Raw genomic sequence first — 115,343 nt, forward strand, 5'->3', positions numbered from 1 at the left:
CATAACAAGTCTCCCCAAGAATCGTTTGCCCTGCCGCCGCAGGGTTAACTGGAATAATCCGGTATCTCCGCTTCTGCATGGCATAAGAAACCATGTATGAGGTACGGTCCGATTTATCAGACAAACCAACAACCGCAATATTGCCTACTTGTTCCAAAATGCTTTTAATCTCTTCTCTCGACGGATTTTCAAAAGCCATTCTGTTCCCTCCTATTCGCATCTTCGTTTGTTTTTATTTTACCCATTCTACAGAAGCACCAAGCGTCGTTAAATGGTCAAAGTACTGCGGATACGATTTGGCGACATGATGTGCATCCTTAATCACTAACGGCTTCTGTGCGCGCAAACCAACAATCGTCAAGGCCATAATAACACGGTGATCAAAGTGCGCGTTAATTTCCACGCCACCTTCGACACCCTCCGGTCTGCCATGTACGATAATTTCCGTTTGACGTTCTTCTACCCGAGCTCCAGCCTTGGTCAGCTCATTCAAATAATCGGTAATGCGGTCACATTCCTTATACCGTAAATTCTCCACGTTATAAAAACGGGACGTGCCTTCAGCAAATACAGCCGCAGCCACCATTGCAAGCACAGCGTCTGTTGCAGCATCACCGTCAAACTCAACAGCTTTCAATCGGCCATTGCCCTTAACAACGACGGTATCGTTCTCATGTGTCAGTGGCACTTCCATCATACGCAGCACATCTACAATAGCGCGTTCTCCCTGTTTGCTCTGCTCTTTAAGACGATGGATGGTAACATCGGAATTCGTTACTGCAGCAGCCGCCAGCACCGCTGCACTCCCTGGATAGTCTCCCTGTACAGTATACGTACGTGGCTGGTAGGATTGCCGCCCCGGGACACGGAAAGACATGTAATCATCGCTTGCATGAATGATAATACCAGCCTCTTGCAATACCTCCAGAGTCTGCCCAATGACCACCTTAGATTTCAAATCATGCAGCACTTCGATTTCACTGTCTTCCTCCAGTAAAGGCGTAAGGAATAGCAGGGCGCTCAAATATTGTGAGCTAACCGAGCCGGACACCTGAATTTTACCGCCCTTCGCCTGACCACCCTGAATACGAATTGGCAACTTACCTTCACGATGATCTACTTTCACGCCCAGTTGCCCCAGTGCATCGATTAAATCATCATGTGGTCTCTTGCCCAATGAGTCGGGATATGTATTAACAAATGTAACATCCGGACATAGAGATGCAATACCCATCAAAAAACGGAGCACCGCTCCTGCGTTTCCCACATTCAATTCCTTCACAGCTTGAGGATGGCTACCAAAACCTGTAATCACTATTTTTTCATCATCCTCTTCCAGTACTGCACCCAGATCGGCGATACAACGACGCATAGCATCACTGTCTTCACTATGGGCTGGATAATAAATGGTACTTTGTCCTTCAGCAAGTGCCGCAGTGAGCAGATAACGAGTAGTGTAGTTTTTGGAGGACAGGGCCCCAATCTCTCCTTGCAAGGAAGGGGTAGGTCTAACGATAACATCCATAATGTACATGCTCCTTTTCGGTTCAAACCATCCTATTTTACGTTAATTATACAAGTTGTAGCATTCATTTCTCCACCCAAAAAATAAGAAATATTAATCTAAGTCCCCCAAGTTGAATTCCGTCGGTTAATTAATCTTTATCTGCCTTTAGGATTAAGCCGATTGACAGCCTAGAGATAGCTTAGCTATCATACATAGAGTGTGTGTGACATTTTGCACACGTCAAAAACATACGTAGCACCCAATATATATCAGAAAAGAGGTCCGGCCATGACGCAAATCGCCCTGATTGAACCTTCTGAGTTGCGCGCACGTCTGCAAGCAGGAGAGCAATTGCAATTAATCGACGTCCGCGAAGCGGAAGAAGTAGCGGAAGGCATGATTGAAGGTGCCAAGCACATTCCGCTCGGACAGCTTCCGGGTCGTCTTGAAGAAATTGAACGCACCGGTGAAATTATCTTTATTTGCCGGAGCGGTTATCGCAGTGAACGAGCCTGCGAATATCTACAGCAGCTAGGTTATGAAGGCTGTACTAACATGACCGGCGGCATGCTGCAATGGTCACAGGAGCAATAGAAAACCTACTTAACAAAAGAGACGGGAACTTCCCGTCTCTTTTGTTTTAACTCAAAGCTTAGACGCGGTAATGCATTAAAATATTCTGTCCCTATCATACCATAGCCTCAAAAGATTACACAATCCTCTACTACCCTAGAATGATATCCATAATTAAAAATTAAAAAACGGAAGCTTCTTCTACCCATAGGGCAAAAAAGCTTCCGTTGTATTACATAATGCTATTCATGCATATCCGTCCGTTCATTAGAACCATTGATGATGGAATACGCCTTCTTTGTCCACACGTTTGAACGTATGGGCACCGAAGTAGTCACGTTGTGCTTGCAGCAGATTTGCTGGCAAACGCTCAGTGCGGTAGCTGTCATAGTATGCAAGCGCGCTGGAGAAGCCAGGCACTGGAATACCTTGGGATACAGCCACGGAAATCACTTGACGCCATGCATCTTGATACGTTTCAACTACATTTTTGAAGTAAGAATCCAGCAACAGGTTTTTCAAGGCAGGATCGCGGTCATATGCATCCTTGATGTTTTGCAGGAATTGCGAGCGGATAATGCAACCGCCGCGGAAGATCATAGCGATTTTTCCGTATTTCAAATCCCAATCATATTCATCGGAAGCTGCACGCATTTGAGCGAAACCTTGAGCATAGGACACGATTTTACTTGCAAACAGTGCTTTACGTACACTTTCGATAAATTCTTTTTTGTCGCCGCTGAAGGACTCAGCATTAGGACCGCTCAGCACTTTACTTGCCGCAATGCGCTCGTCTTTCATAGCAGACAAGAAGCGGGAGAATACGGATTCGGTAATCATGGACAATGGCACACCCAGATCCAGCGCGCTTTGGCTTGTCCATTTACCTGTACCTTTTTGACCAGCAGCATCCAAGATAACGTCTACCATTGGCTTGCCTGTTTCAGCATCGTACTGGGAAAAAATGTCAGCTGTAATTTCAATCAGGTAGCTGTCCAGTTCCCCTTTATTCCATTCCGTGAAGATTTCATGAAGCTCTTCCGCATTCACATTCAGGACTGATTTCAACAAGTGATACGCTTCACCGATCAATTGCATGTCGCCGTACTCGATACCGTTATGCACCATTTTTACATAGTGACCAGCACCGTCAGGACCGATATATGTACAGCAAGGGTCGCCTTCCACTTTAGCAGAGATTGCCGTTAGAATCGGCTCTACCAGTTTATAGGCACTTTCCTGTCCACCCGGCATGATAGCAGGACCATTCAAGGCACCTTCTTCACCACCGGATACGCCTGTACCAATAAAGCGAAGTCCTTTTTCCTCCAGCTCCTTGCTACGGCGCTGTGTATCAGGGAAGTAGGCATTGCCTCCGTCTATAATAATGTCGCCCTTGTCCAGATGAGGCACAAGCTGTTCAATCGTGGCATCTGTTGCTTTACCAGCTTGAACCATGATCAGGATTTTACGGGGGGATTCCAATGAGTTCACAAATTCTTCAATAGAGAAAGTACCCGTCAGTTTTTTACCTTCTGCTTCTTTGATAAGATCGTGCGTTTTTTCTGGAGAGCGGTTAAAAACCGAGACGGTGAAGCCTCTGCTCTCAATGTTAAGGGCTAAATTCTTACCCATTACCGCCAGGCCGATCACACCAATTTGCTGTTTTGCCATCTGGTTCCTCATCCTTTGCAACATATTTTGTCTTCTATATCGCCGCTTTACCGCATTACACTTTATGTGAATCGGAACACGTGCACTTCTATTTTAACGTTTTTGATGTAAGAAGTGAACCCCTGTCTATTCACAGATCAAAACACCCCATTTACATGAGGTGTTCAGATGTACTACGCTTCCATCATCAGCAGTTGGTGGGATAGCGTTTGCAGGCGTTCATGGCAATTCCCGATTTTAGCCTTATCTCCGTCTGTCATCGCTATGAACAGCTTCTCCAATTCATCGTCCACTTCCATTTTAAGCAGCAGCAGTCGGGTTTCTCCTTCATTGGAAGCGTACATATCCTCCATTTCCTGTGCGGACAGCACCGGTCCCTTCTGATAAATGACACGCTGCTTAAAGCCTGTAACCTCGACCAGACGAATGACCTCACCAAACAAAATATTTTCTACCAAAATATGATGATCCTTGACTCTTTTGACAATGGCATGACCTCGGGTGCTTCCAATCAGCTTCTCCAACCACTCAGCCAGCTTGGCATCGCGGATTACATAATCTCCAGCCAACTTGTAGTGTCCTGTGCGCAGCTGTTGAAAACGGAGCTTCACCAGCTTACGCCCGGTTCTCACCGACAAAACCAGGTACGACTCATCCTCGCTCCAGTACAGCGAATACCCTTCCGATATCAAATCCTTGATCAGATTATGGATATGCCGACGGCTAAACCGGAGCTCTAGATTGCAATATTCTACCTCACAGCCCTTGTTCACGGCATTCCCTCCTTTTTCAAGTCCGATTCAAGAAGTCCGGCTACAGCAAGCCTGCGGCTTTCCCGCTTGATCTTCCCTTGCTCTATTTTATACTTCATTTTATGTAAGGGTACTTGGTTATTTGACCTATTTTTATGAGTAACAGCGAACAATCCTACTTTTGCCTTATATGCTTGTTTCAAACCTAGTCTAAAGTCGGCCAAGCCCGGCGGCATTATGCTATAATTGGACATATTACGCCACACGTTATGGCTTAACCCAGTTACAGGAGGAAAAGGAATGACATTTAGTGGATTTACTGCAAAGGACTTCGATGTTTTTGAAATACCGGGATTGGAGCCTCGTATGGAAGTGCTGATTCAGCAGGTTCGGCCCAAGCTGGAGGCAATTGGCGAGGAATTAGCCCCATTTCTGACGGACTTATGTGGAGAGCCTATGCACGTTCACGTCGCCAAGCATGCACGACGCAAAGTCAATCCACCCAAAGATACTTGGGTAGCCTGGGCGGCAAATAAGCGCGGGTACAAGGCGCTGCCGCATTTTGAGGTAGGTATGTTCGCTTCCCACCTATTCGTTATTTTTGCAATTATTTATGAAAGTCCTAACAAAGCTACATTTGCCCAGGCACTCGAAGCCAATCTGAGCGATGTGCGCTCTAACCTGCCTGATCATTTTTACTGGTCCATGGATCATATGGCTCCGGAAGGCACAGAACAACAACATATGGATAATGAAGATTTTCAAACGATCATCCATAAGCTGCAACAGGTAAAAAAAGCGGAGGTCATGTGTGGAATCCGTATTGACCGAGAAGATCCACTTGCCAGCGACGGGGCTGCATTATTACAGGCAGTGCGTTCTACCTTTGAGCATTTGCTGCCGCTGTACCGAATGTCTTTCTCGAAAGAGTAGCCCTCGCCGCTTTTCAAGGCGCTGTTCAGGCCTCCACATTCTTCCTGCGTGGATTGCGCGCCAGAGCCAGGTGGCAGCCAAACATGAGCAGCATCACGACCCCACTGATGATAAATGGAGCGGTGTGTCCGACACGGTCCCATAGCACTCCTGAAACGAGCGGGCCTATAACCATGCCGGAGCCTTGAAGTGTTAAAAAAAAGCCCCACACCGTTGCTCGCTCGCTTTCCGGAATCAATCGGGCAAGAAAGGTGTTCCATGCAGGCAAAATGAGCGCATATCCCAAACCAATAAGCGCCACGGATACAAACACCAGCGGAATAGATCGAACGATTGAGAAGAAAAACAGCGTAATTCCGGCTAGCAAAAAGCCAACATGTAGAAAATACTCCGTTCCAAGTCTGTCGACCAACTTGCCACAAGGGATCAGTGCCAGCACAGTCACCCCACCGCCTGCAATCAGAAGCACGCTGTACAGGTTTGGTGAAATCCCGAGGTCCGTCCGAGCGTACAGCGTCAGTACGGGGCTGATCAAACCGATAACAAAAGACTGCAAAAATAGCGCCGGGTAAATTAACGGATTGACGTTAAGCTTTGTTTTGAGCACACCGATCGTCTCCTGGATTCCTTTCAGAATTTGCTGTTTCTGCTTTGTGTACCCATCAGACGACACTAGAGCGCTCTGTTCGAGGTCACCTTTATCAGGAGACCTTTTCGGTCCTGGCAGCATAAGAGCAACCAACAACAATACAATACTGCATCCTATCAAAATCATGAACACCATGCCGTAAGAATGCCCATAGTGGGATATGGCAAAGTTCATAATGAGCGGACCCAATCCCGTTCCACCCATAGACGCAATTTCCAGTGTGCCCATCGCCGCGCCATTGCTGTTATTAGGCCCGGACATTTCGGTCGTTCCGGTCATAACACAAGGCCAGAGCGGAGAAGTGCCCAGACCGAGCAGCAGACACGCAACGACGAGCCACACGGGCTCTGTCAATACTCTCAGCATAATAATCGCTACAAGCGTAAACAACAGTGCGGTCGACATCGTTCCACGGTAGCCGAGCCGTTCAGCCATCCAACCCGCCGGTGCCCGAAACGCATTGTCTCCAAAATACTGAAGCGAAAAGGCCAAACCAATAATCCCGGCCGACAAACCAAGCGTTTCTCCCATATATACCGGCAGGATGGATACCAGAAGAGATCCTTTCATAAATTCGACCAGAAATACCAAAACCCACAATTTGCTAAAAAAAGGAGTCCACAGCCGCTTCGGAGCTTTTTTTCGTCCATTTTGCCTCATCTAATCCACATCCTCCACCTTCGTTTTTTGGCTGTATAGACCGGGTTCTCAGCCTACTCCACTCTTTCGCAAATAAATGCGCCTTCAATCGCTTGCATTCCTACTTCAAACTGCTATACTCAATTTTGTTCTATTATCACTTGCACAGGATTGTCGAAATCCTGCACGAAAGGTTGTGACAACACTAATGAATCAAAGCAACACCCCGCTTTTTACTGCTTTGAAAAAGCATGCTCAGAGCAACCCGGTTCAATTTCACATCCCAGGTCATAAAAAGGGAGTGGGAGCAGATTCGGAATTTCGCGAATTTATGGGGGATAATGCCTTTTCCATAGATATGATCAACATCGCTCCATTGGACGATCTGCATCAGCCATCAGGCGTCATCGAAGAAGCTCAAAAGCTTGCAGCAGAGGCCTTCGGAGCTGATTATACGTATTACAGTGTACAGGGGACAAGCGGAGCCATCATCACCATGATTATGTCCATTTGCTTGCCAGGTGATAAAATTATTGTACCCAGAAACGTACACAAATCTATAATGTCTGCCATTATCTTTGCTGGTGCAAAACCAGTATTTATTTCTCCAGTCAGTGATGAGAATCTCGGTATTCACCACGGGGTTACAACCAAGTCCGTACGCCGGGCATTGGAACGTCACCCTGACGCCAAGGGCGTCCTTGTTATCAACCCGACATATTACGGTGTGTGCGCCGATTTGAAGGAAATTGTAGATCTCGCTCACAGCTATAATGTGCCGGTCCTGGTCGATGAGGCTCATGGAGTACTGATTCATTTTCACTCTGATCTACCGATGTCCGCCATGGAGGCGGGAGCAGACATGTCAGCTACAAGCGTTCACAAGCTGGGTGGTTCCTTGACTCAAAGCTCAATTCTGAATGTAAATACGAAAAACGGATACGTTAACCCACAGCGTGTACAAACGATTTTCAGTATGCTGACAACAACGTCGACTTCGTATATTCTGCTGGCTTCGTTGGACACATCCCGACGTAATCTAGCCCTTAACGGTCATGAAATAGCACAACATGCTCTGGAATTGGCTGAATATTGTCGTTCAGAGGTCAACAAGATTGAAGGGCTATATTGCTTTGGCAGCGAAATTCTTGGCACGGAAGCTACCTATGATTATGATCCAACCAAAATTACGGTTCATATCCGCCATTTGGGCCTTACCGGATACGATGTGGAAAATTGGCTGAGAGATCACTACAATATCGAGGTTGAGCTTAGCGATATGTACAATATTCTCTGTTTGGTGACCCCCGGTGATACCAAAGAGGAAATTGAAATTTTGTTGAAAGCTCTGCGTGAGCTGGCTTCTCTGCACTATTCCACAGGTCAGGAGCATGAGCTAGTTGTAAAGATACCGGATATCCCTCAGCTCTCCCTCATTCCAAGAGACGCTTTTTATGGAGATACGGAAATCGTGCCTTTCAAGGAATCTGCAGGTCGCATTATTGCAGAATTCATCTATGTGTATCCACCTGGTATTCCAATCTTACTGCCAGGAGAAGTTATTTCGCAGGACAATATTGATTATATTGTTGATCATGTAGAAGTAGGCCTGCCTGTTAAAGGACCTGAGGACCGAACAGTACATCAGGTGAAGGTTATCGTCGAAACTGACGCTATTTCATAATATTGAACTGTCAATACATGCTTAAAAAACATGTTGATAGTCAAGAAAAAAAGCCCCCATTCGGGGGCTTTTTTTCTTAAAGAGCTATACAGCTGCTACATCCAATTCTATTCGTATTGCGCAACAAGCTCGCTATATGCAGCTTCTACACGTTTCCACTCATCTTCGTCCTCAATATTGTAAAGCACCATTTCTTCGTTTTCTTCTTCCATACGAAGAATAATGCCATCCGCTTCGGGATTGCCTCGCTCAAGCAGAAGAGCATAAATGTGATCCTCTACGTCAAAGGTCTCTACCAGCACCATTTCTACATCTTTACCATTTTCATCAGTTAGCGTAAGAACCATTTCTTCATGTTCGTGGTCATGATCGTGGTTGCAGGCTTCACCGTGTTCATGTTTGTGATCACTCATGGAAATACCTACCTTCAAATTGTTTTATTTTCCCCCGTATCGTAACATGATCAAGGGTGCAGGTCAATTTGTGGTATGCCTAATTTATCGCTGTAATGACTTTTTCGGACACCAAGGTATAGCTGCCGTCTTTGCTCTCTTTAATATAGAAACCAACCCGGTAATTCCCTGCTGTTTTGAAATCATACGTAAAGTCGTTCGTACGGAACCAGAAGTTATCCTTTTGCGCTCCTTTGATATCTTGAGACTGAATATCCTTCACGTTGCCCGAAGGGTCGGTGATCGCTACCTTCACTCCGGAGATATCTGTTTTCAAGGTATCAATTTGACTAAATACATTAAATTTCACTTTATTGCCTTTATTCACGTTACCAAACACAGTATCTCCCTTGAACAGGAACATATGCACGTTCGGCTGGTCGAAAACAACTTTTCCACCGGATGGATCAAAATTGACAAGTCCATTAAAATCACGGATGGGCACATAGGTTTTCCCATCAATGACAACTGCACCATCTTTTGACACTTCTCCATTAATAATCAACTGCACTTGGTCCTTGGCGGATTCCGCCGAAATGGCGGTCCCTCCCATTATTGAAAAGGCCATCATCAGGGCCATCACTCTTCTCCATTTCATAACTACTAATCCCTCCATCGTCATCTGTTTAAAACCTTCTGTCGTACATTTATACCTAGCTCAGCCGCACAAGTTGCGCTGTGTTTCACAAATTGTCCAAAGTTTTTACATAAGGAGCCAAATCTTTAGTTCCGGTAGCATAGGTGATAAAATACGACTGTAGAAGTCCTAGTACACAAAGTCTGGAGGATAAATCCATAATGAGCCTAACGATACAAATGCTTGGCACAGGCAGTGCCTTTGCCAAGCATTATTACAACAACAACGCGCTGCTGGACAGCGGAGAAGGCAAATTGCTGATCGATTGCGGTACAACCGCTTCTTTAGCATTACACCAAATGGACGTCCCTTTGCCTGATATTGACGCAATTTTAATCACACATATTCACGCAGATCATGTCGGAGGTTTGGAGGAATTCGGTTTTCAAATGAACATTCTCCATCGTCGCAAGCCTCTACTTTATATTGCCGAACCACTAATCTACCCTTTATGGGAGCATACACTCAAGGGCGGAATGTCACAGCAGGGTATGATTGACAAGCTTGAAGATGTATTCGAGGTAAACGTAATAACGCCTGGTGTACCCACTACATTAGTATCCGGTATTCAGGTGGAGCTAATCCCTACAAGGCATATTCCTGGTAAAAACAGTTATTCCATATTCATTAATGACCGCCTTTTTTATAGTGCAGATATGGTTTTTGACCCTGATTTGCTTCATCATCTGGTGCATGAACGAGGATGTCGGAGTATTCTCCATGAGGTTCAATTACAAGGCGCTGGAGAAGTCCATACGACATTGGACGAGCTGCTAAGCTTGGCGCCATCTCTTCAAGAACGGATTCATCTAATGCACTATAGTGATGATATGGAACAGTTCAGGGAGAAGGCAGGGGTCATGTCCTTTCTGGAGCAGCAACGAGTATATCAACTTACAGAGTTGGAACGTACAGAGTAGCATACTAAATACAGCTTGAACAATTAACAAAAGCCGCCTGGCTTTCCTACAAAGGATAGCCAGGCGGCTTGCTGTTCTTGAATATAATGATGAACTTGCATTCTAATGTTGCGAGTTAAGGTCAGAACAATGGCAGTTGATCCAGGTTATTAGAGGGATCTCCATCGGCATCTCCCCGAATTCGTTTGCTTCCATCCTTGGCCTTGAACACGTTAACGCCTGCAATTGAGCCTGCCTCAATCTCGTTCAATGCTTGGCTATAATCTAAAATCCGACCGGTAGATGTCTGAAAAGACGTAAGGTCGCCATCCCCGTTTTTACGTACTGCTGTAATTTGCTCCCGTTCTGTATTAGCCATGCTGTATCGCTCCTTATCCATAGTATAGTGGAGGAACTTTTACTAGCATGCGCATTGTACAGATTTGTATGCACCTTACGCTGTCGACTACAACTTTTTGCGCATACGTACATGCGGTATTCCCGCATCGTCAAAAGGTTCATCGGAGATCGTCTCATAACCGAGCTTTTCGTAAAACTTCTCGGCTTGACATTGGGCATCTAGCAGCGAGTATCTTAGCCCCAATTCACGTGCACGTTCCTCCAGTGCTAGTAGTAATACACGTCCATAGCCTGCGGCACGATGCTCCTTGAGAACGGCAATACGTTGCATTTTAGCTGTATCTTCCTCATAGTATGTCAACCGACCAGTGGCCACCATTTCACCATGTTCACAAATTAGCAAATGATGGGCCGTATCTCCCAGCTTGTCATAATGATCAACTTCTAAATCGAGAGGAACTTTTTGCTCTTCGACAAACACTTTGGTACGGATCGATATTGCCTTCTGTAGCTGCTCCTCTGTTGTTACACTTATAATTTCTGCGGCCATCATCTGTTCCCCCTATCATTAATTCCAAATTGCAAACTCGCTAAATTCGAATTATATATATAAATGGTCATGAAGTACAGGCTGACTTCTATTTTTCCACTTTACATATATGGTTAATACATGATATTATCTAGTAACCGCAGGACGGTAGCTCAGCGGGAGAGCATTATCTTGACAGGGTAAGGGTCATGGGTTCGATCCCCATCCGTCCTATTCGTCAAAAGCCTTGATACTCAAGGCTTTTTTGTTTGTCTCGAGATAAATTCAGTTATCCTGTGAAAAGAAAATAGGTTATTGACTAAGATTTAGTCAATAACCTATTTTTCAATCAAAATGATGCCTACTTCTTCAACAAAGCCTTTCACCTTGATCCTTCTATTATATAGAAGAAAAAAAAGCAGAACCTCCAGCACAATACGCATAGAACTCTTAGATTACGATATAAACCTCCCCGCTCTCACTGTCAATCTCCGTGGGGTAAGCAGTCACACATCCAGTATCCGGCTCTTGCACCCGGCCAGTGGAAAGGTCGACTTTCCAGTCATGGAGTGGACAATGGATCGTTGAGCCACATATCATTCCTTCGGATAACCGTCCCCCTTTGTGCGGACAACGATTCTCAAGCGCATGCACGCTGCCATCGCTCAGACGGAATACAGCTATCTCTGTATTATGAATGCGAACTGCCCTTGCTCCACGTCGGTCAATTTCGTTCAGATCAGCTATTCTGATTCTGTTGGTTGTCGTATTAGTCTCCATTTTGTCAGCCCCCTATTCCATTACTGGCTTAAGTTCCGGCAGTTGCACAAAATTTTTGCGCAGCTCTTCGTTGTGAATAATTTCGTGCCACGGGTCAGTCGTCGTGCTTAACGTCTCCTCAATTCTGGTCACCAGTTGCTTCCTCGTCTCTGCATTCGCGAGTGCGTGTTTGATGGATTCAACTCCGACCCGTTCTACCCAATGGGCTGTGCGTTCGTTCCAATTGGCCTGCTCGCGATAATACTGCAGATAGGCACCGGTCCATTCCATCACTTCATCCTCAGTTTTAACGGTACAAAGCAGTTCAGCTGCCCGAACCTTAATACCGCCGTTACCTCCAACGTAGATCCCCCAGCCACCGTCAATAGCAACGACGCCCAAATCCTTGATCGTCGCTTCAGCACAGTTACGCGGACAACCAGATACAGCCAGTTTGACTTTGGATGGCGCATTCAGACGTTCAAATGCCTTTTCCAACCGGATACCCATACCCATAGCATCCTGAGTGCCAAAGCGACAAAAGGTGTTACCTACGCACGTCTTAACCGTTCGCAGCGTCTTTCCATAGGCATATCCAGACGGCATATCCAACTCGGCCCAGATCCCCGGCAAATCCTCCTTCTTCACACCAAGCAGGTCAAGACGTTGGCCACCCGTAAATTTCACCAGAGGCACATTGTATTTCTCTGCGACAGCAGCAATTTTCTTCAGGTCGGCAGGTGAAGTAACTCCTCCATAAATGCGGGGCACGACAGAATAGGTGCCATCTTTCTGTATATTGGCATGGTACCGTTCATTCGTGAATCTGGATTCCTTCTCATCCTCATAATCCAGCGGCCATAGCATACCTAAATAATAATTGAGGGCCGGCCGGCATTTGGTACATCCTTCTGGCTCGTTCCAGCCCAGCACATTCATCACTTCTTTGACGCTCTTCAATCCCATCTCCCGAATGCTATCAATGATCGCTTCCCGGTCAAGCGTCGTACAACTACAAATTCCCTCTTTCATCGTTTCTCCGGCTTCTGCGCCTGCGTATAGCTGTAAGAGTCCCTCCACTAATGGCTTGCAGCCGCCACATGATGCCGATGCCTTCGTGCATGCCTTAATCTCCCCGACACTCCGGCAGCCAGCCGCAACCGCCTCTCCAATGTCACCCTTGGATACACCATTACATCCGCATACAATTTCGTCATCAGGCATCTGCTCTAGCATCATGGCGCCACTAGCTTCAGGTTGACCGGGATTGAAGCCTAGTAATAACTCTTTCTCTCGGCCAACCACCGACTCGCCACTTTTGATCAAAGAAAACAGCATGGCTCCGTCAGACGTATCCCCAAACAGAACAGCTCCGATCAGTTTTTCTTCCTTGATCACGATTTTTTTGTAGACGCCGCCAATATCATCCTGATACCGCAGGGAACGTGTTCCCGGTTCATCCTTGTAATCCCCTGCTGAAAACACGTCGACACCCGATACCTTCAACCTTGTCGAGGTAACAGAACCACTGTAGCCGGGAATCTCCATTCCCGCGAGCCGCTGAGCCAGTACACCACCTTGCTCATATAATGGAGCAACCAGCCCGTAAGTGATTCCCCGGTGTTCTGCGCATTCTCCAACGGCGTAGATTCCGGGGATATTCGTTTCCATGTAATCATTTACGATGATGCCGCGGTTTACAGGGATCCCCGCCGACAGCGCCAGTTCAATGTCTGGTTTGATGCCTACCGCCATAACGATCAGATCTGCTTCCAGCTCGCTGCCATCGGCAAATTTCAACCCTTCCACGCGGCGACGCCCCGTAATAGCCGCCGTCCGCTTATTGACCAGAAAAGTCATTCCCTGCTCCTCCAGCTCGCGCCGTAGCATAAGGGAAGCAGCCTCATCCAGCTGCCGATCCATAATATATCCGTTAATATGAATAACCGTGACGTCCATCCCCAAGTTAAGCAGCCCCCTAGCTGCCTCCAGCCCAAGCAATCCGCCGCCGATGACGGCTGCTTTTTTGTGTGTCTTTGCGGTCTCCATCATCGTTTCACAGTCACGAATATCCCGAAAACCGATAACACCTTCCTTGTCGGCTCCTGGAAGCGGCAGAATAAAGGCTTTAGAACCTGTTGCCAACAACAACAAATCATAAGAGATGCATACGCCGGAGCGCGACGTCACCTGCTGCTTTTCCGTATCGATAGCTGTGACAGGATCATCGGTATACAATCGAATATTGTTGTCTTCATACCAACTCCAGTCGTTGATGACAATATCCTGCAAACCAGCCCCTCCCGCCAGAACGGAGGACAGCATGATCCGGTTATAGTTTGGATGGGGCTCGGCCCCGAATACCGTAATTTCATAGCTACCTGGTGCAAGCTTCAGCAAATGTTCGAGAGTGCGTATTCCCGCCATTCCGTTGCCGATCAACACTAACTTTTGGATATCGTTCATCAGGTCACTCCCCTTCCATTTGTATCCTTAAAACATAAAAAGCCTGCTTCACATATGGGGATTCAAAATATCCCTCACATGAGAAAACAGGCTCCATTGCCGTTTCATCGAATACGCCGTTGTATCCATCAGAGTATGGAATTAAAAAGTACTGTAGCTAATATATAATGGTTCAAATGATATGTCAACATTCCTTACGCAATATCTTATAAAAAATTATATTTTATCACCATGTAACATATCTATGACGTATAAAATATCACTCTCCTACAAAATTAGGATTGATTTTCAGACCAAAACACGCCAAAATGGTTTAAAAGTCCGTTTTAATTTGATGATGGTGAAAAAAATAAGCAAACAGATAAAATTTCATGTCATATTTGTTATCAATGAATACCATCCCCATCCCTAACTACCCTTCATGTTACAGAGAGGAGGAGCCCGCTTGCGTTCCTTGTTGGTAATTCACTTACATTCTGACCATGTATCTGAGCAGACACACGCCGTTTCCTCATGGCAGGCAGGACCTGAGTACCTTTTAGAGTCCAACGGATACCTAACTCTGCCCTGCCGCAATGAATCCGAAATCAAACAGCTAATCCTTAATGCAGATGCGGCGGTACTAAACATACCTGTCGGCACTATCAGCATATGGAGTGACAGGCTGGAGCAAGCCAAAGCGGTCCCATTGCTCTGGTGGTGCAGCGCAGAATCAGCGCTATCATCGACAGAGGCTTGTGAAGCTGATGTCACTGTCGATGGCATTCTAACCCCTTCAATGGCAGCCCATGAGCTGAATTGGGCTCTTCATTTTAGTGCCAAACGCTTTTTTGAACGCCAGCATTGGCAAAGTGAACGCAAGCAACTGACCGCTCGACTGGAAGAACGCAAATGGATTGATATGGCCAAAGGAATACTGGGGGAAGTAAACGGCATCCCGGAAGCGGAAGCATACGATGTGCTACGCAAAAAAGCAATGAACGAACGCAAACGTATCGTTGATGTGGCCATCTCCATCGTCAAAGCACAGCAAATGCTAAAAGCATAAATCTGAAAGGGGCCTGAACATGAATATCATTGAAATATTAAAAGAAGTGGGTCGCGGCAAAAGAGGCGCCCGAGATCTGAATTATGCCGAAGCCGAAGCTGCTGCCGAGCTTATTATGACCCAGTCGGCAACCCCTGCTCAAATTGGAGCTTTCTTTGCCGCGGAGCGCATTAAAATGGAGAGCGTTGCCGAGCTGGAAGCATTCGTAAACGTTTGCCGTAAATATACCCATCGCTTCCCGATGCAGGAAGGTATTGATTTTGCCGGTCCGTACGATGGCAGGAAGTCATCGTTTATCGCCACCTTCGCAACAGCCTTCGTACTCGCCTCATGCGGAATACCTGTAACGATGCATGGCAGCGCACCTCTCCCTCCCAAATGGGGGGTTACGCTACCGCTTTTACTGCAGGAAATGGGGGTTACGTCCGGGAACATGACACGCGAAACCGCCATTCATGCCGCGAAGCTGGCTGGTGTACTATTCATAGCCTCCGAACAGTGGTGCGCGCCCCTGCGAGATCTGCGGTCCATTCGCGAAGAGCTGGGGCTTCGCACGGTGCTGAATACTGCCGAGAAACTGGTTGATTACGGTTCTTCCCCCTATATTGTATTCGGCGTTTTCCACAATACTGTGTTCGAGAAGACGGCGAAACTCATGCAAAATCTCAATTACCGCAGGGCTCTGATCGTCCAGGGGAGCGAAGGATCGGAGGACCTGTTCATCGATCGGCCGACCCGGACTTACCTGCTTGCTAACGGCGAGGTGTCACTACAGGTTATTGATCCAGAAATGTACGGGCTGGATTCGGTGGTACCAGAGCATAACTGGACCCCCGCTGAACAACTGCGCATTACGGAGGAAGTGCTACAAGGTACAGCTTCTATAGCCTTTTCGAATCAAGTGTTACTCAACAGTGCGGTCCGACTGTTCGTTGCAGGACGAGTCGACTCCATAGAGGAAGGTTTGTATACCTGCAAACCGCTGCTAGAAAACGGGGACGCCTGGAATTTGTATAAACAATGGCGGGAAGCTATGCTCAGAACAGAAATAAAAACGGGAGCAAACATATCCGAAACCCGATTGCAATTATAATATCGGCCTCACGCAGTCTGTGATTGCAGGCCATTAACTGTCCAATCCAAAAAGGCCAGCCCTCATTCATACAATGAGGGCTGGTCTTTTATGCAAAGAAAAAGTCACTTACTCCATCCTGCTCTAGAACTCAGACCATTCCCCATTATCTGCACTTGTTGCAACTGCAGCCAGATGAAGGGGACGAATACGTACAGCTGCCGTTTTGAAGCCAGGCATCCGGCAGAACGGATCAAGATCGGGTCGGGTCGCCCGATTTACATTTTGTATCCCGCCCCAATGCATGGGTACGAAAAGCGTGTCTTCGCGGATATGTGGTTTGATTCGGCTGCGGACAGTGAAGTTGCCGCGCGGTGATGCTATTTCTACCCACTCCCCGTCCCTGATATGCCAGCGTCGCGCTGTCCGCGGATGAATTTCCACATAATTTTCAATCTCTCGCGCGGCCAGCGACGGACTTCTGCGCGTTTGTGCACCGGTCAAATAATGAGCCAGTACACGGCCGTTCGTCAAAATAAGTGGGTACTCCTCTGATATCTCCTCTCCTGCTCCACAGCTTGCAACCACCGTAAAAACAGCCTTTTGATCGGAATGGGCAAAGGTTTCCCGAAACATCATATCCATACCGGCTCTGTCCGTAGACGGGCATGGCCAATATACTCCTTCTTCACGACGCAGCCTGTCATATGTGATCCCATAATAATCGGCAGGACCGCCCCGGCTGGCGAGCCGCAGTTCTTCAAAGATATGCTCAGCATCCCTGTAAGAGAAATAGGTGCCCTTGTTTAGCTTTGCAGCCAACTGACACAAAATGTTCCAGTCATCTCTAGCCTCGCCCGGTGCGGGCCTCGCCGCTTCCCGTAACAGAACGCGGCCCTCCAGATTGGTCATCGTCCCCGTATTCTCCAAATAAGACGTCACAGGTAAAACAACGTCGGCCATCCGCGCGGTTTCAGTGAGAAACATATCCGCCACAACCAGCAGATTCAGCTTTTTGAGGGCTTCCTCCACCAGCCGGACATTCGGGTTAGATACAACAGGATTAGAGCCCATCACGAACAGAGCTTGGATTTCTCGCTGATGAACAAGCTCCATCATTTCATATGCGGACACCCCTTTTCCCGGCAAACTGCTTGGTTCAACTCCCCACACGGACGCCACATAGAATCGATCTTCTTCATTCTCAATCGATCTGTAGCCAGGAAGCTGGTCAGCCTTTTGGCCGTGCTCTCTCCCCCCTTGCCCGTTTCCTTGTCCTGTGATAGCCCCATAACCACATCCTTCCCTTCCTATCTTGCCAGTGGCCAGCACCAGATTAAGAAATGCACGCACCGCCATATGTCCATCTGTCTGCTGTTCGACACCTCTGGCCGTAAAAACGATGCCAGTCTCCACACTACCAAAGGCACGTGCTGCCTGCCGGATCATTTCTACCTCAATTCCGCACAACGCAGCTGATTCGCTCAGATCCACACCCTTCAAATGAATCAACAGCTGGTCATAGCCGTTGGTCCGCTTGCGGATAAACTCTTCATTCGCAAATCCTTCATCCACGATGACCTTTAGCATGGCATTGGCCAGCACAGCATCCGTACCCGGCTTGATTTGCAGGTGCAAATCGGCGGCCGCCGCCGTTGGTGTCGCGCGCGGGTCAATCACGATGATAAACGCGCCGTTTTCCTTCGCCTCGTGAAAATAAGGCATTAACGTCGGCTGGCATTCAGCGATATTTGTACCTGCGAGTACAATACAACGAGCTAATGGAATATCAGCCAATCTGCAGGTCAGTCCGCGATCAACGCCAAACACTTTACTGCCAGCGGATGCCGCTGCCGACATGCAGAAGCGCCCGTTATAATCGATATATCGCGTACCTACAGCCACTCTTGCAAATTTACCGAGTAAATAGGCCGTTTCATTGGAGAGTGAACCTCCACCGTAAATTCCGATTGCATCGGCACCCTGTGTGGACAGTAGCGTAGAGAAACTGCTACCTATAGTATCCAATGCCTCCTCCCACTTGACGGGAACAAGTTTGCCCTCTTTGCGTATGAGAGGCTGTACCAGCCTTTCCGCATGAGTCGCATGCTGATGCGCATTCATTCCCTTGATGCACAGCCTACCTTGCGAGGCTGCATTAGGCTTCCCTTCCGCCTTATACACTGTACGGATGATACCCGCGAGTGTCTCTGTACCCGTGCTAACGGTCATCTTACATTGCACGCTGCAAAACGGGCACTGCGTATCCATTACTGACGATACTTGTAGCCCAGCTTCCGGTTTGTCTTCTCCTGACTGACACATCAAAGTCACCTCCCCTCCAACTCAACCCATCATCCTGTCAGCATTGTGATCCGTAGGCTGCCCGCCAGTTCACTTCGAAGAGCAGCATCAAGCACACTTTCCCGTAGCGCCATAACACCAGTCCTTTCAATCCACTCCCACATTTTCTCCCCGTACCGGGCACTATGTCGGTATATTCGCAAGCAAACTAAAGCCAGCAGGACCGCTTCTGTCGGGTCCTCCTCCAATCCAAGCAGCTGCCCCTGGCGAACCGGATGCTCAGCATGACCACCAGCATAAACCTCCCAGCCTGCTGGAGATCGGGATATTCCAATATCGTGGACAAGTACACCTCCGGGATACTCCGATCCTGGACAAACAGTAACTGTAACCAACGAGGGCAATGCGAGACTTCCCCATAAAGTTGCCAACCGCTCTCTTAGCCAGGCTACTTCTACAAATGCCTGATCCATCAGGTCCGACTTAACAAAAGCCTGATTCTCGGCATTTAGGTTCGTAAAGCGCAGACCCGCAGAGGGCGCTTCTCCTCCGCACTGCGCGGCGACCTGAACCGCAACGCCAGCGCCTAATTGATTTGTCGCAGATCTGTCTCGCAACCCGAGAGATTCCAAATAAAAAAGTACAGCCGGACGACATAATTCACACCCCTGCTGTCTGGTCCAACCGAGACGGGACACTACTTCCTTTGGTGTCTGACAGGCTGCGTCCACCATAGCTGTCTTAAGCGAATCATGATCGTAGTGCGTACATCCACACACAGGGACAACTTCTTGGGCGGTCGGAGTAACTACAGGCCCGGAAACTGTCGATCGGGACAAACTATTTTTGACCAGTGCAGCCACCAGCGGCCGACAGCCCCCACAGGAACCGGATGCTTTGGTCCGGCTTTTCACTTCTTCCACCGTCTTCAGCTTATCCGTAGCAATCGCTCGCAAAATAGCCCCCTTACTTACGCCGTTGCATGCACATACCGTCTCCTCTTCCGGCAGTGCGGCTACCGCATCCTCTGCTCTGCTCTCGCTGTTATCCTGGGATGCAAGCTCTGTAGCCGACGCGCCGCGCCGTACCATACCGAGCAGGGAGTTACTTTCCGCCGTATCTCCGAATAAAATGGCACCAGTGACAGCACCGGCATGCATCATCACTTTTTTGTAAACCTCCTGCATCCCTTTATACTCCATGACCGCTATCTCGCTTCCCTCTTCGCGAATGTCTCCTACGGAAAACAGATGAATCCCCGCTACCTTGAGTTGCGCATACGGAACCGTCCCTTCATAGGGAGCCGTTTCACGACCACAAATAACTTTTGCCAGCACTTTGCCCTGCTCATATAGCGGCGCCACTAGCCCGTATGAAATCCCGCGATGCTCAGCACATTCGCCGACGGCATAAATACCGGGAATACTCGTGCGCATATAATCATCCACGACAATGGCACGGTTTACGGTCAGACCGCTGTCCTGAGCTAATTCGATATTCGGTCGGATACCAACCGCCAGCACAACCAAATCCGTTTCCAACCTGTTCCCGTCCGCAAATATCAATCCTTGCGCCCTGTTTCGGCCTATGATGTTGACCGTTTCCTTCGCCAAATGAAACCTCATGCCCTGTTGTTCCAGCTTTCGCTGCAGAAGCACAGCCGCCGTCCGATCAAGCTGACGGTTCATAAGATACTGCGCATTATGAACAACCTCAGTTTCCATCCCTAGATTCAACAGGCCTTGAGCGGCTTCAAGTCCTAACAGCCCCCCTCCGATAACTGTGGCCTTACGGTATGTTTTGGCATATCTTGCCATGGTTTCACAATCATTCACATCACGAAAAGCGATTACCCCCTGTTTTCGAGCTCCGGGAATGGGCGGCATGAAAGGCAATGAGCCCGTTGCCAATATGAGTATGTCATAAGGTTCTTTGATGCCGGATTCCGTTTCCACCATCCCGGCTGCAACATCAATACGACAGACGCGTTCACCCGCGTACAACTTTACCCCGTTCTCTTCATACCAGTCCCAGTCATGGGTAACGATGTGCTTAAATGAGCTCTCCTCCTGAAGCATTTTGGACAGGAGCACTCGGTTGTACCCGGGACGGGGCTCTGCACCAAATATCGTGATTTGGAACCGCTCTGGCTCCAGATCAAGTATTTCCTCCACACATTTAATGCCTGCCATACCGTTGCCGACGACGACCAGTTTTTTCATCATATTAAACCAGCCCCATTCTCCGAATAAAATAAGACAGAAAAAGCCCTTCTCCATTCAATGGAAAAGGGCACCGTTGCCGTAAATGTCAGCACATCGTTGTGCCGATATGTATCTAAGATTACTGAATTGTGAATGTCATGTCAATATTTAATACATGAAAGCTATATTTTCACCTTATATTTAATTTTTTTACGATTTTGTGTTATGTATATTGACATAAAACAGATCCTTTTTTATAATTTGATTAAAATCACTCCAACGTGATCATACCAAGTCGACTCACAATGAGGTGTGTCAACCACGGCAATGAGGCCGCAAACCGTTTCCTAGATACCATGTAGGGGCGATTTGCGGCTTTTTCATGTTCAAATTACATTTTTCAGACAAAGAACAACAATGAGAACAGGAGAGATGGAGAATGAACAAAAAAAGTTTCTGGAAAAGCGGACACAAGCCCACCCTATTTGGCTCCTTTCTGTATTTTGATATCAGTTTTATGATCTGGGGAATGATCGGCCCATTGGCCGTTGTAATTGCTAATGATTATCCAATGGACCCTGTACAAAAAGCCAATCTTGTCGCCCTACCTATACTTGGTGGTTCCCTGCTGCGGCTCGTGCTCGGATTCATGTCGGATTATATCGGTCCGAAGCTCACGGGACAGATTGGTATGCTTGTCACGATAATCCCTCTCTTGCTCGGCTGGCTGTGGGTTGATTCGCTAGAGCACATGTACGTTGTTGCCCTGCTCCTGGGCGTAGCCGGAGCATCATTTGCAGCTGCGCTGCCGTTGGCCAGTCAATGGTACCCCAAAGAGCATCAAGGCTTGGCTATGGGAATTGCCGGTGCCGGGAATAGCGGTACCGTCCTTGCGACATTGTTCGCCAACCGCATTGCTCAACATTTTGGTAGTTGGGAAGCCGTTTTCGGATTGGCCATCCTCCCCATCTTAACCGTCTTCGTTCTGTTCAGTATTTTTGCCCGCAACAGCCCTCACCGCCCAGCACCAAAAAGTCTGTCGCATTATGCTTCGGTGCTCAAACAGAGGGATGCCTGGGTATTCTGTGCCTTTTACTGCGTGACGTTTGGCGGATTCGTTGGCCTTTCTAATTATTTGACTATTTTCTTCAATACCCAATATGGCCTCTCCGCGGTACATGCCGCCGATTTTGCGACCATTTGTGTGATTGCCGGAAGCTTCTTTCGTCCTGTAGGTGGCTTTTTGTCTGATCGGATTGGTGGTTCACGCATGTTAATGTACTTGTATGCGGGAGCCGGGATTATGCTCGCCGGCATTGCGTTTTTACCGCCACTTGCCGTGGTAGTTGTGCTGCTGTTCGTAGGCATGATGTGCCTTGGCGCTGGCAACGGCTCCGTATTCCAGCTCGTTCCGCAGCGGTTCGGCAACGAAATCGGGCTCATGACCGGTATCGTCGGCGCTGCTGGTGGCATAGGCGGGTACTTTCTTCCCCTTATACTGGGTCATCTGTACAAATTAACGGGTTCCTATATGCCAGGCTTCATCTCTCTGAGCCTAATCACCTTCTGTGCCTTTACCCTCGTCATCATCATGCAATTGAAATGGCGTAACAGCTGGATGCGACGCTCTGCTACAGTTACTGATGAAGCCGTCCAGCGCATCGGAGAATTAAATGCCTGATGTTCATTAAACATAGAGCTGCGAAGCATTGAATCGTCCCTCAACCATCCCTATAGCCAAAAAAATAGCTTAACTTCGTTTATATAAAATGAAGTTAAGCTATTTTTCATGCGCACTCAATCGAATCACACCTATAAAAACTATGATAATTATCACATTAAATAAATATTTTCCGAAAATATTATGAAAATTAAATGAAATTTTCATTCGAAAAACATTGAAAATCGCTTTCATTTTCATAATTTTTCTTATGTAAACACTTATATAACCATTTTTCACACAACATACTTGTTCACTTGGTTTAAAATAAGGCGTATACTTGTTCACGAATTGTTCAAGGATTAACAAAATGTAATTTTTTAGAAAGAAGGAATTGAAAATGCGTGCTTTTCATTTTACGGAAGACGGATCTATCGAAACTAAATTAACCGGAAAAGATCTACTTGCCAACCCCCTGCTGAATAAAGGAGTGGCTTTTACCCTGGAAGAACGGAAACAGCTTGGACTTGATGGTCTCCTTCCTCCTACGATATTAACTATTGAGGAGCAGGTTCAGCGGGTTTACGAGCAATTTCAGAGCCAACCGGATAATTTGCGTAAAAATGTTGCGTTAAATGATCTTTTTAATCGGAATACCGTTCTTTATTATCGTTTGCTCTCTGAGCACCTAAGCGAAATGCTCCCGATTGTTTATACACCAACAGTAGGCCAGGCTATACAGGAATACAGTCATGAATATCACAAGCCTGGTGGTATGTATTTATCTATCGATAATCTTGCGGGTATTGGAGAGGCTTTTAAGAATTTGAACCTAGACCCTGATGATATCGACCTGATCGTAGCCACAGATTCCGAGAGTATTTTGGGAATCGGGGACTGGGGAGTCGGAGGTATTAATATCTCTATTGGTAAGCTTGCTGTGTATACAGCTGCTGCTGGTATAGATCCTAGCCGGGTGCTGGCAGTTGTTCTTGATGCAGGTACAAACAACGAGAAGCTATTGGAAGATCCTTTATATATGGGGAATCGTCATAAACGTGTACGTGGAGAACAATATGACCAATTTATTGACACTTATGTTCAAGCGGCACTGTCCTTTTTCCCCAATGCCCTGCTGCACTGGGAAGATCTGGGCAATGTCAACGCACGGAACATTATCAATAAATACGGAAATAGTATTTTGACTTTTAATGATGATATTCAAGGTACTGGAGCGGTTACGCTCGCAGGTGTGATGTCTGGTGTTCAATTGTCCGGAGTCCCACTGAGCAAGCATCGGGTGCTAGTCTTTGGTCCAGGAGCTGCTGGAATCGGCAATGCAGACCAAATTAGCGCCGCCATGATGCTGGAAGGACTGTCAGAAGCAGAAGCAAGACGTAACTTCTGGGCTTATGATTATCGCGGCCTGCTCACCAACGAAACAGAAGGACTTTTTCCATTCCAGGTCCCTTATGTGCGTGATGTTGCAGAATGCCGTGACTGGGAACATGCTGAGGATGGCAAAATCCCTTTGCTTGAAGTCATTCGCCGCGTGAAACCGACGATTATGATCGGTACTTCCGGTGTTACTGGGGCATTCAGTGAGGAAATCGTTAAAGAAATGGCCAAACATACAGAACGTCCTATTATTATGCCTATGTCCAACCCGACTCCACTGGCAGAGGCAACTCCGCAAGATTTGATCCACTGGACCGAAGGAAAAGCCCTCATTGCAACAGGAAGTCCTTTCGAGCCGGTGATCTATAACAATATTAAGTTTGAAATTGGGCAATCCAACAATGCTTTCGTATTCCCGGGTCTGGGTCTCGGCGCAATCGTGGTAAAATCCAAAATTATAACAGATAGCATGTTTGCAGCAGCTGCCCATGCAGTAGCTCAAATGGTTGATTTGTCGCAGCCTGGTGCTTCCCTGCTGCCAAAAATCAACGAGCTACGAGAAGTATCTGAAGCGGTAGCCGTGGCTGTAGCTAAGGCAGCAGTTCAGGATGGAGTAGCGCGTCATCAACCGGATGATATCGCACAAGCGGTTCGAGATGCGATGTGGGACTGCAAATATAAACCCATCAAACAATATGGTCAGGAAACGGTTCTGGTTTAAAAATAGCGAACAACATCAAATGTGTACTTGCATATGCAAAGTGATTATTTAACTGATGTCCGCCATTTTTGGCGGACATCTTCATTGGAGGCGACATCATGGCTACAGGTCATATTTTTATTATCTTAATTCCTATTTTCTTTGTCATTTTAATTGGTTATTTCGCAGGATTGTTTAAGGCTTTTAACCCTGCTTCTTCTAAGGGATTAAATACACTTGTGACGAAGTTTGCTCTACCTGCACACTTGTTTATTGGTATTACGACGACACCAAGAGAGACGTTGATTCAAAAGTGGCCCTTTCTTGTGGCTTTGCTACTTGGTGTAATCGGCTTTTATATTGTATTGCTCATTGTTTATCGCTTAATTGCCAAAAAAGGCCTGACTGAATCCTCCATGTTCGCATTGAATTCGACACAGCCTTCTTTTGCATTCATGGGAATTCCGGTTCTGGGCAGCTTGTTCGGAAGTGCGGCAGTCGCCATCCCGATTGCGATTACTGGGATCGTCGTTAATGCCATTCTTGATCCGCTTGCAAGTATTTTGGGAACGGTCGGTCAGCGCAAAACAACAGAATCCGACGGCACTAAAGGCAACTTATTTAAAGTCACTATGAAATCAGTCCTTCATGGACTCAGCGAGCCGCTTGCCTGCGTACCCTTGTTTGGTGTCGTATTGACTCTATGTGGATTCCACGCTCCGAAACTTTTGCAATCCATGTTTGATCAAATCGGCAATATTACTGCTGGTACAGCCCTATTTGCCATCGGGGTAACCATTGGTATCAAAAAGATTACGTTCAGTCCAAAAGCACTTAGCATCGCTGTGCTGAAAGCCATCGTGATGCCTATGGTTATGCTCGGTATTGCTGTTCTGATAGGACTATCCCATGAAGATGTAACCAAGGCCGTATTGCTTGTCGCTTTTCCCGGCTCGGCTGTGGCCGCTATGATTGCTACCCGTTATGAAACACTGGAAACGGAAGCTGCATCTGCATTTGTTATTAGCTCAGTCTTATCGCTCATTTCACTACCCTTACTCATTTCACTTCTTTTATAGGGACAGAAACTTAAGAACCCTCAATGCAATCCAGGTATTTATAGGTATAAAGTATACCCGTTTGCTCTCATTTATCTTATTTTTTAAATATTGTTTGAACAATAAAGTGATTTAGTAAGAATTGAGTTGGAAAAACAACATAAAATCCAGTTTTGCCGACAAGCGGCGGTCCCATCGTTTCATTTACTAGGGGCCGCCGTTCTTTTTGAATAACCTTCTACTCTCCCTTTTAATAAATACCTAACATTTAGAAAGCAAATTGTCGAAATATATATGGGGTAGGTTGTATATGAAACTAAAATGCTAATTCAAAGGAGAAGAAAACGTGAAAAACTTGAAGTGGAGAACTATGTCCTTTTTTGGTAAAAATCTATTAATCTCTTTTCTTAACATCGTATTAATAGGTGCTATTCTCATCACATCCAGCTATATACTTCAAAAGAACATTCTCACCACGCAGCTGCAAGACCAAGTTAAAGTATTGACTAAAAAATGGGCAGAAGATGTTGACAAAACAAAAGTACAACAAGCATTAGCCGAAAAAGATTATAACGGTTCTGCTCAACAGGATTTACGCAAATTCCTAGATTCTATCCACACATTTTATCCTAATGTTGCCCAAGCTTACATATTTGGCACAGAACTAACAGAAGGAAATCAAACCTCCATTATTGGCGTTCCTACAAATTTAGTCCAAGCTTTCCAAGACTCGAAGATGAATATTGGGGATATGTACACTCTTCCAGACGAAAATGTACAAGGTGTAAATAAAATGCTTCAATCTAAAGACTCAGCGTTTAGCAGCTTTTATACTGACGATTTTGGTACATGGACGACCATTGTTTACCCAATTACAGATGAAAGCGGTAAAATCACAAGTGCGATATACTTTGACGTAGACGCGAGCTCTGTACCTAACGGACTTCATAAATTGCTTGTATATGGTGTTTCATTGCTCATTCTGTTCCTTGCGATCTTCTTAACGGTCCAATATTTGCTGGTAAAACGGACCCTATCCCCGATTCGTAGCTTGATGAAGGGCATTGAAGAAGTCAGCGAGGGGAATCTGAATGTAAAAATCAAGACAGGCGAGGACGACCTTGGCATTATCAATCAAAAATTTAATTCTATGATCAAACGCCTTAACGATACAATGGTGAAAGTACAGGATACGACGCAAGAAGTTACGGGATCTGCCCAGGAATTGTTAAGCATTAGCGAGAAAAACAGTACGAATACGAACGTCATTAACAGCAATATTCAGGAAATAACCCAGGGGCTTGAAGCTCAGGATCACGCAGCACTTGAAAGCTCCAGAGCTATGAATGAAATGTCGACAGTTATCCAAACGATTGCCGAAAGCTCCTCTTCCGTAGCCGATCAAGCTTATTCTATGGAAAAACGCTCCGTTGAAGGCAATCAGGTAGCCCAAAAGCTTTCCGCTCAAATGGACTCCATCTCCACTACAATGGAAAGTACAGCTGATTCCGTTAATGCGCTGCAGAACCGTTCTAACGAAATCAGCAATATCGTCAGCATCATTACAGGCATTGCCAGTCAAACGAATCTGCTTGCACTGAACGCTTCTATTGAAGCTGCCAGAGTCGGTGAAGAGGGCAAAGGTTTTGCAGTCGTAGCGGGAGAGGTGCGTAATTTGGCTGAACAGTCTCAAGAGTCTGCCAAACAAATTGCAGAGCTTATTGAAGAAATCCAAAAAGAAATTGAGCAGACTGTAAAAGGCATCAGCCTTGGTACAAAAGAAGTTCACATTGGGCTAGAAGTTACGAAGCAAACAGGCGAAATGTTCTCTGAAATTTTAGATGCGTCTAATAAAGTGTCGTCACAAATTCAAGAGGTATCCAGCGCAACGGAGCAGATTTCAGCCAGCACGCAGGAAATGTCAGCTACCTCTGACGAGCTCTCTTCGACAGTTAGCAAAACAGTCGACAGCAGCAAACAAATCGAGCATACCATTGGAGAACAGGCTGAGTCTATGGCTTCTATTGTCCAAGCTTCTGACAAGCTTACATTGATGTCCGGGGAGCTGGAAGAGCTCATTTCGTTCTTCAAGGTGAACCGGGAAGCCTAATTTTATAACCTCCAAGTAACTCAAGATAACAATAAAGAACCTATAGTCTGCATAGAATGCGAACTAGAGGTTCTTTGATATACTCTTACGTACTTCTTAATTTATAAATCCTTCCAAAGCTGAGGTTGGCTTACCGTCAGCCTGCCAAGCACCTTTGTTATAACCTTGATTATAACCTGGGGTTGCAGCCGGCTCCCAATAAAATACCCCTGTTCCCTTGCCGCCTCCAATGTTCCGAACCTTTGTTTTGATTGCAGAAATAAATGCCTTGGAAGCTGCAGGTTCGTTATATTCCATCCCGATTTCACTGATGACAATGCCTTTACCGTATTTGGCAATTAGGTTATTGGCATTGGTAATCGTCTGATCCACCTTGCCCTGCCAGTCAGTAGGAGACGGATACAAAGACAGCCCGATGAGGTCAAACTGAGCTCCATTATCAATCAGTCCGCCGATATTCCAGTTCAACATGGAACCGTTATCCCCGTTGGCTAAATGTACGATCGTTTTGGTACTGCTGCTTACCGATTTTACAGCATTATTACCTGTATTGACGAGCCAGGCATAGTTTTTCATGTTCACCGAAGCTTTGCCGTCTTCCCAGAGCATTCCATTGTTCGTCTCATTACCGATCTGCACCCAGTCCGGTGTTACCCCCTTGCTTTTCATCGTGTTCATAACATAGACCGTATGAGACCAGACTGCATCCATGAGTTGTGTAAATGTGAAATTGCGCCACGCATAAGGTTTGTTCTGTTGCCCTGGATCTGCCCAGGAATCACTATAATGTAGAGTCAGCATAACGCTCATACCCAATTTTTTAGCTCGCTGCGCCAGTTCTGCTGCCTTTTCGGCATTCATGTATCCGCTTGCATAATCTTTCATGTCAGGGTTTACCCACACACGGATACGTACCGAGTTGATCTGATAGTCATCTCGCAAAATTTGCAGTATATCTCGACGAACACCCTTTTTATCCTTCCAAGTCATACCTTGCGCTTCCATTCCTGCTACCCAGCTTATATCTGCTCCTTTGGCGAAAGCAGGGGCGGCCGAAGCCGCACCCAACCCTACAGAGCCGAACGGATACAATAAGCTGGATAGCAAGATCAACATCGCAAATATCATCGTGCGGTTACCTGTTTTCATAAGTCATCTCCCATCCGAATTGTATACTTCTCATTGCCTCTGACCAATCTACCAGTTCCCTCACTCGGGAAAACGACAGAGATCACACTTTAATATCATGTTCTATTTATTGCGCTCTGTCTTTAAAACCTTAACAGTGTAGGCATCCAATTGAACGCTACCATCTTCTATCGCATGATTTTCAAGCATATCCGTATAAGTTCGTCCATCCAACGTAATCTTTTGCGACTCATGCGTGAAATTTAGTATAAAAATATAATCATGAACCCCATCGGTACGAATCGCCGTATTCACTCCATGAGGCAACTTCACATTGAGTGCTTTACTGATTCCTGCATCATCAATTAAACTTCTGTAAAAATGACTGTGGAACAGTCCGGTGTTGCGTGACGCGATGTAATAAGCCTTTCCTTCTCCCAAACGGTTCACCGTCAAAGCCGGGCGTCCTGCATAAAAGTCTGACCCGTACACAGCCAGTACCTCTGCACCCTCCGTATGAATGAGATCACACAATTCCACAGCTTCATACTCCCCTTGCAGATCCAGCTCATTGCCTTCAACCGGCAAAATGTGATTACGATCATGATCATGCAATCCGTCAATCTCTTCCGACCAGATCCCCAGCGTCTTACGAAGCGGGCCCGGAAAGCCTCCAAGGAAGCACAAATCATGTTCATCTACGATACCAGACCAATAGGTTGCTACGAAAACGCCGCCATTTTCAACAAATTTCTGTATACGCTCCCCCACACCACTGCGGACCATATACAACATCGGAGCTACCAAAAGTTTGTATTTGGAGAAATCTGCATCCATATGAATGACATCTACAGGCACACCCTGCTCCCAAAGTGCCAAATAATGCGCTTCAGCTGTCTCCTCATATTTCACACCTTTGTTCCGCGGTCCCTGTGAATCGTTGATTCCCCAACGGTTCTCCCAGTCAAAAATGACTGCGGCCTCCGCCGGTACAGTTGTACCGATAACCTCCTCCAGTTTTTCCAGCGCATTACCGACATGGGTCACATCCCCGAATACCCGAGTGTGCTCATGTCCGACATGATCGACGACCGCACCGTGCAGCTTTTCACTCGAACCCCGACTTTTCCGCCACTGAAAATATTGAACGGTGTCTGACCCGTGTGCTACAGCCTGTAAAGACGATAGCAGATGCATTCCCGGCCGCTTCAGCTTGCTGACGTCTTGCCAGTTTGTCAAACTCGGCGTACTCTCCATGAGCATCCAAGGCTTGCCTCCCTTGATTGAACGAATAATATCGTGCATCATAGCCACTTTCGCAGCTTGACGGCTATCATCTCCCTCACGGTCATGCCACGTCGGGTAACTATCCCAGGATATAACATCGAGCAGATCAGCAAACTTCCAGTAATTCAATCCTTCAAAAAACTCCATTAAATTGGTTGTGACCGGAATGGCTGGATTGGCAGCCTTGAGCGGCACAATCTCATGTTTGATAAAATCTGCGGTCTGATCGGTCACAAACCGTCTCCAGTCCAAATTCATAGCATGAACCTGTGTCTCACCATGAGGTGCCGGAGACTCAATTTGGCTCCAATCTGTAACTGTATGACTCCAAAAGGTCGTCCACCATGCGTGATTAAGCTTGTCCAGCGTACCATATTTATCCTGGACCCAAGCGCGAAATGCCTCCTGACAATAATCACAGTGGCAATCTCCACCAAATTCATTGGAAATATGCCAGCCAATAACAGCCGGATGGTTAGCATAACGCTCGGCTAGCTTCGTATTCATGATACGTACTTTTTCCCGGTAAACAGGCGACGTAGCACAGTGATTATGGCGAAACCCGTGCAGATTACGGACACGGTTAGCCTCCACACGCAGCACCTCAGGATATTTTTGTGACATCCAGGCTGGTCTTGCTCCACTAGGAGTGGCCAAAAATGCATAGATTCCGTTCTCAGCAAACGAATCCAGAATACGATCCAGCCACTCAAACGTAAATACGCCTTCCTCAGGCTCCAATGAAACCCATGAGAAAATACCGACAGACATCACGTTACATTTGGCTAGTTTCATTAGACGGATATCCTCCGCTAACACCTCAGGGTAATGCTGCCATTGCTCCGGGTTATAGTCCGCTCCATGCAGCATACGTGGAACTCGCTCACTAATGGGAGGGTACTTGATTATGTTTTGCTTCGTCACTACAAATCATCTCCTTCAATTAATTCTGTTACTCTTTGACGGAACCTAGCGTCATACCTTTAACAAAATACTTTTGTAAAAATGGATATACAATGAGAATAGGCGCTGCACCAATGAAAATTTGCGCAGCATTAACCGTCGTTTGAGAAAGTAATTCCATCTCTTTCGGACTCATGCTCATGGAACTCATGTCCTTCTGAATAATTACAGTTTGTAGGAACGTCGCCAGCGGATAATCCTTTGCATTGCTCAAATAGAGCAGACCATCAAACCAGGAGTTCCAATGAAATACCATACTAAACAGCGCAATCGTCGCAATGGAAGGCATGGATATCGGTAAAAAGATACTAAACAATGTCCGAAAATGTCCTGCTCCGTCGATCAATGCGGCCTCTTCCATCTCTTTGGGAATTCCTCTAAAAAAGTTCAACATAAGGATGATCAGAAATGTGTTGACCGCTCCTGGCAAAACAAGTACCCAGAAGCTGTCCATAAGATGGATCTTTTGAATAACCATATAGAATGGAACCAGACCACCGTTAAAAATCATGCTGAATACGAACAACCATGAATATACGTTTCTGCTACGGAACACAGATGTTTCCTTTGAAAGTGGATAAGCAGCTAAAAAGGTAATAAGCAGTGTCAAGCCGGTTCCCAATACAGTCCGACAGACAGAAATCCAGATGGAGTGCAGAAAAATCGGGTTATTCATCGTCTTCTTATAGGCTTCTAATGAAAATTGCACCGGCCACAGTCCAACCAGATTGGCATCTGCTGCTGATTTAGCACTAAATGATACCGCCAACACATGAATCAGCGGAACGATACACATGATGGACAAAATCACAAGCAAGCAAATGTTAAACACATTGAAGATGCGATATGGCGTTGTTTTATGATACATGACTCTCCCTCTTTCAGCCTCGTGGAATCAAAATATGCGGTAACCTGCCCATTTGTAAGCAAGTCGATAAGATATCAGAATGAGAATCATGCTGATAACGGATTTGAACAAGCCGATAGCAGTAGCAAAGCCCATTTCTCCATTGATTAACGCTGTCCGGTAGACGAATGTATCAATAATATCGCCTTTTTGGTAAACCAGTGGATTATAAAGGTTGAAAATCTGGTCAAAACCGGCATTCAGTACATTGCCAAGTGCAAGCGTTCCAACAACGACTACCATCGGAATTAACGAAGGTACAGTGATGTGTAGCGTCTGTCTCCAGCGGCTCGCTCCATCCATTTCAGAAGCCTCATACAACGAAGGATTAATTCCCGCCAGTGCGGCAAGAAATACGATGGTGTTGTAGCCGAACTCCTTCCATATATCCGATACAATGACAGTAAACCGAAACCAGTTATTATCTCCCAGAAAAAAGATAGGCTGAATCCCGAAACTACCGAGAATACGGTTCATAAATCCATCTGAAGCCAACAGGTCAATCAGAATTCCGCCCAAGATGACCCACGACAGAAAGTGTGGCAGATAAACCAGTGTCTGAATGGATCGCTGTAGTCCGACCTTACGAATTTCATTCAGCAGTATAGCAAAAACAAACGGAACCACCAGATTGAAAAACATCTTTAACACAGCAATAATCAGCGTATTCCAGACGACTTGTAGACTGTCCTCCCGTTGAAACAAAAAGCGGAAGTTATCCAGTCCAACCCACTCGGAACCAGTTATGCCTAGCCAAGGCTTGTAATTTTGAAAGGCCATCACGATGCCGCCCATCGGAATGTAGCTGAATACAATTAAGAAAATGATGGCTGGCAGCAGCATGATATGAAATGGCCACGTACGTTGCAGACTTCTCATTGCAGTTCCTCCTGTAACTCTCATGGTATACTTCAATTATAAAAGCGTTTTCGCTGTCCCAACAGTTCAAAAAACCAACATACATGGCACAAAAGCAATCATTTTTCAAGCTCGCCAAACGAATAAAACTTTTTTTCAAACACACAATGATAGCGCATTCATTTCCACTCGATACGGGTGAAGCTGTAGTAAAAAGGCTGCCCACCTCGGGACAGCCCTCCTAACTATTACAACATCATGATTTTACTTTTCGACACTTTTATACCATTCGTTTACTTCATTTGTAATTTGTTCGCCACCAGCTGTTTTCCACGTCTGTACAAAGGTATCAAAAGCAGAGATCGGCTGCTTGCCATAAATAATTTCATTGAAGGTCTGACTTTCAATCTTATCCAGATAGTCCTTTTTAGCCTTCATGGTTGGCGTAGTAGGGCCTGTGAACTGATCTTTCATGGAGATATCCTTCTGTTCCATAAGCACTTTGGCAGCTGCGGGAGTATCTTTCCCGTAGTTCACCATTACATCTTTCTCCAGACGGGTCTTCGGTTCTGCGCCGTTAGCTAAACTTAACAAAGCCTTCATTTGGGCATCAGGTATACGCGCACCATCACGAACCAGCAAATAACGAAAAGAGTTTACATAACCGCCTGGTATTTTATCGATAGACATTAGCTTTCCGCCCGCATCCAAATCATAATCGTAGCCCTTAAACAGCCCATTCGACAAATCGCCGTCTTGTTTGGCATTAGCATAATGGTCAAACAAATAATTTTGATAAGTGAAAAAAGCTTCAGGATGCTGCATTTGTTTGTTGATTAATACAACACCATTGGTATATTGCGTTCCGTGACGCATGGCTTTATTGTCAGGACCTGCTGGAATCTTGATCGGCTTCCACACGGCACCCGGCGCATTTTTGACTGTATCCTGAAGCGGCCAGCCGCTCATCCAATATGGTCCAGGAATCATACCGGCTGTTCCTGCGACTGTAGGTTCTGACGTTTTATTTTCATCCCACAATGCTGCTTCCTGAGGAATATATCCCTTTTTGAGCCACTCGCTCAGCTTTTGCAAACCCGGCTTCATGCCAGGCTGCACGGAGCCATATTCCAAACTGCCATTTGTGCCTTTGTTCCACTGCTGAGGTAGAGTGCCATATGCCCCGAAAATCCAGGATGGGTCACCCATCCAAGTGTTCATGGATGTTTTAAAACCGATGCTGAGCGGAATCACTTTGTTCGGAGCCAGTCCGTCCGGATTTTTATTTTTAAAGGCATCCATCACTTTTTCCAGATCATCCATCGTCTCTGGAGCCTTCATACCCAGCTTATCCAACCAATCTTGTCGTACCCACAATACATAATCATGGTTATAGGCGAAATCAAGCACAGGAATACCCATTTTTTTGTCATCTCGGCTATACTGATTCCATACGTTTGTATCCTGATTCATCGCCTGCTTCCAGGAATCCGAAGCGTACTTGTCAAACAACGGACCCACCTCTGCAAACATACCAGAATCGATCATGTCTTGTGCCAGTTGCTCATTCTCCGTCCCCAGTACAACGACGTCCGGCATCTCCTGACCGGAGGACATAGCCAAACGCAGCTTTGTAGCAAATGCGCCATTCGTATCCGTGACGGACCAGAGTGATTTGATATTAATACCGAATTTCTCTTTAGCCCATTTGGTCGCAATGTTATTTTCGATAGATTCACCATTTTTAAATTTTAAGGCGGGATCTACACCCCATACCGTGGAAATTGTGACTTCTGGATTGTATTTTTCTTTGTATACGTTTTCAGTTTTAGCTGTGCTGTCCCCATTTCCATCATTCCCCGTACCTGAGCAGCCCACAAGGCCCACTCCTAATACCATAGTTGCGGCGAGCAACGACAACAGCTTTTTCTTCGAATGAACTCGCATATTGTTCCCCCTCTAAAAATCATTTTCTACTCTTTTATTATAAGAGGGCTTTTCTTCACAGCCTATGTCACAAAATAAATATTTCTGCACCTTTCCCAACTGATCTTTGCTGGTTTCGTCCTTACTGGTCCCGAAATTCATGCGGAGTCATTCCGTAATGCTTTTTGAACATCTTACTGAAATATTGGGGATTCTGGTAGCCTAGTTCCGTCGTAATTTCGTATATTTTTTTGTTGGAATATTTGAGCAAATAAAGAGCCCGCTCCATTCTCATTCGGATAATATAGTCACCCAGACCTTCTCCGGTTTCAGCTTTATAAATTTTAGACAGATAGACTGGATGAAGATAGACCTGATCAGCAATCGTCTTAACAGACAGCTCCTGGCCTCTATCCTGGGAGATGAGCTCCTGAACCTGCTTGACCACATAGCTTTTAGCGCTTTGCTCGCTTGCGGACCATTCAGATTTAAGTTTGTTCATCATGGAAAATATCCACTCTTTGAGGTGGGGGAACGAATGAACCATTTTCTGCGCATGTAACGGATCGAAGCCTACTTGATCCATCTGTGTAATGAAACGTCCTTGTTTGTGCGCTGTATACATAAAGGCGCTCGTCACCGAAATAAACAGCTCATATAAATGCTCGCGTGTATATCCCACCTCTTCCATTTTTCCAAATACACGGCTCACTTTCGCTTCGGCCTCGTCCCATTGCCTGGATTCAAGCAGATGAGTAAGCGTTGGGTGCATATAAAGCCCCTCCAGTGACTTAACTGAGCTGTGTGGCTGTTCTGTCTGCTCTTCTATGAATAGCAGTGTATCCGTCTCCTCCTGATGGTTCCAGTATAAGGATCTAATCGCTTTCTGATATAGCTTAGATAGCTCCTCTGGAAACTTAAACCATCCGGTCAATGCAACGTAAATTTCCCCTTTCAAGTAATTGCTCACATTTTTTCGAAAGGTCTCAATCGCCGCACTCAAAAAACGATTCTGCTCATCCGCGCTCCGTTCAGGGAATGAATTCCAATTCCCTTCTATTAATACAATTAAGCAGTCATGCGGCGCTTTGCAATGCCAAACGTGAAAATCAGGTGCGAACACTTCTTCGGCAATATTTCCAATCGCATACTCAATTAAGGAGACTGAATGATAGTCCATATCAGAAAAATGCTTTCCTAGCTGAATAAGCAGCATACTGGCAGGATGTCCCGTGCGTAGCTTGATTTCGTACTCGGACATTTTGCTCTCTATTTTGGGTACTGGTAAATCACGCCCGAGTAGTAAATCATGCATCAAATGGGTCCGCAGTACACCAAAATCGTTTCTGCGGCTATATTGTAATTGATGAACCTTGTCAAATGCTTCCCATTCTTCCTTTAGCGAATCCATGGCGGCTGACACACATTTGATAAACTCTTCATCATCCACCGGCTTTAAAATGTAATCAAAAGCCTTAAGCTGAAGCGCTTTTTTAGCATATTCAAAATCGGCATAGCCTGTCAGTAACAAACTTCGGATATGCGGCCATCGCTCGTTTACTTCAACAATCAACTCCAGTCCCGTCATACCAGGCATACGAATATCCGTAACCAGAATATCAATATCGTACGCTTCCAGCACATCCACTGCTGCTAATGCGGAAGCCGCTTGATGAACCCTCTCGATGCCTAGCGTCTCCCACGGAATGGTAGCTGCCAGACTTTCTGTTACATAACTCTCATCATCTACTAGTAATATCTGAACCATCTGTTCCCTCCGTTTTAACTATATTCGAATTTGGCGAAGGCTCAATTAAACCATTCGCATGCTCTCCTTCTGTTGAGATCGACCATTTTAAAACTGCACGCAATCCTCCCAATGGAGACAAAGAGAATTCCAGTCCTGCATCTTCCCCAAAATGTAATCGCATGCGTTGATGCACATTCCATAGACCATATCCATGTTCCTCTTCCACTGGCTTGTCAAGCGTTGATGTCAGGGCAGTTATAGCCTCTCTACTCAAACCGAGTCCGTTATCATCCACAATCAGGTACATATACGAGCCAACACGCTCGGTTAAAATATGAATTACACCATCCTCCGCTTGAGGCTCTATCCCATGCAGCACCGCATTTTCCACCAGTGGCTGCACTACAAGCGGCGGAATCAGCAGACTGCTAGCCTGTGAAGAAACATGAATTAAGAACGTTAGCCTTGGCATACGCATCTGCTGTATGTTCAAATAATATTGAACAAATTCGACTTCCTCTGACAATGGAACCAAATCCCGCTCCTGTCTGGTTGTATATCGATAATACCTGGATAAATTATGAGCCATGGCCACGACCGCCTCATGATTGCGCAGCTTCGCCATACTTGTAATAAACGAAAAACAATTATAAAAAAAATGCGGATTGATTTGTGACTGTAGCTGCTTTAGTCGCGCTTCCTTGACATGCAGCTGCTCAACATACACCTTCTCAAATAGCTCCTGAATCTGTTCGACCATCAGATTAAATTGACTAGACAGGAAAGCAAACTCGTGACTCCCTCTTAGACTTAATCGAACAGCATAGTCTCCATCCTTTAGTCTCCGAAATGCCCGCACAAGCTGAAGAATCGGCACTTGTACCTGTGAATGAAGCAAGTAAGCGCCAATCAAGCCTACCAGCAGCGAGCCAACAACAGTTATATAAAACAGTCGATTCGATGAGTAAATCGGAGACATCATATCGGACAAAGGCATATAATCAATCAAATACCACCCCGTCGTTTGCGAAAGAACGGCATGAACCAGGTAGCTTTCTTCTCCAATTTTCACAGTCAGATTATCAACTTCATGGAGCCCCATTTTTTCTAATTTTGAAATCAGCTGTCCAGACAGCTCTTCATTGGCAGTACGATTATAGATCGCTCCTACGCCTTTTTTATAATAAAAAGGCTCCTTTCGACCATCACCTTTGAAGCGGTCAAGCATATCCTGAATATTACTGCTGTCAAATTCAACTTTAATAATCGTGTTAGCGGTTTCTGGATTACCAAGCGAAGAAAACGGGGATAATGTATACAATGAAAATATAAATTGGTCTTTCCCGTATGATCTTTTTTTGGATACCTGCCAGCCGTCTTTTATCAGCTGATTTAGTTTTTTCTGGTCATATAAACCTGCTCCATTCTCCGATACAACCCGTCCAAGCGAAGGAGAATAGATACTCAGCCCGGTTCTCCAATTAGAAGAGCTTTCCTGAAGCCCAAGCTTGGTTTGAATCCGTTTGACAAGGTTAATTCCATCCAGATTGAGAACCTTGTCCTTCAAAAAAATCGCTTGAAAACTGGCTACATCGGGATCATGAATCAGCAGATGCGGCCAGGAGGAAATCATTTCAATATTCGTATTCACCTGGTCTTGAAAAAAAGTCAGCTGATTATAATTAGATTGATTCAGCTCCTCACGTAATACGCCTGTTGTTGTCTGATTAGAATAGACATACAGGATCAGCACAGGTATAAGCAATACGATAACGATGGAAACGATTTTAGTATAAAAATTAAATTTAAACATGAGTTCTACACATCCTCTGCACAAAAAACAGGCATACTTAAATGGTATGCCAGAGCCCTGACCTTCGTTGCCGTCAGTACATACTATACATTATCAATGGTTGGCGGTGATAATATGTTTGATGCTAAGCAAATGGAATGGTTTAACCAACTATCCGCTGAAGACTTGGCCATTTTAGGTGCCGGCTTCAATACACTAGGTGATTTTTTTGATTTTCTGGCGTTGATTAAGGCCAGACAGGAAACAGCCCAAGGTAATAAAAAGTAATAGCACTATTTCACAACAAATTTCACACGAGTTCCATCCTCATACTCATCCAATTGGTGACTGACCCATGATCCTGCCCCACGATTATCCTTAGGGGCTATGTATTTGATATTTGCACCTTTGCCACCTTCTGAGCACATAGCCATCGGCCATTCGTCACGATCGTATCCTTTACGAGTGGGAACACCTGCAAGTGAATGCTTGCGATTTTGCTCGGCTCCTTCACGGTCAATTGTGCATACCGGTGATTTTCCCGCCTGAATGGCTTCCTTAATATGCTGCGCCGTTTCAGGGTAACGACCTGACGGGAATTGCAGCGTAACCTGAGCCGATGAAGGCGGGTTCTCTCCTGTCGTTTTCGTAAGAAGATTGCCTCCTTCAAACCAGTACGCGCCCGCAGCTAGCAGTACTAAAGCTATAAAACTTAGCAATTTTTTCTTCAATTTCCCTCTTCCCTTCAAGCTATTCCAGTAGATGCCTTCAACTAAGGTAATCCCCGGATTTTATTTTTTGTAACCCCTTACTGACTATAAAAAAAGGTTGAATATTCGACGACAAATAGTATAGAGAGGAGGTTGTACGAATGAACGATGAGATCAAACTGGCCGTGAGCCAAATGCAAGCCGTTGTTATCCGGTTACTGAATGGAAGTACCGTAATTGGCTGGCCTAAGCTCCTATCTGACCAAGAAACTCAGCAATTCAAGCTCTATGATGACGAACACGTATATACGATTTCCGTTAATGATGTGGATACAGTCGCAAGAGTTATTGTATAAGATACAGGAAGCGACTTAATGAGACATCCAGTGGACAAGCCCGAACAAAGCACACCACAGGAGAAGACTGATCAGAATCCCCCAAAATAAACCTTTAAAAAGCTTCATACCATACTGACAACCTTTCGACTGGGCTTTTTCCCCATTATAACATGTCAGAAAGACAGCTGTCGCAGCTTGCTCTTATATCATCTTCGTATCATATATATTAAATTTTAAAATCATGACACAAAGGAAATAATGAAATAATTCCGAAAATTATGCCTGATCACCAGTGAAAATGCAATCATGACATAATAAAAGTCACATTTTAATCAAAATTTAATGAAAATTTTCCGAAAATGATGTATAATTATTGACATAACAAAACGCACGAGGTGATCATCATGGCATTATTAAACAGAGTTCATGAATTAAAATTGCAACTGCCTAACGAGCATCATAGCATTTCCCAATACGTGGAGCATGCATTGCATTCGATTGACAGTTTTGTGGAGCAACATCGTCAATTTATAGCCGCTCAGGCTCTATATGGTGAAAAAATTAATGGTACGGAAGAAAGACTGTTCCGAGACACAATTTCTGAGATTAAAGCCCAACTGGTAGCTACTTTGGAAAAGACAGTTGAAGACTTCGCACACAAAGGCGATAAGCACTGGAAAAATCATTATCAGGACGGCGTAGAATAAGCTGAAAATAACCCCCGGTCTTTGGACCGGGGGTTATTTTGTATAAGTGGATGAGGCAATATGCGTAGACTATTTTAACACTCTGGCCGATGTCGCTACAGTCTTACCACCATAGACTACTTTGATACTGGAACTTCCGGTATCAATCGCCTTCACCTGACCGCCAGTAACCTGTACGATCGACGGTTTGGAAGATGTCCATACCGCTGAGCTCGTCACATTGGTAGTTGCGCCTGAATCATAAACTGCATTCACACTAAGCACTTGAGAGGAGCCTTTAGGCAGCTTCAGGTTTTTATTGCTTAATACCAGTTTGAGCAGCTTAGGTGTGACCTTGATCTCAACGTTAAACGACTTATCCTGATATGTGCCCGTAATCGTTGCGTTTCCAATTCCAACGGCTTTAATGGAAGAGCCTTTTACGATTACTACGGAAGCATTCGATGATGTCCATTTCACTTTGCTGCTCAACGTAGCTTTTTTACCATCCGTATATATGCCGATGACTTTGATGGACTTACTTCCTTTCAAATTCATATCAGCACTCGAAAAGCTTGGTGTCAATGTAGAGATGGCTCCTTCCACAATGACAGGTACTTTCACATATTTGTTCATATACATAGCCTTGATTCCAGAGTTACCGCCATTCACCGCTTTTACTTTACCATTTGCTACTGTAACTGCGGCTGTTGTACCTACCCAGCTTACCTGATTGGTAACATCCAGGATTCCGCCACCAGCCATGTGTGCTTTTACTGTCGGAATACTTGCTTCTTGGCCTGCAACCAATACATATTTTTTCTCAGAAGCGGTCAGCTTGAGCACTTTGTATTGCACAGTCACTGGAATATCCAGTTTGAGCGCACCTACCGTTGCTGTCAATGTTGCACTGCCTGGGTTCACTGCAACTAGCTTACCATTTGCTATTTTAACTGCACTTTCACTGCTTAAACTCCATTTTACATCGGATTGAACTGCTTTTTTTGCTCCATTGACCAAATAAGCAGATATACTCGGGAGAGAAGTTTTGCCTCCTGTTTCGAGGGTCAGACTGGCTTTGCTCGAAACCAGTTTTTCAACCGTTGGAAGTACATTAATCTTCAGAGTCTTGCTCAAACCGTGATAGGACGCTGTAATCGTCGAATTGCCTGCATCCATTGGTGTGATTTTACCTTGCTCGACTGTGGCAACCAGCGGATTGGAGGAAGTCCATTCTGCCGTGTTGGTTACATCTGTTTTGCCGCCAGTCAGGTTAACATCGGTTGCACTAACCTGAATTGGGGAGCTACCCAGAAAGACCGATTTGGCCCCAATTGCACTCAATACTAACGCCTGAGAAGAAGAACGCACATACACAATCGTTTGTGCTTTAAGTTCATCTTTGCTTGCCTTAATGTAAGTCACGCCTTTGGCAAGTGGACGAACAAGACCATCTTCAACGGTAGCAACAGCCGCATTCGAAGAAGTCCATTCGACACCGGATACATTTTCCGTCCCACCTCCAGTAAGTACACCTTGAGCAGTCAATTGCTTTGATTCTCCGCCAATCGTCAAATTAATGGGACTAGACGGATTTAATTGCAGCTTGCTGTAAGGCGATTTTACTGTAATCGTTGTACTTACCGTTTGCTGCTCATATGTGGCAACAACCTTAATCTGCCCTTTTGACACAGGAGTAATGAGCCCCTTATCAACCTTTAAAATGCTTGAATCCCCAGAGATCCATTCTGCCTTTTGGGTAACATCTTCTTTGCCCTTTTCAGTCAATGACCACACTTTTAATTGAGCGGGGCTTCCACCCAGATTCAATGTAGTCGGATTTTGACTGTCCCACTGTACCGTGGAGGTCGTGCTCTCCTCAGCCCGGATCAAACCCGCTGGCCATGCTGCAAATACAAACATCAGCAAAGCAAGTAAGAAGGTACTCCGTTTGCTCATACGTTTCATACGCTCCATTCGTTTCTCTCCCTTAGTTTCATCTCTATAAAATAGGATATAATTAACAATCCCATTACTTTTATCGGTTAGCAGCTTACTAAATTGAACCCTTCATCAAAAAAAGGTGAATAATTACAGTTAAAGTTCTCCACGCAGTGACCTTACCACAAACAAATGCTCTTCTTTAGATAAGGTTTGTCCATCTTCAAGGATTACATTGTGTGCCGAGTGACTAACCAGCTTTACATTATAAGCAATCAGCTGATCTTCTCTCCAAATCGTCACCGCCGACTGAAAATGAATGGCATTATCAAACTGTAACGGAACACTCATTACATAACCGATAGCGTTGAGCTTCGCCGGATGGCGGCTTCTACGCTCACGCCCCGGAGGTAGCATGGTAATATACGTAATATTTTCAAAAGGAATAGCCAGCATTTTCGGGCCTAAAATAACGCACTTTCGTATATCATCCCATTTTTCAAGCGTGCCGCGCACCTTCTGGGTATGATCGTTGTTGCCGTGATATAAAGTGACCTGACGTCCCTTCCATTGACGCATGTCCTCACCTCCAGTGCTAGCGGTTAGGAATCTCCCACCGAATCGGCTCCATTCCATGCTCCTGCAAAAATGCATTGGTACACGAAAAAGGCTTGCTGCCAAAAAAGCCTCTGTGAGCCGCCAATGGACTCGGATGAACGGATTTCAGCACCAAATGCTTGCTGGTATTCACGAAGCTTGCTTTTTTCTGAGCATGGCTCCCCCACAAAATAAACACTGCTGGCTGCTCGCGCTCATTAATCGCTTCAATGACAGCATCCGTGAAACGTTCCCAACCTATTCCCTGGTGAGATTGCGGTTGTCCTTCACGTACGGTTAACACGTTGTTTAGCAGCAGCACACCTTGCTCAGCCCAAGGAACGAGGTATCCCTGATTCGGAATGGGAGTACCGATATCATCGCGAAGCTCCTTATATATATTTAGTAGAGATGGCGGTGTTCGCACACCAGGTCTAACAGAAAAGCTCAAACCGTGAGCTTGTCCCTCTCCATGATATGGATCCTGTCCCAATATAACCGCTTTGGTCAGATGAAATGGCGTTAATTTAAGTGCGGAAAACAAGTCTTCTTTTGGAGGATATACCTTATGTAACTTGTACTCTCGGGCTAACGTATACCTTAATTCATTAAAGTATGGCTTTTCGACCTCTTCTCGTAGTACATCATCCCAGTCATTCCCAAACATACCCCTGTCTCCTCTCAATATGTAGATCTGTGAAAACGGTAAGCTTTTTGATCCAAAAAAATAAGCTGAACTCCTCATCCGGAGCCAGCTTATTTATTCGTTACCTGTGTTATATGCCGAAGGACCAGGAAAATATCCTTACGGTAATCAGCTACCGCAGGTCTAAATTCGATTTCCTTATTATAACATTAACGATAATGATGTCAAGTAACTGAAAGCTTAATTCCCTCAGAAGAAAAGCTCTTTATTGCTGTATTTATTACGATTTTGTATGAGCATTCAGGTATTCCAATGCATTATATAACATAACAGCAGCTTCGGCACGTGTAATCTCTTTTTTTGGATGAAACTTTTCATTTGCATCCAAGGTATTGACCTTGTAGACTAGCGAGCGTTGAATGCTACCTTGGTAAGAAGGCTCCAGTTCGCTGTCATCCGCAATATTCGCAGGTGCGATTTTAATCATCGGAAGAGCGCCTGCTTTTTCCATGCCCTGAATCAGCATGTGGGTGAACTGTTCCTTAGTCAGAGCTTTGGCAGGATCAATATCCTTTGGAATAACCACACCATTATAATGAGCGTTGATAAAAGCTTCAGCGTACCATGCGGTATCCCTAACATGGGTGAACAGTCCACTGGCCTGTGGCGCTTTATTAAAATCAATCGCGGCCAAACTGAGCTGGAGTCCGCCGGAGATCAACTGAATGCCTTGGGCAGCGGTCACTTTAGATGACGGAAGAAACTGAGTGTCAGAGACACCTTTGAGTAGACCCTGATCTTTAAGGGATATGATTTTTTCTTTGCCGCTTACGTTGTTCAAATCCTTGAATTGACTGTCTGCCGCAGACATTTGACCTCCAAAGGAGAAGGACAAAATGGCTACGGTTGTAATGGCTGCGAATGCACTTTTTCTCATACTCATGTTAAGTTCCACCTTGTAGTTGAATTAGGCCGCTTGGCCATTAACAACTTCATTGACGTAGTATAAGCTGGAAAGGTTGCAGGCAGACGCTGTTGCTTCTTATGCTACATGCCTTCCTTTTTAATTTAATACCTTCTCCAGACTGCGTGCCAACTCATCATCGGGAAGGGGCTTGCGATGCGTATTCTCCAGGTAGATATATTTCTCTGTTTCTGGCATTAAATATTGTTTGGACCACAGGAACATATCCGGACTGTCTCCCTGAAGACGAAGAAATCTCCGCACAGTGTCCGCATGAGAAATAGTGTTATCTAGATTGGTTAACCAATCTGCCCGGTAGAAATGCTCCCATCTTCCAGTTCCTGCGAGCGATAACGCTTCTTTACCCATCCGGTAGCTCCAAACGGCATGAGAAGCTTGTATAAAAGCTCGTGGATAATCTTTTTCAAGGAACAGCCCATAAGCGCTACATAAGCTTGCCAGTCCACGTGAACCACTCAGATGCAGTTCAATCTGCACAAGCAGTTGATTATACAGCCTGCGACATTCATCTTCAGACAACTGCTTCATGATTCGTAGACACCGCTCTCGTAGTTCAACCCAATCCGGGATTGCCGACTCGGCTTTTTCCTTGAACCAGCGTACCTGTTCAGGAAAAGGCCTTTCTCCAGTAGCCCAGTACAGCCGTTCATCACGGCTTTCCTTGCCTTGTAGCCAATACCCCATAATTTGCCGAGCCGGATGGTGATAGAATTCCTCCCCTGCTCGATCATCCTTGTGCGGGCCATAAACGATCGTGCAGCGGGAATAATCCCGGTATAATTGGGAAATCTCTTGAAGCTGACTACTGTACAGCCGCCCGATAAAATCAGTAAGCTGCTCTTCAGCATCCACTTCACCCTTCGTCCATAAATTTGCTACTAAATCCAGCGTATATACATGTGGCAAAATATTACCTGAATTGACCAGCAGGTACTCGTCCGCCCCTGTAGTAAATGCTGAAGTTAATTCCTCTACAATCAAGCTGGCTGAGGAGGGAAATTGGGTAAGATGGTTCGACGCTTGCAAGTCGTGGAAGGTCACATGGTAATATACTCCATTCTTGCCCCCATCCTGCGCCTCAGGCAATGCTGGCACACGATAATTAAGATTCCCATGGCGCCGAGATACCATTTTACCGTAACCATTGTCCGCCCATATTTTGATCACCCCTTCGGGTACTTCAATATGTCCCTGCTTATATAACTCGGCAATCTCACCATACATCGCCATACAACACACAGGATGCTCCACAAATTCACAGATCATATGGTACTGCTTGCGAACCACATACGAGATTAATTGTCCACGTTTGTCCGGCGTATTAAAGGAAGGATCATCTTCCCAAAAAGGCTTGTCACCCTGCCCGCGAAAAGATAATACCCATACAATCTTCTCTTCCTTTTGCCGTTCAATCGCTTCCTGCCACAGCTGTTCAAACAACTCGGGATGCTCTCTGTAGCTAGCTTGTTTACCCGGAAAGGCGCGCAAAAACATCTCCGCCCCCAACGGTTCAGCATGATGATGTGTGATCCATAAACCCATGTCTGCTGCAAGCTTATGATGGATACCTGTGCGTGGTAAATCGGTTCCGGGAATCACCATATTTCCACCACAGCGCAGTAACGCTTCAAAAACGGGCTGCCACACCTGCTCCGTCGGTGGATAATCATCCTTCCAGCCAATCAAGCATACCTCATCATTGACAAACCATCCCCGATATCGGACCTTGGACGGTATACTGTCAACATTCAGACTCGGCAAAACGATGGTATCCCGCTTAGGCGGGAGAAGCTCCGCCCAGAACCAGAACGGCTCCACACCCAGAGCGAAACGGCTGTAATGAAGCAGTCCATAAATAATTCCTAATTCATCACGGCCAATAATATGGAGTACCGTTCCCTTGCTACCAGCAACAAAACGCAGACAATAGCCCTCTGGCCAATGCGGGCAGCTATCTCCTTCCTGCGCATAACGGATAATGATCGAGGGCTCTACTTCTGTTAGCAATGGTTCGCGGCCAAACACTTGCTTATGATCTCGCGCAATCATGTTCCAAGCGTGGGCAATGGGCACACTTTCATCAGTTTGAAGATTGTATCCGCTTTCAGATGAAATAGTCAGAGGTTCACAGGCTTTCATTTATTGTCATCTCCTATTTTTTTCAACTATGAGGATTCTTCTTGTCTTTATTTTATAGGTAGTCAACATACATATAAAGCTGTACCAACGTAAATATTGCTTTTTTTCGGTAAATCATTTGAGAGTTGAAGCTTCATTTGAGAAAGAAAAAAGTAAGGAACAGGAGAGAAATAAGAAAGACTTGACTGCTACACTAAAAATGTTCCAAAAAACAGACTGCTCTTAAAGATTCAAGCGCAGCAAAAAGGAGACTTGATATGAAATTGAAAAAACGATTTGCCTCTTTGTTCCTGTTGGCATTGATGGCATTTATCCCGGTCCAGGCATATGCTTCTGGGTCCGTTCCAACCACTCCCTCTGGAATTCCGATTTCCGAAATCGAAAACAGAACAGATCAAATTATGAAAAAATATATAGGAACAGCGATTCCTGGTGCTGCGGTTTCCATAGTAAAGGACGGAAAAATTGTTTTTTCAAAAGGTTACGGATACGCAAACATCGAGAAACAAACACCCATGAGTACGGAAACAACCTATATGGAGGCCGGTTCCGTATCGAAATTGTTCACCTGGACGGCAGTAATGCAACTGGTTGAGCAAGGAAAGCTGGATTTGAATACGGACATCCGCACATACTTGCCTGACGGCTTTCTCAAGCCTTCTTTTGATAAGCCTATTACCCTGAAATCATTGATGAGCCACACGGCAGGTTTTGAGGAGCGCCTGGAAAAACTTTTGGTTCATGACGCTGCTGATCTTAGGCCTCTCAAGGAGCATATCGCACCCGGAAATCAGCCTCAACAGATTTATGAGCCTGGAACAGTGATTGCTTATTCCAACTATGGGACCAACCTGGCCGGTTATATTATAGAACGTGTATCCGGAATACCTTTTGAAACCTATATTCAGAAACATATATTTGAGCCTCTAGACATGAAACATTCTTACTTTACACAACGGTATGATCTTATCCCAGAGGTTATCGAACATAAAGCAACAGGCTACTCCAAGAAGGATGGAAACTGGGTGGCAAAGCCGAATGTTTTCTTTAATGATGTGCCGGCTGGTGCGTTAAACATTACTTCGGAGGACATGGCTCATTTTATGCTTGCTCATCTGAACATGGACCATTCCTTAAAACATTCGCTGTTCAACAAGAATGAAACCTTGCGAGAAATGCATGAGGCTTCGTATACCCACTATCCCGAGCTTCCGGGGAATGCCCATGGCTTTTGGGAACGGTTCGCGGGAGATTATCGTGTTATCGAGCACGGTGGAAATACAGATTCATTCTCCTCTCTGGTCTCTATCGTGCCGGATCAAAACTTTGGGATCAGTATTCTGACTAATGTGGAAAATGAAATGTCCGGGGCGAGAAGCGAACTCATTGACCTGTTTGTCGGGGGTTCCCACGCTACTCCGCAAGCGGACAGCACGTTGAAGCATAGCGGGGATGTGGCGGGAAAATACCGTTCTGCTCGCGCAGTATCATCTGGTATATTGAAGCTTATACCCGTATTATCCAATACGGAAGAAGTAGTCACAGCCAACGGCAATGGCGGAATCACTCTGAGTATTCCATCCATGAATATTAATGTTGATTATGTAGAAACCAAACCCTATTTTTTTGAACGCGTGACTCCCGGGAGCACTCCTTATGATCATGCGGGCCTAAATATCAGCCGTCTTTTTTTCTTAACCAATGCCGATGGTAAAGTGACGCAGTTGTCATATGGAGTGATCGATGACCAATTGCCGATATCCTTCCTGCAAACATCCATTTTTAGTTATATTCTGGTCGGGGGATGCGGTATTTGGTTTGCGCTTGGTTCTATTTTCGGTATTATTGGATGGCTGCGGAAGCTCAAGGACGCAAGAAAGCAGAAGAGTACTTCGCGGCTTCCCTTGCCTGACAGTGTAACCGTAATACCATTGCTGGGTCTGCTTGTGATCGTCAATCTCATTGCTTCCAGCATCCAATTGATAGGCGACCCCTTTCAGCCTATGTCCAATTTCAATTTGAATATTATCTTTTTCTGGGTACTGGGGCTTGCCTTTGTACCGGCTGCCTATCTTGCTGTAAGAAAATGCAATATTTCCAAAACAACATTGTTAAGAAAGGTATACATCGCGACGCTGATTCTTTCGTTTCTAGCTATTTCGATTTTCCTGTATTCCTATAATTTCTACTTTTTGGCATAGCTCCACTCGATAAGCCTGCCATACCTTCCAGTGTACCGATGAAGATTGCAAAATGAACAACCCCAATCTGAGCTAAATAAAAAAACTCTCCTCTGCATCTAGCAGGGAGAGTTTTTAACACACTCAATGAGATTCAAATACGTGCCGAATTCAGCCTTTGCTTTCAGTATGTTGTTGAATCTGTTTATTCTGTTTCTGGCTGAGTATTTACCAATTTTATATGAACATCTCTCAATTGTTTCTCAGTAACCTCCGAAGGTGCTCCCATTAATAGATCCTGCGCTTTGCTATTCATTGGAAAAGCAATAACCTCTCGGATATTCGATTCATTTGCAATGATCATAACAATCCTATCAATTCCAGGTGCTATACCTGCATGAGGCGGCGGCCCAAATTGAAAAGCATTAAAGAGTGCAGGAAATTTACTCTTGATGTCTCCATATGTATAACCTGCAATCTCAAAGGCTTTTACCATAATCTCCGTATCATGATTCCGGACAGCACCCGAGGACAGTTCAATCCCATTACATACAATATCATATTGGTACGCAAGGATATCAAGAGGATTCATATTCAGCAGCGCATCCATACCACCTTGTGGCATCGAAAAAGGATTATGGCTAAATCCAATTTTATGAGTATCAGGATCCAATTCAAACATAGGAAAATCAACTACCCAGCAAAATTTATATATATCCTTTTCCAGTAAATCCAGTCTTTTTCCTAATTGATTTCTGACAGCACCGGCTATTTTTTCTACATTTTTAAGTTGGTCAGCAGCAAAAAACAATGCATATCCTGAACTAGCTTGCGTAACATGTATTAATTGGCTTTTCACCTCTTCAGAGATGAATTTTGCAATAGAGCCACTAAGAGACATATCATCATTGAACTTAATCCATGATAGGCCTTTCGCTCCAGCTTCAACAGCAAAGTTTACTATATCGTCATAAAAGCTTCTTGGCTGTGCTCCACAACTAGGAACAGCAATAACTCTTATCGTATTATTTTTAAATACTTTAAAATCAGTCTCTGTAAACAGCTCTGTAACATCATGGATAATTAATGGATTTCTTAAATCAGGTTTATCGCTCCCGTATTTGAGCATGGCTTCTTGATATGGAATCCTGCTAAAAGGCTTTGAGATTTTAAAATTTGTAAATTCGGAGAAAACTTCATATAGCATATTTTCAACTACATTAAAGACATCTTCCTGTGTTGCGAAAGCCATTTCCAAATCCAGCTGATAAAACTCGCCTGGTGATCTGTCTGCCCTTGCATCCTCATCTCTAAAGCAAGGAGCAATTTGAAAATATTTATCAAAGCCCGAAACCATTAATAATTGTTTAAATTGTTGAGGTGCTTGAGGCAAGGCATAAAATTGACCTGGATGCACTCTACTAGGAACTAAATAGTCTCTGGCGCCTTCTGGAGATGAACTTGTCAGGATAGGTGTCTGAATCTCTAAAAAATTCAAATCGATCATCTTTCTTCTGATACTTTGAATTACTTTAGAACGAAGTATAATATTATTGTGTAGTTTTTCATTCCGCAGATCCAAGAAACGATACTTTAATCTTAAATCCTCCCGAGCTTCATTTGCTAAAGATACTTCAAAAGGTAATGGATTCACTACCTTCCCTAAAACTTCTATCTCATTAGCAGCTAACTCAATATGCCCGGTTTTCATAGTGGGACTAATCGTATTTTCAGATCTGTTACATACAGTACCTGTAACAGAAATAGTTGACTCTCTGGTGATCTTTGATACAAAATCTTTCAATTCGTTATTATCAGAAACAACAATCTGCGTTACTCCATATTGATCCCTAAGGTCAATAAAAATAACCCCGCCATGGTCACGCATATTTTTTATCCATCCTGCAATTCTCACTACTTCGCCGACATGTTTTTGATCCAATTCTCCACAGTTATGAGTCCTGTAACTATGCATGAAAAACCCCACTTTCTTTTATTCCCTATCATCTTAATGATTTCTATTTTTCTCCACACATATACTCACATTATCGTTAAAGCTTTATACCTCTCATTCAGGTATTCCGCAGTTTCAACCATTATTTTTTGTCCTATTTCGTCAACATGCCTGTTCTTCCAATTCTCAAAGACTGTTCCCTTAACCCATTGGTTAAAAGCGCCGAGGGCTGGTCCGCAGTGTACTTGATAATCAACCTTACTGTGTTTGTCTCCATTCATTGCAAGTCGTGTAGAATAAGTAAAGTACCATCTAAATATCAACGCCATCTTACGTTTAGGAATTCTTTCAGCTTTTTCAATGATCTCAGCCGGGTAATAAGCTTTAATATCTTCATATACTTGTTCAATACTCTTCTTAAAATACTTTTCTTCAATATATTTTTTGGTTCCGCTATCAATTTCATCTATGGAGTTATAATTACGGTAAAGATCATATAATTTATTCGCCCTGGCCGGGAAAAAAACTCCTTTTTTCATAACCTGAATCTTCGCTCCCATTTCAAACATATCTCCTGCGGGGGCGTAGTCTGTATCCTGTATATTTAACTGCTGGAGCAAATCCTTTACATCATCACTTGTCCCTGCTTCAACCGTACATTGGTTGATTGAGCCTGTCATGATAAAATCCGCACCCAGTATAAACGCTGCCGCAGCAGCTTGTGGAGTCCCTATCCCCCCGGCTGCCCCTACCCTTATACTTTTATTGTATTTATACTTAAGTAACGCTTCATCCCTCATTTTAAGCATTAACGGAACCAGTACATATGCAACAGCATGATCAGTATGCCCGCCTGAATCAGCCTCGACACACAGATCGTCTACCATAGGAATTTCCATCGCCATCCGGGCCTCATCCCGGCTTATCCTATTTTCCTCGAGCAGTTTATTTACGATATTCTGAGGCGCAGGACTCAAGAATGCCTCCACAACCTCGGGTCTTGATACTTTCGCTATAATCCTGTTCTGCGGTGTTACGATCCCCTTTTCATTTCGTTTCAAACCTTTCAATCTGTACCTTACCAAAGAAGGCGTTATACTCATAAAAGCAGAGGCTTCAATAGTTCTAACACCGTATTTTATGTACAAATCAACGATGTTATTTTCTATTTCCAGGTGATCGGGAACATGAATAAGATTCATTCCATAGGCTTCGCCTTGGTTCAATTCTTGCTGAATATACTTTATAGCTTCCTCAAGGGCCCCAATCTTGACTCCCCCTGCCCCAAAGAATCCCATCATTCCTGCCTTACCTGCTTTTACGACCATCTCTTTTGAAGATATTCCCTTATACATCGAACCCATAAGATACGCGTATTTAAGTCCATAATATTGTTTGAATTCGCTATGACCAAGAGACTCCGCCGTAAATCGTTGGCCGGATATACTATTCTTCGACTTTACTTCCTGTACCTGCTCGCTACGTTCCTCATCCTCCCTCACAATCAGCGGTTCTGCGTCTCGTTGTATTGCGTTAACCAACCCTGTTATGACTTTTCCAGGCCCAACCTGTATGAACTGGGTTACATTTTTACCCATTAGATATCTTATACTTTCCGACCATTTGACTGGACTTACGATCTGGTTGATCAGCGTACTCCTTACATCTTGCTGCCTGTAGGGTCTGGCATAGATATTTGAAATGACTGGTATTTTCAATTTTGAGAATTCGAACTGTGACGCATAGGCCTCAAATCTCTGTCTGGCATCTTCCAAATACCTGGAGTGAAATGCTCCACTTACATTTAAAATCACATAGTTTGTGGCTCCTGCATCCTCAAAAATTGGCTGCGCCTGCTCAATCATGTCCTTCGGTCCTGAGATGACAATCTGGCTTGGCGAATTAAAATTAGCAACATCAATCTCCCTTAAATTATTTTTCTCGATAACTTCTCTAAATACTTCCTCCTTCAAGCCTATGACCGCTGCCATACCACCACCGGCAGCCTTGACCATCAGCTCTCCTCTTTTTTTAACCAGCTTCAAGCCCGTTTCAAAGTCAAATGCCTCTGCGGCAAATAAGGCATTGTATTCACCTAGGCTATGTCCTGCAACATAATCGGGTTTTCTTCCAGTCTCTTTTAATTTATTAAGATAACTCAAAGCGTTTACGACAAATAGCGCCGGTTGGGTAAAATCCGTTTGTCCTAGTTGATTGGCAGGATCTTCAAGACACAGTTTCTTAATAGAATAACCAAGAATAGCATCCGCTTTTGCAACCAATTCCTGAAATTCGTCAAATAGTCCTACTCCCATGCCTTTGGCTTGAGCCCCTTGTCCAGGGAACAGATATGCGATCATTTGTGTCCTCCTTTTTGCTAGTGAATGCATATTAGTCGAATATTTCAAATAGACGATCCAAATTTTTCATATCGTTTTGAAAAGGTGAAAGAATAGAACAAATACTTGCCATTTTCTTGATACCAAAATTGTACTTCACAAAATTAGCAAGAGTGCCCGAGGGGCCAAGGTCAATATAGATGACCCCGTCCCCGTCTCCCAGACATTTTAAAGCGTTCCGAAAACGGATAGGTTTTCTAGTGACATCCCAAAGAAAACGGTTGTCAAGGGATGTCGCCTTTCCTCCGTACATAGATGAAACCATATTTATAGTCGGATTCCTTAGGGGCTTAAGCTTTAAATACGCTGTATATTCCAAGGCTATAGGGTCCATTAAGGAAGAGTGAAAAGCAAACTGGACCGGTAATCTTTGACATATAATCTCATTTGCTATCAAGTAGCGTTCAATTCCTTCCAGTTCCTCACAGCTTCCAGAAATAACAAAATGCGAGTCATAGTTGATTGATGCTAACTCTGAGTTGGCATTCAATACGGATATTTGGTCATACAGACTGAGGTCGCCAATTACGGCCAGCATGCCACCCTTTGGACAGTAGGTTTCTACCATTTGTGCTTGCTTGACAAGGCATTGAAGAGTATTTTCATAACTCATACAACCAGCCACAGCAACAGATGCAAATTCACCGAGGCTGGAACCCAAAACGTAATCAGGATAAATCCCCTGTTCCAGTAATACCTGTGTGAGGGCATACTCCACCATGAAAATTGCGGGGTGAGTATATAACAGGTTATCAAACATGTCTCCTCTCCCACGGTTGTCGTCGTACAGCATTTTTAATACGGACCTGCCTGTAATATCCGTATGAATCTCATCCAGCTTGGTCATCCATTTTCGGAAAACTGGATTTAACCTATATAATTCTCTTCCCATGCCGTAGTATTGTGAGCCTTGGCCTGAAAACATAAAAATCACAGATCTGTCCATTCTAACCTCCCACAACATACTCATTGATAAAATCCCAATAAAACCATTTAAAATAAATATTTCACAGTAAATTGCGAACTAATTGCATTTGGGAAGGTGTGGGATTGCTTTCGTTAAGAACATTCTCCATATGTTGTCTTATTGCAGGTTTGAATTTCGGCTCTGTTATGATATATAGCTGCCCTTTTTTGATTCCCTCAAACATCTGATTTGCTACATCCTCTGGAAGTATTCCATTCTGGACAGCCTTGCGGGCCAATTGATTAATGACTTGTCTTTCCGGGGGAAGATTTCCTAGTCCGGTCTGCTTACTCAGCTCCGTCGGTCGGTTCCGTTCCGCATCCATAATTTGGGTACGTACGAACCCGGGGCAGACAACTGAAACTCCTACATTGGAACCTATCAATCTGAGTTCTTGGTGTAGCGTTTCAGATAAGCTTAAAACGGCATGTTTTGACGCGCTATATATTCCATTACCGGGGCCGGACAATAGTCCGGCGATGGATGCTGTATTCACAATATGACATGCGGTTTTCTGTTTCAGCATAATAGGAACAAAAACTTCAGTTGCAAAGAGAATCCCCCATATGTTTACGTTTATTACCCACTGCCAATCTGCCACCGTATTTTCCCACAATAAGCAGCCCGTGCCGGCGTCCACCCCTGCATTGTTGAACAAAAGATGCACAGCTCCAAATGTCTGAACCGTTTTTTGCGCTAATGCACGTATATCAGCTTCTTTGGAAATATCCGTCACTACGGATAACGTTTCTGCGCCCATGTCTTTCAATTGTTTTTCGGCCCTTAGAAGGGCCTCCTCCTCAATGTCCGCGAGGACGACCTTCATGCCCTCATTTACACATCGGTCCGCAATAGCGCGGCCAATCCCACTGGCAGCTCCTGTAACTACGGCTATCTTATCTTTAAATTCCCTCATGATTTACCTCCAGAATAATTTGTAATTTCTATCTGATAGTGATCGGTTCCCTGTTTATGTTTAAAACTGGGTTATCGGTAGGGGAATCCTGCGGACATCTTTATCCTCATGGAGTGCCTCCCATGAAATCCTGCCCCCCTGGGTCCAATACATCGCTATATTTTCCATGTTTTTCTCCTCTAGCAGCAATTGAGAAACGGTCTCTCCTATTTTCCCTGAGAGAAGCGCACTCGTGTTTGAGTCTTCTGCGCTTTCTCCTATAAATAAAGGAATAGATGCCCCTTCGGGCCCGTTGCCGCTATCAGCTATTTTGAGAAGTTCCATAAGACCCGTGAGTAGATCCTGCCGCGTACTCGCTACGATTGCCGCCCGGCATGTCATCGCTTCGCGACCTGTCTGAAGTGTAAAGGCAATATCTTGTAAGGCATCATCGCTCTGCTGCTCCAGATATCCCAGTAATTGATTGGCAAGCGCCATCAGTCTCTCCCGGTTTATGTCCGAGAGAATCACCACTTCGGGCTGATCTGCCACTCGTAAATGAATGTTGTCTTTTTCTGAAGGGATATATTCTTCCAGAATGAAATGCACATTAGAGCCTCCCGCACCAAAGGAGCTTACGGTTGCCCGCAACGGGAATTCCCGTTTTTCTCCCTGCATCTCAATTACAGGCCGCTCCCATTCCTGAACTTCCCGCTGCAAATAAAATGGAGTATTACTGAAATTAATATTAGGGTTAAGCTTCTCGGCCTTAATGGTAGGAACCAGTTTTCGATACCATAATTGCAATATGACCTTGGTTAGCTGTGATATCCCCGAAGCCGCTTCTGCATGCCCAATATTTGATTTGACTGAGCCAATGGCACAAAATTGCTGCTCGGTCGTGAATTTCTGGAATGCTTTATTCAAAGCAGCAAGTTCAATAGGGTCTCCCAATGTAGACCCATTTGCGGCTGCCTCTACATAACTGATCGTCCGGGGGTCTATACCGGCTTTCAAAAAGTTTTCTTCGACTAGTTGCGCCTGCGCATTGGGGTTAGGGATTGTATATCCATTGCTATGTCCCCCATGATTGGTTGCCGTGGATTTAATAACCGCTAAAATGCAATCTCCATCCTGTACAGCCTTATGAAGCGGTTTTAAGAGTACCGCTCCAACTCCTTCCGCTGGAAGGTACCCATCCCCATCTGCAAAGCTTCTGCTATCTTCATGACTTCCAATCAACTGATTTTGACTGGATTCAATATATTTTTTGGGACTGGTCAATAGATTCCCCCCGCCAGCTACCGCTATTTGACACTCTCCCCTGATCAGGCTTTCACATGCCATATGGACAGCTACAGCTGAGGAAGAGCTCATCGTATCAATGGATATACTCGGTCCCTGGAAATTGAAATAATGCGACATGGGGTTGGCGACTGCAACAGACCCAAATGATGTTACCCGTTGAGCAGAGTCCGGTTCGGTATCACAGGAGCAGTATTTGTGATACGTAGCGCCCACATAGACGCCAACCTTGTTCTGGTGTTTCTTCTGTAATGCCTCTCGCGTATATCCTGCACTTTCAAGCAAATTCCATATTATCCCCAGAAAGAGTTGCTCCATCGGGTCCATTAAACTGATCTCATAGGGGGTGAGATGAAAGAATGCTGGCTCTGACAGGCTTATTCGTTCCATGAAACCGCCCCACTTGCAGTAGGTTTTTCCCGGCTTGTTTCTCTCCTTGTCGAAATAAAGATCATGCTCCCAACGATCTTTTGGAACTTCGGTAATGCAGTCCTTGCTTTCTTGGAGATTGCTCCAGAACTCCTGAAGATTTTCCGCACCTGGATATTTCCCGGACACCCCAATTACAGCAATGTCCATCGCTCCTGTTTCTTGTTTCTTCTCCTCCGGAGGCTCTACCTCGGTTGCCGAAAATTGGGGATGACGGAATATCGGAGAAGGGGCTTTTACCTGCTCCATACCAAACCATTCAATCAATTCGCCTCGATGCGATTCCAAGAAATATTCTATTAAACTCTGGATATTCGGATATTCAAAAAGTAAGGTCCTCGATAGCGGGCCAAAGTTTTTTTCCAGCTCATCAGTTAATTCCATTGACTTTATGGAGTCAACACCATAGTTTTCCAGATTTTTGTCCTCTTCAATGCGATGTTCCGGCAGTCCAGTGGACGAAGAGAGCAGGCGCTTTAGGTAACTTGTCATTTTTTCACGCAGTAGCTCTTCTTCCTGGCTGAACACTGCCTTATTTGTTATAGAAGTTGTGTCAGCTTTCGCGCCTGCCACCGCTACCTGATCTATACCAAACAAAGCAATCAATTGGTCTCGATAGGCTTCTACAAAATATTCCGTTAAACTCCGGATATTCGGATATTCAAAAAATAGAGTCCTCGACACCTGATCGAATGTTTTCTCCAGCTGGTCGGTCAACTCCATAGACTTTATAGAATCAACCCCATAATTTTCAAAAGGTGTATCCTCTTCGATTCGATATACGGGCAGGCCGATGGACGATGAAAGCAGGGTCTTCAAGTAATGGACCGTCTTTTCACGCAGCAGGTCCTCTGCTCTGCCGGACACTTCCTTGTTTGCTGCAAAGGTTGTGTCAGCTTTCGCGCCTGCCACCGCTACCTGATCTATACCAAACAAAGCAATCAATTGGTCTCGATAGGCTTCTACAAAATATTCCGTTAAACTCCGGATATTCGGATATTCAAAAAATAGAGTCCTCGACACCTGATCGAATGTTTTCTCCAGCTGGTCGGTCAACTCCATAGACTTTATAGAATCAACCCCATAATTTTCAAAAGGTGTATCCTCTTCGATTCGATATACGGGCAGGCCGATGGACGATGAAAGCAGGGTCTTCAAGTAATGGACCGTCTTTTCACGCAACAGGTCTCCTTCACGGCCGGACCCTGTCTTGTTTGCTGTGGAGGAAACGATGTATGCCTCAGCTTCTGATCCGAGCGCCTGATCCCGGGATGCTTTGCCGCTTTCTTCAAGCTGTCCCTCCATGATCATCATGTTGCTGATTAGCTCTACGTCTCCTTCGATCACCATGACCTGATCCGGTATGCAGGCTATGCTTTGGTACAGGGCGCTCATGCCTGTCTCTGTCCTCATCGCATACATACCCACCTTCTGCATGGCCTTCTCCGTCTCTTGGTCAGGGCGCATTCCGCCATCTTTCCATAACGGCCAATTGATGGACAGCGTTTTGCCTGTACGCTCCATGGAGGATACCAAGGTATTGCGGTACCAGGCATATGCGTCCATAAAAGCATTCGCGGCAGCATAGTCAGACTGACCTGCATTACCACCTACTCCCGAACCTGACGAAAAAAGGATAAAGAAGTCAAGAGCAATGTCCTTACTGGCTTGGTCCAGATTTACCAGTCCCGCAACCTTGGGCGCCAGCACTGCCCTGAATTCGAGGCTAGTCTTTTTAATAATGTAGTTATCCTGGATTATTCCAGCACTGTGTAGGATGCCGTTGATTCCGCCGTATGTCTGTTTGATATCTTCAATTAAGCCAACCACAGCTTCCTTCCGCGTGACATCCACCTGTCTGTATTCCACCCGGGCGCCCAATGCCTTCAATTCCTCCAATGAGGTCTGCTTGTCCTGGTCCAGTAGGGAACGTCCACTAAGAATCAAAGTCGCTTCCTTGGCCTGACGCGCAATATCTTTAGCAAAAATAAGACCTAAACCCTTTGCTCCTCCAGTAATCAAATAAACCCCGCGGTCTTTCCATGGAATATCCGGTGTCTCTGACGGCATTTCTGCTTTACTCCAGACAGGAATCCAACGTTTGCCTTCTGCAAACCGGATACGGCTATCCGCAGGGTATCGGCTGCTCGTCTTTAGTATTTCAATGAGCCCTTCCATTTTTTCTGTACCCTCAACTTCAATTAGCTGACCATAGATCTTTGGATTTTCCTTTTGCGCAGTTTTGAGTATGCCGCACAGCCCAGCGAAGAGCAGCTTTTCATGTTGAGGCATCGTTACAATCTGTACCAGCACCTTGCCTCTGGGTTTGTCATTCAGGATACTTTTTATTTTTTCAAAAACCTGGACAGCACACATTTCGAAGCGGCGATCGACCTCCTCCATACCGGATTGCAGAGTGATACATTCCACTCCTGCCAAAGAGGACTCGATATCTCCTGCAGCAATGGTATCTATTTCGCAAAGCATTACTACATGTCGTTCGTAAATGGGAACCTCCGTGTCCTCCGCAACAACCGCCTGTTCTTTCCAGAAGGGTTGGAGCATCATTGCACCAGGTGTTTTCTCACATGCGCCCACTACCTTATAGGAGCATCCTTTTATACGCACGCAGACCTGGCCTGCCTCATCACACAAATCAATGTCATACTTCTGCGTATTATGACCAGCCCCGCTTCCTCTGCTATACCGGATCAACGCCCACATTTCACAGGGACATTCCCGAAATATTTCGAGTCCCTCAATGGCAGTCGGCCGTATTTTCTGTAGAGGATCAATGCCTGAAGGCCACATGATATTTTCATCATTCGAAAACAAGTATGCCGGCGGCATTTGCAAAGCAGCGTTTATTATAAAGGGATGCAAAACAAATAAGCCCTCAGTATTCCTAATACCGGAAGGCAACGATAGCTTGGCCAGCACTAACCCCTGTCCTATATGCACTTGTTCATTGGCCTGATGCCCCAGACTGTCGTCGGCTCCCATGTCCCACACTGCTTCGTCGTCTATCCCAGGCGAAACATGCTGAAAGCATTCCATCTGCAAAGCCTGTATATCCCACGTTTCCGCTGCATTCAACATCTCCAATTCGGCATTACCCTGGCTGTGTAAGACAGGGTCCCCGACTTCTGTTAATCTGCTGTAGATTTTGAAGCCAATCGCTCCTTGATCTCCCGGAAAGAGCCCTATATGTATTTCTAACGGCTGATCTCCTATAGCGGGAGCATGTGTCCATACAATATCTTTAATAATGATGTTTGCCTGCCCCTTCTCCTGTACTGTTAACGACTGCTCAACCGCTGCCCGCACCATTTCAAGGCATGCCGCTTCTGACAGGACAAGCTTTCTGTCAATTACGGAGTTTTTCAGATAAAACTCCTGGCCGCTAAAGGTTGAACTAAATCTTTGCTCAGAAAGTACGGAGGTGTTTTGATGCAGTAATGGATGTAGATGTGCAGCCGTATTGGCGACAGGCTTTTCTTCATCTACATGTATCCAATATCGTTCTCTGGCAAAAGGATATGTGGGTAAAGGGATACGCCGGGGCTGGACATTACCGTAAAGTCTGCTCCAGTCCATATGGACACCCTTGACCCACAAGTCTGAGATTCTGCCGTACTTTTCCGCTAGAATCTGTAAATCAACCGTTTCATCGAGCGTTTTCTCCTCTGAGGCCATGTTCAAGCTCTCCTTGTCTCGCTTGGCCTGTCCCCGGTAAAGCTGTGCAATACTCTGTCTTCCTCCAATAAAGCCCCGTAACTTGTTTCTAAGTTCCTCCACTGACTCAACGACCACAGCGAGGCGCTCTTCCATCGCCTCACGTCCTGTCTGCAAGGTATAAGCCACATTCACCAGATCATGATCGGAAAACTCATTCCGATCCATTACAGTAGCCAATTGGCTTACCTGCTCCTTCAATGCTCCATCACTTTTTGCCGACAGAACTACGACGACTGGTCTTGGAGGAGTAAAGGCATTTTGAAAGTCATCCTGTTCCGCAGGGAGGTATTCCTCAAGGACGATATGGGCATTAGCCCCACCGGCTCCAAAGGAAGATATCCCGGCGATCCTCGGGTATTCCCGTTGTTCGCCGTCCTCCTCCACTATCGGACGCTCCCATTCAGAAAGCCCCTGTTGGACTACAAATGGCGTTTTGGAAAAGTTTATATTAGGGTTCAGTTCCTGGGAATGCAGGCTAGGGGCAATTTTCTGGTTTTTCATTTGCAAGATGATTTTAGCGATGCCTGCAATCCCTGCGGCCGCCTCTAAATGGCCTATGTTTGATTTTACCGAGCCGATAGCGCAAAACCCCGTGTCCTGCGTATCTTTCTTAAATGCCTGGGTAAGCCCGGTGATTTCAATAGGATCGCCGAGCTCCGTTCCAGTACCGTGGGCCTCAATATAACTGACTGCCCGGGCATTTACGCCTGCTTTATCAAAAGCTTCTCTAATCAGTTCACCCTGTGCTACCGGGTTAGGCACGGTATACCCGTTTGTTTTTCCTCCATGGTTGATACGGGTTCCCCGAATAACGGCATAGATATGGTCCTTGTCTGCAATGGCTCGTGATAAAGGTTTGAGCAGCACGACCCCTGCACCTTCGCCAGGGACAAATCCATTCCCGCCTTCCCCAAAGCTTTTACACCGTCCCTCAGGCGATAGCATTCTCATCGTACTGAGAAAGATATAGCTTGAAGGATGAAGATATAAGTTGACTCCTCCAGCAACAGCCATTTCGCATTCACCGTTAAAGATATGCTCACAGGCCTCGTGGATTGCAGTTAATGAGGAAGAGCACATGGTATCAACCGGGATACTGGGCCCCTTTAAGTTCAAGAAATAGGATATTCTGTTGGCTACCGAGCTGAAGGAGGTTCGCGGAAAGACGGGTTGTCCTTGTTCCCACAGCTTTGGTCCATATAGATTGAACCCCGTTCCGGTAATTCCTGCAAAGACGCCAATCCGGCCATTATACTGTTCGGCGAGCTGTTCCCTACTATATCCTGCATCCTCGAAAACCTTCCAGCATTCTTCCAGGAATATTCGCTCCTGAGGATCCATACTCATCGCTTCCCGGGGAGATATATTAAAGAAGAGAGGATCAAAATCCGCAAAATCCTCCACAAATCCTCCATATTTACTATAGCTTTTGCCCTTCTCAACAGCTTCTTTGATGTCGGAACAGTAGAAACCTTCCCTCTTCCAGCGTTCCGCAGGAATTTCTGTTATACAGTCTTTGCCCTGTTCCAGATTACTCCAGTACTCTTCCATATTTTTGGCCTGCGGATATCGTCCGCTTATACCAATAATCGCTATTTGCTCGTGTTTCACACGGTCTCTGTTAGTAGCCGTGTTGCAGATACGATTGTTTTCTTCCTTTGGCAGGGGTGACAAAGAAATCTCGCTGGCAGCATGCAAGGTTGCGGAAATGGAGACGGATTTCTCTTCCGTCTTCATCGGGCTTCCGAGTCCTGTCCACCGTACGCATTCCTTGTGATAATCAGCAATAAAATATTCGGCCACTGCTTCCAACGTCTGATATTCATAAAACAAGGTCATTGATATTTCTCCAAAAATCCCCTGCAGCTTTTGATTAAGCCTTGTAATCATGATGGAGTCTATGCCATAGCTCTCCAAAGGCTCGCTGACATCAATCTTGTCAATGCTCAGCTTGGTAACTTCTCCAAACAACAGTTTTAGCTGATGTAAGGTTTTTTCCAGAAGCAGTTCAAGATTCACCTCTGAAGAAGCTGACTCTTCAACATATTCTTTCTCCTGCGATTGGGACTCCAAGAAATACTTTTGCAATCTGGATTGCTCACCTTCTATGACCAATAACTGATTTAGACCAGCGGCCAGACCGTTATATAAAGCCTGGATACCGTTTGAAGCTTGCATAGCTACCATGCCAATACTTTGCCAAGCCCTCTCCGTGTCATCGTCCACATGCATCCCTCCGTCCTTCCAGAGAGGCCAATTGACAGATAGCGTCTGCCCTTTGCGCTCCTTTGAGGATACAAGGCTGTTTCGATACGCGGCATAGGCATCCATAAAGGCATTTGCGGCAGAATAGTCGGCTTGACCGGGGTTCCCCATAATCCCAGCTATTGAGGAGAAGAGAATAAAGAAATCAAGATGTAGCTCCTTGGTCGCCTGATCTAAGTTCACCAGTCCGGCAACCTTTGGTGCCATTACTCCCGCGAACTCTTCCTGTGATTTATTCACGATAAAACGATCCTGTATTACTCCAGCACTATGAAGGATACCATCAAGGCCTCCATACTCTTCCCTGATCTCAAGGATCAATTTGGATACTTCTTCCTTCCGTGCTACATCTACCTGTCTGTACTCAACGCGCGCCCCCAGCGCCTTCAACTTCTCCAATATGGCCTGTCTACCTTCGTCCAGATTTGAACGGCCTACAAGAACTAGCGTGGCTTCCCTGACTCGCTGCGCGATATCCTCCGCAAAAATAAGTCCTAAACCTCCTGCACCGCCTGTAATCAAATAAGTCCCCCGATCCTTCCAGGGCACTCTTCCCATTGTCTCGGTGGGTTTCATCTCGTTCCAGCCGAGGACCAGACGTTTGCCATCCTCATACCGTATCCTTTTATCCTTTGGATATTGACTGTTCTCTTTTAATTTCTCAATCACCTCTTCCAGACCTACAGATTCCAATTCTACGAACTGCCCTACGATTTTCGGGTTTTCTTTCTCAGCTGTCTGCAGTAATCCCAATAGTCCTGCGAAAGGTTGCTGTGCGCTGTGTGCGGAAACTGCAATCTGTATCAGTACGCTACCCTTGGATTCCTCTGTGAGAACCATTTGCACTTCCGTGAGCAGCTGGAGGGCATACGCCTGAAAGCGTTCATCCATGCTGCTTTGGCTGGCATGCAGCTTGATGCAACGGGTTCCTTTCATGAGCAATTCAATGCTTCGCTCCGCGAAATGATCCAGTTCGCAAAGTACCACTAGATGCTGGCTAAATTCAGGGCGTGCCACTTTCTGAAGAGCAACAACTTGCTCTTTCCAGAAAGGCTCAAGCATAAGGACTCCCCTATCCGCCAGGGACCCCGCAGTCCTTGTTCCGTTTTGCGGGGCCTCATGCGAAGCCATTTGAGCTTGAAATTGGCGTATTTTTACAATGGCATCCTCTTTCTGTATCCGTCCGCTTTTTACCTCGCCTAGAATATATTGAAAAAAGTCCTTCATCTTCTATTGCCTCCCAGCACGTAGAAACTTCTCATTTACGTATACATATATTGAGGATTTCACTGGCAGCCTCATCAACAGACAGGGTATCGTTCATCATTTCATCCAAGAGTCTGCCGCACAATATATCATCAAAGTCTACATCGCTCTCACCTTGCGAAAATAATGCATAGGCTTTTACTTGATCCTTGCTTTCAGAAGTCCAGTAATGCTCTTTAGCAAAAGGGTAGGTAGGCAGGCTGATACGGTGAGGCATCTTCCCTGTGTAAAGTTTTTTCCAATCCAAATTTATCCCTTTAGCCCACAGCTCCAAAAGCTTGGTATATTTCTTTTTGGAAATCCAAAGATCGATCATTTGTTGCAAGTCTTCGTCCCCCGAAAAAATAGACAACGATTCTCTGTTGCGTTTAGCCTGTCCCCTATATAGGTTGAGCATGTTATGACGTCCATCCACAAAACTCTTTAATTTTTCCTCAAGCTCTGCGGTAGATTCCACAAGTACGGCTAAACGCTCCTCCATCGCCTCGCGCCCCACCTGAAGCGTGTAAGCAATATCCGATAGGCTTGCGGAGGATAGCTGACCCTGAAGAGCATTCAGCAGCTGCCGTCCCTTTTCCTTAAGCTGCTCCTCGCTCTTGGCTGACAATACGATCATAGCAGGTCCCTGAGAGTCGGATTCTGTTCCAGACTGTTCTTGATACTCGGGAATATACTCTTCAATCACGATATGGGCGTTTGCCCCGCCTGCACCAAAAGAAGATATTCCAGCTCGTCTTGGATATTCTTTTGTGATTCCATCGCTTGTAATTACCGGTCTCTTCCATTCCTCCAGGCTTTGCTGAACGATAAAAGGAGTATTGTTGAAATTAATTTCAGGGTTCAACTTCCTTGAATGTAAGGATGGTACTAGCTGGCTGTGCTTAAGCTGCAACAATATTTTAGTCACTCCTGCAATGCCTGCTGCACTCTCACAATGGCCTATATTCGATTTGACCGCCCCTATGGCGCAGAACTGCTTATCCTTTGTGAATTTTTCGAATGCCCTTGTCAATCCTGCAATTTCAATAGGATCTCCCAGAGCTGTACCGGTTCCGTGGGCTTCAATATAACTAACTGTCCTTGCATCGACATCCGCACGCTGGAGCGCTTCTTCAATCAACCAGGATTGAGCTTGAGGGCTAGGTACTGTATAACCGCTGGTTTTACCTGAAGCATTAAGCATGCTCCCTTTGATAACTCCATAAATATGGTCGCCATCTGCAATGGCCTTCTCCAGCGGCTTCAACACAATCGCGCCGACACCCTCTCCGTCGACAAATCCATCTGCCTGGTCTCCGAATGACTTACATTCACCCGTTTTAGAAAGCATCGTCATAGCCGACAGCTTGATATAGTGGATAGGATCTACAATTAAGTTGACTCCCCCGGCAATGGCACACTCGCTTGTACCGCTATACAGACTTTCCAAAGCCAAATGGATCGCCGTCAATGAGGAAGAGCAAGCGGTATCTAAGGACATACTCGGACCTTGGAAATCCAAATGATAGGAAACCCGGTTCGAGATGGAATTATATTGAGGTCCCAAACCGTAATTTCCGTTCATAACACCTGCAAATACACCGACTCTTCTACTCTCACAAAGATTGGCAGGGGTATACCCAGCATCCTCTATGCTTGCATATGCTGCTTCCAGGAACAGTCTTTCCTGCGGGTCCATTGTTTCGGCTTCTGCGGGAGAAATTTTGAAAAATAGCGGATCGAATAAATCAATGCCTTCGATAAAACCACCCGATTTCGTATAGATTGTGCCCCTTTTCCCTTTTTCTTGGTCAAAGTAGGTCTTCCAATCCCAACGGTCTTTCGGAATTTCAGTTATGCAATTTTTACCTTCTCTTAGATTGTTCCAATATTCCTCTATATTACGAGCTCCCGGATAGCGTCCTGACATCCCAACAATCGCAACATCCCTGATATTGGAGGATCGTGTCGTTGGCTTTTCCATTGTGCTGTCAGAAGGCTTAAGGAAACGCCCTCCCCGGTCAAACCTCATCGGGACAGTAGCGAGTAATTGCGAAGCAGGGCCCTCTTCAACTCTGGAAGTCTCTTCGGTCAACTCCTGTTCCTTCATTCCTACCAGCTTCTTCAACGAGTCCTTTTGCGTTTGAAGAAGGTATGCTACTAGATCATCTATGGTGTTGTACTCAAAAAACAGCGTGCTGGCAAAATCTTCGATGACTTCACGCAAAACATTTGTGATTTGCACTACCAATATCGAGTCAATTCCATACTCTTCCAGGGCTACCGTTGAGTCGATACTTCCCGGTTCCATTTTTAGCGTCTCACCAAGCAAATGTTTAAAGTACGCCGTACTTTTTTCACGCAGCACATGTTCTACCTCTGCTTGTGCTACCTCTATTTTGGGTTGAGTTCGTTGTTTCACTGATACCGTCTCTACGGTTCTTTTCTCTATCAATATTGATCTTCGTTTGTGCTGTCGCTTTTGCCGAACCAAGCCATCGCTTTGGGCTGCAACAATCTGCTGGCCCCAATCATGCGCCTCTTGCGCCGGGAAGAACGCTGCATGGAAACCTTCTTTGTCCAATACAGTTTCCCATATTTGAGGGTGGAGCCCTGGGCATCCAGGAATACGCCATTCCGGATCCTCATACGCCCACCAACCATCTAGCAATCCGAAGGTAAGGTGGGTAAACACGCTACTACCTGTGATTTCATTGAGCAGGAGCAAGCCGTTGCTTTTCAAAACCGCTTTAGCATTACGTAACGCCTGACGGATGTCTTTTGCGGTATGAAGCACATTAGCGGCAATGACAATATCATATTTCCCCGTCTCAATACCTTGCCCGGCAATAGGTTCTTCAACATTAAAAATCTGATAGCTGAGATACGGATTATGCGGCCCATACTCTTTTTCCGCGTGCATCAAAAAGGCTTTGGAAATATCGGTATAGCAATATTCCTGAATGTGTTTGCGATATGGGCGTAATTTCAGGAATAGCGTAGCACTGGTCCCTCCGGTGCCCGCGCCGATTTCCAGAATTCTGATTTCCGCAGCGGCGTCGGCCATAATCATCTCCTGGATATAAGCGGCAGTAGTATCGGCAAGTACCTCATTAAAGTAGTCCACAACCAGATTATTCTTATAAATTCCTTCCACTAGTTCCATTGAGGAATTGGGGAAGATGATTTCGGTCGCAGACGATTTTCCGGTAAGCACTTCCGGTAAAGCTCGTAGCGTTGTCTCAACCAAATTGACCCTTGCTCTCATCTGCGGATATTGCAGCCAAGTACGCTTGCGCTCTTCCCATTCCTGCCAGACATCATCTCGATCCGTCAAGCTGGAGTTTCTACCTGATAGGTCGTTATCCATCTGTGCCAAAATCTCCATGCTCTCTTTTAGCCATTTGCCATATAGCTCAGGAAGTCCGAGTTTATTTTTGAACTCGTCGACGGACTGACGATCTGTCCCTGATAACCCCATGGACAAGAGCTGCTCCCGTAACAACCTGCTTAGGAGATGTTCCATCTCCCTTTCCTGGAGGTCGCCCATATCGTCTGCAGCATAGTTTTCGATAAAATGGCTTCTTGATTGTATTGCTGTAGCAATATTTTCCTGAATATCCCTGAGATTCGGATCCGAATTAGGCGGGTAGAGATCAATCTCTTCCGTCGGATTAGTCCCTTCCATCTCCAGGTGTCTTGTTGTTTTCATAAGCCCCATTTGGTCTATCGGTGAGGCAAGAAGCGTCTCAAGCGCCTCCATCCCCTCCTGCGGGTCAATGAGCCCAACACCTATTTGTGCCAGTCTGGAGTAATTTTCTACCTCCTGCCCTCCATTTTGAGAGGCATTGTTTTCGCCGCTCCCCCAGTATCCCCAGTTCATGACCTTCACTGGACAACGCCATTCCTGCGAAAGACGATGCGCAAACGCGTCTTTAAAGGTACTTCCGGCAGCATAGCTACTTTGTCCCGGATTCTTTACATAGGTAATCATGGAAGAGAAGAACAATACGAAATCCAACGGCTCATTTTGGAAGACCTGAGCCATGCGTACACTGACATCAACCTTTGCTGAAAGCCCTGACCGGAGCTCTTCCTCCGTCAAATCTTCCAAGCCCTTCTCCAAAAATGAAATAGCTGAGTGGACCACTCCGTTTATGTTGGAGTACCGCTGTTTTATTTCCTCATATGCCCGCTGAAGCTCCCTTTCGTCTGCTACATCCGCCGTGATATAGCATGGAACAGGTCCCAGGCCTTCAAATCCGTCCAGTTTGGCCTGGATAGAAGCATCCTTTTGCCTTCTGCCTAGCCACACCATCTGGGCCTGGTAGGTACAGGCCATATACTTGCTCCAAGCCTCTCCGATAGTGCCGGCGCCCCCGATGACCACATAGACGCCTCCGGTTTTATATAGCGTCTGTCCTTTTAAACCTGAAGTCTGTTTGAATGGGACCAAGTGCTGCCGGTACCACTGCCCATTTCTGAAAACCCACATCCGTCCTTGCCGGTCCGAAGGCAGCGTAAACATATCGGATAGCGGCCAGTCATCATCGGATTGCAGGTCAAGAATACGGATTTTCCAGTTCGGATATTCTTTGGCCATGGTGCCTACCAGCCCATGAAGACTTGCGTGAGTCGGGTTGACTGTATCGTTCTGATCCATCGGCTGAGCTTGATTGGTTATCGTTGTCCAGCCTAGCTTTTTCGTCCCGTATCCCAATAGAAGCATCGCTTTGACCATTCTAAAGAAGAGAAGGACTCCCTGCTCCTGTTCCTTGATCAAGGATTCGGCAGTCACCGATTCGACGGAAGCGCAGGGTGCAATCCACAGAATATGGTCAACGGCTCCATATTCTTCTACCTTTGAGGCAACTGTTTCAATGGAATCGTGCGCTTGAAGCTCCAAGAAATGCGCCCTAGGATAATACTCCCGGATGGCCTGTCGGTCTTTGTCAGTACCACCTGCAATGACCAATCGGTCTGTCTGTGACGGGGAAACGACATCTTTTTTTACAGCAGCCGGGTCCCATTTCGGGATGAGCATTACGGATCCTACAAGCGGGTCGACGGCACTTTCTCCTTCTGCTGCGTCTTGTGCATTTTCAATGACGACTTCTCCGTCCAGCGCCCGGGTGGATAATCCTGTTATTCTGACGCAAATAGTTCCTTCCTCATCACACAAGTCAATATTAAGCTTCTGTACCTTGTCTTCTTTCTTGCTGCCCTCGCTGTATTGAATCAACGACCACATGGTCGGGGTGCATGCCCCATAAATCTCAATCTCTTGGAGAGCAAACGGCATATGAGGCGTAGCTGGTACAGCGCTACCCGGTAGCCCTTCTTTCTCTTGGCCCATGATTAGCCCGATGGATGCATGCAAGGCCGAATCCAGCAAGCTGGGGTGAAGGACCAAGCTGTCCGCCATATTAGAAATGAAGGAAGGCAATGCCAGCTTGGCTAGCACCCTGCCCGGATGTGTATATACCTTCTCCACACATCTGTATGCCGGGCCATAATCCATTCCCATTTCCTCGAAGATTTCGTAGCATTGCGATCCGTTAAACCTGTGTTGACCAAAATCTGCCTGTAACGCCTTAAGGTTTAGTCTCGGTTTTTGCTCTACGCAAACCTGCACCGCATCACCTTGGCTATGCACGGTATGCCCTCTTTCGCTTCCTACTTGCCCGCTATACACTTCAAAGCTGATTTTTCCGGTGTCTTCCAGGGATAGCCTGGTGTGTACAGGAACTGGCTGGTTGTCCACCACAATGGGCCGAATCCAGTTTACATTTTTCAAACGGATTCCTGTTGTGCTGTTGTCCATATCTCCTGTGGAACGTTCTACAGCCGCTCGTACCATCTCAAGATAGGCTACGCCAGGCAGAACCTTTTGGCCTTTCACAACATGATCCTTGAGGAAAAATTCCTCGCCTGTAAACGTTGAACTGAACCGCTGCTCCAGAAAGTCTGAAGTGTTCTGATGCAGTAAAGGTGTCAAAAAGGAAGATTGGGACGAAGCGGCTTCTGTTATTGCGGCGCTCTTTCCCTCATGTACGGGTATCCAATAGCTTTCTCTGGCAAAAGGATAGGTTGGCAGACTCATCCTGCGAGGCTTCACATCCTCATAAAGCTTGTTCCAATCCAAAATCAGTCCCGTAACCCAAAGTTCAGCGAGCTTTCCATACTTCCCTTTGTCCACCCATGCATCAATCATTTTAGCCATATCTTCATCGACTTCCTGAGTGACAAGCCCTCCTCTATTACGCTTTACCTGTCCTCTATACAGCTCTTCTACGCCTTCCTTTTTTTGCAGGAAGCCTTCCAATTTCCAATCAAGCTCTTGGATGGATTTTGCAATGATCGCCAGACGTTCGTCCATCGCTTCCCGCCCAATTTGCAGCGTGTAGGCGATATCTGAGAGACTTGTATGCGGGTCATTCAGCTCTCTGATTGCAGACAGCAATCTTTGCACCTGCTCGTCCAGCCTTTCCTTATTTTTGGCCGACAACACGACCATGACAGGATTCAGGGATGTAGGAGCAGCTTGCTGCTGACTAGCTTCTTCTGGAATATATTCTTCGATGACCACATGAGCGTTAGAGCCCCCAGCACCAAAGGCCGACACTCCTGCTGCCCTTGGGTATTCTCTGGTTTCACCGTTGATGGCAACTACAGGTCTTTTCCACTCTTCTAACCCCTGCTGAACTTTAAAGGGACTATCGCTGAAGTCGATATTGGGATTTAAGGTATTTGCATGTAGCGAAGGCACGATTTGTTTATATTTCAACTGCAACAGCACCTTTGTCACCGCGGCGATACCAGCAGCACTCTCACAATGCCCGATATTAGACTTCGCCGACCCGATTGAACAGAACTGCTTATCCCCGGTATATTTCCGGAAGGCCTTCTGTAAGCCTGCAATTTCAATCGGGTCTCCCAGTGGAGTTCCTGTTCCATGGGCTTCTATATAACTGATGGTTCTGGGGTTGATTCCTGCCTCCTTAATTGCCTGACCAATCACACGGGCCTGTGCGTTGGGGTTAGGTACGGTATAGCCGTTGGTTTTTCCCCCGTGGTTCACTGCAGTTCCTTTGATAACTCCATATATGCGGTCTCCGTCTGCTATGGCTTTGGCTAATGGCTTGAGCAGCAAAGCCCCGACTCCTTCTCCCGGTACATATCCGTCTCCCTGTCCGAAGCTTTCACATCTCCCATTGCTTGATGCAAAACTTCCCTGTCCCAACAATAGGTATTTGTTAGGATGGATGGAGACGTTAACCCCTCCTGCTACTGCCAGTTCGCATTCTCCATGCTGTAGTCCATGACAGGCCATATGAATTGATGTCAGTGACGAGGAGCACATAGTATCTACAGCGATACTTGGCCCTTGAAAATTACAAAAATACGATACCCGGTTGGCAACCGCCGAGGCATTCCCGAGAAGTCCAATCATCCTTCCCTTGGCTTGTTCCTGGGCTCCATAGAGTTGATACTCATGGTACATCACTCCGACGTAAACCCCGACATTGCCTTCTATGCCGCCAAGCTCCCGCTCTGCACAAAGGGTTTCTCTCGTATAACCTGCATCCTCTATCGTTTCATAAACGCATTCCAGGAATAAGCGCTCCTGCGGGTCCATCGTTTCCGCTTCCCTTGGCGAAATATTGAAAAACAACGGGTCAAACCAGTCCACTCCATCGATGAACCCTCCCCACTTGCTGTAGGTTTTCCCAGGCATGCCTCTGTTTTCATTAAAGTACAGACTGTGATCCCAGCGCCCCTTGGGAATCTCTGTAATGCAATCCTTTCCATCCCTTAGGTTTTCCCAAAACTCTCGGATACCTAGTGCTCCCGGATATCTTCCTGACACGCCGATAATTGCAATGTCTAGTGCCTTCTTCTCCTGATGTGGCTGTATACCTGTCGGGAGAAGCCATGGGCGCCTACGATTAGTCGATATCGAAGTCAAAGGCTCTATGGTTGCTTTTATAGGTGCTTTCGGGCCTGCATCAGGAGCCGTATTCTTCTCTGTCGCTTCTACAGCATCAATCAGCCGACCGCGATACGTTTCAAGGAAATAACCCGTCAATGACCGGAGATTTTGGTATTCAAAAAATAATGTTTTCGGTAGTGAGCCGAAAGTCTTTTCCAATTCATTGGTAAGCTGCATAACCAGTATGGAGTCAATCCCATACCTGTCCATTGGTGCATTTACATCTATACTTTCAGCGGGCAGCTTGATCACGGTTGAAAGTACCGTTTTCAAATAACCCTCCGCTTTTTCCCTTAGCCATTCTTCTCCGATAAGCGGTGCTCCCTCGCTTTCCATTACAGATCGGCCTGAGACATCAGTTTCCGAGAGCTGGCCTAAAATTGCCGCTTTAATCCTTTGGGGATATCCTTCGATCACCATAACCTGACTTCTGCCGGAAGACAGGCTTTGATACAAAGCTTTGATTCCACTCTCCGTTTGCATGGCAATCATGCCTAGGCCTTGCATCGCCCTTTCCGTTTCCAGGTCGACATGCATACCTCCATCCTTCCACAGAGGCCAGTTTATCGACAGCGTTTGCCCCTGGCGCTGCTTTGCTGTCACCAAAGCATTTCGATAGGAGGCATAAGCATCCATAAAGCCATTAGCAGCGGAGTAGTCAACCTGTCCTACATTGCCAAGGCTTCCTGCGCCCGAAGAAAATAAGATAAAGAAATCCAGGGGCAGGTCTCTGCTGGCCTGGTCCAGATTCATCACCCCTGAGACCTTCGGAGTCAGCACTTCTCTAACCTCTTCTTTAGTCTTCTTGATGATGAAGTTGTCCCGAATCACTCCGGCTGTGTGCAAAATACCGTTAAGGCCGCCAAATTGCTCGACGATGCCATGAATTAGCCCGGTAACCGATTCGTTGTGGCCCACATCTGCCTGTTGGTACTCTATATGACCACCCAGCGCTCTCAGTTCGTTTAACAGAGCCTTTTGGTCCGCAGAAAGTGATGACCGACCCACCAATATGACGGTGGAGTTTTTCACATTGCGCACAATGTCTCTGGCAAAAATAAGCCCCAGACCGCCTAAGCCACCAGTAATGAGATAGATCCCACCATCTCTCCACGGCAGGTCTGCATCTTCACGTAAGGCTTCAATTTCTTGCCATATTAAAACCTGTCGTTTGTCCCCTTGGTACCGTATCCGTTCGTTATACCGGCCACTCCGGTTCCCTTGTAGTTTCTCAATGATTCTTTCGACATCATCCTCCACATCAAGCTCAAGCAACTGACCCATGACATTCGGATTTTCTTTTTGAGCGGTTTTCAGCATTGCAGAAAGCCCGGAATAAACCTGTTGGTCCTTCCGAGCGTGGGTTGCCAGCTGTATCAAAACTTTCTGTTTGGGTATGTCTAGCAGGATACTTTGCAATTCTTCAAATATCTGAATGGTATAATCTTCAAACCGACCGTCCATATCCGCGCTGGAAGACTGTAAAACAAGGCAGCGAGTACCATCCATGTGGGCTTCAATATCCTCCCCGGCGATACCATCCACTTCACACAGGATCACAACATACCGGATATCTTCGTTTGCGTTCACCCCTGCGGTGACAGGCATCTCCTGCCAGACAGGTTCAAGCATCAGTGTACCCATATCCTCAGTGATGCTGGCTTGTCCCACATCTCCTTCCAACGCTCTGGATAAAAGTCCTTTGAACTGCACGCAAATCTTTCCGGTCTCATCGCACAGATCAATATCCACCTTACTTAATCCATTCGACGTCTCTTCACTCCCATGTTGCGAGATCCGGGCCCACATCACTGGAGTGCATTTTTCGGATATCTTCAGTTCCTCCAAAGCAAAGGGTAACGCAGGCTTGCCTACAGGCAAATTTTCTTCCGAACCCATTACCAAGCCGATTGTGGCCTGCAAAGTTGAATCCATCAAAGACGGATGCAGAACAAATTCAGTTTGAGTATGGAGTACAGAGGATGGTAAGGACAGCTTGGCCAGCACGTAATCCTTTCCTCGGAAGATTGCCTCAATACCACGGTGTGCCGGTCCATAGTCTATCCCCATGGCTCTGAAAGCTTCATAGCATTGGCTTGAAGAAAGTGGTGTACGGGTACATTCTGCCCGTAAGACATTCAGGTCCAGATACTGTAGCTCGCCCGCCCTCTCCAACACAGCGACTCCCTGACTGTGTATAATGCCCTCAGCATCGGCTCCTTCCATCCCGCTGCATATTTCAAACGCAATCTCTCCATTGTCCTGGGGATATAGACTGATGAGTACCCTCACCGGTCCGTCTGCTACAACCACAGGCCGGGCCCATACGATATTTTTTAGCCGAATATGGGTCTCGCCTTCTACTACAGCCCCCACTGCCTCTTCTACAGCTGCTCGCACCATTTCGAGGTAAGCCACCCCGGGTAATGTTTGTTGACCCTTGATTCTGTGGTCTGACAGGAAAAACTCCCGGCCCGTAAAAGTAGAGCTATAACGTTGTCCGGAGAGGTCGGAAATATTCTGATGCAACAAAGGATGAATTTGGGCAGTCATAGCTGGATTTACACTGCCTTGTCCAGTGTCTGTTTCGGATAACCAATAGCGTGCCCTTTCAAAAGGATAGGTCGGCAGACTGATTCGTCTGGGCTTGGTATCTCCATAAATTGCGTCCCATTCAATGCTTGCGCCATTGGCCCACAATTTGGCTACCTTATCAAGTCTTTTTTTCTCAGTCCAGGCCCGAACCAGGGTTCCGGTGTCTTCGTCCGAATCCAAGAGTTCGATTCCGCTACCTGCATAGTTCACACGGCCGATCAGCACTTTTTCCGACGAGCTTCCGTTAATAAAAAGTTCAAGTTCATCTATCAGATTTTCTCTTGAATCCGTCAAAAACGCGAGACGCCAGTCCATAGCCTCTCTTCCCACTTGCAAGGTATAGGTCAGGTCCGTCAGATTAACGCTTTCGTGCAACTTAACAAAATTCATCATATCTGCTGCATAGGTTTTCAAGGATTGTTCACTTTTAGCGGACAGCACAAATAGTCCCGGGTTGGCTTTACCCACTGGGGGTAGATTCACCGCAGAGACTACAGGAACATATTCTTCAATAACCATATGAGCGTTAGTGCCGCTAAATCCGAAGGAACTTACGCCCGCACGCCGGGGTACTCCCGGTTCGGGCTCCCAGCTTTGTAGACCGGTGTTAATGTAGAACGGGCTATTCTCCAGAGAAATATGCTCATTTAAGGATTCGAAATGGATGGTAGGCGGCAATTGGCGATGCTTCATGGCCAGCAGCACTTTCATCACACTGGCCACCCCGGCCGCAGTCATCATATGACCCATATTGCTTTTCAGTGACCCCAATGCGCAATAGCCCTTCTTGCTTGTATAGGATCGGAATGATTCCGTAAGTCCCTCCACCTCGATAGGATCACCCAGCTTTGTTCCTGTCCCGTGGGTCTCGACCATGGAGATGGTTTCGGGATGAATGTTAAACCGTCGATATACGTCTTTTTCCAGCGAGATTTGTGAATTTACACTTGGGGCAGTTATTCCGTTGGTTTTTCCATCCTGATTCATTCCCCATCCCCGAATAACTCCATATATGGAGTCCTTGTCTCTGACTGCATCAGAGAGCCGCTTTAATAAAATGACCCCAACTCCTTCTCCGGGGACAAACCCGTTTGCACGGGCATCAAAGGTAAAGCACCGTCCATCCTTGGACAGCATTCCTGCCTTGCTAGTCATAACATGCATTCCCGGACCAGCCATAATCATGACTCCGCCTGCCAAAGCAAGGTCACTTGTTTCTAAAAGGAGACTGTTGCAGGCTTCAGCAATGGCCACCAGAGAGGAAGAGCACGCGGTATCAATAGCCAAAGAAGGACCTTTCAAATTTAGCAGATACGAAATCCGAGCGGATAGAATTGAAGGAGACCCTCCCATGAGAACCTGCGCATTTAACCCCTGCCCACTCATGGACCTCCCATAATCACTGGCTGCACAACCTACAAAAACACCGCATCGGCTCTCCGACAGTGAGGCTGGATTTAATCCGGCATCTTCAATGCATTTCCAGCTGCTTTCAAGAAACAGGCGCTGTTGAGGGTCCATCATCTCTGCTTCTGCAGGGGATATATTAAAGAACAACGGGTCAAATTTATCTACATCCTCTAAAACACCCATCCATTTGCTATAGGTTTTTCCCTGAGCCTTGGGATCGGTATCGTAATATTCATCGATTGACCATCGCGTTGAAGGGATTTCCGATATACAATCCCTTCCCTGAGCTAGATTGTCCCAAAATTCAGCCAAAGTCCTGGATTCGGGGAATTGCCCTGCCATACCAATAATCGCGATAGACTCCTTATGTTCCTGACCGCGCGGCATATCTGGCATAGCTTTTTTAGAATCAATATGCTTGACCGTTTTGTGGGAATCATTGCTATTCGGCAGCTGTCCATAGGCGAATTGAATCCGTTCTTTAACTTCTTGCTGATTCACAAACGTTTTATCCTGCATTTTTATTTCTTTTTCAATAGTAGCCGCCAGCTTTTCTCTTATCGATTGAGCCATATGGTTTTTCAGCTCAATTAATGACTCCCTGGGAGACTCGGACAATTTTCTTGCCAGCTGCATGGCGTACGGCACCACTTCATTCCTCGGTACAACTGGAAAAGGAACCCCTTTGGTTTCCAGTTCCGAACCGCTATATCTAGTACCTGTAAATAAAATTTCCTGTGCCATACTAACCCCGAATTTCTCAGGGAAAATCAGGGTTGAACCCGCTCCGGGGGTAAAGCCGTACTTCATAAAGTTAGTAGTATAGATGCTTTCCCGACTCATCACGATAAAATCGCAAAACATCCCCATGCACCAGCCAGCACCAATCCCATGTCCCTGCATAGCAGCAATGACGGGCAGCTTGCAATCCAAAGCAATCTTGTAAACATTGGTATCGCTATATTTCGCCTTTCCCTCATGGATAGCCAGCAATCCCTCTTGGGTGCCTCCTGTGGCAAAGTAGGTGTCATATCCCGTCAGAATCACAACTTTATAATTCTCGTTAGCCTGCACTGTCTCAAACGCCTGATTCAGGCCAATAATCAGTTCATCGGAAAATGTATTTTTGTGCGCCGTGTCCTTCATTTTCAACAAGACAATCCCGTGCTCAAATTCCTGCAATTCAACCACAGACTGTACCTTTATTTGGGGGGCGCTTATCTCCTGCCCATCCTCCGGCGTGTGGAAGCTGTCCAATGGTTGCAACGTGAAAGCCAGTCCTTCTGGTAATTCCTGTGGACTGGCTTCCAATGATTCATCCGGGAGCTCGCCAATAAATTGAAGCAATTGTTTTTCAGCATCTTCATAATTTATTTCCCCTGCTTGCACCGCACGAAAAATATCTTTTGAATCCATAAACATGTCCTCCTAGCTGTATGAAATAGGACAAATACCGTGTTGGCTGTCTACGAGTGTAATTGGTTGAATAACTGGTCGGCCTGTTCAAAATCCAACTCACCCTGCAGTACTTTCTGTAACAAGGCTTGCATGGGCTGCTTAGGCTTCGGCTCTGTAGGAGCCTGATTCGTATCTCCCGCCGACTTGTTCAATTCCTTTGCCAAAAATTTGGAAAATTCTTTAATGTTAGGATAGTCGTACACTCTGGTTGCTGGAATAGCTGTTCCAAAACGTTTATTCACAGCCTGTACCCACTCTACGCCTATAATGGAGTCCAGTCCCATATCAATAAATTGATCATCCCGGCCAATATCCATTTCATTCATACTCAAGGATTTCGCAAGACTTTCTACCAGTTCCTTCTCCAATGCTTCTATCCGTACAGCCGTTGGCGCATATGTCGAACGCTTTGCCTCATCCCTGGCAGCGGGCGGCGGCGAAGAAGGCTTGGCCTCAGGTTGCGGCGGGGCAGGCTTGGATTCTGCCAGCGCGGCTGACTTTTCTGGCTTATCTGCTACCATCTGGATGTTGGAAACGGAGCTCAGCAAAATGCCCTGCGGTTTTTCAGGTACTTTCGCCAAAGTCTGTCTCTGCACATTATCGTTGCTATGGTTAACTGCAGGAGGGCTGGAAACGAGCTCTTGTACCGACACCTCGGCTACAAGAGATTCCGCCTCGACGTCCCGGGATTCGCCCCCACGCGCGAAGATCCAATAGCTCTCCTTGGCAAATGGATACGTAGGCAGACTAATCCGACGAGGGCTGGTATTCTCATAAAGTCTAGTCCAATCGAAGAGCAGCCCCTTAACCCAAAGCTCCGCCAGCTTTGTATACTTACCCTTGCTTATCCAACTATCCACCATTTTTGCCATGTCTTCGTCCGCCTCAAGAACAGCTAGGATGTCTTTATTCTTCTTTGCCTGACCCAAATATAGCCCGTCGATATCCTCATTCCCCGCTAAAAAGCTCTCCAGCTTTTCTGTAAGCTCACGAGTAGACTTAACTATGACTGCTAACCGTTCTTCCATGGCTTCCCGTCCCACCTGCAGAGTAAATGCTATATCCTCCAGGCTGGTTTGCGAGTATTCCAACTCTTTGAGTTCAGCCAGCAGCCTGTGTACCTGTTCATCCAGTCGCTCTTTATTCCTCGCCGACAGCACGATCATTACCGGATTTTGCAGTGAAGTGGCAGCCTGTCTAGTCTCCTGCTCCTCAGGGATATATTCCTCAATGAGCACATGTGCGTTGGAGCCTCCGGCGCCAAAGGAGGAAATACCTGCGATTCTTGGGTATTCAACCGTCTTCCCATTCATTGTGACGACGGGTCTTTTCCACTCCCCCAGCTCCTGCTGAACTATAAAAGGACTATCGCTAAAATCGATATTCGGGTTTAGTGTTTTTGAATGCAATGAAGGCACGATTTGTCCGTATTTGAGCTGAAGGAGCACCTTTGTAACTCCGGCAATCCCTGCCGCGCTCTCACAATGCCCAATATTTGATTTTGCCGATCCGATTGCGCAAAACTGCTTATCCTCCGTATATTCCTGGAACACTTTTTGCAATCCGGCGATTTCAATGGGGTCTCCTAAGGATGTCCCAGTGCCATGCGCTTCGATGTAACTAATGGTTCTGGGGTTAATTCCTGCTTTCTTAAAGGCCCTTCCAATGACACTGGCCTGCGCATGGGGATTCGGAACTGAGAATCCGTTTGTCTTTCCTCCATGATTCACCGAGGTCCCCTTTACGACCCCATATATATGGTCGCCATCTGCAATAGCTTTGGCCAGTGGTTTGAGCAGTACGGCTCCTACGCCTTCTCCCGGCACATATCCATCTCCGCCTTGTCCAAAGCTTTCGCACCGTCCTTTACTCGATACAAACCTGCCTTGCCCAAGCATCAGGTATTTGTTCGGATGAATGGATACATTGACGCCGCCAGCAATGGCAAGCTCACACTCGCCTTGTTGCAAGCTTTGGCAGGCCAGATGAATGGTCGTCAATGAAGAAGAACACATGGTGTCCACAGCCATGCTCGGACCGTGGAAGTTACAGAAATAAGATACCCGATTTGCGATGGAAGCCGGATTGCCAGGAACGGCAATCATTCTGCCCCTAGCTTGTTCCTGTGCCCCATAAAGCTGGTATTCTTCATACATGACCCCGACAAAAACACCCACATTCCTATCCTGCCCAAGGCCCCGCTCTAGTCCAAGCGCTTCCCGGGTATAGCCTGCATCCTCTATCGTTTCATAGACGCATTTCAGGAATAGACGCTCCTGAGGATCGATGATCTGTGCTTCTCTAGGAGAGATATTGAAAAACATGGGGTCAAACTGATCCACACCTTTGATAAAGCCTCCCCACTTGCTGTAAGCTTTTCCTGACTGGTTCCTGTCCTCGTCAAAGTGCATGCTGTGATCCCAGCGATCTTTGGGAATTTCCGTAATGCAATCCTTCCCATCGCGCAGATTGTTCCAGAATTCCCGTATGTTTTCTGCATCGGGATACATGCCCGACAAACCGATAATGGCAATTTCCTCTGATTCGCCTGCTCTTTTCGGTTGCGGTTGGAAACTTGCCTGAACTGGCATGAAACGCGATTGCTTCCGACTATCAGAAAGTGACCTTACCGGGTCGTTTTCCACCGACGAAGGCTTGAAATCTTTCGTAGCGTCCTCTGTCTCGATTCCAAGTAATTTAATCAGCTGCTTCTGGTGGACTTTGAGGAAATATTGGGTCAATTCCCGGATATTCTGGTATTCAAAAAATAAAGTTTTGGGCAGTGTTCCAAACGTTTTCTCCAACTCACGGGTTAGCTGTTTAATCATAATGGAATCAATGCCGTACTTCTCCATAGGGGCATCGGTTTCAATCTGCCTTGCCGGCAGCCTGATGGATGTAGCGAGCAATTGCTTTAAATAATTTGCCGCTTTTTCGGCAAGCAGGTCTTGTCCGATGACCGAACCCATCTCGCTTTCCCTTACCATAGAGGAGGCATCTCCAGCCTGATCCAGGAACGGTTGCTGCAGGAGCGTTTCTCTTAGCTGACTGGCATGCCCTTCCAACACCATGACTTGATTCTTTTCGGAAGCCAGGCTCTGATACAAAGCCCGAATTCCTGCACCAGTCTCCATTGCAAACATCCCCATCCCTTCCATGATCTTTTCTGTTTCCCCATCAATACGCATTCCGCCTTCTTTCCAGAGTGGCCAATTGACTGAAATCGTCCGCCCCTGGCGTTGTTCTCGCTCTACCAGCGTACTACGGTACTTGGCATAGGCGTCCATAAAGGCATTGGCAGCAGCATAGTCAGCCTGTCCTATATTCCCGAGGCTCCCTGCAACGGATGAAAAAAGGATGAAGAAGTCCAGCGGGATTTCCTTGCAAGCCTGATCCAGATTCACCAATCCCGTAACCTTTGGTGCCAAAACGTTTTGCAATTCCTCCCGTGTTTTTTTAATAATGAAATTATCGCTAACCATTCCTGCGCTATGCACAATTCCGTCCAGCTTCCCAAACTCTTCCTGAATATCCCGAATCAAAACTTCAACCGCCCTTTTATCGGCGACATCGACTTGCCGGAATACTACTCTTGCACCTAAAGCCTCTATCTCCTCAATCCTTGCTTTGGTGTCACCTCGAAGCGGGGAGCGTCCGACAAGAATTAAAGTAGTATCTCTGGCCTGTCGTGTAATTTCTTCGGCAAAAATCAAACCGAGACTTCCGGTTCCGCCGGTAATCAAATATACTCCCCTGTCCTTCCACGGAATGCTGATCACTTCGCCGGAGGCTTTAATTTCCGTCCATACGGCAACATGCCGTCTACCCGATTGATAGCGGATATGTGGTTCTATAGAGCTGCGACTGTTTTCTTGCAGGATATTTATCATACCTGCTGAATCCTGCTCCACATCCATTTCTATCAGCTGGCCAACCAGTACTGGATTCTCCAGCCATGCTGTTTTTAAGAGTCCGGAAAGTCCCGAGAATACCTGTTGGTGATCCTGCACCGGAACGACAAGCTGAACCAATGTTTTGCCTTTGGATTCCGTTTTAAGAATATGTTGAATTGCCTCAAACACCTGTGTCGCATAAGTCCTAAACCGTGCATCAATGCTCTTCTCTTCGGATTGGAGAATGAGGCACTGCACCCCGTTCATTTGCGATTCAATAATTTCCCCGGAAATATATCCCGGTTCGCATAAAATTACCAGATGCTGTTGATAGTCAGGTGCTGTTCCTTCCAGAGCAATCGCTTGTTCTTCCCACACAGGCTCAAGCATCAAAGTCTCAGGTGCAGTCCATTCATCTGGGCCCCCTGTTCCTCCTTCAGCAACTCGTGATGAGAATCCCTTCATTCTCACACAAACATTCCCCTGCTCGTCACACAAATCGATATCTAACTTTTGCAGCGAGCCATTTTGCCTGCTGTCTTCACTATTACGGATCCAGGCCCACATCTCTGATGTGCATCCGTTAAACACCTCAAGCTCTTCCAATGCAAATGGTAAAGCTGGCTTAATGGAAGCTTTGCGATCACCTGTACTCATAATCAAGCCTATCGTCGCCTGAAGAGCGGAGTCCATCAAACAGGGGTGCATCACAAAACGTTCCATCGTATGGTAAATGGAAGAAGGCAAGGACAACTTGGCAAGCGCTTGACCCACCCCGATATATATTTTCTCAATTCCCTGGTGTCCCGGCCCATAGGAAACCTGCATCGCTGCAAACGCCTCATAGCACTGACGGGATGAGAAGGAGCCCAGACTGCACTGCTCCAGCAAGGTTTCAATATCTATAGCGGGGATCTCTGCCACCGGAACAATTACTGCCCTGCCTTCACTATGCACCACCAGCTCCGTGTCCGTTGCTCCAGACTTGCTGTAAATTTCATAGGCGATCTCTCCGCCATCTTGAGGATAGAGCCCAATACTGACGTCCACCGACTCCTCCCCAACCACAACAGGCCGGATCCAATCCACATCTTTTAACCGGATGGACGTCCACTTGTCTTCTGGAGATCCTGCAACCTGCTCTACTGCCGCCCGCGCCATTTCAAGGTAGGCCACTCCAGGCAAGAGCTTCTGCCCCCTTATCACATGGTGAGACAGGAAAAATTCCTTCCCCGTAAAAATGGAGCTGAACTGCAGTCCATAAATATTGGACGTATTGCGCTGAAGTAGGGGATGAATGCCGACTGCTGTCTCCCTTTCCAGCACTACACCGCTTGCTCCAGTCCGTTTATTGATATCGGTTATGCAATATCGTTCTTTGGCAAAGGGATAGGTTGGCAGACTGATACGGTTTGGTTTAGCCTCTCCGTACAACAGGGCCCAGTCAATAACGACTCCTTTTACCCAAAGGTCAGCGATTTTGCCATAGCTGCCTTCGCTAACTAACACATCAATCGCCGTGCCCGCACCCTCTCCGTCTTCACGAGCTCTATTTTCTTCTCTATGGCGTTTGGCGTGTCCCACGTATAAGCCGTGGATACCATCCCGGCCTTCCACAAATCCTTTTAATTTCTCTTCTAGCTCCCGGAGAGAGCCTGCAACGAAAGCCAAACGTTCTTCCATCGCTTCGCGCCCCACCTGAAGGGTATACGCTATATCTACCAGACTGCTGTCTGTGAACGGATGCTCCCCGATTGCAGCTAGTAATAGCTGCGCTTGCTCTTGCAGTTGTCCTTCACTCTTGGCTGACAGCACCACAATAGCCGATTTTGGAGTGGTAAGGGTAATAGAATTCTGCTCCTGCTTTCCAAGAATATATTCTTCGATTACCAAATGGGCATTGGCACCCCCGAATCCAAAGGAGCTAACACCTGCTCTCCGAGGAATATCTTCCCCTAGAATATCCCGCTGTGGCTTCCACTCCTGCGCCTCCTGAACGATATAGAACGGACTGCCTTCAAGTTTTATATAAGGATTAATTGCATCACAATGAAGGCTTTTGACCAGCTTTTTATGCTTTAACTGAAGCAGTACTTTTATGACGCCTGCGATTCCAGAAGCCAGTTCCAGATGTCCGATATTGGTCTTCACCGAGCCCAATCCGCAATGGGATTCTGTGATTCCGGGCCCCTCTGTGTTCTCATAAAGCTCTTTGAAAGCTGCTTTCAGCCCGTTAATTTCAATCGGATCGCCCAGCTCGGTGCCTGTCCCGTGGGCCTCAATGTAAGAGACAGTCCTTGGATCGATTCCGGCCTTTGTATATGCATTTACCAATACATCCGCCTGAGCCCTCGGATTAGGAGCTGTCAGGGAATTGGCCCGGCCTCCGTGATTGACGGCAGTACCCCGAATCACACCGTAAATATGGTCTCCATCCTTCTCTGCATCCTTCAGCTTTTTCAGGAAAAGCATGCCGGCCCCTTCACCACGCACGTAGCCATTGGCCTTATTGGAGAAGGTTTTGCATCGACCGTCCTCACACAGCATCCCTGCTTTGTTAAAGCTGATATGGAGTTCAGGTGTGATAATCACATTAACACCACCCGCAATCGCCATCTCGCAGCTTCCATCCTCTATGGCCCTAACGGCTCGGTGAATGGCCACCAGTGAACTGGAGCAAGCCGTTTCGACAGGCTCGCTCGGACCATGAATATTAAGGAAATAGCTCATTCGATTGGGCCCAACAGACGGTGCCATACCGCTGGAGGAATACGCCTCGACACCCACATTTCCCTGATAGATCATACCGCTGTAGCCACTGTTCGCGGTACCTACAAAGATTCCTGTGCGGGTTCCCGACAGACTCCCAGCCTGAATGCCTGCATCTTCAATCGCCTTCCAGATATAGGTCATCAACAGACGCTGCTGCGGGTCCATGAGTGCGGCTTCCCGTGGTGAAATTCCAAAGAATAACGGGTCAAACTCATAGATCCCGTCAATAAACCCGCCCCACTTGATGTTTGTTTTATTGGCCTCCTGCTCAGGGTCACCGTAATACGTCTTCCAATCCCAGCGATCTTCAGGGATTTCAGTGATACAGTCCCTGCCTTCCTCAAGATTTTTCCAAAACTCATCCACATCCCGGGCCATGGGAAATACACCGCTCATTCCCACGATGGCAATGGGTTCAGGAGCAGCCTGAGTCAGCTGCGGATTGGACAACACATTCCCGCCTGCAAACCGGAAACGCTGCCGTCTACCGCGGGTACTGTCTTCCCTACCATCCTCCACGGCCTGCACAGCAGGCTCAGTCCGGGCATGCACGGCAAACTGCTCGCCAAGCACGGCATCATATTCGTCCACCAAATATCTGGTGAAGTCATGAATCGTTGTGTATTCAAAAAATATGTCCGGCGTCAGCTCAAGCCGGTATGAGTGATTGATGTTGTTGGTAAATTGTGTGAGCAGGATGGAATCGAAGCCATACTCACTCATTTCTACATGTGCATCAATATCTTCAAGTTTGACTTTCAGCAATTTTGACACGGCCTGTATCATAGCGGCCTGCACCTTGTCCAGCAGATCTGGTACGGCATTGCTTTCAGAGGAAGCTTCTGAAATTCCTGTCACCTTTTCAGGCTGCCTAGTCTCTGGAGTCGTGATTAAACCCATGGTTTTCTTCATTTTTGCAAGATTGCCTTCCATCACCATAACCTGATCAACGCCTGCGGTCATGCCACGGTACAAGGCCTGAATGCCGGAAGAGGTTGACATGCCGCTCATGCCTGTACGCTGCCTTACCAGCTTCTCCGTCTCCTCATCAATACGCATCCCACCCTCTTTCCATAGCGGCCAATTGATGGATAGCGTTTGACCCTGTCGCTGCTTAGATGCTATCAGAGTGTTCCGGTATCCGGCATAAGCATCCATAAACGCATTACCTGCAGAATAGTCTGCCTGTCCCTGATTACCTAATCCTCCGGCTACAGACGAAAATAGAATAAAGAAGTCAAGCGGCAAGTTCTTGCTCGCCTGATCCAGATTCACTGTCCCTAATACTTTGGGAGCGAGAACCCGCAGTATCTCCTCGCTATTTTTTTGGAGTATGCGGTTGTCGCGAATGACTCCTGCACTATGAATGATGCCATTGATGTTTCCGAATTCCTCCTGAATTTCCTGGATTAAATCGGTCACCGCCTGCTCCTGAGTCACATCGACCTGTCTGTATATGATTCGTGCCCCTAATGCCTCCATTTTCTTTATCTCAGCCCGTTTGCCCTCATCCAGCGTGGAACGCCCCGTTAAAATCAAGACGGCTTTATGAACTTTATCCGTAATCTCTCTGGCAAAAATGAGTCCCAATCCACCGGCACCGCCGGTAATCAGGTACACTCCGCCATCCTTCCACGGGTTACCCGTTGCTTCCTGAGAGATGTGAACTTCGTTCCAGCAGGAAACCCACCGTGTGCCTTTCTCGTACCGAATCTGGATATCCTCGAGGCTACGGCTGTTTTCTTTTAAAATGTCTATGATTGCTCCCCAGTCCTCATCCTGTCCCAGTTCTATTAACTGACCTACCAGTTTTGAATGCTCAAGCCGGGCCGTTTTTAAAAGACCGGAAAGTCCCGAGAAAAGCTGCTGCTCCTCCTGTCCGCTTATGGCAATCTGGATCAGCACCTTACCATTGGGTTTTTCCCTGAAAATGCTTTGAATCTCTTCAACCACCTGGACGGCGTAACGCTGGAACTGTTCCGCGATTCCGTTTCGGTCGGGTTGCAGTACAATGCATTGCACGCCGTCCATCCGAGCTTCAACTTGTTCACGGGAAATCCCGGACGGCTGGCAGAGTAACACGACATGGCGATCATATGCAGGCATTTCGGCCTCTAGAGCAATCCCTTGCTCTTTCCATACGGGTTCAAGCATCAAGTTACTAGAATTAGACTGAACATCCGAGGAAATCGAGTCCCTATTCAGGATTCTTGATGAATATCCTTTTATCCTGACACAGATGGCTCCGGTTTCGTCGCTCAGGTCAATATCCAGCTTCTGTGCCTTTTCCTCAGCTATACCGTCTGCATTATAACGAATCAACGCCCACATGATGGAACTGCAATTTTTTATAATTTCAACTTCTTGAATGGCGTAAGGCAGAGAAGGTTTGATCTCGCTAGACCCCAGCGTCAAGCCTATGGTTGCCTGCAAGGCCGAATCTATCATACTTGGATGCAGGACAAATTGGCTTTGGTTGTCAGAAACGGAAGACGGCAAGCATAACTTAGCCAGCACTTGACCCTCTCCCGCATACACCATCTCAATCCCTTGATGTCCAGGGCCATAATCCATTCCCATATCCCTGAAAACTCTATACAGTTGTGTGGGATCGAAGTTCCGACTACATACATTCTGCAAGTCTTTAATATTCAGTGCTGGGACTTCCGCAGCCGATCTTCGTGCAGCACTGCCGTAGCTATATATCACAATCCCTGCATCAGCTTCTTCGCTCTCCCCATATATTTCATAGGAAATCTCTTGATGATCATCCAGGAAAAGTCCGATGTGTAACTGTAGTGGCCCATGCTCTACGATAATAGGCCGTGCCCAAACCACGTTTTTAAGGCAAATTCCGGTTGGCCCGCCCTCATCAGATCCTGTTGCCTGATCCACGGCCGCCCGGACCATTTCAAGGCAAGCAGCCCCGGATAGAACTTTGCGTCCATTCACCACATGATCCTTCAAGAAAAACTCCTGGCCTGTAAAAGTCGAACTGAACCGCTGTTCCGAGAAATCGGAGGTGTTTAGATGCAGTAAAGGATGGAGCGAAGCAGTGACAGAAGTCATGCCTTTGCCTGCCTTGCTGTCAAGCTCAGGCGCCCAACAGCGTTCTCTCGCAAAAGGATAGGTCGGTAGACTGATCCGGTAAGGTTTGATATCCCCGTACAGCTTGTTCCAGTCAATAGTTAGCCCCTTTACCCACAACTCCGCTATTTTTGTTAGTTTTCTCTTCTTGATCCAGGTTTCAAGCAACGATTTGGCATCTTCATCCGCCTCAAACATCACAATCCCGTCTTTGCTCTTTTTCACCTGAGCCGTTAGGACGCCAGCAAGCGGATCATGATTCACAAATCCTTCCAACGCTTTTAGCATTGCCTCTTTTGAATCTGCCACAAAAGCCAGCCGGTAATCCATCGGCTCGCGGCTCACTTGCAGCGTATACCCCATATCCGAGAGGTTAAGATTTTCCTGGGATGCAATAAAGCTCCTCATTCTTTCGGCATACGTTTTTAGTTGCTTTTCACCTTTGGCAGACAAAACGAAGAGAACGGGATTATGGATATCGGCGGCTGTTGGTGATGTCGCAGATGTTCCCGTCCCGGGACGATATTCTTCAATAATAAGATGGGCGTTCGTACCACTAAAACCGAAAGAGCTCACAGCGGCGCGCCTTTTGTCCCCGCGGGAAGGTTTCCACGCGTTCAATTCTGTATTGACATAAAAAGGAGAATTATCAAAATCAAAATGCTCATTCGGGTTCTTGAAATTCAGTGTCGGTACTAGTTTTCTATGCTTCATGCATAGCAACACCTTTTGCACGCTTGCTATGCCCGCTGCTGCAGAAGTATGCCCGATATTGCTTTTTACCGAACCTATGGCACAGTAGTTCTTCTGATCGGTTTTTTCTTTAAAAGCGGTTGATAAAGCTTCCAGTTCAATAGGGTCGCCCAGCTTGGTTCCTGTCCCATGCATTTCAACATAGCTAATGCTTTCAGGCTCAATCTGATATTTGTTGTATATTTCCCGCTCCAGCTCAATTTGGCTGTTTGTGCTTGGCGCGGTAATCCCGTTGGTTTTTCCATCTTGATTGATTCCGGACCCGATAATAACTCCGTATATATGATCCCGATCAGCTTCAGCATCCTTCAGCCGCTTCAGAACCAGCGCCCCTACTCCTTCCCCTGGAACAAAGCCGTTGGCGCTATTGTCAAACGTTTTACATCGGCCATCTGGCGACAACATTCCGGATGCAGACATACCTACATACGATTCAGGAGTCAGATATAACGACACCCCGCCAACCAACGCCATTTCTATCTCTCCGTTAGATAACGCCTGGCATGCCAGATGGGTTGCCACCAGCGATGAGGAGCATGCCGTATCTACGGATATGGCCGGACCTTTCAGATTGAGGAAATAAGAGATGCGAGCCGCAGCAATAGCGTTACTGTTCCCGGTAGTATTGGTGAACTGCGCTTGATGCTTGTACCGCAGCATACTATATTCATTATTTAAAATTCCAAGGTATACCCCGCATTTTTTATTTCCCAACTGTGAGCCACTATAGCCTGCATCCTCAATTGCCTTATATGCTTCCTGCATAAAGATGCGCTGCTGAGGATCCATCCCTTCCGCCTCGGTAGGAGAAATATTGAAAAATAACGGATCGAAATATTCCATATCCTCTAAAGCACCCAGCCACTTGCAATTGATTTTCCCCTCTTGCGCTGGACGAGGATCATAATATTGGCTTACATCCCAACGGTCCTTCGGGATTTCAATAATGGAATTTTTGCCTAGAGAGAGATTATCCCAATATTGCTGCACATCTTCCGCACCAGGATATCTTCCCGAAATCCCGACAATTGCAATTACGTCTTTATTTTCCGAAGGTAAAGGCGATGAATTCTCTGCTACCTTTACCAGGTGGAATGGCTCGGAATCCTCCTTAGGAGATAGCCTTGGGGAACATTGCATCGTGTCAGGTCTCTTCGAATGGACTTTCGCAATAGGCTTGTCCGTGTCCGGGACTGCGTTCAAGGACTGTTGATTGAAGCTTCCTCCATGCTTATTGATTTCTTGTGCCAAAAATGTAGCGAATTGGCGAATGGTCGGATAGTCGTAGACCTTGGTCGCTGCTATGGATGTGCCATATCGTTTATTTATGTTTCGAACCCACTCTACGCCTATAATGGAATCTAGTCCGGTATCTATAAAGTTTTTATCCGCCTCGATCTCGCTCCGTTCCATGTACAAAGCCTCTGCCAGGCTTACCGTCAGTTCTTCCTGCAACAGCTCTGCAGAGGCGCTACACTCAGCCATGCTGGCCTGCGCCTGCTTTTCAAACGAAATCGGCATCAAATTCACCTGAATGGAAGCCTCTGCCGATTTCTCCGGCTCTAATGCAACGGATGACGGTGAATACTCTGCTGGAGAATGATCCGAAATAGACTGGGTAGAGAATGGCGCAATTGATTTGCTCAACAATTCCTTCTCTACAAAATTGCTAAAATCCCGGATGGTTGGATAATCGTAGACTTTTGTCGCTGTTATGGATGTATTGTAATGCTTATTAATGCTACGAACCCACTCTACGCCTATAATGGAATCCAATCCAAGATCAACAAAGTTCTTATCCGAATCGATATCGCTCCGATCTATATATAAAGCCTGCGCCAGGCTTGTTGTCAGCTCCTCCTGCAATATTTCCGCTGATATTGTAGAAGGAATAGACGACAGCGCTTCCGTCTTCTTCTCATCCTCTAATGTGTGCGATGTCTCCTCCAGTGAAGTTAACATGATCGTTGTCCCCTCCTGGTTGGCAGACTTGCTTAGATGCGGCTGACGGTCCAACAAATTCGGTAAGGATATAGCGCTTGGTTTTTCAGAACTATTCAAAAAAACGGATTGCATTAGGGCTGTTGGCTGCATCGCATGAGTCTGGACGGGAATTGCCTTTTCCTGAGCTTCCGTAACGGCTCTTTCTACAGAAGAGACTCTTTCTACAGAGGGACTCATAATATCCGTGATCCAGTACCGCTCCCTCGCAAAAGGATAGGCCGGCAGGCTGATTCGCCGCGGCTTGGCATCCCCATAAAGCATGTTCCAATCCATCGACAATCCCTTGACCCAGAGATCAACAACCTTCGAATATTTCCTTTTCCCTATCCAGGCAGCGATCGTTTTGTCCATGTCTTCATCTTCTACCAGCGCCGTCAGCGCCTCCTTATTCCGTTTGACCTGGCCCCGGTATAACTCAGGGATTCCGTCCCGTCCTTCCAGGAATCCTTCCAGCTTGTCCACCAGCTCCTGCATAGACCCTGCAATCACTGCCAGCCGCTCTTCCATGGCCTCGCGTCCCACCTGCAGAGTGTATGCCACATCGGCCAGACTGCTTTCGCTTTGCTGTCCTTCCCGCATAGCAGCTAGCAATCTCTCGGCCTGCTTTTTCAGTCGTTCTTCATTTTTAGCTGACAATACGATGATCGCAGGCTTTTGAGCCGTAACGCTCATCGGCATCTTCTCTTCCGCAATGTACTCTTCGATGATGACATGTGCATTGGAGCCTCCCGCTCCAAACGATGAAATCCCAGCAATCCTCGGATATTCCCGCGTCTCTCCATCGATCTCAACCACTGGCCGCTTCCATTCCCCCAGCTCCTGCTGGACGACGAACGGCGTCTGACCGAAATGGATGTTCGGATTCAATTCTTGGGCATGCAGGCTGGGAACCAGCGTCTGGTTTTTCATCTGCAAGATGATTTTCTCCACCCCGGCGATGCCCGCTGCTGCCTCCAGATGTCCGATGTTGGACTTCACAGAGCCTATGGCGCAGAATCCCGTATCCGGCGTATCCTTCCTGAATGCCTGGGTCAGGCCCGTCACTTCAATCGGGTCTCCCAGCTCCGTGCCTGTCCCGTGGGCTTCAATATAGCTGACCGTCCGCGCATGTACCCCCGCTCGCTCCAGGGCCGCCCGGATCAGTTCTCCTTGGGCTGTCGGGTTCGGCACCGTATAGCCGTTGGTCTTACCTCCATGGTTAATGCTCGTCCCCCGAATCACCGCATGGATAAGGTCCCCATCAGCGATCGCCTTGGACAGCGGCTTTAATAGGACGACTCCCGCGCCTTCTCCAGGGACAAATCCATTGCCTCCTTTGCCGAAGCTCTTGCACTGCCCGTCTGCTGACAGCATGTGGTTGGCGCAAAGTCCGACATAGCTGAGCGGATGGAGATACAGATTTACTCCGCCTGCAATAGCCATTTCGCATTCTCCACGATACAGATGCTCACAGGCTTCATGAATCGCGGTCAACGAGGACGAACACATCGTATCGATCGGCATGCTTGGCCCTTGCAAATTAAAGAGGTACGAAATCCTGTTGGCCACTGAACTAAAGGATGTGTGAGGGTATATTTGTGTTCCTTTTCTCCATAAATCAAGTCCGTATAGATCAAAGCCCGTTTTGGTAATTCCGGCAAATACGCCTACCCGGCTGTTATGCCGCACCGCAAGCTGTTCCCGGGTGTAGCCCGCGTCCTCCAACGCTTCCCAGCAGGCTTCAATGAACAGCCTTTCCTGCGGGTCCATACCGAGTGCTTCCCGTGGCGCAATATTGAAAAAGCGCGGATCGAAATCCGCAAATCCTTCGATAAAGCCCCCCCACTTGCTGTAGCTTTTTCCATTCGCTACCGCTTCCTGTGAATCAGGATGGAAGAACCCTTCCATCGTCCAGCGCTCACGCGGGATTTCGGTGACACAGTCCTTCCCTGCTTTTAGATTTTCCCAATATTCGTTCATGTCCCTGGACCAGGGATACTTTCCAGCCATCCCAATGATCGCTATCGATTCACGCATTTCCGCAGGGGCAGACCCGGCCAAGTTTCGGATGGGCTTCGCTGCCGTTTTTGCCGCAGATGGCACGGCTTCTTCTTCGACATACAGCGGTGCCGCAAGTGTTTCCTCCACAGGCTGTATGTCATGGTTCATCCCGGTCCACTGCATGCACTCCTGCGGGTATTCCGCTACAAAATATTCCGTCAAGGCGCGCAAGGTCTGGTACTCATAAAACAGCGTCTGGGACAGCTCTCCAAAGAAGCCCGCCAGCTTGGCATTGAGCTGGGTAATCATGATCGAGTCGATTCCATACCTCTCCAGCGGCTCATGGGCTTCGATGCTGCTGACGCTCAGCCGAGTCACCTCTCCCAATAGCACCTTGAGTCGATATAAGGTTTTATCGTAGAGCAACTTCGAATCCAGCTTAGGCGCAGTTGCCTGGATAGGGACAGCTGCCTGGATGGCACGGACGCCGGCTTGTGAGACGCCTTTCGCCAAGTAGGCCTCGATTTTCTCAGGCTCCCCTTCCATGACCATCACCTGCTCCTTGCCGGAGGCCAAGCTTTGATACAACGCCCTCATTCCCGACCGGGTCTGCATGGTTGTAATACCCATGTTTTGCGTCATGATCTGTTCCGTGTCCGCATCGATCCGCATTCCGCCCTCTTTCCATAGCGGCCAGCGGATGGATAACGTCTGCCCCCGCCGTTGCTTGGCCCCTACCAGGGCATTCCGGTATTCGGCGTATGCGTCCATAAAGGCATTGGCCGTCGAATAGTCAGCCTGTCCAGGATTGCCCAGGCTGCCCGATATGGAAGAAAAGAGCACAAAGAAGTCTAGGTTCTGGCCGCTGCTTGCCTCATCCAGATGGACCAGTCCGCTCACCTTCGGTCCCAGCACCTCCAAAAATTCTTCACTAGTTTTTTTAATGATGAAATTATCGTGAATCACCCCTGCGCAGTGGATGATCCCATGGACACGTCCAAATTCCTGCTGCATGCTGTCCAACAAACCGATAACGGTGTTTCTGTGGGTGATATCCGCTTGCCTGTACACCACGCTGGCGCCTGAAGACTCCAGCTCCTGCAGCTTCATCTGCTTGTCTCGGTCCAGCGGCGACCGCCCCGTCAAAATGAAGGTCGCTGCTTGCGTCTGCCGCGTAATCTCTTCTGCAACCAGCAGTCCCAGACTGCCGGAGCCGCCGGTGATCAGATAGACCCCACCGTCTCTCCATGGAAGCCCCTCTTCTTGCCCAGATGTTTCAAACCTGCTCCAGCAAGCGATTGTCCGTTGTCCGTTCTCATAGCGAATCCAGCCATCCATCGGGCTACGGCTGTTATCCTCCAGCTTCGCCAGGATGCCTTCCGCCTGTTCTCCCTGTTCCACTTCGATCAGCTGCCCGATGAATTTCGGGTTTTCCAGCCGGGCTGTCTTCAACAGTCCCGAAAGTCCCGAAAAGAGCCGTCCTTCCCCGGCGTTCCGCACCACAATTTGGACCAGCACCCTCCCCTCAGGCTTGTCTTTGAGTATGCTTTGAATGCTCTCAAAGGCCTGAATAGCATAGGCCTGGAACCGCTCATCAATCCGGCTCTTCCCGGATCGAAAGGCAAGCACCTGCACAGCTCCGTTCAAACTCGCTTCAAGCCGCTCGTGCAAAGCTTCGTCTGGCTCACAAAGCAAGACCATTCGCCGATCATAGGCAGGGACTTCGGCTTCCAGCGGTACATCCTGCTTTTTCCATGTAGGCTCAAATAGCAGTGTACGGCTACTCGTAACGGCAGACGCTTCCGCAGCTCTGGCGACGCTAAATTTTGGTTCACCCTCTGCCGCTCTGCCGCCTGTAATTTTGTCCTCACTCCTAGGCGCCCAATACTGCTCTTTTGCAAAAGGATAAGTTGGCAACGGAATCCTAGAGTACTGTTCATGTGAAAATAAACACTCAAAGTCTAACGAATATCCCTGAACATACAGATCTGCAATCGTAGTCAAAAGCTCCAAATACTCGCGGGTATCGCTTGCGTTTTGACAATTGTAAATACATTCATCCCCGTATCTTTTCAAAGATGTTTGTATGCGTTGATCTTTTTCGTGCAGTTCAGAATGATAAACTTGAGAAGCACTGCCCTTTTCCAGCCACTTTTTAAGGGACATGACAAGCTCGCCTTGATTACGGGCAACACATGCAAGCCGATGATTACAGTGCTTTCTCCCAAGCAATAATGTATAGCTCATATTACCGCAATCCGCCATAGGCTCCTGTTCACAATAAGCGAGCAGTTGCTCTACCTGCTGGCGCAATTGTTTTGAAGTTCGTGCCGACAGCGGAATGAAATAACCTGGCTTTTCGGAATGTCTCCGTTCCGTCTGTGGAGCCTCTTCTATGACCATATGAGCATTCGTACCGCTGGCACCAAAGGAGCTGACCGCTGCACAGCGTCTGACTCCAGGCTCAACTTCCCAGTCCTGCAGATACGTATTGACATAAAAAGGACTATCCGCAAACTGAATGTTTGAATTGCCCGACCGGAAATGAAGTGTAGGAGGAATTTGCTTATTCTTTAATGACAATAACAGTTTGATCATTCCCGTAATTCCTGCCGCAATTTGCGTATGGCCAATATTCGTCTTAATGGACCCTATGGCGCAATATTCCTTCTTGTCGGTATACTTTCTAAAGGTTCGAGTCAGTGCCTGATATTCAATGGGATCTCCCAATTTGGTGCCAGTTCCATGTGCTTCCACCATCTGGATTTGCTCTGGGTGGATATGAAATGTATCGTATACATTTTGCTCGAGTCGCTCCTGAGATTTCTGGCTTGGCGCAGTAAGTCCATTCGTGGTACCGTCCTGGTTGATCGCTGAGCCTGAAATCACTCCATAGATGTGGTCTCCATCAGCAACAGCTTCATGAAGTCGCTTGAGCACAATTGCGCCAAGCGCCTCTCCCGGAACCATTCCATCTGCCCTATCATCAAAGGTATAGCAGCGTCCCGATCGAGACAGCATCCCTGCCCGGTCACCATATAAATAGCAGCGAGGGGTCGTATGAATATAGACACCACCAGCTAAAGCCATATCCGTTTCTCCGGTCCATAAGCTTTGGCAAGCCAGATGAACTGCAACTAACGAACTGGAACAAGCTGTATCTACAGCTATTGCTGGTCCGTGAAGATTCAAGTAGTAGGAGATTCTAGCGGGAATCACGGAACCCATATGACCCCAAAGCGCTTGGGGAGGCAGGTCTTCATCCAGCAATTGTTGGTAATCTCCCTCGGCACAGCCCACATACACTCCACAGCGGCGACCCTCCATCCCTGTCCCCGCATAGCCAGCATCCTCCAGAGCATGCCACGCTTCCTCCAGGAACAATCGCTGCTGCGGATCCATATAGGTCGCTTCCAATCCTGAGATATTGAAAAAAAGCGGATCAAACTTATCAATATCCCCCAAAAAACTGCCGTGATTGCAGTAACTTGCATGTTTTTCCTGATATTTCGAAAGATCCCACCGGGTTACCTCTTCCACTAAATCGTCACCGTTCTTAAGGTGATTCCAAAGCTCATGTACATTATCAGATCCAGCAAACCGCCCGCTCATTCCAATAATCGCAATGGGCTCCCTTGGTGTTAAAGCTTTCTCTTTATCCTTCTTATTGGGTCTGTCCTGCTCAAAGGATATACTTGCCGTTTCAACGGGATGAAGAATATGATCCGTGTCTTTAGGTTTTTGGATGTCGCGAATTGCCTCTTCCATGTTGTCTATTGGATTAGCGCTCTGGTCCAAGACTTGTGAAACTTTATCTCCATATTGGCTTAAAATGTATCGCGTCAGTTGTTTTACCGAACTGTAATCGAAGATATCGGTAGTTTGCAAATGAATCCCCAGCCCCTGATTGACAGCCTGCACAAAGTTGACGCCAAGAATGGAGTCCAGCCCATAATCTGCGAATGACTCATGAATATCAATCATAGTAAAGTCCACATTCAAAGCCTCTACCAGCTTCCCTACGATAAGCTCCTTGACATACTCTTTAGCCATCTCGCTTGTTACATCAATATCTGATCGAATTCCTTCGTCACGCTGTTTCATTTGAGATTTGTCGTGTTCAGGCTCCTGTTTGTTCCGAATCATACCATCGCTTTCCGCCACAATAATTTGTTGACCTATATCATGCGCTTCCTGAGCAGGGAAGAAAACGGACCGGAAACCCTCCATTTCCAATACCTTTTGCCAACTTTCGGGATATAACCCGGGAGAGCCTGGAATGCGCAGCTCCGGGTCATTATAAAGCCACCATCCCTCTAAAAGGCCAAAGGATAGATGGTTTAACAGAGAGTTACCGCTGATTTCATTTATAAGAATCAGACCGTTTTCTCGCAGCGCCGCTTTGACATTGCGTAACGTTTGGCGAATGTTCCGTGTGGCGTGCAATACATTGGTGGCAATCGCAATATCATATCCACCTGTATCAATATCTTGTCCCTGAGCCGACTCTTCCACATTAAAAATCTGATAAGTCAGGTAAGGATTTTTCGGACCGTACTCTTTTTGTGCATGTAATAAAAATGCTCTGGATTTGTCGGTATAGCAATATTCTTGAATATGCTCCCGATAAGGTTCGAGCTTCTGGAAGACCAAAGCGCTAGTACCTCCAGTGCCTGCACCAATTTCAATGATTCGAATCGGTACCGACGGGTTATGCTTGATTCGCTCATTTAGATAGGAAACTACGATATCTCCCAGCACTTCATTAAAGTAATCCGCTGCAGGACTGTTCTTATATATACCTTCTACCAGTTTCATGGAGGAATTAGGAAAAATGATATCGGTGGCTGGTATCTTCCCGGTTAAAATTTCTGGCAGCTTGCGCAAGGTCGATTCTACCAAAAATACCCAGGCTGAGAGATCCGGATTTTTCAGCCATGCCCCTTTCTTCCATTCCCACTCCTTCCATACAGCCTGCAAATCGACCGAAGCAGTACCCGCTACGCTATATGACTCTCCATTGCAGTACAAATACTGATTCCGTACCAAAATCTCTATGCTTTCTTCAAGCCAACGATCGTATAAATTCAGTAAGCCGTTTTTTGTTTTAAAATCCGCGATCATAGCTTTCTTTTCCATTTGCGCATATGGACATAATCCCATCAAGCGCAAATGGCTCCATAACAGCCTGCATAAGATATCATTCATTTCCTTCATCTGTAAGCCTCCATTCCCGTTCAGTCCCTCGTGTCGCTCCATCCTGTTCCGAGTAAGCTTTGCTGTCGACTGTAGTCGAGGACATTGTCTCGTATGCAGCCGCTAGATAAGAAAGATCTGGCATCTTCTTTATTTTTACACTGGCAGAAATATGACTCTGGATGTTTTGGATATACGAAGGAATAGCTTCGAGATTTGAAGCATCGATGTCTTCCTTATTCATTTCCGAAACATTTGCCGTTTTGGCAAGTGCCTTTTGGGCAATGAACGAATCTGTTGGCTTTACAGCATCTGCAGATTCAATGGAAGCCGATTTAGTTTTAATATCCGTGATCCAGTACCGCTCCCTCGCAAAAGGATAGGCCGGCAGGCTGATTCGCCGCGGCTTGGCATCCCCATAAAGCAGGTTCCAATCCATTGCCAGTCCCTTGACCCAGAGATCAACAACCTTCGAATATTTCCTTTTCCCTATCCAGGCAGCAATCATTCTCTCCATGTCTTCATCTTCTACCAGCGCCGTCAGCGCCTCCTTATTCCGTTTGACCTGACCCCGGTATAACTCAGGGATTCCATCTCGTCCTTCCAGGAATCCTTCCAGCTTATCCACCAGTTCCTGCATAGACCCTGCAATCACTGCCAGCCGTTCTTCCATGGCTTCGCGTCCCACCTGCAGCGTGTAGGCCACATCGGCCAGACTGCTTTCGCTGAGCTGTCCTTCCCGCATAACGGCTAGCATTCTCTCGGCCTGCTTTTTCAGTCGTTCTTCATTTTTGGCTGACAATACGATGATCGCAGGCTTTTGAGCCGTAACGCTCATCGGCACCTTCTCTTCCGCAATGTACTCTTCGATGATGACATGTGCATTGGAGCCTCCCGCTCCAAACGATGAAATCCCAGCAATCCTCGGGTATTCCCGCGTCTCTCCATCGATCTCAACCACCGGCCGCTTCCATTCTCCCAGATCCTGCTGGACGACGAACGGCGTCTGACCGAAATGGATGTTCGGATTCAATTCTTGGGCATGCAGGCTGGGAACCAGCGTCCGGTTTTTCATCTGCAAGATGATTTTCCCCACCCCGGCGATGCCCGCTGCCGCCTCCAGATGCCCGATGTTGGACTTCACAGAGCCTATGGCGCAGAATCCCGTATCCGGCGTATCCTTCCTGAATGCCTGGGTTAGACCCGTCACTTCAATCGGGTCTCCCAGCTCCGTGCCTGTCCCGTGGGCTTCAATATAGCTGACCGTCCGCGCATGTACCCCCGCTCGCTCCAGGGCCGCCCGGATCAGTTCCCCTTGGGCTGTCGGGTTCGGCACTGTATAGCCGTTGGTCTTGCCTCCATGGTTAATGCTTGTCCCCCGGATCACTGCATGGATAAGGTCCCCATCAGCGATCGCCTTGGACAGCGGCTTTAATAGGACGACCCCCGCGCCTTCTCCAGGGACAAACCCATTGCCTCCTTTGCCGAAGCTCTTGCACTGCCCGTCTGCTGACAGCATGTGGTTGGCGCAAAGTCCGACATAGCTGAGCGGATGGAGATACAGATTTACTCCGCCTGCAATAGCCATTTCGCATTCTCCACGGTACAGATGCTCACAAGCTTCATGAATCGCGGTCAACGAGGACGAACACATCGTATCGATCGGCATGCTTGGCCCTTGCAAATTAAAGAGGTACGAAATCCTATTCGCTACTGAACTAAAGGATATTTGGGGAAATATTTGCGCTCCCTTCTTCCATAATTCCGGCCCATAGAGCTCGTAGCCCGTTTTGGTAATTCCGGCAAATACGCCTACCCGGCGGTTATGCCGCACCGCAAGCTGTTCCCGAGTATAGCCCGCGTCCTCCAGTGCTTCCCAGCAGGCTTCAATGAACAGCCTTTCCTGCGGGTCCATACCGAGTGCTTCCCGTGGCGAAATATTGAAAAACAGCGGATCGAATTCTGCAAATCCTTCGATAAAACTTCCCCATTTGCTGTAGCTTTTTGCATTCACCACCGCTTCCTGTGGATCAGGATGGAAGAACCCTTCCAGCGTCCAGCGCTCACGCGGGATTTCGGTGACACAGTCCTTCCCTGCTTTTAGATTTTCCCAATATTCGTTCATGTCTCTGGACCAGGGATACTTTCCAGCCATCCCAATGATCGCTATCGGTTCACGCATTTCCGCAGGGACAGACCCGGCTAAGCTTCGGATAGGCTTCGCTTCCGCCTTTGCCTCAGCCGGCACGGCTTCTTCCTCGGCATACAGCGGTGCCGCAAGTATTTCCTCTACAGGCTGCATGTCACGGCTCATCCCGGTCCACTGCATACACTCCTGCGGGTATTCCGCCACAAAATATTCCGTCAAAGCACGCAAGGTTTGGTACTCATAAAACAGCGTCTGGGACAGTTCTCCAAAGAAGCCCGCCAGCTTGGCATTGAGCTGGGTAATCATGATCGAGTCGATTCCATAGGTTTCCAGCGGTTCATTGGTTCCAATGCTGCCGACGCGCAGCCGGGTCACCTCTCCAAACAGCACCTTGAGACAATGCAAGGTTTTGTCGTAGAGCAAGTCTGCATCCAGCATAGGTACGCTTGCCTGGTTAGGTACAGCTGCCTGGATGGCACGGACGCCGGCCTGTGAGAAGGCTTTCGTCAGGTAGGCCTCAATTTTCTCAGGTTCTCCTTCCATGACCATCACCTGCTCCTTGCCGGAGGCCAAGCTTTGGCACAACGCCCTCATTCCCGACCGAGTCTGCATGGCTGTAATGCCCATGTTTTGCGTCATGATCTGTTCCGAATCCGCATCGATCCGCATCCCGCCCTCTTTCCATAGCGGCCAGCGGATAGATAACGTTTGCCCCCGCCGTTGCTTCGCCCCTACCAGGGCATTCCGATATTCGGCGTATGCGTCCATAAAGGCATTGGCAGTCGCATAATCAGCCTGTCCCGGATTGCCCAGGCTGCCCGATATGGAAGAAAAGAGCACAAAGAAGTCCAGGTCCTGACCGCTGCTCGCCTCATCCAGATGGGCTAGTCCGCTCACCTTCGGTCCCAGCACCTCTATAAATTCTTCCCTTGTTTTCTTGATGATGAAGTTATCTTGAATCACCCCTGCACAGTGGATAATCCCATGGACACGTCCATATTCCTGCTCGATGCTGTCCAGTAAATCGATAACCGTCTTCCTGTCGGTGATATCGCCTTGCCTGTACACCACGCTGGCCCCTGAAGCTTCCAGCTCCTGCAGCTTCGTCTGCTTGTCTCGGTCCAGCGGGGACCGCCCCGTCAAAATGAAGGTCGCTGCTTGCGTCTGCCGCGTAATCTCTTCTGCAACCAGCAGCCCCAGACTGCCGGAGCCGCCGGTGATCAGATAGACCCCACTATCTCTCCATGGAAGCTCCTCTTTTTGCCCAGATGTTTCAAGCCTGCTCCAGCAAGCGTTCTTCCGTTGACCTTCCTCATAGCGAATCCAGCCATCCATCGGGCTTCGACTGTTGTCCTTCAGCTTCGCCAAGATGCCTTCCGCCTGTTCTCCCTGTTCCACTTCGATCAGCTGCCCGATGAATTTCGGGTTTTCCAGCCGGGCTGTCTTCAACAGTCCCGAAAGTCCCGAAAAGAGCCGTCCTTCCCCGGCGTTCCGCACCACAATTTGGACCAGCACCCTCCCCTCAGGCTTGTCTTTGAGTATGCTTTGAATGCCCTCAAAGGCCTGAATAGCATAGGCCTGGAACCGTTCATCAATCCGGCTCTTCCCGGATCGAAAGGCAAGCACCTGCACAGCTCCGTTCAAACTCGCTTCGAGTCGCTCGTGCAAAGCTTCGTCTGGCTCACAAAGCAAGACCATTCGCCGATCATAGGCAGGGACTTCGGCTTCCAGCGGTACATCCTGATTTTTCCATGTAGGCTCAAATAGCAGTGTACAGCTACTTGTAACCGCTGGCGCTTTCGCTGTTTCGGTTCTTACTGCTCTGGCCTCAACCTCTGGAGCCCAACAACGCTCCTGTGAAAAAGGATACGTAGGTAGACTTATTCTTTTCGGTATGACATTGGAATATAGCAATCGCCAATCTATATAGAAGCCTTTGGCCCACACCTCTGCCAGCTTGTTCATTTCACGATTTGCAATCCATTTGCTCATTAATTCCTTGAAAACTTCTTCCTGTTCAAATAATTGCACTGAATCTTTTGACTGATTGTTTTCTCCCCTCCAGCAGTTCTCGATATGTGCTTGTTCATTCGTGAACGATTGGAGCTTTTGTACCAGCTCGCTCGTATTCTTTACGATAAAAGCTACCCGGTTTTTCATTGCCATTCGTCCTGTCTGAAGCGTAAAGGATACATCCGACAAATTAATGTTTTTAGAAGCTATCAAAAAATCTGAAAGCTCTTGTGCATACACTTTAAGCCGATGATGATGCCTTGCAGATAATGGAATCAGATAGATAGCATCTTCGTTCATAGAACTATCTTTAAATCGTTCTGATTCAGCATTGACTACAAATTGTTCGAAAATGGCATGAGCGTTAGTTCCGCCTATTCCAAAGGAGCTTAACGCCGCCCGGTGAGGAGCTGACGCCTTTTCCCATTTTTGGAGGCTATCAACAACATAAAAGGGTGAATCGGGCAAATGGATATCAGAGTTTGGTTTTTCGTAATTAAGCGAAGGGGGAATCTCATTATGGTATAAGCTTAAAGCAACTTTAATGCACCCCGCCAAACCTGCTGCAGTATCCAGATGCCCGATATTGGTTTTGACCGATCCAATACCGCAAAATTGTTTTTTGGTCGTATACTGCCTGTACGTTTCATTTAAGGCAGCAAATTCAACAGGATCGCCCAATTTTGTTCCGGTTCCATGCGTCTCGATATAACTGATAGATTCGGGATGAATTCGGGTTGATTCTATCGTCTTCTGAATAACCTCAGCCTGACCTTTGACACTTGGGGCATAAAACCCTAATTTGTCGGTTCCATCGTTGTTCACACCTACTCCCCGTAAAAGCGCATAAATATGGTCACCATCTCTAACGGCATCTGGCGCTTTCTTCAGTAGAACAACCCCAACCCCTTCTCCGCCAATCATTCCATCTGCCGACTCGTCAAAGGCTTTAATATGTCCGTCACTGGAAAAATTCAAGCCGGGTTGATGCACATAGCCTAAACTGGTGAAAGGAAAGATCGTGGATGCTCCGACTAAAGCGTATTTGGCTTCACCGGATAACAGGCTTTGCGAAGCCAGACGCAATCCGACTAATGAGGAAGAGCAGTTCGAGTGCACAAACAGACTCGGACCTTTAAATCCCAATTTGTGAGAGATCATGGTAGGAATTGTCCCACCCTGTGCTAAAATCCAGGTTACATATTCATCCGCGTTCTTCAGGACATTAGGTGATTGCGACGCCAAATTTGGGATAAATGCTTGATAGAAACTGCTGCTTGCCGACATATACACACTGGTTTCAGGAATTTCTTTGCTAATATAGCCAGCATCCTCAACCGCTTTCCATGAATGCTGCAACAGCAATTTCATTTGAGGATCCATAAACTCTGCATTTTTCTGTGATAAGCTGAAAAACTCAGGGTCGAAATACTCTTTTCCTTCAATTGTGCATCGTCCGGGAACATAGCCTCGATTCCCGAAGATTTCTTTTTCTAGCCCTAATCCAACCAATTCTTCCTCGGAAAAGAAGCGAACACTCTCTACCCCTGCCCTCAAATTGCTCCAAAACTCGGCATGGTTTTTGGCCCCTGGAAAATGACATGAAATCCCTATAATTGCGAGACTATCCTCAAAATAATCTGGGTAGGGTGGCTTGAGGTCATCTTCGCCTGAATCCATTTTCGGTAAGGCTGTATTCTCAGCTGTATCTGTTTGTTCCGGTGTATGTGACTGTTCTGTTTGAAAATCAACATTCTCGCTTCTTGTTTCTGTAATGTAGGCACTGAGTTCCTTAACTGTCGGATACTTGAACAATGCTGTCACCGAAATATCGCATTCCAACAATTCCTTGACCCTTCCGATCATCTCTGCTGCTGAAAAAGAATTCCCACCTACGTCAAAGAAAGCATCATCTGTACTTAGATCATCAACATTCAGAAGTTTTTTCCATACCGTTAGAACTTGATGTTCAACATCCGATTGTGGTAAGTGGATCTTTCTTGTTGTTGCTAACTCGATCCTGCGATTCATTAATTCTTTTCGATCTATTTTCCCATTAGGGGTCAAAGGCAGCTTATCTAGCTCTATAAAAAATGCGGGTATCATATAATCGGGCAAGAAAGTTTTTAAATAGTTTCGCACTTCCTTCGGATCGAGAGGAGGCTTACCGGACTCGGAATTGTTCAGCAAACAGTAGGCAACAAGCTGCTTATTCCCCCCCTGTTCCTTGGCAATCACGACACAATCATCGATTCCTGGATATGTTCTGACCTGACCTTCAACTTCACTCAGCTCGATCCGAAACCCGCGAATTTTCACTTGATAATCCATCCGTCCCACATACTCAATTGAGCCGTCCGAAAGCCACCTGCATAAATCTCCAGTTCTGTAGAGCTTGGTTTCCGGATTGAATGGGTTGTCTATGAACTTTTCAGCCGTAAGCTCTGGCTGGTTCCAATAGCCTCTGGCCAATCCGCTGCCCGAAATAAAAAGCTCTCCCGGAAGACCGACAGGCACAGGTCTAAGATGTTTGTCCAAAATGTAAACCTGGGTATTTGCGATAGGCTTACCGATCGAAACAGGCTTATCTGCGTCGATCTTTTGAATTGTAGACCAAATTGTGGTTTCGGTCGGACCGAACATATTCCATGCATCACAGCTGTTATGAACAAAATAAGATTTCAACGTTTCCGAAAGGGCTTCCCCTCCACAGAGAACTTTCATGTTCTCTTCGTTCTTCCAGCCGGCTTGAAAGAGCAGGGTCCAAGCCACAGGAGTGGCTTGCATGATTGTCGGTTTTATTCTTTGAATTTCCTGCTTAAGTCTTTCGGCATCCTTTATATTTTTGGAACTGCAAATATAGCATACAGCCCCCTTAATCAAAGGCAGATATAATTCCAGTCCCGCTATATCAAAGCAATACGTTGTCACTGCAAGTAGTTTGTCCTGCGCTGTTAAACCGGGCTGCTCTCCCATGGAAATAAGAAAGTTGGTCAACGCTTTATGTGGAATCATGACCCCCTTGGGTTTCCCTGTACTTCCAGAGGTATATATCACATATGCCAAATGGTGAGATTGTACTTCCCGTTTGATTGTCTTTCTACCCTTCACATCACTTTTCAGATGATCCCAATCTCTATCAAGGACAATACAGCTAACGTTGTTCCCTTCCAAACGTGACACTTTCTCCAACAACCCCGATTGCGTAATGACCAGTGAAACTTTGGAATCCTGAAGCATATACTCCAATCGGTCCTCCGGATATTCCGGATCGAGCGGCACGTAGGCTCCACCGGCCATCAGGATTCCTAACAGCCCAATCACCATATCTAAAGAACGTTCCATGCAAATCCCCACAAGAGTATCAGGAGTTACCCCATGTTTCTGCAAATATAAGGCCAGCAAAGTGCTCTTTTCTTTTAGTTCCCCATAGGTAAGCGATTCCTTTTCATATACAACTGCAATAGCCTCAGGTGTTTTTCTTGCCTGTTTTGCAAATAATTCAGGGAAGCACTTATCAGGATAACTTGTTCCGGTAGCATTCCAGTCATTAAGGATGATGTCCTTTTCCTCTGGTAAAAGTAACGAATGCTCCTCCAAGGGCCAAGTGGGATTCTCCATAAGTGCTTCCGCTAATTCTATATAACGCTCTGCCATCTGTATGATGGTTGAATAATCGAACAAATTGGAGCGATATTTGATATTTAATATCATTTCCTCTTCCTGCTCTTGCAGTTCCAATACCAACTCGTATTCGCCTTCCTGGTGAATTTCTTCAACCAATTCGACGAAAAAGATATCTTTATATGGCTCGCAAAGCTGCCGAAAGCTTGAAGTTGGAAGGAAGTTTTGATAAGAAAAGGCTGCTTGGAAAACAGGAGAGCTCGTCTGCATCCGCGGCACATTCAATTCTCGGACCAGAGTCGGAAAAGGATACGAGGCATGATCCATTCCATCGACTACTGTCAACTGCAATTTTTTCATGAACTCCAAGAATGTTTCTGTTTCCGATATCTGACTCCGGATTGGAAGCATATTGACAAAATAGCCGATTAATTTATCAAAACGCTGCTCCGGGCGCACCATAACTGGCATTCCAACAATGATATCTTCCTGTCCCGAATACTGGTTAAGCAATACCGTATATATACCTAACAAGACTGTAGACAAGCTCGTATATTGCGCTTGGGCAAAAGACTTTACCCGTTTGACCCATTTAAGCGGAAGCGGTTTAGAATATGTTTGTGCTTCCATGCTTTGAGCCGGAAAACCAGAGCGGTCATATGGCAGCTCCAGGGTCGGTAAAGCACCTGACAGCTGTTGTGTCCAGTAGGAACGATACTTCTCCCCTTCTGCACTCGCTAACATCGTTTGCTCCCATTTAACAAAATCGCCGTAGCTCGCTGCGGGTGGCAACACTGTCGATGTCTTTCCCTGTACCACGTTCTTATAGGCATCTAAAAAGCTTTGTATAAACATGCCGAAAGAACTTCCATCAAAAATAATATGGTGGATGACAACCAGTATGAAATGTTCCTGTTCAGATCTGGACATAACATAAATACGCATCAAAGGATCCTGTTCCAGCATGAATGGTTGCTTTACTTTATTCCCAATAAATGGAATAACCTCATCTGCTTCCAAGGCTGAAATATCCTCCACTTGCACATGAAGCGGCTGCGTGAGCTGCAGCTTTTGATAAGGTATCCCATTTTCCTCTTCAATCACACTTTTTAAAATAGGATACTGTTCTAAAACGATGTGAAAAGCCCGTTTAATGCTCTCAATCTCAATCTTCGTATTAAATCGGAGGCATATTGGTATATTGTAAGCATTCATCTCAGGGGACATTTTATGTAATAGCCACAACCCTTTCTGAACTTCAGAAAGCGGATTCCTTCGGAAACTGAGCGAATTTTTCTCAGTATTGACCTGTACAGTGGATTTATCTTCTTCAACCTTTTGGGCTAAATATGCCGATAATAGTTGAATCGTCGGGTTCTCTAAAATTTCTCTTGCTTTAACCTTGATCGGATAGGACTTCTCAAGGCCGCGTATAAGCTTCATGACAAGAATAGAATCGATACCATAACCATGAAGATTTGTATTCAAATTCATTTCCTCGTGCTTGAGATTCAGTTCCCAACACAAAAATTGCACTATATACTCCTGAATCTTCGACTGAACCAACGAAATGGCATTTATGGTAGCGTCATGGTTTTCTGAGGCGGTTTCTTCCATATTCGAATGTGATGGTGAGAACGCACTCCGATATTGATAAAGTGCTTGAAGCTCTTGTTTGATATAAGCATTGCGGCAGATCTTTCTTTGGATTTTCCCACTTCCCGTTTTGGGTATACTTCCCTTAAGCAGCAAATAGATATCGTAAATTTCAAGTTGATGCGTATCGGATACGGCATTCAGTATGTTTTCGACCAACCGTTTATATTCCTGCTCATGAAGGGGCGCTTCAATTTCCTGTACGACGATTACTTTTTCCTGACCATTGATTTCAGAGGAAAATACAGCGATGGGCAAGGTCAACTCTGGCATATTCTTTTGAATGGTCCATTCAATATCGACGGGATGATGATTTTTGCCGCGAATAATGATGACTTCCTTCTCTCTGCCGATGACATAGATATGATTATCCGCAATGAAGCCAAGGTCCCCGGAACGAAAAAAGCCGCCTTCTTTTGTATCGGAAAGAGCTACCTCAAAAGTGCTATTCGTTTCTTCCTTCCTGTTTAAATATCCCTCTGCCATCCGTGCGGATTTAATCCAAATCTCCCCGACTTCCTCCGGTAAGCATTGTGTATGTCTTTCAGGATGAACAATTCGTATTTGCGTCGGATCTTCAATCTCCCCACAGCTCACTACGGACTTCGATTTGTTCTTCTCATCCGTGTATTGGACTCTTCGTTGCTCCAAGCTAGGGATATCTAAATTAAGGAATCTCATCGACTGACCTGGTTTTATACTGGCGACGGGGCACAGCTCCGATAAGCCAAGGAGGGGACAAAATATATCCTCTCGTAGCCCTAATGCCCGGAATTTATGGATGAAGTTCTCGTAAGTTTCCTTCCGGATAGGCTCACCTGCACATATAATCGCTTGGAGATGGCGAAGTGAATATTGCTTAATTGAAGCGATGTCCAGTGTGGAGCAGCAATAATCGAACGCAAAATTTGGCGCTGCCGTATGGGTAGCCTGATACTTGTCAATCATATGAATCCAATTTTCCGGATTTTTAGCGAAGCTTTCTGGCGGGAGAATAATGCTCGATGCCCCGTTTAAAAGTGGGACTAAAATATTGTTATGCAGTCCAAAAGCATGAAATTGCGGCGTCCAGGAAACAACACGACTATTCCGGTCAATTCTCCATTGCTCAGCCTTGGCCTGATTCATCAAGCAGCTGTGACTAAGGATTACACCTTTTGGTAAGGATGTTGAGCCCGATGTATACATCAAAAGAGCAGTATCCTGCGGCGCTGGCATTCTCATTTCTATGTCAACGTCAACGGCGTCTTCTTGAAAGATTTCATCAATATTCAGGATACGGATTGAATTAAACTCCTCCCGTGTTTGGAGAAATGCTTTGAAGTCCGTATTAGTTATGATACATACGGCTTGGGAATCCCTATAAATAGGCATCATCTTCTCAAAGATTTTTTCATCCGGCTCCGAATCTGTAATAGGTGTAGGTATGGCCACGATATTTGCATAAAAACATGCCAGCATGCTGCTGATATATTCCAGGCCCTGAGGAAATACAAGAAGTGCTCGTTCCTGCTCAGCCAGTTCTTTCAATAGGATGCTGCCCAAAGCCTGTATTTGATGTAGAAGCGTATTTCCGGAAAGAATTTGAGGACTCTGGCCTTCTTTCTCAAACGTAAATAACTCTTTTTCAGGAAATTTCCGGCAAGTTTCAATAAAAGAAGCGATCGGAATATCAAGGTTCCATGTTTGGTCATGTTTTCGCATCATTCTCCACCAACTCCTCAAAACACAAAGTTTATATAACATGAGCTATATGCTTCTTTCACACTCGTTGCTGGTTCGCATGAACAACCGCAAAGGCGTTCAACGAATCTCTATTTGGTTATTTTCCAAACAAGTTGATAATTCGTTCTTTAACCTCCGCTTGATGAAAGGTCTTCTCATGCATGATAAGCTCTTGTTCTACGATTTTGGGAAGCTGTTCCCGGAGTGGAGCAACCAAATGATCCTTTAGCGTGATTAAAGAAAATCTGGGTTTCTCGGCTAGCTGCCGGGCAAGATCCATTACATAGCCCATCACTTCTTTGCGGGGCAGGGTCGGAAACGGAACTCCCCGTTTCTCCAGTTCAACGCCTCGATAATTGCCCCCATTTAACAATAACTCTTCTCCCAAGCTGAACCCTAGTTTTTTAGGAATGATATACGTGGCACCCATTCCTGGTGTGAATCCGTATCTCATAAAATTAGTTGTGTACACACTTTCCTTGCTTAGGACTACAAAATCAGCAAATAACCCCATTACAAAGCCACCGCCCACCGCATGTCCCTGCATGGCAGCTATCACTGGAACTTTGCAGCCCAATGCAAGTGAGTAAATATTTTCATCGGTAAACTTCGAGATTCCTTCATGTAAAGCCAACAGTCCCTCTTGCGTCCCACCCGTGGCAAAGTAATTATCGTATCCTGTTAGAATTACGACTTTGCAGGTTGAATCTTCTTGGATCGTCTTGAACGCTTGTCTTAGTCCATGGGTCATTTCAAGCGTAAATGTATTTTTATGAACTCTATCTTGCATTTTCACTTGAATAATACCTCGTTCGATTTCAAGTAATTCAACCACCGATTGTGACATTATGATCTTCTTCCCTCCTGCATCCCCATCTTGTGGCGTACGCCATCAGTCCATCCACGGAAATTGCCCCGTTTCGACGTACCGGAAAATACCCTTAAGATTTTGAGCGTCTGAAAACACCTCTTGATTGGACGCCAACGCTAGTGGTTTACACTGACGCAAATCGTTGAGTTCATCCATAAAGCGCTTATAACGTAAAATCCCATGCTTGCTCAATCGTCTGAGGCGTAATAAATGCTTGCGTAGCACCATCTCACTCTGAGCATCGTACGCATCAACCAACCCCCATACATGGGCCTGTTGAACCGAAACGGGCTGCGTCATTAGTGTTAAATAATGCGCTTTTTGGAATCCAATCCTGCGGACTAAAAACGGTAGAACGCAAGCAGGAAAAAGTCCGAATAGCAATTCTGACAAGCTGAACTGTGCCGTCTCGTCGGCTATCACAATATCGCTGGCAGCAATAAATCCGACACCGCCAGCGTTTGCTTTTCCTCGCACATGAGAAATCGTGATATAAGGCCCAGTTGCTAGTTTTAACCACAGATCATACATAGGCTCTGGACTCATTGCATGTTCTTGTCCACTTTCCACTTTTTCACGCATTCCCTCAAAATCCGCGCCAAAACAGAACACCTCCGGCAAACCTTCCAAAACTACGATCGTAACTGACTCCTCACACAGTGCAAGTACATGCAAGCACTCCTCGATGAGGGTATTATTAATCGTATTATTTGCCTCCGGTCGGTAAAAGCGAATATAACAAATCGATTCTTGAAAGCGAACCTGAATCGTTTGATAACTCATAATTCCCACCTGTATTTACGGTGGAATTCATAGATTTCTTCCAAATACAACCGCTGTCTCCCTTTCCCGGAAGCTATGACCCCCGGAATCAATTGAAAATCCAGCTTGGCGTTGCGGGTTCCAAATCGTACGGCGCCACTGCCTTTTAGCAGGGATTCATATTCATCCATAGATAACTGATAGCGATCATTCAAATTACGCTCAATTTCAAATCGCCGTAGATGTTCCTGGCTTTGCGGCATAACAACCCCGCTATAAAATTCAGAGCAGCAGCCTGACCCGTAGGAAAAACAGCCGATTCGCTTTGGAGCATCGAATGTACCCTGATCAATCGTACCTGCCAAGGAGAGGTACAAAGTTGCCCCCATAATATTTCCGACCCGTTGGCAATACGCTAATCCAGGCTTAACACGTTGTAAATAATCTGCCTCAATCTCATTTGGTTTGGATTGAGTCAACCTTCGCATCATCGTGCGATGCGCTCCTTTTACCATTCCGCCAAAAGGAGTATGAAAGGCAAGATACTGAAAGGTATCTTTATAATCCACTCCTTTCACCCGTTTTTGATATTCCAAAAACGCTTGCTCGCAACAATCCAGATAGGACATTAAAGACAAATCTGCATCCCCAGCCTCGCTATCTGGAATCGGCCGGCAAGTATCCATCACCTCATAGCCGTAATATCCATTAGCGCCTGCATCGATTTGAAAAACATGAGGATTTTCACTAATGAGCATTGCCACGGCCCCTGCGCCTCCACTTGGCTCAGCATAAGACCAATCCTCACTCAAGACATCCCCGCCTTCAGCAGCAATAAATCGTGAAATATCACTGGCAATTACAAGCGCTTTTGCTCCTGGCGAGACCTGAGAAAGAATAAAATTCACCGCCATTTGGAGTCCAGCAGTACCGGAATAGCAGGCTTGCTTGAGCTCGAATAATCTGCAATTCCGATTCAACCCCAAATAGTGGTGAATATATGTACTGATTGATTTCCCAAAATCAATACCTGATTCCGTACAGGTGATAAGCATTTCGATTCGGTTTTTTTCCGCTTCTGAAAGAGCGTCCACCAGCGGTTTTGCCGCATTTACTCCAAAGGTAACTGGATCTTCGTAAGGTAGAGCAACCGCCTTTTCTTTCATTAATAAATTTTCGAACCTTGCAGGATCCAATTGCCTGTGTTGGGCTAATTCCATAACATCCAGATAGGCAGAGCCACCAAAAACATTCATTGCCTCAATTCCCACGACAACCATAATCGTCCCCCTCTCTCAAATACGCGACTCACATTTTTGCATACAAATGGCCGTATTGATTCCACCAAACCCCATGCTCAGATTCATAGTATTGTGAATAATTGCTGGTACGGATTCATTCTTCACCCAATTGCAGTCCAATTGGATAGGCTCCTCCAAATTAAGGGTAGGGTGAAGTCTCGACTCTTTCATTTGTAAAAGAGTAGCAATAATTTCAACCGTTCCTGCCGCGCTCAAGCCGTGACCGATAATGGATTTAGTTGCATTGATATAGGCATGTGACAATTTACAATCCTGTAATGCCTTTATTTCTATCTCGTCTCCAACGACCGAGCCTGTCCCATGGGGATTAATATAATCAATCTCTTCCGGTAGCAGCTTTGCTTTCTCCAAAGCTCTTCTAATCACTCGGGCTTCGCCTTCGTAGGAGGGATTGGGATTCCGGTTTCGATCCATTCCCATATCCCATCCTGCAAGTTTGGCATAAGGTTTCTCTCGACGCCTCACGGCAGAATCGGCCCGTTCTATGACTACAACCCCGCAAGATTCCCCATAGATGAACCCGTCCCGCGACTGATCAAATGGTCGACACGCCATTGCAGGTTCATCGGCATATCGGTCGCTTCCCATCGCTCCCAAGGACCGCAATGCCTGGCATTCCATATACGAAATATCCATCAATGCCCCCATTGCAATACAAACATCAACACGATCTGCCTGAATTGCCTCAATTGCTTGAATGATTGCGACTTGTCCACTCGCGGATGCACCACCGACGGTATAAGCTAACCCCTGAATGCCGAACTGTTCGGTACATAGTCCGCACAAATCAGTATCCATAAAGGAAACCCCATAGGTCGGCGGTACAAAGCACATTTTTTCCCGATAGGCCTCATAGGTCTGAAATAGCTCCCGTTGCTGAAAATTGGAGCCTCCAACCACCAGTCCAATACGGCTAGGATCAACGTTATCCAATTGGGCATCATCCCAGGCTTCTTGAAGGGTTACCATGGCTACCTGCCCCGAAAATGATGCTGTACGTAACATTCGTTTGGATAATGCCTTCGGATAAGACAAGGGTGGCAGCTCCGCACCTATAAATGAAGCTTCGCCTCTTCTGCCAGGGCGCTGCATGACGCCAAATGCATGCTGCCCTTTGAACAACGCCGAGGCAAAATCAGCCTTCCCCTGCCCAATCGCCGAAGTCACGCCAATCCCTGTAACGACTAACTCAGACTTTTCATAATTTTTCATAATTTCGCATAAAGTGCATCTGTCAATTCCCCTATATTTTTCACGCCAGACAATTCGACACGCGGAATATGAAGAGATAATGTTTCCATCGTCTTGTTTACAATTTCAGCCCGATCTACTGAATCTGCACCCAAATCCACCAATCGATCACCATACTCGAACGTGTGATCTTGTAATTCAGGAAGCACTTCACAAATACAACGTTTAACAATATCGAATACTTCTTCCTTATGCATGGGTATCCTCCTAAAAGATAAATGTTTTAAAACTCAACAACCCGGTATTCAATAGGCATGACCTACAAACGGATTTCGATGAAAAATTGTATTGAATTTCTCATAAATCCGAGAAGTATTCATACTCCATTCCGTCTTCCTTGGTGCTACAATCGTGCAGATATAGTCACCTAACTGGTAAGACTGGGCAGCATATTGTGGAAAATGTGAAAATGTACTTTGGAAGTATCCATCCACCAATCTGGTCTCATTCATTTCAAGTACATGCAGCGATGTTGTAAAACCTGTGCGCAATATTTTCGACAAGGCCTCCTTCACTGTCCAAAAAACCGTCAATAAAGCTGAGTACTCCCCTACTCCCCGCACGACAGAGATTCTTTCCTTTTCTTCCGTCGTCAGTTGGCTTTCAATTGTCTTATTTCGCTTAGAATCAATCCTCTCAATATCAATGCCCATGGGATGCGCTTCGGGAAAAACAACAGCCGCTCCGATATAGTCGCAATGGGCAATGCTCACCTGGTAACTGTGGACACCATTGATTCGAAGCATGGGCTGGCCAAAGACACCTGTCTCCACACTTACGTTGCGCAGATTTGGCTCGCTTAACAGCACCGAAACCGCTTGTTTCGCACTTAGCCTGCCAAGCACAAAGTTGGATTTCCGCCGATGGAATACCAAACTCTCGAAGTAACTACACTCATCCGAATGGAAAACTTCCCGATCAAGGGGAGCGTCTGCATTATAATCTGCATGGACAAAACTGACGGCCGCCTTCATCACGGCATCTTCCCGCTTCAATATTAGTTGTTCTGCATACGAGGCTACGCATATCCCCCCCTAGTAAACTACTACCTTAGCAGTCCAAATCAAAAAAGGCCTTCAAATCCCTTATGGGTTCTGAAAGCTTCCTCATGGAGTATGAACTCGTCATAAGTTCTCCATTTTAAACCTTACTTATAATTTCCAACGCTACTCTCACTAACCTAATATCACCCATAAATTCTAACTGGATGATTGCTTGTCTTTTATGTCTATCTATTTTCTTGACTATACTCCCCCTTCCTTTAAGAGGGCCATCTAGGATACGTATATTGTCTCCTTCAATAATTCCAGTTGATGATTCTATACAATAGCTATCATTGCATAGACTCTCTAACATTTGTTTCTCCGAATCTCTCATTGAAGCTTCAAACTTCGAGTATCTCAATAAACGAATGATATCACTAGAAGTACAAATCATTGAATTTGTACTGGTTACGAACTGCAAGTCAGGTAAATTCGACTCAATAAATACATAGCTTGGGAACAAAGGAGCCCATTCTTTCTTTACTATTCCTGCTACTTTAAAAAGTCTCTCTTGGAGAGGTATAAAGGGTTTGTAGACTTCAGAATCTAACCACTCATTAATAAGCTGCTTGACCTGTTCTTCCCTACCCGTTCGCACAAAAAACACGTACCAGCTCACTTAACTCATCTCCTATAAAAACGTACTGCCAAATCATCTTCTATAATGTCTACTACCCATATACATAGCTTCGCCCTTTCACTTATCCTACTTGATAAGCTACAATCTCTCACGATATATCCCTCATTAATGGTTAACGTGACCCGCCAGCGATTAACCACAGACAAGTTCCTTTATTTTTCATATAATCATATAATTGGAATAATGTTTTTCCATTATAATCCTCTACTCAAACCCTGTCAATTCACAGTTGATTGGGAACGGCCAAGTTCATCATTGGATTCGCAAACCTTTCTGAAAATGGCTCAATTTGAGGTCATTATTATCTTTCGAGTACAGCTTTTATGTTTCTAGCGGCTCATAAAAAGACTGATCTGGGTGCTTTATACTAGTGAACTTGAGCATCTGAGGCATGCACAAGCGATAGATCGTTATGTACTATTTTTTATATTCAATATTTTCTCTCACCATTAGAACTGGGCCACAATACAGACTCATTTGAAATCGAACAGGCCCTTTTGGTTCGGACGCATTCTAAATTTAATAAAAGATTCCTTACTCGTAAATTGAAAATAAATATTTTCATCCATGAGGTGATTGAGTGTAAAACCAGGCGCTTTACCAAATGAATGAGCAGGATAAATTTGAATAGAGTCATCAATTTCTCGCTTTATTTTTTGAACGCTATTATATAATTCTACCGAATCTCCTCCATTTGGGTCACAAAAGCCACAACCTTCAATGAAAATTGTATCCCCAGTAAATAAGCGATCTGACAACAGATAGCATACACTTCCCATGGTATGTCCGGGGGTCAAAAGACTTTTAATTTCCGTTTCACCAACCTTGATTGAATCCTTGTCTTTAATTGAATGTAAATTTCTACATCTAAAATTATAAAAATCGATTTCGTTTGTTGACATGAATACTTGCGGGTTATATTTTTCTAGGAGTGGATTTACCAAATTAATATGATCCCAATGTGAGTGAGTTAATAGTATCGCTTTGAGATCGCCATTCAATTGTTGAAGATAGGACTCTACTTTCAGTAAATCCCATGATGGGTCAAC

The 115,343-nt window shown here is 46.4% G+C and carries 56 protein-coding genes and 1 tRNA gene (2 of these 57 cut by a window edge); 15 read left to right on the top strand and 42 right to left on the bottom strand.

Features of this window, described 5'->3' with window-relative positions:
• Together MHI21_RS16140 and aroA are read right to left on the bottom strand one after the other, a co-directional pair.
• Positions 1 to 199, bottom strand: partial view of a CoA-binding protein gene (locus MHI21_RS16140; protein ID WP_342418510.1) — the beginning only. The gene continues 236 nt to the left of window position 1, outside the view; the window shows 199 of its 435 coding nt (coding positions 1-199); it begins with the start codon at positions 197 to 199; its stop codon lies off the left edge, out of view.
• A gap of 33 nt (positions 200 to 232) precedes the next feature.
• Positions 233 to 1,525, bottom strand: coding sequence for a 3-phosphoshikimate 1-carboxyvinyltransferase (gene aroA, locus MHI21_RS16145; protein WP_250261019.1), 1,293 nt, complete (start codon positions 1,523 to 1,525; stop codon positions 233 to 235).
• 270 nt (positions 1,526 to 1,795) lie between these two features.
• On the opposite strand from aroA, the gene MHI21_RS16150 reads away from it, so the two are divergent.
• Positions 1,796 to 2,101, top strand: a complete 306-nt coding sequence (locus MHI21_RS16150) for a rhodanese-like domain-containing protein (RefSeq protein ID WP_010345522.1) — start codon at positions 1,796 to 1,798, stop codon at positions 2,099 to 2,101.
• A gap of 246 nt (positions 2,102 to 2,347) precedes the next feature.
• Here the strand turns inward: MHI21_RS16150 and gndA are convergent, their stop codons facing one another.
• Complete coding sequence (gene gndA, locus MHI21_RS16155) at positions 2,348 to 3,754, bottom strand: NADP-dependent phosphogluconate dehydrogenase (protein ID WP_013310934.1); 1,407 nt, start codon at positions 3,752 to 3,754, stop codon at positions 2,348 to 2,350.
• A 173-nt stretch (positions 3,755 to 3,927) separates the two neighbouring features.
• Positions 3,928 to 4,527: a hypothetical protein gene (locus tag MHI21_RS16160; RefSeq protein WP_165177417.1), complete on the bottom strand. Its 600-nt coding sequence runs from the start codon at positions 4,525 to 4,527 to the stop codon at positions 3,928 to 3,930.
• Positions 4,528 to 4,806: 279 nt separating this feature from the next.
• On the opposite strand from MHI21_RS16160, the gene MHI21_RS16165 reads away from it, so the two are divergent.
• Positions 4,807 to 5,439, top strand: a complete 633-nt coding sequence (locus tag MHI21_RS16165; protein WP_025724011.1) for a DUF1054 domain-containing protein — start codon at positions 4,807 to 4,809, stop codon at positions 5,437 to 5,439.
• Positions 5,440 to 5,464: 25 nt separating this feature from the next.
• Here the strand turns inward: MHI21_RS16165 and MHI21_RS16170 are convergent, their stop codons facing one another.
• Positions 5,465 to 6,748 carry an MFS transporter gene (locus tag MHI21_RS16170; RefSeq protein WP_342418511.1) on the bottom strand — a complete coding sequence of 428 codons (1,284 nt, stop codon included), beginning with the start codon at positions 6,746 to 6,748 and terminating at the stop codon, positions 5,465 to 5,467.
• A 187-nt stretch (positions 6,749 to 6,935) separates the two neighbouring features.
• Between MHI21_RS16170 and MHI21_RS16175 the strand changes: the two genes are divergently transcribed.
• On the top strand, positions 6,936 to 8,411 hold the full coding sequence (locus MHI21_RS16175) for an aminotransferase class I/II-fold pyridoxal phosphate-dependent enzyme (RefSeq protein ID WP_342418512.1): 1,476 nt from the start codon (positions 6,936 to 6,938) through the stop codon (positions 8,409 to 8,411).
• Positions 8,412 to 8,518: 107 nt separating this feature from the next.
• Here the strand turns inward: MHI21_RS16175 and MHI21_RS16180 are convergent, their stop codons facing one another.
• Entirely contained in the window at positions 8,519 to 8,824 is a 306-nt protein-coding gene (locus MHI21_RS16180) for a DUF1292 domain-containing protein (protein WP_061828984.1), read from the bottom strand.
• 79 nt (positions 8,825 to 8,903) lie between these two features.
• The gene (locus MHI21_RS16185) at positions 8,904 to 9,461 is read right to left on the bottom strand and encodes a hypothetical protein (RefSeq protein WP_013310940.1); all 558 of its coding nucleotides are present in this window, start codon (positions 9,459 to 9,461) and stop codon (positions 8,904 to 8,906) included.
• Positions 9,462 to 9,661: 200 nt separating this feature from the next.
• Between MHI21_RS16185 and MHI21_RS16190 the strand changes: the two genes are divergently transcribed.
• Complete coding sequence (locus MHI21_RS16190; RefSeq protein WP_342418513.1) at positions 9,662 to 10,420, top strand: MBL fold metallo-hydrolase; 759 nt, start codon at positions 9,662 to 9,664, stop codon at positions 10,418 to 10,420.
• Between the two features lie 121 nt (positions 10,421 to 10,541).
• Here the strand turns inward: MHI21_RS16190 and MHI21_RS16195 are convergent, their stop codons facing one another.
• Positions 10,542 to 10,778, bottom strand: coding sequence for a DUF3892 domain-containing protein (locus tag MHI21_RS16195; RefSeq protein ID WP_013371899.1), 237 nt, complete (start codon positions 10,776 to 10,778; stop codon positions 10,542 to 10,544).
• A gap of 87 nt (positions 10,779 to 10,865) precedes the next feature.
• A complete protein-coding gene (locus tag MHI21_RS16200) occupies positions 10,866 to 11,309 on the bottom strand; it encodes a GNAT family N-acetyltransferase (protein ID WP_342420215.1) in 444 nt (147 codons plus the stop codon).
• Between the two features lie 141 nt (positions 11,310 to 11,450).
• On the opposite strand from MHI21_RS16200, the gene MHI21_RS16205 reads away from it, so the two are divergent.
• Positions 11,451 to 11,522 (top strand) — tRNA-Val (locus MHI21_RS16205).
• A 216-nt stretch (positions 11,523 to 11,738) separates the two neighbouring features.
• Here MHI21_RS16205 and nirD read toward each other — a convergent pair.
• Both nirD and nirB (MHI21_RS16215) read right to left on the bottom strand, forming a co-directional pair.
• Positions 11,739 to 12,068 (bottom strand): nitrite reductase small subunit NirD, encoded by a 330-nt coding sequence (nirD, locus tag MHI21_RS16210; RefSeq protein WP_342418514.1) that lies wholly within the window; start codon positions 12,066 to 12,068, stop codon positions 11,739 to 11,741.
• A 12-nt stretch (positions 12,069 to 12,080) separates the two neighbouring features.
• On the bottom strand, positions 12,081 to 14,513 hold the full coding sequence (gene nirB, locus MHI21_RS16215) for a nitrite reductase large subunit NirB (protein ID WP_342418515.1): 2,433 nt from the start codon (positions 14,511 to 14,513) through the stop codon (positions 12,081 to 12,083).
• 445 nt (positions 14,514 to 14,958) lie between these two features.
• Here nirB (MHI21_RS16215) and MHI21_RS16220 point away from each other — a divergent pair, with 445 nt between their 5' ends.
• Entirely contained in the window at positions 14,959 to 15,561 is a 603-nt protein-coding gene (locus tag MHI21_RS16220; RefSeq protein ID WP_061828979.1) for an ANTAR domain-containing protein, read from the top strand.
• 19 nt (positions 15,562 to 15,580) lie between these two features.
• A complete protein-coding gene (locus tag MHI21_RS16225; protein WP_342418516.1) occupies positions 15,581 to 16,654 on the top strand; it encodes an anthranilate phosphoribosyltransferase in 1,074 nt (357 codons plus the stop codon).
• A 123-nt stretch (positions 16,655 to 16,777) separates the two neighbouring features.
• On the opposite strand, the gene MHI21_RS16230 is transcribed toward MHI21_RS16225, so the two are convergent.
• Positions 16,778 to 18,958: a molybdopterin oxidoreductase family protein gene (locus MHI21_RS16230; protein WP_342418517.1), complete on the bottom strand. Its 2,181-nt coding sequence runs from the start codon at positions 18,956 to 18,958 to the stop codon at positions 16,778 to 16,780.
• Positions 18,959 to 18,987: 29 nt separating this feature from the next.
• Entirely contained in the window at positions 18,988 to 21,162 is a 2,175-nt protein-coding gene (gene nirB / locus MHI21_RS16235) for a nitrite reductase large subunit NirB (RefSeq protein ID WP_342418518.1), read from the bottom strand.
• A 418-nt stretch (positions 21,163 to 21,580) separates the two neighbouring features.
• Here nirB (MHI21_RS16235) and MHI21_RS16240 point away from each other — a divergent pair, with 418 nt between their 5' ends.
• The 4 genes from MHI21_RS16240 (at position 21,581) to MHI21_RS16255 (ending at position 28,067) form a co-directional block, all read left to right on the top strand.
• Positions 21,581 to 22,822, top strand: coding sequence for a nitrate/nitrite transporter (locus tag MHI21_RS16240; protein ID WP_342418519.1), 1,242 nt, complete (start codon positions 21,581 to 21,583; stop codon positions 22,820 to 22,822).
• Between the two features lie 379 nt (positions 22,823 to 23,201).
• On the top strand, positions 23,202 to 24,920 hold the full coding sequence (locus tag MHI21_RS16245) for an NAD-dependent malic enzyme (protein ID WP_342418520.1): 1,719 nt from the start codon (positions 23,202 to 23,204) through the stop codon (positions 24,918 to 24,920).
• A gap of 98 nt (positions 24,921 to 25,018) precedes the next feature.
• Positions 25,019 to 25,978, top strand: coding sequence for an AEC family transporter (locus MHI21_RS16250; RefSeq protein WP_341163857.1), 960 nt, complete (start codon positions 25,019 to 25,021; stop codon positions 25,976 to 25,978).
• A gap of 325 nt (positions 25,979 to 26,303) precedes the next feature.
• Positions 26,304 to 28,067 (top strand): HAMP domain-containing methyl-accepting chemotaxis protein, encoded by a 1,764-nt coding sequence (locus MHI21_RS16255; protein WP_342418521.1) that lies wholly within the window; start codon positions 26,304 to 26,306, stop codon positions 28,065 to 28,067.
• A 96-nt stretch (positions 28,068 to 28,163) separates the two neighbouring features.
• On the opposite strand, the gene MHI21_RS16260 is transcribed toward MHI21_RS16255, so the two are convergent.
• The 7 genes from MHI21_RS16260 to MHI21_RS16290 form a co-directional block, all read right to left on the bottom strand.
• Positions 28,164 to 29,216 (bottom strand): glycosyl hydrolase 53 family protein, encoded by a 1,053-nt coding sequence (locus MHI21_RS16260; RefSeq protein ID WP_342418522.1) that lies wholly within the window; start codon positions 29,214 to 29,216, stop codon positions 28,164 to 28,166.
• A gap of 102 nt (positions 29,217 to 29,318) precedes the next feature.
• Positions 29,319 to 31,406, bottom strand: a complete 2,088-nt coding sequence (locus tag MHI21_RS16265; RefSeq protein ID WP_341163859.1) for a beta-galactosidase — start codon at positions 31,404 to 31,406, stop codon at positions 29,319 to 29,321.
• 28 nt (positions 31,407 to 31,434) lie between these two features.
• On the bottom strand, positions 31,435 to 32,313 hold the full coding sequence (locus MHI21_RS16270; RefSeq protein ID WP_061828452.1) for a carbohydrate ABC transporter permease: 879 nt from the start codon (positions 32,311 to 32,313) through the stop codon (positions 31,435 to 31,437).
• A 27-nt stretch (positions 32,314 to 32,340) separates the two neighbouring features.
• Entirely contained in the window at positions 32,341 to 33,231 is an 891-nt protein-coding gene (locus MHI21_RS16275; RefSeq protein ID WP_103048599.1) for an ABC transporter permease subunit, read from the bottom strand.
• A 243-nt stretch (positions 33,232 to 33,474) separates the two neighbouring features.
• Positions 33,475 to 35,157: a sugar ABC transporter gene (locus MHI21_RS16280; protein ID WP_341163861.1), complete on the bottom strand. Its 1,683-nt coding sequence runs from the start codon at positions 35,155 to 35,157 to the stop codon at positions 33,475 to 33,477.
• 121 nt (positions 35,158 to 35,278) lie between these two features.
• Complete coding sequence (locus tag MHI21_RS16285; protein ID WP_341163862.1) at positions 35,279 to 36,904, bottom strand: response regulator; 1,626 nt, start codon at positions 36,902 to 36,904, stop codon at positions 35,279 to 35,281.
• Positions 36,879 to 38,699, bottom strand: a complete 1,821-nt coding sequence (locus MHI21_RS16290) for a sensor histidine kinase (protein ID WP_341163863.1) — start codon at positions 38,697 to 38,699, stop codon at positions 36,879 to 36,881. Before MHI21_RS16290 ends, MHI21_RS16285 begins: the two co-directional genes overlap by 26 nt.
• 114 nt (positions 38,700 to 38,813) lie before the next feature.
• Here MHI21_RS16290 and MHI21_RS16295 point away from each other — a divergent pair, with 114 nt between their 5' ends.
• Entirely contained in the window at positions 38,814 to 38,966 is a 153-nt protein-coding gene (locus MHI21_RS16295) for a hypothetical protein (protein WP_023989363.1), read from the top strand.
• A gap of 5 nt (positions 38,967 to 38,971) precedes the next feature.
• Here MHI21_RS16295 and MHI21_RS16300 read toward each other — a convergent pair whose 3' ends face one another.
• Positions 38,972 to 39,409 carry a NucA/NucB deoxyribonuclease domain-containing protein gene (locus MHI21_RS16300; RefSeq protein ID WP_165177450.1) on the bottom strand — a complete coding sequence of 146 codons (438 nt, stop codon included), beginning with the start codon at positions 39,407 to 39,409 and terminating at the stop codon, positions 38,972 to 38,974.
• 140 nt (positions 39,410 to 39,549) lie between these two features.
• Between MHI21_RS16300 and MHI21_RS16305 the strand changes: the two genes are divergently transcribed.
• Both MHI21_RS16305 and MHI21_RS16310 read left to right on the top strand, forming a co-directional pair.
• Positions 39,550 to 39,744 (top strand): hypothetical protein, encoded by a 195-nt coding sequence (locus MHI21_RS16305; protein WP_013310963.1) that lies wholly within the window; start codon positions 39,550 to 39,552, stop codon positions 39,742 to 39,744.
• A gap of 386 nt (positions 39,745 to 40,130) precedes the next feature.
• Positions 40,131 to 40,433: a hypothetical protein gene (locus MHI21_RS16310; RefSeq protein WP_013310964.1), complete on the top strand. Its 303-nt coding sequence runs from the start codon at positions 40,131 to 40,133 to the stop codon at positions 40,431 to 40,433.
• A gap of 69 nt (positions 40,434 to 40,502) precedes the next feature.
• Here MHI21_RS16310 and MHI21_RS16315 read toward each other — a convergent pair whose 3' ends face one another.
• The 5 genes from MHI21_RS16315 to MHI21_RS16335 form a co-directional block, all read right to left on the bottom strand.
• Entirely contained in the window at positions 40,503 to 42,389 is a 1,887-nt protein-coding gene (locus MHI21_RS16315) for an Ig-like domain-containing protein (protein ID WP_342418523.1), read from the bottom strand.
• A 120-nt stretch (positions 42,390 to 42,509) separates the two neighbouring features.
• The gene (locus MHI21_RS16320) at positions 42,510 to 42,932 is read right to left on the bottom strand and encodes a hypothetical protein (RefSeq protein ID WP_342418524.1); all 423 of its coding nucleotides are present in this window, start codon (positions 42,930 to 42,932) and stop codon (positions 42,510 to 42,512) included.
• A 16-nt stretch (positions 42,933 to 42,948) separates the two neighbouring features.
• Positions 42,949 to 43,617: a uracil-DNA glycosylase gene (locus MHI21_RS16325; RefSeq protein WP_342418525.1), complete on the bottom strand. Its 669-nt coding sequence runs from the start codon at positions 43,615 to 43,617 to the stop codon at positions 42,949 to 42,951.
• A 259-nt stretch (positions 43,618 to 43,876) separates the two neighbouring features.
• The gene (locus MHI21_RS16330; protein WP_342418526.1) at positions 43,877 to 44,539 is read right to left on the bottom strand and encodes an S-layer homology domain-containing protein; all 663 of its coding nucleotides are present in this window, start codon (positions 44,537 to 44,539) and stop codon (positions 43,877 to 43,879) included.
• A gap of 120 nt (positions 44,540 to 44,659) precedes the next feature.
• Complete coding sequence (locus MHI21_RS16335) at positions 44,660 to 46,720, bottom strand: glycosyl hydrolase 115 family protein (protein ID WP_342418527.1); 2,061 nt, start codon at positions 46,718 to 46,720, stop codon at positions 44,660 to 44,662.
• A 257-nt stretch (positions 46,721 to 46,977) separates the two neighbouring features.
• On the opposite strand from MHI21_RS16335, the gene MHI21_RS16340 reads away from it, so the two are divergent.
• Positions 46,978 to 48,921, top strand: a complete 1,944-nt coding sequence (locus tag MHI21_RS16340) for a serine hydrolase domain-containing protein (RefSeq protein ID WP_342418528.1) — start codon at positions 46,978 to 46,980, stop codon at positions 48,919 to 48,921.
• Positions 48,922 to 49,105: 184 nt separating this feature from the next.
• Here MHI21_RS16340 and aspS read toward each other — a convergent pair whose 3' ends face one another.
• The 16 genes from aspS to MHI21_RS16420 form a co-directional block, all read right to left on the bottom strand.
• Positions 49,106 to 50,875 carry an aspartate--tRNA ligase gene (gene aspS, locus MHI21_RS16345; RefSeq protein ID WP_342418529.1) on the bottom strand — a complete coding sequence of 590 codons (1,770 nt, stop codon included), beginning with the start codon at positions 50,873 to 50,875 and terminating at the stop codon, positions 49,106 to 49,108.
• Positions 50,876 to 50,940: 65 nt separating this feature from the next.
• Positions 50,941 to 53,214 carry an ACP S-malonyltransferase gene (fabD, locus tag MHI21_RS16350; RefSeq protein ID WP_342418530.1) on the bottom strand — a complete coding sequence of 758 codons (2,274 nt, stop codon included), beginning with the start codon at positions 53,212 to 53,214 and terminating at the stop codon, positions 50,941 to 50,943.
• A gap of 31 nt (positions 53,215 to 53,245) precedes the next feature.
• Positions 53,246 to 54,223: an acyltransferase domain-containing protein gene (locus MHI21_RS16355; protein ID WP_342418531.1), complete on the bottom strand. Its 978-nt coding sequence runs from the start codon at positions 54,221 to 54,223 to the stop codon at positions 53,246 to 53,248.
• 37 nt (positions 54,224 to 54,260) lie between these two features.
• Complete coding sequence (locus MHI21_RS16360; protein WP_061828465.1) at positions 54,261 to 55,136, bottom strand: SDR family NAD(P)-dependent oxidoreductase; 876 nt, start codon at positions 55,134 to 55,136, stop codon at positions 54,261 to 54,263.
• A 60-nt stretch (positions 55,137 to 55,196) separates the two neighbouring features.
• Positions 55,197 to 64,079 (bottom strand): SDR family NAD(P)-dependent oxidoreductase, encoded by an 8,883-nt coding sequence (locus MHI21_RS16365; protein WP_342418532.1) that lies wholly within the window; start codon positions 64,077 to 64,079, stop codon positions 55,197 to 55,199.
• A 31-nt stretch (positions 64,080 to 64,110) separates the two neighbouring features.
• Positions 64,111 to 77,511 (bottom strand): SDR family NAD(P)-dependent oxidoreductase, encoded by a 13,401-nt coding sequence (locus MHI21_RS16370; protein ID WP_342418533.1) that lies wholly within the window; start codon positions 77,509 to 77,511, stop codon positions 64,111 to 64,113.
• Between the two features lie 50 nt (positions 77,512 to 77,561).
• On the bottom strand, positions 77,562 to 97,259 hold the full coding sequence (locus MHI21_RS16375; RefSeq protein ID WP_342418534.1) for an SDR family NAD(P)-dependent oxidoreductase: 19,698 nt from the start codon (positions 97,257 to 97,259) through the stop codon (positions 77,562 to 77,564).
• Entirely contained in the window at positions 97,243 to 108,387 is an 11,145-nt protein-coding gene (locus MHI21_RS16380) for an amino acid adenylation domain-containing protein (RefSeq protein WP_342418535.1), read from the bottom strand. Before MHI21_RS16380 ends, MHI21_RS16375 begins: the two co-directional genes overlap by 17 nt.
• A 115-nt stretch (positions 108,388 to 108,502) precedes the next feature.
• Positions 108,503 to 109,252 (bottom strand): polyketide synthase, encoded by a 750-nt coding sequence (locus MHI21_RS16385; protein ID WP_013310979.1) that lies wholly within the window; start codon positions 109,250 to 109,252, stop codon positions 108,503 to 108,505.
• Between the two features lie 45 nt (positions 109,253 to 109,297).
• Positions 109,298 to 110,059, bottom strand: a complete 762-nt coding sequence (locus tag MHI21_RS16390; RefSeq protein ID WP_075154436.1) for an enoyl-CoA hydratase/isomerase — start codon at positions 110,057 to 110,059, stop codon at positions 109,298 to 109,300.
• A complete protein-coding gene (locus tag MHI21_RS16395) occupies positions 110,056 to 111,318 on the bottom strand; it encodes a hydroxymethylglutaryl-CoA synthase family protein (protein WP_342418536.1) in 1,263 nt (420 codons plus the stop codon). Before MHI21_RS16395 ends, MHI21_RS16390 begins: the two co-directional genes overlap by 4 nt.
• A gap of 15 nt (positions 111,319 to 111,333) precedes the next feature.
• Positions 111,334 to 112,572, bottom strand: a complete 1,239-nt coding sequence (locus MHI21_RS16400; RefSeq protein ID WP_342418537.1) for a beta-ketoacyl synthase N-terminal-like domain-containing protein — start codon at positions 112,570 to 112,572, stop codon at positions 111,334 to 111,336.
• A complete protein-coding gene (locus MHI21_RS16405) occupies positions 112,569 to 112,808 on the bottom strand; it encodes an acyl carrier protein (RefSeq protein WP_342418538.1) in 240 nt (79 codons plus the stop codon). Before MHI21_RS16405 ends, MHI21_RS16400 begins: the two co-directional genes overlap by 4 nt.
• 48 nt (positions 112,809 to 112,856) lie before the next feature.
• On the bottom strand, positions 112,857 to 113,585 hold the full coding sequence (locus MHI21_RS16410; protein ID WP_342420216.1) for a 4'-phosphopantetheinyl transferase superfamily protein: 729 nt from the start codon (positions 113,583 to 113,585) through the stop codon (positions 112,857 to 112,859).
• A gap of 166 nt (positions 113,586 to 113,751) precedes the next feature.
• Positions 113,752 to 114,273, bottom strand: a complete 522-nt coding sequence (gene loaP, locus MHI21_RS16415; protein ID WP_250270866.1) for an antiterminator LoaP — start codon at positions 114,271 to 114,273, stop codon at positions 113,752 to 113,754.
• Positions 114,274 to 114,767: 494 nt separating this feature from the next.
• Positions 114,768 to 115,343, bottom strand: the 3' portion of a protein-coding gene (locus tag MHI21_RS16420) for an MBL fold metallo-hydrolase (RefSeq protein WP_342418539.1). It continues 102 nt past the right edge of the window; only the last 576 of its 678 coding nucleotides appear in the window; its start codon lies beyond the right edge, outside the window; it ends in the stop codon at positions 114,768 to 114,770.

It is taken from the genome of Paenibacillus sp. FSL H8-0168, from assembly GCF_038592955.1.
Classification (GTDB): Bacteria; Bacillota; Bacilli; order Paenibacillales; family Paenibacillaceae; genus Paenibacillus; species Paenibacillus polymyxa_B.

Excerpts from the sequence above, each read along its gene's own strand:
- MHI21_RS16185 (WP_013310940.1), bottom strand. The coding sequence starts at position 9,461 with ATGAAATGGAGAAGAGTGATGGCCCTGATGATGGCCTTTTCAATAATG.
- aroA (WP_250261019.1), bottom strand. The coding sequence starts at position 1,525 with ATGGATGTTATCGTTAGACCTACCCCTTCCTTGCAAGGAGAGATTGGG.
- MHI21_RS16165 (WP_025724011.1), top strand. The coding sequence starts at position 4,807 with ATGACATTTAGTGGATTTACTGCAAAGGACTTCGATGTTTTTGAAATA.
- MHI21_RS16280 (WP_341163861.1), bottom strand. The coding sequence starts at position 35,157 with ATGCGAGTTCATTCGAAGAAAAAGCTGTTGTCGTTGCTCGCCGCAACT.
- MHI21_RS16335 (WP_342418527.1), bottom strand. The coding sequence starts at position 46,720 with ATGAAAGCCTGTGAACCTCTGACTATTTCATCTGAAAGCGGATACAAT.
- MHI21_RS16390 (WP_075154436.1), bottom strand. The coding sequence starts at position 110,059 with ATGAGTTATCAAACGATTCAGGTTCGCTTTCAAGAATCGATTTGTTAT.
- MHI21_RS16405 (WP_342418538.1), bottom strand. The coding sequence starts at position 112,808 with ATGCATAAGGAAGAAGTATTCGATATTGTTAAACGTTGTATTTGTGAA.
- MHI21_RS16240 (WP_342418519.1), top strand. The coding sequence starts at position 21,581 with ATGAACAAAAAAAGTTTCTGGAAAAGCGGACACAAGCCCACCCTATTT.
- MHI21_RS16285 (WP_341163862.1), bottom strand. The coding sequence starts at position 36,904 with ATGGTTCAGATATTACTAGTAGATGATGAGAGTTATGTAACAGAAAGT.
- MHI21_RS16245 (WP_342418520.1), top strand. The coding sequence starts at position 23,202 with ATGCGTGCTTTTCATTTTACGGAAGACGGATCTATCGAAACTAAATTA.
- MHI21_RS16270 (WP_061828452.1), bottom strand. The coding sequence starts at position 32,313 with ATGTATCATAAAACAACGCCATATCGCATCTTCAATGTGTTTAACATT.
- MHI21_RS16305 (WP_013310963.1), top strand. The coding sequence starts at position 39,550 with ATGAACGATGAGATCAAACTGGCCGTGAGCCAAATGCAAGCCGTTGTT.
- MHI21_RS16260 (WP_342418522.1), bottom strand. The coding sequence starts at position 29,216 with ATGAAAACAGGTAACCGCACGATGATATTTGCGATGTTGATCTTGCTA.
- aspS (WP_342418529.1), bottom strand. The coding sequence starts at position 50,875 with ATGCATAGTTACAGGACTCATAACTGTGGAGAATTGGATCAAAAACAT.
- MHI21_RS16360 (WP_061828465.1), bottom strand. The coding sequence starts at position 55,136 with ATGAGGGAATTTAAAGATAAGATAGCCGTAGTTACAGGAGCTGCCAGT.
- MHI21_RS16330 (WP_342418526.1), bottom strand. The coding sequence starts at position 44,539 with ATGAGTATGAGAAAAAGTGCATTCGCAGCCATTACAACCGTAGCCATT.
- MHI21_RS16250 (WP_341163857.1), top strand. The coding sequence starts at position 25,019 with ATGGCTACAGGTCATATTTTTATTATCTTAATTCCTATTTTCTTTGTC.
- MHI21_RS16190 (WP_342418513.1), top strand. The coding sequence starts at position 9,662 with ATGAGCCTAACGATACAAATGCTTGGCACAGGCAGTGCCTTTGCCAAG.
- MHI21_RS16365 (WP_342418532.1), bottom strand. The coding sequence starts at position 64,079 with ATGAAGGACTTTTTTCAATATATTCTAGGCGAGGTAAAAAGCGGACGG.
- MHI21_RS16375 (WP_342418534.1), bottom strand. The coding sequence starts at position 97,259 with ATGAAGGAAATGAATGATATCTTATGCAGGCTGTTATGGAGCCATTTG.
- MHI21_RS16325 (WP_342418525.1), bottom strand. The coding sequence starts at position 43,617 with ATGTTTGGGAATGACTGGGATGATGTACTACGAGAAGAGGTCGAAAAG.
- MHI21_RS16385 (WP_013310979.1), bottom strand. The coding sequence starts at position 109,252 with ATGTCACAATCGGTGGTTGAATTACTTGAAATCGAACGAGGTATTATT.
- MHI21_RS16370 (WP_342418533.1), bottom strand. The coding sequence starts at position 77,511 with ATGGATTCAAAAGATATTTTTCGTGCGGTGCAAGCAGGGGAAATAAAT.
- MHI21_RS16175 (WP_342418512.1), top strand. The coding sequence starts at position 6,936 with ATGAATCAAAGCAACACCCCGCTTTTTACTGCTTTGAAAAAGCATGCT.
- MHI21_RS16230 (WP_342418517.1), bottom strand. The coding sequence starts at position 18,958 with ATGTGTCAGTCAGGAGAAGACAAACCGGAAGCTGGGCTACAAGTATCG.
- gndA (WP_013310934.1), bottom strand. The coding sequence starts at position 3,754 with ATGGCAAAACAGCAAATTGGTGTGATCGGCCTGGCGGTAATGGGTAAG.
- MHI21_RS16355 (WP_342418531.1), bottom strand. The coding sequence starts at position 54,223 with ATGAGTATGTTGTGGGAGGTTAGAATGGACAGATCTGTGATTTTTATG.
- MHI21_RS16315 (WP_342418523.1), bottom strand. The coding sequence starts at position 42,389 with ATGGAGCGTATGAAACGTATGAGCAAACGGAGTACCTTCTTACTTGCT.
- MHI21_RS16295 (WP_023989363.1), top strand. The coding sequence starts at position 38,814 with ATGTTTGATGCTAAGCAAATGGAATGGTTTAACCAACTATCCGCTGAA.
- MHI21_RS16400 (WP_342418537.1), bottom strand. The coding sequence starts at position 112,572 with ATGAAAAATTATGAAAAGTCTGAGTTAGTCGTTACAGGGATTGGCGTG.
- MHI21_RS16395 (WP_342418536.1), bottom strand. The coding sequence starts at position 111,318 with ATGGTTGTCGTGGGAATTGAGGCAATGAATGTTTTTGGTGGCTCTGCC.
- MHI21_RS16290 (WP_341163863.1), bottom strand. The coding sequence starts at position 38,699 with ATGTTTAAATTTAATTTTTATACTAAAATCGTTTCCATCGTTATCGTA.
- MHI21_RS16170 (WP_342418511.1), bottom strand. The coding sequence starts at position 6,748 with ATGAGGCAAAATGGACGAAAAAAAGCTCCGAAGCGGCTGTGGACTCCT.
- MHI21_RS16150 (WP_010345522.1), top strand. The coding sequence starts at position 1,796 with ATGACGCAAATCGCCCTGATTGAACCTTCTGAGTTGCGCGCACGTCTG.
- nirB (WP_342418515.1), bottom strand. The coding sequence starts at position 14,513 with ATGAACGATATCCAAAAGTTAGTGTTGATCGGCAACGGAATGGCGGGA.
- nirD (WP_342418514.1), bottom strand. The coding sequence starts at position 12,068 with ATGGAGACTAATACGACAACCAACAGAATCAGAATAGCTGATCTGAAC.
- MHI21_RS16200 (WP_342420215.1), bottom strand. The coding sequence starts at position 11,309 with ATGGCCGCAGAAATTATAAGTGTAACAACAGAGGAGCAGCTACAGAAG.
- MHI21_RS16320 (WP_342418524.1), bottom strand. The coding sequence starts at position 42,932 with ATGCGTCAATGGAAGGGACGTCAGGTCACTTTATATCACGGCAACAAC.
- MHI21_RS16275 (WP_103048599.1), bottom strand. The coding sequence starts at position 33,231 with ATGAGAAGTCTGCAACGTACGTGGCCATTTCATATCATGCTGCTGCCA.
- nirB (WP_342418518.1), bottom strand. The coding sequence starts at position 21,162 with ATGATGAAAAAACTGGTCGTCGTCGGCAACGGTATGGCAGGCATTAAA.
- MHI21_RS16410 (WP_342420216.1), bottom strand. The coding sequence starts at position 113,585 with ATGAAGGCGGCCGTCAGTTTTGTCCATGCAGATTATAATGCAGACGCT.
- fabD (WP_342418530.1), bottom strand. The coding sequence starts at position 53,214 with ATGATCGCATATCTGTTCCCTGGACAAGGGGCTCAAGCCAAAGGCATG.
- MHI21_RS16380 (WP_342418535.1), bottom strand. The coding sequence starts at position 108,387 with ATGATGCGAAAACATGACCAAACATGGAACCTTGATATTCCGATCGCT.
- MHI21_RS16340 (WP_342418528.1), top strand. The coding sequence starts at position 46,978 with ATGAAATTGAAAAAACGATTTGCCTCTTTGTTCCTGTTGGCATTGATG.
- MHI21_RS16180 (WP_061828984.1), bottom strand. The coding sequence starts at position 8,824 with ATGAGTGATCACAAACATGAACACGGTGAAGCCTGCAACCACGATCAT.
- MHI21_RS16225 (WP_342418516.1), top strand. The coding sequence starts at position 15,581 with ATGAATATCATTGAAATATTAAAAGAAGTGGGTCGCGGCAAAAGAGGC.
- MHI21_RS16195 (WP_013371899.1), bottom strand. The coding sequence starts at position 10,778 with ATGGCTAATACAGAACGGGAGCAAATTACAGCAGTACGTAAAAACGGG.
- MHI21_RS16310 (WP_013310964.1), top strand. The coding sequence starts at position 40,131 with ATGGCATTATTAAACAGAGTTCATGAATTAAAATTGCAACTGCCTAAC.